At 45.2% G+C, this 115,343-nt stretch carries 101 protein-coding genes and 8 tRNA genes (2 of these 109 running past the window's edge); 26 read left to right on the top strand and 83 right to left on the bottom strand.

All coding sequences use genetic code 11. The features are described from left to right. Both glyA and lpxD read right to left on the bottom strand, forming a co-directional pair. Positions 1-706, bottom strand: the 5' portion of a protein-coding gene (gene glyA / locus AC0J2X_RS02700) for a serine hydroxymethyltransferase (protein ID WP_014950092.1). 551 nt of this gene lie to the left of the window's left edge; the window shows 706 of its 1,257 coding nt (coding positions 1-706); it begins with the start codon at positions 704-706; its stop codon lies off the left edge, out of view. 154 nt (positions 707-860) lie between these two features. After that, a complete protein-coding gene (gene lpxD, locus AC0J2X_RS02695; protein ID WP_014976986.1) occupies positions 861-1,889 on the bottom strand; it encodes a UDP-3-O-(3-hydroxymyristoyl)glucosamine N-acyltransferase in 1,029 nt (342 codons plus the stop codon). A gap of 292 nt (positions 1,890-2,181) precedes the next feature. On the opposite strand from lpxD, the gene ettA reads away from it, so the two are divergent. Then, on the top strand, positions 2,182-3,849 hold the full coding sequence (gene ettA / locus AC0J2X_RS02690; RefSeq protein ID WP_014950094.1) for an energy-dependent translational throttle protein EttA: 1,668 nt from the start codon (positions 2,182-2,184) through the stop codon (positions 3,847-3,849). Between the two features lie 150 nt (positions 3,850-3,999). Further along, entirely contained in the window at positions 4,000-4,407 is a 408-nt protein-coding gene (locus AC0J2X_RS02685) for a PilZ domain-containing protein (RefSeq protein ID WP_187446178.1), read from the top strand. A 108-nt stretch (positions 4,408-4,515) separates the two neighbouring features. Here the strand turns inward: AC0J2X_RS02685 and radA are convergent, their stop codons facing one another. Beyond that, a complete protein-coding gene (radA, locus tag AC0J2X_RS02680; protein ID WP_014950096.1) occupies positions 4,516-5,883 on the bottom strand; it encodes a DNA repair protein RadA in 1,368 nt (455 codons plus the stop codon). A gap of 190 nt (positions 5,884-6,073) precedes the next feature. Between radA and AC0J2X_RS02675 the strand changes: the two genes are divergently transcribed. Beyond that, positions 6,074-8,599 carry a PilZ domain-containing protein gene (locus AC0J2X_RS02675; RefSeq protein ID WP_014950097.1) on the top strand — a complete coding sequence of 842 codons (2,526 nt, stop codon included), beginning with the start codon at positions 6,074-6,076 and terminating at the stop codon, positions 8,597-8,599. A 171-nt stretch (positions 8,600-8,770) separates the two neighbouring features. Here the strand turns inward: AC0J2X_RS02675 and serB are convergent, their stop codons facing one another. Then, positions 8,771-9,754: a phosphoserine phosphatase SerB gene (serB, locus tag AC0J2X_RS02670; protein ID WP_039231744.1), complete on the bottom strand. Its 984-nt coding sequence runs from the start codon at positions 9,752-9,754 to the stop codon at positions 8,771-8,773. A 118-nt stretch (positions 9,755-9,872) separates the two neighbouring features. Between serB and AC0J2X_RS02665 the strand changes: the two genes are divergently transcribed. Continuing rightward, positions 9,873-10,589, top strand: a complete 717-nt coding sequence (locus tag AC0J2X_RS02665) for a hypothetical protein (protein WP_014950099.1) — start codon at positions 9,873-9,875, stop codon at positions 10,587-10,589. A gap of 17 nt (positions 10,590-10,606) precedes the next feature. On the opposite strand, the gene AC0J2X_RS02660 is transcribed toward AC0J2X_RS02665, so the two are convergent. The 10 genes from AC0J2X_RS02660 to rpoE all read right to left on the bottom strand — a co-directional run bounded on the left by AC0J2X_RS02660 (position 10,607) and on the right by rpoE (position 20,082). Next, entirely contained in the window at positions 10,607-11,428 is an 822-nt protein-coding gene (locus AC0J2X_RS02660) for a TatD family hydrolase (RefSeq protein ID WP_156078588.1), read from the bottom strand. A 115-nt stretch (positions 11,429-11,543) separates the two neighbouring features. Beyond that, positions 11,544-12,182 (bottom strand): pyridoxamine 5'-phosphate oxidase, encoded by a 639-nt coding sequence (gene pdxH / locus AC0J2X_RS02655; protein ID WP_014979782.1) that lies wholly within the window; start codon positions 12,180-12,182, stop codon positions 11,544-11,546. A gap of 213 nt (positions 12,183-12,395) precedes the next feature. Then, positions 12,396-13,307 carry a GTPase Era gene (gene era / locus AC0J2X_RS02650; RefSeq protein ID WP_014950102.1) on the bottom strand — a complete coding sequence of 304 codons (912 nt, stop codon included), beginning with the start codon at positions 13,305-13,307 and terminating at the stop codon, positions 12,396-12,398. A 19-nt stretch (positions 13,308-13,326) separates the two neighbouring features. After that, complete coding sequence (rnc, locus tag AC0J2X_RS02645) at positions 13,327-14,013, bottom strand: ribonuclease III (protein ID WP_014950103.1); 687 nt, start codon at positions 14,011-14,013, stop codon at positions 13,327-13,329. Further along, on the bottom strand, positions 14,013-14,915 hold the full coding sequence (gene lepB / locus AC0J2X_RS02640; RefSeq protein ID WP_252118765.1) for a signal peptidase I: 903 nt from the start codon (positions 14,913-14,915) through the stop codon (positions 14,013-14,015). Before lepB ends, rnc begins: the two co-directional genes overlap by 1 nt. Then, positions 14,915-16,711, bottom strand: a complete 1,797-nt coding sequence (gene lepA / locus AC0J2X_RS02635; protein WP_014950105.1) for a translation elongation factor 4 — start codon at positions 16,709-16,711, stop codon at positions 14,915-14,917. The genes lepB and lepA overlap by 1 nt, the downstream gene beginning before the upstream one ends. Positions 16,712-17,033: 322 nt before the next feature. Then, entirely contained in the window at positions 17,034-17,495 is a 462-nt protein-coding gene (locus AC0J2X_RS02630) for a SoxR reducing system RseC family protein (RefSeq protein WP_131137719.1), read from the bottom strand. A gap of 18 nt (positions 17,496-17,513) precedes the next feature. Then, positions 17,514-18,698 (bottom strand): MucB/RseB C-terminal domain-containing protein, encoded by a 1,185-nt coding sequence (locus AC0J2X_RS02625; protein WP_472995728.1) that lies wholly within the window; start codon positions 18,696-18,698, stop codon positions 17,514-17,516. A 124-nt stretch (positions 18,699-18,822) separates the two neighbouring features. Continuing rightward, the gene (locus AC0J2X_RS02620) at positions 18,823-19,404 is read right to left on the bottom strand and encodes a sigma-E factor negative regulatory protein (protein ID WP_014950108.1); all 582 of its coding nucleotides are present in this window, start codon (positions 19,402-19,404) and stop codon (positions 18,823-18,825) included. A gap of 99 nt (positions 19,405-19,503) precedes the next feature. Then, positions 19,504-20,082, bottom strand: a complete 579-nt coding sequence (gene rpoE / locus AC0J2X_RS02615) for an RNA polymerase sigma factor RpoE (RefSeq protein WP_012518957.1) — start codon at positions 20,080-20,082, stop codon at positions 19,504-19,506. 197 nt (positions 20,083-20,279) lie between these two features. Between rpoE and nadB the strand changes: the two genes are divergently transcribed. Continuing rightward, positions 20,280-21,965, top strand: coding sequence for an L-aspartate oxidase (gene nadB, locus AC0J2X_RS02610; RefSeq protein ID WP_061486150.1), 1,686 nt, complete (start codon positions 20,280-20,282; stop codon positions 21,963-21,965). Positions 21,966-22,278: 313 nt separating this feature from the next. Here nadB and AC0J2X_RS02605 read toward each other — a convergent pair whose 3' ends face one another. The 3 genes from AC0J2X_RS02605 to AC0J2X_RS02595 all read right to left on the bottom strand — a co-directional run bounded on the left by AC0J2X_RS02605 (position 22,279) and on the right by AC0J2X_RS02595 (position 23,933). Next, positions 22,279-23,151 carry a MaoC family dehydratase gene (locus tag AC0J2X_RS02605; RefSeq protein WP_039228294.1) on the bottom strand — a complete coding sequence of 291 codons (873 nt, stop codon included), beginning with the start codon at positions 23,149-23,151 and terminating at the stop codon, positions 22,279-22,281. Between the two features lie 13 nt (positions 23,152-23,164). Then, on the bottom strand, positions 23,165-23,560 hold the full coding sequence (locus tag AC0J2X_RS02600) for a hypothetical protein (RefSeq protein WP_014950111.1): 396 nt from the start codon (positions 23,558-23,560) through the stop codon (positions 23,165-23,167). Between the two features lie 121 nt (positions 23,561-23,681). Next, positions 23,682-23,933 (bottom strand): FAD assembly factor SdhE, encoded by a 252-nt coding sequence (locus AC0J2X_RS02595; RefSeq protein WP_014950112.1) that lies wholly within the window; start codon positions 23,931-23,933, stop codon positions 23,682-23,684. A 187-nt stretch (positions 23,934-24,120) separates the two neighbouring features. Here AC0J2X_RS02595 and ygfZ point away from each other — a divergent pair, with 187 nt between their 5' ends. After that, a complete protein-coding gene (gene ygfZ, locus AC0J2X_RS02590; protein WP_014950113.1) occupies positions 24,121-25,167 on the top strand; it encodes a CAF17-like 4Fe-4S cluster assembly/insertion protein YgfZ in 1,047 nt (348 codons plus the stop codon). Positions 25,168-25,226: 59 nt separating this feature from the next. Continuing rightward, a complete protein-coding gene (locus AC0J2X_RS02585; RefSeq protein WP_014950114.1) occupies positions 25,227-25,712 on the top strand; it encodes an FKBP-type peptidyl-prolyl cis-trans isomerase in 486 nt (161 codons plus the stop codon). 84 nt (positions 25,713-25,796) lie between these two features. On the opposite strand, the gene AC0J2X_RS02580 is transcribed toward AC0J2X_RS02585, so the two are convergent. Both AC0J2X_RS02580 and nadE read right to left on the bottom strand, forming a co-directional pair. Beyond that, positions 25,797-26,135, bottom strand: a complete 339-nt coding sequence (locus AC0J2X_RS02580) for a P-II family nitrogen regulator (protein WP_014950115.1) — start codon at positions 26,133-26,135, stop codon at positions 25,797-25,799. A gap of 2 nt (positions 26,136-26,137) precedes the next feature. Beyond that, positions 26,138-26,974 carry an ammonia-dependent NAD(+) synthetase gene (gene nadE / locus AC0J2X_RS02575; RefSeq protein WP_061486990.1) on the bottom strand — a complete coding sequence of 279 codons (837 nt, stop codon included), beginning with the start codon at positions 26,972-26,974 and terminating at the stop codon, positions 26,138-26,140. A 413-nt stretch (positions 26,975-27,387) separates the two neighbouring features. On the opposite strand from nadE, the gene AC0J2X_RS02570 reads away from it, so the two are divergent. Continuing rightward, positions 27,388-27,933, top strand: a complete 546-nt coding sequence (locus AC0J2X_RS02570) for a GspH/FimT family pseudopilin (RefSeq protein ID WP_069944613.1) — start codon at positions 27,388-27,390, stop codon at positions 27,931-27,933. 38 nt (positions 27,934-27,971) lie between these two features. Here the strand turns inward: AC0J2X_RS02570 and AC0J2X_RS02565 are convergent, their stop codons facing one another. Beyond that, the gene (locus AC0J2X_RS02565) at positions 27,972-28,364 is read right to left on the bottom strand and encodes a type IV pilin protein (RefSeq protein ID WP_061486152.1); all 393 of its coding nucleotides are present in this window, start codon (positions 28,362-28,364) and stop codon (positions 27,972-27,974) included. Positions 28,365-28,442: 78 nt separating this feature from the next. Here AC0J2X_RS02565 and AC0J2X_RS02560 point away from each other — a divergent pair, with 78 nt between their 5' ends. The 4 genes from AC0J2X_RS02560 to AC0J2X_RS02545 are packed head-to-tail and all read left to right on the top strand — an operon-like array spanning position 28,443 to position 30,895. Then, entirely contained in the window at positions 28,443-28,997 is a 555-nt protein-coding gene (locus tag AC0J2X_RS02560) for a prepilin-type N-terminal cleavage/methylation domain-containing protein (RefSeq protein WP_061486153.1), read from the top strand. After that, the gene (locus AC0J2X_RS02555; RefSeq protein ID WP_061486154.1) at positions 28,991-29,626 is read left to right on the top strand and encodes a hypothetical protein; all 636 of its coding nucleotides are present in this window, start codon (positions 28,991-28,993) and stop codon (positions 29,624-29,626) included. Before AC0J2X_RS02560 ends, AC0J2X_RS02555 begins: the two co-directional genes overlap by 7 nt. Then, positions 29,616-30,587, top strand: coding sequence for a hypothetical protein (locus AC0J2X_RS02550; protein ID WP_069944614.1), 972 nt, complete (start codon positions 29,616-29,618; stop codon positions 30,585-30,587). Before AC0J2X_RS02555 ends, AC0J2X_RS02550 begins: the two co-directional genes overlap by 11 nt. 47 nt (positions 30,588-30,634) lie before the next feature. Beyond that, on the top strand, positions 30,635-30,895 hold the full coding sequence (locus AC0J2X_RS02545) for a hypothetical protein (protein WP_061486156.1): 261 nt from the start codon (positions 30,635-30,637) through the stop codon (positions 30,893-30,895). Between the two features lie 81 nt (positions 30,896-30,976). On the opposite strand, the gene AC0J2X_RS02540 is transcribed toward AC0J2X_RS02545, so the two are convergent. The 11 genes from AC0J2X_RS02540 to murJ all read right to left on the bottom strand — a co-directional run bounded on the left by AC0J2X_RS02540 (position 30,977) and on the right by murJ (position 45,640). After that, positions 30,977-31,441, bottom strand: a complete 465-nt coding sequence (locus tag AC0J2X_RS02540) for a type IV pilin protein (RefSeq protein WP_014950123.1) — start codon at positions 31,439-31,441, stop codon at positions 30,977-30,979. A gap of 2 nt (positions 31,442-31,443) precedes the next feature. Beyond that, positions 31,444-35,514, bottom strand: a complete 4,071-nt coding sequence (locus tag AC0J2X_RS02535) for a PilC/PilY family type IV pilus protein (RefSeq protein WP_069944615.1) — start codon at positions 35,512-35,514, stop codon at positions 31,444-31,446. 8 nt (positions 35,515-35,522) lie between these two features. Then, positions 35,523-36,086 (bottom strand): PilX N-terminal domain-containing pilus assembly protein, encoded by a 564-nt coding sequence (locus tag AC0J2X_RS02530; protein WP_014950125.1) that lies wholly within the window; start codon positions 36,084-36,086, stop codon positions 35,523-35,525. Continuing rightward, positions 36,083-36,940, bottom strand: coding sequence for a PilW family protein (locus AC0J2X_RS02525; protein ID WP_014950126.1), 858 nt, complete (start codon positions 36,938-36,940; stop codon positions 36,083-36,085). The genes AC0J2X_RS02530 and AC0J2X_RS02525 overlap by 4 nt, the downstream gene beginning before the upstream one ends. Next, positions 36,937-37,587, bottom strand: a complete 651-nt coding sequence (locus AC0J2X_RS02520; RefSeq protein WP_080589202.1) for a PilV family protein — start codon at positions 37,585-37,587, stop codon at positions 36,937-36,939. The genes AC0J2X_RS02525 and AC0J2X_RS02520 overlap by 4 nt, the downstream gene beginning before the upstream one ends. A gap of 393 nt (positions 37,588-37,980) precedes the next feature. Then, complete coding sequence (ispH, locus tag AC0J2X_RS02515; protein ID WP_014977011.1) at positions 37,981-38,925, bottom strand: 4-hydroxy-3-methylbut-2-enyl diphosphate reductase; 945 nt, start codon at positions 38,923-38,925, stop codon at positions 37,981-37,983. 2 nt (positions 38,926-38,927) lie between these two features. Further along, complete coding sequence (gene fkpB / locus AC0J2X_RS02510; RefSeq protein WP_014950129.1) at positions 38,928-39,395, bottom strand: FKBP-type peptidyl-prolyl cis-trans isomerase; 468 nt, start codon at positions 39,393-39,395, stop codon at positions 38,928-38,930. A 14-nt stretch (positions 39,396-39,409) separates the two neighbouring features. Continuing rightward, entirely contained in the window at positions 39,410-39,958 is a 549-nt protein-coding gene (gene lspA / locus AC0J2X_RS02505; protein WP_069944616.1) for a signal peptidase II, read from the bottom strand. Further along, positions 39,951-42,770, bottom strand: a complete 2,820-nt coding sequence (gene ileS, locus AC0J2X_RS02500) for an isoleucine--tRNA ligase (RefSeq protein WP_069944617.1) — start codon at positions 42,768-42,770, stop codon at positions 39,951-39,953. Before ileS ends, lspA begins: the two co-directional genes overlap by 8 nt. 269 nt (positions 42,771-43,039) lie before the next feature. Continuing rightward, entirely contained in the window at positions 43,040-43,960 is a 921-nt protein-coding gene (gene ribF / locus AC0J2X_RS02495; RefSeq protein WP_014950132.1) for a bifunctional riboflavin kinase/FAD synthetase, read from the bottom strand. Positions 43,961-44,080: 120 nt separating this feature from the next. Next, positions 44,081-45,640, bottom strand: a complete 1,560-nt coding sequence (gene murJ, locus AC0J2X_RS02490; protein ID WP_061486160.1) for a murein biosynthesis integral membrane protein MurJ — start codon at positions 45,638-45,640, stop codon at positions 44,081-44,083. 450 nt (positions 45,641-46,090) lie between these two features. Between murJ and rpsT the strand changes: the two genes are divergently transcribed. Further along, a complete protein-coding gene (rpsT, locus tag AC0J2X_RS02485) occupies positions 46,091-46,354 on the top strand; it encodes a 30S ribosomal protein S20 (RefSeq protein WP_014950134.1) in 264 nt (87 codons plus the stop codon). A 173-nt stretch (positions 46,355-46,527) separates the two neighbouring features. Here the strand turns inward: rpsT and AC0J2X_RS02480 are convergent, their stop codons facing one another. From AC0J2X_RS02480 to AC0J2X_RS02465, 4 genes are all read right to left on the bottom strand, one after another. Beyond that, entirely contained in the window at positions 46,528-47,280 is a 753-nt protein-coding gene (locus tag AC0J2X_RS02480; RefSeq protein WP_061486161.1) for an SDR family oxidoreductase, read from the bottom strand. Beyond that, positions 47,280-48,410 carry a phosphotransferase family protein gene (locus AC0J2X_RS02475; RefSeq protein ID WP_061486162.1) on the bottom strand — a complete coding sequence of 377 codons (1,131 nt, stop codon included), beginning with the start codon at positions 48,408-48,410 and terminating at the stop codon, positions 47,280-47,282. The genes AC0J2X_RS02480 and AC0J2X_RS02475 overlap by 1 nt, the downstream gene beginning before the upstream one ends. A gap of 183 nt (positions 48,411-48,593) precedes the next feature. Beyond that, complete coding sequence (locus AC0J2X_RS02470) at positions 48,594-49,424, bottom strand: SDR family oxidoreductase (RefSeq protein WP_061486163.1); 831 nt, start codon at positions 49,422-49,424, stop codon at positions 48,594-48,596. 127 nt (positions 49,425-49,551) lie between these two features. Further along, on the bottom strand, positions 49,552-50,451 hold the full coding sequence (locus tag AC0J2X_RS02465; protein ID WP_061486164.1) for a bile acid:sodium symporter family protein: 900 nt from the start codon (positions 50,449-50,451) through the stop codon (positions 49,552-49,554). 119 nt (positions 50,452-50,570) lie between these two features. On the opposite strand from AC0J2X_RS02465, the gene AC0J2X_RS02460 reads away from it, so the two are divergent. The 3 genes from AC0J2X_RS02460 to olsF all read left to right on the top strand — a co-directional run bounded on the left by AC0J2X_RS02460 (position 50,571) and on the right by olsF (position 54,331). Continuing rightward, entirely contained in the window at positions 50,571-51,476 is a 906-nt protein-coding gene (locus AC0J2X_RS02460; protein ID WP_061486165.1) for a LysR family transcriptional regulator, read from the top strand. A 103-nt stretch (positions 51,477-51,579) separates the two neighbouring features. Next, the gene (locus tag AC0J2X_RS02455) at positions 51,580-52,377 is read left to right on the top strand and encodes a UDP-2,3-diacylglucosamine diphosphatase (RefSeq protein ID WP_061486166.1); all 798 of its coding nucleotides are present in this window, start codon (positions 51,580-51,582) and stop codon (positions 52,375-52,377) included. Between the two features lie 235 nt (positions 52,378-52,612). Then, on the top strand, positions 52,613-54,331 hold the full coding sequence (olsF, locus tag AC0J2X_RS02450) for a bifunctional ornithine lipid synthase OlsF (RefSeq protein ID WP_044583878.1): 1,719 nt from the start codon (positions 52,613-52,615) through the stop codon (positions 54,329-54,331). Positions 54,332-54,407: 76 nt separating this feature from the next. Here olsF and dapE read toward each other — a convergent pair whose 3' ends face one another. The 15 genes from dapE to AC0J2X_RS02375 form a co-directional block, all read right to left on the bottom strand. Then, the gene (gene dapE, locus AC0J2X_RS02445) at positions 54,408-55,583 is read right to left on the bottom strand and encodes a succinyl-diaminopimelate desuccinylase (protein WP_061486167.1); all 1,176 of its coding nucleotides are present in this window, start codon (positions 55,581-55,583) and stop codon (positions 54,408-54,410) included. 534 nt (positions 55,584-56,117) lie between these two features. Then, positions 56,118-58,010, bottom strand: a complete 1,893-nt coding sequence (locus AC0J2X_RS02440; protein ID WP_049586561.1) for a SurA N-terminal domain-containing protein — start codon at positions 58,008-58,010, stop codon at positions 56,118-56,120. A 313-nt stretch (positions 58,011-58,323) separates the two neighbouring features. Further along, on the bottom strand, positions 58,324-58,596 hold the full coding sequence (gene hupB, locus AC0J2X_RS02435; RefSeq protein WP_012518978.1) for a nucleoid-associated protein HU-beta: 273 nt from the start codon (positions 58,594-58,596) through the stop codon (positions 58,324-58,326). Positions 58,597-58,918: 322 nt separating this feature from the next. Beyond that, positions 58,919-61,270, bottom strand: a complete 2,352-nt coding sequence (gene lon / locus AC0J2X_RS02430) for an endopeptidase La (RefSeq protein ID WP_014950145.1) — start codon at positions 61,268-61,270, stop codon at positions 58,919-58,921. A 341-nt stretch (positions 61,271-61,611) separates the two neighbouring features. Beyond that, positions 61,612-62,886, bottom strand: a complete 1,275-nt coding sequence (gene clpX / locus AC0J2X_RS02425) for an ATP-dependent protease ATP-binding subunit ClpX (protein ID WP_014950146.1) — start codon at positions 62,884-62,886, stop codon at positions 61,612-61,614. 74 nt (positions 62,887-62,960) lie between these two features. Next, positions 62,961-63,590 carry an ATP-dependent Clp endopeptidase proteolytic subunit ClpP gene (clpP, locus tag AC0J2X_RS02420; protein ID WP_014950147.1) on the bottom strand — a complete coding sequence of 210 codons (630 nt, stop codon included), beginning with the start codon at positions 63,588-63,590 and terminating at the stop codon, positions 62,961-62,963. A gap of 98 nt (positions 63,591-63,688) precedes the next feature. Further along, a complete protein-coding gene (gene tig, locus AC0J2X_RS02415) occupies positions 63,689-64,993 on the bottom strand; it encodes a trigger factor (protein WP_014950148.1) in 1,305 nt (434 codons plus the stop codon). 346 nt (positions 64,994-65,339) lie between these two features. Continuing rightward, a tRNA-Pro gene (locus AC0J2X_RS02410) sits at positions 65,340-65,416 on the bottom strand. A 42-nt stretch (positions 65,417-65,458) separates the two neighbouring features. Beyond that, positions 65,459-65,543, bottom strand: a tRNA-Leu gene (locus tag AC0J2X_RS02405). Between the two features lie 7 nt (positions 65,544-65,550). Continuing rightward, positions 65,551-65,626: transfer RNA gene (locus tag AC0J2X_RS02400), tRNA-His, on the bottom strand. A gap of 169 nt (positions 65,627-65,795) precedes the next feature. Beyond that, positions 65,796-65,872 (bottom strand) — tRNA-Pro (locus tag AC0J2X_RS02395). Between the two features lie 42 nt (positions 65,873-65,914). Further along, a tRNA-Leu gene (locus tag AC0J2X_RS02390) sits at positions 65,915-65,999 on the bottom strand. 7 nt (positions 66,000-66,006) lie between these two features. Next, positions 66,007-66,082, bottom strand: a tRNA-His gene (locus tag AC0J2X_RS02385). Between the two features lie 88 nt (positions 66,083-66,170). Continuing rightward, positions 66,171-66,247: transfer RNA gene (locus tag AC0J2X_RS02380), tRNA-Arg, on the bottom strand. A gap of 24 nt (positions 66,248-66,271) precedes the next feature. Further along, positions 66,272-66,348 (bottom strand) — tRNA-Pro (locus AC0J2X_RS02375). 345 nt (positions 66,349-66,693) lie between these two features. Between AC0J2X_RS02375 and folD the strand changes: the two genes are divergently transcribed. The 6 genes from folD to AC0J2X_RS02345 all read left to right on the top strand — a co-directional run bounded on the left by folD (position 66,694) and on the right by AC0J2X_RS02345 (position 73,022). Next, the gene (gene folD / locus AC0J2X_RS02370; RefSeq protein WP_061486168.1) at positions 66,694-67,548 is read left to right on the top strand and encodes a bifunctional methylenetetrahydrofolate dehydrogenase/methenyltetrahydrofolate cyclohydrolase FolD; all 855 of its coding nucleotides are present in this window, start codon (positions 66,694-66,696) and stop codon (positions 67,546-67,548) included. 105 nt (positions 67,549-67,653) lie between these two features. Beyond that, entirely contained in the window at positions 67,654-68,232 is a 579-nt protein-coding gene (locus AC0J2X_RS02365) for a DUF1415 domain-containing protein (RefSeq protein WP_061486169.1), read from the top strand. A gap of 237 nt (positions 68,233-68,469) precedes the next feature. Further along, entirely contained in the window at positions 68,470-69,189 is a 720-nt protein-coding gene (gene tsaA / locus AC0J2X_RS02360) for a tRNA (N6-threonylcarbamoyladenosine(37)-N6)-methyltransferase TrmO (protein WP_014950151.1), read from the top strand. Positions 69,190-69,371: 182 nt separating this feature from the next. Further along, the gene (locus AC0J2X_RS02355) at positions 69,372-71,090 is read left to right on the top strand and encodes a proline--tRNA ligase (protein ID WP_061486170.1); all 1,719 of its coding nucleotides are present in this window, start codon (positions 69,372-69,374) and stop codon (positions 71,088-71,090) included. 37 nt (positions 71,091-71,127) lie between these two features. Continuing rightward, positions 71,128-71,970, top strand: coding sequence for an MBL fold metallo-hydrolase (locus AC0J2X_RS02350; protein WP_061486172.1), 843 nt, complete (start codon positions 71,128-71,130; stop codon positions 71,968-71,970). A gap of 35 nt (positions 71,971-72,005) precedes the next feature. Beyond that, entirely contained in the window at positions 72,006-73,022 is a 1,017-nt protein-coding gene (locus tag AC0J2X_RS02345; protein ID WP_039231566.1) for a phospholipase A, read from the top strand. An 81-nt stretch (positions 73,023-73,103) separates the two neighbouring features. Here AC0J2X_RS02345 and AC0J2X_RS02340 read toward each other — a convergent pair whose 3' ends face one another. The 4 genes from AC0J2X_RS02340 to guaB all read right to left on the bottom strand — a co-directional run bounded on the left by AC0J2X_RS02340 (position 73,104) and on the right by guaB (position 79,067). Continuing rightward, positions 73,104-74,006, bottom strand: a complete 903-nt coding sequence (locus AC0J2X_RS02340) for a histone deacetylase family protein (RefSeq protein WP_061486174.1) — start codon at positions 74,004-74,006, stop codon at positions 73,104-73,106. A gap of 109 nt (positions 74,007-74,115) precedes the next feature. Continuing rightward, positions 74,116-75,738, bottom strand: coding sequence for a methyl-accepting chemotaxis protein (locus AC0J2X_RS02335; RefSeq protein WP_039228352.1), 1,623 nt, complete (start codon positions 75,736-75,738; stop codon positions 74,116-74,118). A 211-nt stretch (positions 75,739-75,949) separates the two neighbouring features. Beyond that, entirely contained in the window at positions 75,950-77,527 is a 1,578-nt protein-coding gene (gene guaA / locus AC0J2X_RS02330) for a glutamine-hydrolyzing GMP synthase (RefSeq protein ID WP_014950157.1), read from the bottom strand. Between the two features lie 70 nt (positions 77,528-77,597). After that, complete coding sequence (gene guaB / locus AC0J2X_RS02325) at positions 77,598-79,067, bottom strand: IMP dehydrogenase (protein WP_014950158.1); 1,470 nt, start codon at positions 79,065-79,067, stop codon at positions 77,598-77,600. A 100-nt stretch (positions 79,068-79,167) separates the two neighbouring features. Here guaB and xseA point away from each other — a divergent pair, with 100 nt between their 5' ends. Beyond that, the gene (xseA, locus tag AC0J2X_RS02320) at positions 79,168-80,520 is read left to right on the top strand and encodes an exodeoxyribonuclease VII large subunit (protein ID WP_039228354.1); all 1,353 of its coding nucleotides are present in this window, start codon (positions 79,168-79,170) and stop codon (positions 80,518-80,520) included. 15 nt (positions 80,521-80,535) lie between these two features. Next, on the top strand, positions 80,536-81,693 hold the full coding sequence (locus AC0J2X_RS02315; protein WP_061486176.1) for a hypothetical protein: 1,158 nt from the start codon (positions 80,536-80,538) through the stop codon (positions 81,691-81,693). A gap of 299 nt (positions 81,694-81,992) precedes the next feature. Here the strand turns inward: AC0J2X_RS02315 and AC0J2X_RS02310 are convergent, their stop codons facing one another. The 23 genes from AC0J2X_RS02310 to trmJ all read right to left on the bottom strand — a co-directional run bounded on the left by AC0J2X_RS02310 (position 81,993) and on the right by trmJ (position 106,378). Further along, a complete protein-coding gene (locus AC0J2X_RS02310; protein WP_472995727.1) occupies positions 81,993-82,718 on the bottom strand; it encodes a choice-of-anchor E domain-containing protein in 726 nt (241 codons plus the stop codon). A gap of 419 nt (positions 82,719-83,137) precedes the next feature. Then, complete coding sequence (gene der / locus AC0J2X_RS02305; RefSeq protein ID WP_014950163.1) at positions 83,138-84,583, bottom strand: ribosome biogenesis GTPase Der; 1,446 nt, start codon at positions 84,581-84,583, stop codon at positions 83,138-83,140. A 290-nt stretch (positions 84,584-84,873) separates the two neighbouring features. Then, positions 84,874-86,133 (bottom strand): outer membrane protein assembly factor BamB, encoded by a 1,260-nt coding sequence (gene bamB, locus AC0J2X_RS02300; protein WP_014950164.1) that lies wholly within the window; start codon positions 86,131-86,133, stop codon positions 84,874-84,876. A gap of 44 nt (positions 86,134-86,177) precedes the next feature. After that, positions 86,178-86,798 carry a YfgM family protein gene (locus AC0J2X_RS02295; RefSeq protein WP_014950165.1) on the bottom strand — a complete coding sequence of 207 codons (621 nt, stop codon included), beginning with the start codon at positions 86,796-86,798 and terminating at the stop codon, positions 86,178-86,180. Between the two features lie 12 nt (positions 86,799-86,810). Continuing rightward, positions 86,811-88,094, bottom strand: coding sequence for a histidine--tRNA ligase (gene hisS / locus AC0J2X_RS02290; RefSeq protein ID WP_075177060.1), 1,284 nt, complete (start codon positions 88,092-88,094; stop codon positions 86,811-86,813). An 82-nt stretch (positions 88,095-88,176) separates the two neighbouring features. Further along, on the bottom strand, positions 88,177-89,295 hold the full coding sequence (gene ispG / locus AC0J2X_RS02285; protein WP_014950167.1) for a flavodoxin-dependent (E)-4-hydroxy-3-methylbut-2-enyl-diphosphate synthase: 1,119 nt from the start codon (positions 89,293-89,295) through the stop codon (positions 88,177-88,179). An 8-nt stretch (positions 89,296-89,303) separates the two neighbouring features. Next, positions 89,304-90,341 carry a RodZ domain-containing protein gene (locus AC0J2X_RS02280; protein WP_061486177.1) on the bottom strand — a complete coding sequence of 346 codons (1,038 nt, stop codon included), beginning with the start codon at positions 90,339-90,341 and terminating at the stop codon, positions 89,304-89,306. 6 nt (positions 90,342-90,347) lie between these two features. Next, a complete protein-coding gene (gene pilW, locus AC0J2X_RS02275; protein ID WP_061486179.1) occupies positions 90,348-91,538 on the bottom strand; it encodes a type IV pilus biogenesis/stability protein PilW in 1,191 nt (396 codons plus the stop codon). Positions 91,539-91,562: 24 nt separating this feature from the next. Further along, positions 91,563-92,681: a dual-specificity RNA methyltransferase RlmN gene (gene rlmN, locus AC0J2X_RS02270; RefSeq protein WP_014977032.1), complete on the bottom strand. Its 1,119-nt coding sequence runs from the start codon at positions 92,679-92,681 to the stop codon at positions 91,563-91,565. Between the two features lie 413 nt (positions 92,682-93,094). Continuing rightward, positions 93,095-93,526: a nucleoside-diphosphate kinase gene (gene ndk, locus AC0J2X_RS02265; protein ID WP_012519000.1), complete on the bottom strand. Its 432-nt coding sequence runs from the start codon at positions 93,524-93,526 to the stop codon at positions 93,095-93,097. A gap of 271 nt (positions 93,527-93,797) precedes the next feature. Beyond that, positions 93,798-94,208: a SufE family protein gene (locus AC0J2X_RS02260; RefSeq protein WP_014950170.1), complete on the bottom strand. Its 411-nt coding sequence runs from the start codon at positions 94,206-94,208 to the stop codon at positions 93,798-93,800. Between the two features lie 59 nt (positions 94,209-94,267). After that, positions 94,268-94,801: a putative Fe-S cluster assembly protein SufT gene (gene sufT / locus AC0J2X_RS02255; RefSeq protein ID WP_014977033.1), complete on the bottom strand. Its 534-nt coding sequence runs from the start codon at positions 94,799-94,801 to the stop codon at positions 94,268-94,270. Between the two features lie 50 nt (positions 94,802-94,851). Continuing rightward, positions 94,852-95,208, bottom strand: coding sequence for a HesB/IscA family protein (locus AC0J2X_RS02250; RefSeq protein ID WP_014950172.1), 357 nt, complete (start codon positions 95,206-95,208; stop codon positions 94,852-94,854). A gap of 9 nt (positions 95,209-95,217) precedes the next feature. After that, on the bottom strand, positions 95,218-96,435 hold the full coding sequence (locus AC0J2X_RS02245; protein ID WP_039231541.1) for an aminotransferase class V-fold PLP-dependent enzyme: 1,218 nt from the start codon (positions 96,433-96,435) through the stop codon (positions 95,218-95,220). Then, a complete protein-coding gene (gene sufD / locus AC0J2X_RS02240) occupies positions 96,432-97,688 on the bottom strand; it encodes a Fe-S cluster assembly protein SufD (RefSeq protein WP_039228366.1) in 1,257 nt (418 codons plus the stop codon). The genes AC0J2X_RS02245 and sufD overlap by 4 nt, the downstream gene beginning before the upstream one ends. Continuing rightward, positions 97,685-98,446: a Fe-S cluster assembly ATPase SufC gene (gene sufC, locus AC0J2X_RS02235; protein ID WP_014979831.1), complete on the bottom strand. Its 762-nt coding sequence runs from the start codon at positions 98,444-98,446 to the stop codon at positions 97,685-97,687. The genes sufD and sufC overlap by 4 nt, the downstream gene beginning before the upstream one ends. Positions 98,447-98,449: 3 nt before the next feature. Next, positions 98,450-99,886: a Fe-S cluster assembly protein SufB gene (gene sufB, locus AC0J2X_RS02230; protein WP_014950176.1), complete on the bottom strand. Its 1,437-nt coding sequence runs from the start codon at positions 99,884-99,886 to the stop codon at positions 98,450-98,452. Positions 99,887-100,280: 394 nt separating this feature from the next. Continuing rightward, entirely contained in the window at positions 100,281-101,447 is a 1,167-nt protein-coding gene (locus AC0J2X_RS02225; RefSeq protein WP_069944618.1) for an IscS subfamily cysteine desulfurase, read from the bottom strand. Between the two features lie 18 nt (positions 101,448-101,465). Further along, a complete protein-coding gene (gene iscR / locus AC0J2X_RS02220) occupies positions 101,466-101,951 on the bottom strand; it encodes a Fe-S cluster assembly transcriptional regulator IscR (RefSeq protein WP_014950178.1) in 486 nt (161 codons plus the stop codon). Between the two features lie 248 nt (positions 101,952-102,199). Then, the gene (locus tag AC0J2X_RS02215; protein ID WP_069944619.1) at positions 102,200-103,111 is read right to left on the bottom strand and encodes an alpha/beta fold hydrolase; all 912 of its coding nucleotides are present in this window, start codon (positions 103,109-103,111) and stop codon (positions 102,200-102,202) included. A gap of 49 nt (positions 103,112-103,160) precedes the next feature. Next, positions 103,161-104,615, bottom strand: coding sequence for a flavin-containing monooxygenase (locus AC0J2X_RS02210; RefSeq protein WP_069944620.1), 1,455 nt, complete (start codon positions 104,613-104,615; stop codon positions 103,161-103,163). A gap of 168 nt (positions 104,616-104,783) precedes the next feature. Continuing rightward, on the bottom strand, positions 104,784-105,608 hold the full coding sequence (cysE, locus tag AC0J2X_RS02205) for a serine O-acetyltransferase (protein ID WP_014950181.1): 825 nt from the start codon (positions 105,606-105,608) through the stop codon (positions 104,784-104,786). A 5-nt stretch (positions 105,609-105,613) separates the two neighbouring features. Further along, positions 105,614-106,378: a tRNA (cytosine(32)/uridine(32)-2'-O)-methyltransferase TrmJ gene (trmJ, locus tag AC0J2X_RS02200; RefSeq protein ID WP_014950182.1), complete on the bottom strand. Its 765-nt coding sequence runs from the start codon at positions 106,376-106,378 to the stop codon at positions 105,614-105,616. A 255-nt stretch (positions 106,379-106,633) separates the two neighbouring features. Between trmJ and suhB the strand changes: the two genes are divergently transcribed. Then, positions 106,634-107,410 carry an inositol-1-monophosphatase gene (gene suhB / locus AC0J2X_RS02195; RefSeq protein WP_014950183.1) on the top strand — a complete coding sequence of 259 codons (777 nt, stop codon included), beginning with the start codon at positions 106,634-106,636 and terminating at the stop codon, positions 107,408-107,410. Between the two features lie 194 nt (positions 107,411-107,604). On the opposite strand, the gene AC0J2X_RS02190 is transcribed toward suhB, so the two are convergent. Next, the gene (locus tag AC0J2X_RS02190) at positions 107,605-108,897 is read right to left on the bottom strand and encodes an acyltransferase family protein (RefSeq protein WP_069944621.1); all 1,293 of its coding nucleotides are present in this window, start codon (positions 108,895-108,897) and stop codon (positions 107,605-107,607) included. A 109-nt stretch (positions 108,898-109,006) separates the two neighbouring features. On the opposite strand from AC0J2X_RS02190, the gene AC0J2X_RS02185 reads away from it, so the two are divergent. Beyond that, positions 109,007-109,903: a LytR/AlgR family response regulator transcription factor gene (locus AC0J2X_RS02185; RefSeq protein WP_069944622.1), complete on the top strand. Its 897-nt coding sequence runs from the start codon at positions 109,007-109,009 to the stop codon at positions 109,901-109,903. 74 nt (positions 109,904-109,977) lie between these two features. Here the strand turns inward: AC0J2X_RS02185 and secF are convergent, their stop codons facing one another. The 5 genes from secF to queA form a co-directional block, all read right to left on the bottom strand. Next, complete coding sequence (gene secF / locus AC0J2X_RS02180) at positions 109,978-110,919, bottom strand: protein translocase subunit SecF (RefSeq protein ID WP_472995726.1); 942 nt, start codon at positions 110,917-110,919, stop codon at positions 109,978-109,980. A gap of 9 nt (positions 110,920-110,928) precedes the next feature. Further along, positions 110,929-112,773, bottom strand: coding sequence for a protein translocase subunit SecD (gene secD / locus AC0J2X_RS02175; RefSeq protein WP_014950187.1), 1,845 nt, complete (start codon positions 112,771-112,773; stop codon positions 110,929-110,931). Positions 112,774-112,828: 55 nt separating this feature from the next. Then, positions 112,829-113,164, bottom strand: coding sequence for a preprotein translocase subunit YajC (gene yajC / locus AC0J2X_RS02170; RefSeq protein WP_014999069.1), 336 nt, complete (start codon positions 113,162-113,164; stop codon positions 112,829-112,831). Between the two features lie 24 nt (positions 113,165-113,188). Then, positions 113,189-114,301 carry a tRNA guanosine(34) transglycosylase Tgt gene (gene tgt / locus AC0J2X_RS02165; protein ID WP_014950189.1) on the bottom strand — a complete coding sequence of 371 codons (1,113 nt, stop codon included), beginning with the start codon at positions 114,299-114,301 and terminating at the stop codon, positions 113,189-113,191. A 173-nt stretch (positions 114,302-114,474) separates the two neighbouring features. Beyond that, on the bottom strand, positions 114,475-115,343 hold the 3' portion of the coding sequence (queA, locus tag AC0J2X_RS02160) for a tRNA preQ1(34) S-adenosylmethionine ribosyltransferase-isomerase QueA (protein ID WP_472995725.1). It continues 178 nt past the right edge of the window; 869 of the gene's 1,047 nt are visible here — the last part of the coding sequence; its start codon lies off the right edge, out of view — the gene reads right to left on this strand; the stop codon is at positions 114,475-114,477.

The raw sequence follows: 115,343 nt of genomic DNA, 5'->3' as shown, positions 1-115,343 counted from the left end.
GTGGACCCGCTAGCGTTTTATGAGTAGTCGTTGTTACCACGTGAGCGTGAGGAAGCGGGTTTGGATAAACGCCCGCTGCTACAAGACCTGCTACGTGCGCCATATCTACGAGCAAGTAAGCGCCAACGCTATCAGCGATTTCACGGAATTTTGCCCAATCAACAATGCCAGAATACGCAGAGAAACCACCGATAATCATTTTCGGCTTGTGCTCTTTAGCAAGTGCCTCAACCTGAGCGTAATCGATTTCACCGGTTTCTTTGTTCAGACCATACTGAACAGCATTGTAGGTTTTACCAGAGAAGTTTACGTGTGAACCGTGAGTAAGGTGACCACCTTCAGAAAGGCTCATTCCCAATACCGTATCGCCTGCGTCAAGTAGTGCCATGAATACGGCAGAGTTAGCTTGTGAACCAGCGTGCGGTTGAACGTTCGCGTAGTCTGCACCGAATAGTGCTTTTGCACGATCGATAGCAAGTTGTTCAACAACGTCTACGTGCTCACAACCACCGTAGTAACGCTTGCCTGGGTAGCCTTCCGCGTACTTGTTAGTAAGCTGCGAACCCTGTGCTTCCATTACACGTGGGCTACAGTAGTTCTCAGAGGCAATTAGCTCTATGTGATGTTCTTGACGCTCAACCTCTTTAGACATTGCATCGGCTAATTCAGGATCGAAGTCGGCTATATTCATTTCGCGAGAAAACATGGGGGCTCCTTAACTGCGGTTTTTATATGGCGTTACGCACTGATTGCTCAAATTCGAGCCATATTCTAGTCATTTTCGGGGGCTTGTATACCGCTTTGTGACCAAATTAATATAAATGGCGCAGGTTTAACGAAATACCTGCGCCAGCGCGAGATCAGACCTGTTTTTCCAGGGCTTTAACACGGTCAAATAAACTACCAATTTTGGCAAGGCGAACCGTATTTTTGCGCCAGTCACGGTTGGTTTGTGCTGGCTGGCCAGAAGAATAAACACCCGGTTCAGTGATATCTTGTACAATCATGGTATAGCCAGTCACCTGAACATTATCGCAAATGCTAATGTGACCATTAATGCCCACTCCACCACCGATAATAACGTGCTTGCCGATATGACAGCTACCAGCAATTCCTGTAGCGCCGCAAATACAAGAGTGATCACCAATAATACAGTTGTGGCCAATTTGTACTTGGTTATCGATAATAACGTTAGTGCCTAAAATCGTATCTTCCATGGCGCCGCGGTCAATGCTGCTGCTTGCGCCAATCTGACTGTCGTCACCAATGCGAACCGACCCTATTTGTGGAATAGGGATCCAAACGCCTTTATCGTTTGCGTAACCAAAGCCTGCCGCGCCAATCACCGTTTGGCTATGAATCGTCACGCGCTTACCAATTACTACGTCATGATAGATAGTCACGTTCGGGTGAATGGTACAGCCTTCACCAATATGAGTACCTCTGCGAATAACGGTATTTGCGCCAACCGTAACTCTATCGCCTAAAACCACGTTCTCTTCAATGATTACATTGTGGCCTAGCGACACATCACTGCCGATGCGGGCAGATGGCGCAATTACCGCTGACTCAGCAATACCTGTCGCTACCGCTGGGGTAGTATCAAACAACTGAGCGATTAGGGCGAACGCTGCATGAGGGTTTGCCACCACCAACGCTGGAACTGGGCTATCATCTTTCAAGTTTTTGTGCAGAATTACCGCACCAGCCTGAGTATCTTTTAACTGCGGCTTGTATTTAGGATTTGTTAGAAACGAAATTTGGTGCGATGCTGCACCGGATAACGTACCTACTGCAGAGATAGTAATGTTTCCATCGCCCTGCACTTCCCCACTTACATGTTTGGCAAGCTCTTCCAGACTGTATGTGCGTTTACTCATAGCGGTCATCATAATTACCTGTTCAGAGATATGAATAGTGTTGAGTCTATCGCTTTGGGTTCTTTATTGCTGTTTGCTAGCTCACCCTAAAGCCCATGTTTACTCATGCTTATAAAAACAAGTTTACCTTAAATCAACTCGCCAACCGATGCATAAATCGATCTTTTTGGCATGAGTGATTAAAATATCGCCAAGCACAAATACACTAAGCGTAAGTAACTGGCACAAACTACCCTGTTACGAGTAGAATAGACCACAATCACTTTTTTATTTTTCACCGCTTATTCAGCGAGGATAGAGCATGGCGCAATACGTTTACAGTATGCATCGCGTGGGCAAAATCGTCCCACCTAATAGACACATTCTAAAAAATATCTCACTTAGCTTTTTCCCAGGCGCCAAAATTGGTGTGCTAGGTCTAAACGGTGCAGGTAAATCTACCTTACTTCGCATTATGGCCGGCGTAGATACCGACATCGAAGGTGAAGCGCGTCCTCAACCGGGCTTAAAAGTGGGCTACCTTCCACAAGAGCCTCAGCTTGATGAAACAAAAGATGTTCGCGGCAACATAGAAGAAGCCGTCGCCGACGTTAAACACGCATTAACTCGCCTTGATGAAGTGTATGCAGCGTATGCAGAAGCAGACGCTGATTTTGACGCCCTTGCTAAAGAGCAGGGCGAGTTAGAAGCTATTATTCAAGCCAAAGATGGCCACAACTTAGAAAATGCATTAGAGCGTGCTGCTGATGCCCTTCGCCTTCCAGCGTGGGATGCGGACGTTAGCAAACTATCTGGTGGTGAACGCCGCCGTGTAGCGCTGTGCCGCCTACTTCTAGAAAAGCCTGAAATGTTGCTTCTAGACGAACCCACTAACCACTTAGACGCAGAATCAGTCGCATGGCTAGAGCGCTTCCTTCACGATTATGAAGGTACGGTAGTCGCTATTACCCACGATAGATACTTTCTTGATAACGTTGCAGGTTGGATTTTAGAACTTGACCGTGGTGAAGGTATTCCGTGGGAAGGTAACTACTCTTCTTGGTTGGAGCAAAAAGAAAACCGACTTGAGCAAGAAGAGCGTACCGAAACGGCGCGTATGAAGAGCATGAAACAGGAACTTGAGTGGGTACGCTCAAACCCGAAAGGTCGTCATGCTAAAAGTAAAGCTCGTATGGCCCGCTTTGAAGAACTATCTACCAGCGATTACCAAAAGCGTAATGAAACCAATGAGCTTTTCATTCCACCAGGTGAACGCTTAGGTGACAAGGTTATTGAAGTAAGCAACCTTAAAAAGTCGTATGGCGATCGCGTACTTATCGACGACTTAACGTTTAAAGTACCAAAGGGTGCCATTGTAGGTATCGTTGGCCCTAACGGCGCGGGTAAATCAACCTTGTTCAGAATGCTTACTGGTGCTGAGCAACCTGATTCAGGGACCATCGATTTAGGTGAAACCGTTCAAATTGCTGCGGTAGAACAGTTCCGCGACCACATGAACGAAAACAACACCGTGTGGAAAGAAATTTCTGACGAACAAGACATTATTCGCATTGGTAACTTTGAAATTAACAGCCGCGCCTACTGCAGCCGTTTTAACTTTAAAGGCACCGACCAGCAGAAGTTCATCAAAGACTTGTCAGGTGGTGAGCGTAACCGTGTTCACCTTGCGAAACTGCTTAAAGCAGGCGGTAACGTATTGCTACTGGATGAGCCAACCAACGACCTAGACGTAGAAACACTTCGCGCCTTGGAAAACGCGTTGTTGGAGTTCCCAGGCTGTGCCATGGTTATCTCGCACGACCGTTGGTTCCTAGACCGTGTAGCAACACACATTATGGATTACCGCGATGAAGGTAACATCAACTTCTTCGAAGGTAACTACTCAGACTACGAAAGCTGGTTGAAGCAAGAATTTGGACAAGATGTGGTTGAACCGCACCGCCTTAAATATAAGCGTATGTCTAAATAACACAAATTCAGAGATGTAAGATCTGTATCTCTGCTTTACGCCTAAAGCCGCTATCGCTGATAGCGGCTTTTTTATTTGTTCGCTTTTCATTGCGAACCCACGCAAATTGGCCAATACTGAGGTCGTAGACAAACATTAGGTATTTGAGTAATGACAGATAAGCGCCAATTCCAACGGGTATCTCTGAATGTAAATGGCACACTGGCACACAATGACGTTAGTATTGATGTGGTAGTCAGCGACGTATCGCTTCAAGGCATTAAACTTCAAGCTACCGAAACGGCGTTGTCACAATTACCCTTCGACAGTCACGACCCTTATACTGCTACCTTCCAAGCAAATGAAGACAGTCCTGTAATAACCCTCTCTATTTCGCAGTTGTATCGTCATGCCGACAGTAGAAAAGAACGGGTTTCATTAGGCTGTAAAGTTGAACGAATGGATGTAGACAGCATTAGCGCTCTTCGCCGTTTAATTACCTTAAACAGCGACGACGCCAGTATTGAAGAGAAAGACCTGAATGCATTAGTTAATGCGGTTTATCAGGCGCCACATTAACCTCTAAAAAACGCATTTCACTCGTTTAATGCAGGAAAGGCCCATTCAATAGGCCTTTCAATTTAACAGGCACCGTCAACACTTTACTTAAATGTTGAGCCTTTCGCATTACTCAAGCGCGTCTAACGCCTCAGATAAGCGCGCTACCGGCACCACTTTCATACCATTAATGGCTTGTTTAGGCGCATTGGCTTTTGGCACGATCGCCCGCTTAAAACCATGTTTCGCTGCTTCGATAATGCGTTCCGTTCCGTTAGGAACCGGGCGAATCTCGCCGGCTAGCCCGACTTCGCCGAATACAATTAAATCTCTGGGCAGCGAGCGATTTCTAAAGCTTGAAATCATGGCCAATAATAAGGCTAAGTCTGCACTGGTCTCTGATACTCTTACACCACCTACCACGTTGACAAAAACGTCTTGATCGTTCATTTGCACATTGCCATGGCGATGCAAAACCGCGAGCAGCATAGACAAACGGTTCTGGTCCAACCCTACAGCGATTCGCCTTGGGTTCGACATCTGCGAATAGTCTACCAACGCCTGTATTTCTACAAGTAACGGGCGGGTGCCCTCCCAGATAACCATAACGCTAGACCCTGGCGTTTCATTGTCACCTCGACTTAAGAATATGGCCGATGGGTTGCTTACCTCTTTAAGGCCTTTTTCTGTCATGGCAAACACGCCGAGCTCATTTACCGCACCAAAGCGGTTTTTATGACTTCGAAGCGTACGGTAGCGACCATCACTTTCTCCTTCCAGCATCATAGAGCTGTCGATACAGTGCTCAAGAACTTTTGGACCCGCCAAGTTACCGTCTTTTGTTACATGGCCAACAATGAACATAGCAATATGATTTTGCTTGGCAAAGCGCGTTAAATACGCCGCGCTTTCTCGTACTTGCGACACACTGCCTGGCGCAGACTGCACGTCTGACACATGCATCACCTGAATAGAGTCGATAACCATAATTTTAGGCTTTTTCGTAAGGGCTAAATCGCAGATGGTTTCCACGTTTGTTTCGGCTAACATCATCAGCTTGTCGTCAGGTAGATTTAAGCGCTTTGCTCGCATGGCGACTTGCTGAAGCGACTCTTCCCCTGTGACATAAAGCGCGGTTTCACTTTTTGCCATCTGACACATTACTTGAAGCAGAAGCGTACTCTTTCCCGCTCCTGGCGAGCCACCAATTAACATAGCTGCCCCAGGGACTATTCCGCCCCCTAACACTCTATCTAGCTCTTTAAATGTTGACGAGAATCGCGGTAGTGATTCGAGATCTATTGCATTTAATGTCTCAATTTTGGCAGCGGTTTGCCCTGCATAGCCTGACGTGGTTTGGCGTGCGACACTTTTGGCACTTGCAACCACAAACTCACTTATCGTATTCCACGCTTTACACTCCGAACATTGACCTTGCCAGCGAGGGAACTCTGCACCGCAGTCAGAACACACATAAGCAGTTTTACGTTTTGCCATATTCCAGTTTTATCCATTGCTTAAAAAGAGTATTCTAACACTTAACAACGGTGAAATAAGCACAAACCTAAGGTCAGTTCTCCTCCAGTAAAACTGGTACAAAAGTATAACGACTTTACGGGTTAATGAGTTTTGCTGATTTGCCGATAACAACTAAAATAATGATACTAAACAACAAAGTTGCGCATTCATGAGTCAAGATTTAAAGCAATATGCTGATATTATTGAACAGCTAAAGCCCATGGTTAATGAGCCTGAGTTTAACCAGGTATTGCTTCAAACTGCATCTGATGTGCCGAAAGAAAAGCGCTTCCTCATCAAAATGGAAGTGAAACGCCTAGCCAAACCCTGTATGCGCACCATAGACTTGCGTGGTCATGTTGACGGAAAGTGCAATAAATATGTACACGAAGGACGTAGCCATTACATGGATGACGTCGCTGTTGACAAGTTTGAAGAGCAGTTGAGGGTATTTGGCCGATATACTTACGGTGTTTACGAAGCGGTACAAAACACCGAAAACAACTTTCGCTTAATGCGCGAAAAAGAACTCGCACAAGAACGCGCTGATAAAGAAAATCCTGAACTCAAAAAGCGCTCAGCAGTATTGGAGCAGTTTAAAGTTCCTACCGTAAACCTGCTTGATTACAGACAGCGCAACACTGAACGCATGAACTTCGCTGTGGCGGTAGAGTTATTTAATAGCGCCAATCAATCAATGCGCGGTTTGAGTGTTGATATATCTCTTGAAGGCTTGCAGGTAAAACTCTCTAAAGACGCGTTTTTCAAAAAAGGAGAAACGCTGTTTATATTCTTTAGGGGCTTAGAGAATGAATTTGCCATGGACAAAAAGAATGGCATTGCATATAAGCTCGTAAAGATAATAACTAAAAACGATGTTAACTATCTTGCCTTGCAACGAGATAAAGAAAAGCCAAGCCCCGCATTCGACAAATTCTTAGAAAGCTTTATACACGGCAATAAACGCCGATATAAAGTTAATATGAGCAATACGATTGAGGCGATTACCAGTAAGATTTGTGAGCAGTACTTTTCGCCGCGTAGCCCCACGCTGCCGGTGTATATAGACGTCATTAATAAAACGCTGGTTCCCCGGTTTGCTATGGTTAACGAAGTGAACCGCGAAACCGTGCAGTATTGGCAAGACGAAGACGATAACTGTCGATTGAACTTCTTACTCACCCAGGAAAGGCTTATGCGCTTGTTGCAGAAGTCAGAAGAAGTAAGAGAGATTTTCGTATTTAGTTTTACTCATTTGCAGAACGACAAGGTCTACTTTTACTCAGCGTCTTACGAGGAACTCTTGCAAAAAGACGTACTAACCCGAGTATTTTTAGGGTTTGGCTCTAAAAAAGCGAGTTGGCGTGTATTTAAAATAACCTTAACAGAGGTTGACCCTGAGCAGGCCCATATTCCGCTTTCCATTCCGGATTCTGTAGGTAATAAAGTTAAAAAACTGAACACTCCGCCATCGGCTCGACTAATGTCAAAGCTGAAAAACCTGCGATTCTTGGCACACGTAACCGATGTAACCTCAGTAACAGGGCAAGAGACCTACAACGAGTTTAAGTTTAATCGAGAAAACCTCTCTCATCTGCGAAATTTTGGGCATCCGCGCAATCGCGCTCCTTCGAATGTTCAGGTTGTCAGGTTTAAATATGAAGAGCAACGCATTGAAAGTCGCTATCAGCTGAGAACCCAAATTGAAGCTCGCTTCAATAATGAAGAACTGGTGCACAAAGGGATCAGCGAAGATATTTCGGTGCATGGACTTGGACTTCGTATAGAGTTGAGCAAAGAATATAAAGGTAATTTAGAGGGCAAAGTAGAAGTCGCCTTCCCTCGTCTGCAAGAAATTGCCAGTTCCTTTGATGTCATGCATTTGCAATACGAAATCATTTATCACAACGTCGACAAGAACATTCTTCATTTAAAAACTATGCCGGGCGACGAAGGCAAAAGTGCTAGAAACTTCTTTGAAGAACTGATTAAAAAGAACAAAGGCAGCCTTAAAGTAGAGAACGACGAAGAAGAAGTACCAGGCATGGGACAGGCGCTTCGTTGTATTAATGCGCGAAACGCTACTTCCCTATCCTTCTTAATGAGTAAGGAAGGTGTTCGCTACACTCCACAGGCTTGTATTGTCGGAAAGCAGGACGAACGCATAACCACCCTAACCACGCAATACGCCGAACGTGGGCAAGTGAATTTAGAGTTTCTCTTTAGAGACAGAAAACAAGATATACCTTTTGTACAAAGTGGCATTAAGGCCGTTAAGCTTGAAAATATGCCGTTGCGACAGGAATTATTTATCTCATTCGATGCATCACAAAAAGAGCCGCGAATGGCGATCATTCCTCGCTATTCCGATAAATTCGAAAATAACGAGCAGCGCCGAGCGTTTATTAGAGAAGCTATGGTTCGCGGCCAGTTCGTAGCTATTCATGTCATGCTAACCACAACTGGCAAGCCAGACATGACCATGCTGCAAACGGAAATCAATTACGTCACCATGTACGCCATGCACCGGGCCCGTGAGCTAGAGAAAAAAATGTGGAGTATTGCAGCGTGCTCTCACCTAGTCGATGTCACAGATGAAGTACTTATAAGATACGGCTTTACAGTGGAAGACATCACGGCAAATAAAACGTTAAAAAGTGCGGTTCAACCTAAAGCTATTGCGCGCAACGCGTAGTGAAATAGCAAAGCCTATCAATTTAAATGAGCCCGTAGGTTAAGACCCATCACGGGAGGATTTTAATCACAAGATTTTGGAAACTTGTGGCTGGTGAAAGGTAACCGATAAAGTGTGAAGCGCTAGTTTTATTGCCCCAAAACTAACGCTTGTATTACAGACTCTCGCTAACTACTTGTCTAGAAAATACAGAAGGCTATGTAAACTGCCAATGCGGATTGCCACATCCGCCTTTTCATTAACCAGTGGCTTACCGTGACACGCCACGCCTAGCGCTGATTCAGCCATCATGACCAAATCGTTAGCTCCATCACCCATAGCAACGGTTTGTTTGGCTGAAATTTGCCACTTCTCGGCAAGGGCGTTTACGGTTCGCGCCTTAACGTCTGCATTGACAATTTCACCCTCTACTTTTCCAGTCAGCTGCTCGTTTTTCACCGCAAGCGTGTTAGAAATGGCAAAATCGAGTCCAAGCCTTGCTTTTAGGTGGTCAGCGAAAAAGGTGAATCCACCTGAGGCGATCGCTAATTTCCAATTATGCTGTTTCAAGTGAGTAAGCAAGGCTTGAATGCCGGGCATGATAGGTATGCTGTCACGAATTTGATTAAGGTGACTAACTGGCACGCCTTCCAAGCAGGCCACTCTATGCGTTAAGCTATCATTAAACGCAATTTCTCCACGCATTGCCTTAGCGGTAACTTCTGCCACCTGCTCGCCAACACCCGCCAATTTAGCTATTTCATCGATACATTCAATCGCGATGACAGTGCTATCCATGTCCATGACCAGTAGTCCTGGCTCAGACAATGAGGGGCGAGAGCCCTGCAAACCAACATCAACATTATATGCCTTGGATACGTCGCCCAGCAGTGGCTTAATCTGCTCAAGTTCAGTGTTTTGCAAAGCACCTCTAATTTCTATTACATCATCCCCCATTTGCTTGTGTAAATGATGGAAAGCAGCGCTAGAAGGAGTAAACACATCGTTGAGTTTAATTAAAACGCTGTGCAGTAGATAAGGTGTTACAGCTTGACCAATAACGGTTAACGTATGTGAATACGCACTGTCGTTGTGACTATTGCTAACTACATGAGACAAAAAAGAAGCTAAATGGATATCGTCATTATCGATATTATTAAGAAGAGTGTCTTTCATAACGCACACAGAAACTGCGGTGATTGGCAAATGGTGCTCTAATGCTAACCAATTAGGCTAACTAATAAAATATCTCCTTTTAAATTATTTCGAATTATCCTACTGTTAGGCAACCCTCGTGACTTTATGGAAAAGCGAATTGGTAGACGGGCTAAGCAAAGCAGCTTCACAAACAAAGAATGACTCGCATTCGTTGTACACAGTTCTAAAGCGATTGTTCCACACAATAGTAGTGAGTGCGGTGTTTGCTTTGATAGTGGTATTGCTTCTGTTATTCCAACAATACCAAAACGACTGGCTTACCGTGCAAACTCGCTTCTCTGGTGAGAGCATAGCAAGGCAGTATGCAAAACTGCTACAACCTGCCTTTATCGCTGACGCACTTTCGAATCAGGAAACTGAGAACAATGTAGATTCCGCGCTATCTGATACTCTCACTCAACGGGAGTATATTGAAAGTGTCGCCTCTATTTTGGTCGACGAGCCACACATTCTTGCCTTGTCTGTGTTTGATAAGGACGGGAGGTATATTGCTCCTTTGCCTCAAATTGCCAGTGTGGTGTCGATGAGTCAGTCGCAAAGTGTAACGCCGCTAACCTATGTTGGCGTTATCACTGACGATAATGAAAATTTACTAGGTTATGTGAATATTCACATGAACACGCAGGCTGTCCTCGAGAGTCCACTGACATTGCGTTACCAGCTTGCTCTTATTGCGTGTATTCTCGTCTTTTTAGCGCTCATGCTAGGTATTTACCTAACCCGGGCCTTTTATAAATCTCGCCCATGGTTTATTCAGGTAATCGAATCAAAAAGAAATAAAGAGAAGCGCTAGATAGCTAATTTGGAAGTCTATGCTTCACTTCCAGCATCAATATCAAATAGTCGAGTGTAGTTCGCTGTGGTGGTGGACACTATTTCTTTATGTGACATGCCATAGCGGTCGCTTATAACATCAACGACATCTGATAAATAACGAGGTTCGTTTGCTTCTCCTTGTCTACCGCACATGGGCATATCAGGGGCATCCGTTTCTAAAAGCAATTTATCAAAATGGTGTTCTAACAAAAAACCAAGGGTGTTTCGTGTTTTTTGAGCACGCTCATAGGTAATCGTACCGCCTATACCTAGGTAAAACCCTCTTTCAATATACCCTTTGGCCGCTTCAATACTTCCTGAAAAAGCATGTACAACGCCTATACCTTGGTATTTGGTTTGCTTCAATGCTTCAACTAGCAGATGATGACTTTTTCTGTGATGTAAAATTACGGGTAACGATACTTTATCGGCAAGTTTCAAGTGGTTATGTAGCGCTTCCTTTTGAAGCGCTAATGGCACGCTTATATGCCCATCGATACCTGTTTCCCCCACGGCTTTTACCGAAGGGTGCAAGTTAGCCGTAGCGTCCTCAAGTTGACGAAGACTCTTCTTGAGTGTTTGCTCTGGCTTTTCAAGCTCACTGCCAGTTAAAAAATAAGGATGGAGTCCAAGCGCAGTATCAATAGATAAAAGGCTTTCATAGCGTTCATTGAGCGCTTGTAACGCCTGCCAAGATTCGGGGGTAATGCTAGGCGCCATGATGCGGGTAAGCCCTGCGGCTTTGGCGCTTTCTAATGCAACTCTAAGATCTTTCTTTTGTGCAAGTAAGTCGAGATGGCAATGACTATCAATCACGGTTTAGATGCCTCCTTGTTACTTATCTCGCCGCACGCTATCTACAAGCTCAATAGTTAAACGGGCTCACATTCTAGTGAAGTACTTTAGCGGGAACGAAAGGTGAACGTATTCCCTACGGCATAAGGCGCTGTGTTACCCACGCGCCATCTTCAGTTTTGTTGTATTCAAAGCGGTCATGTAGCCTATCTTCTCCACCTTGCCAAAACTCAATTTGATGAGGCACGATCCTGAAACCGCCCCAAAAGTCCGGCACGGGAAGCTCTTTGTTAGCAAACTTATCTTTTAACTGCTTAAACTGGGTCAGTAGAAGCTCCCTGCTGCCAATAGGTTTGCTTTGTTTTGACGCGTACGCTGCTAGCTGACTGTCTTTCGGTCGCGAAAAGAAATAAGCAGCATTCTCAGAAACAGAAAGCTTTTCAACGCTGCCACATACGCGAACCTGACGCTCCATAAAAAACCAGGGAAAGTGGCACGACACTTTAGGGTTTACCGCTAACTCTTGTGCCTTACGGCTGCCTAAGTTAGTGAAAAACACAAAGCCCTTTTCACTGACATCTTTTAACAAAACGATACGCTGAGAGGGTTGGCCGCTGGCATCGACGGTGGCAACCGTCATTGCAGTAGGATCAGGAATTCCGGCGTCTATGGCGTCTTTTAACCATTTATCGAACATGATAAATGGACTTGAAGTAATATCTGACTCACTCAAACTGCCCTTTGAGTACTGCCTGCGCATATCTGAAATTGCCATATACCGCTCCTAAAAAGAAGTTGTTGTGCCTGCTAGAGATGTTGAAACCGAGTAAATAAACCACCGTGTAAATGCTCACATAAGCGCATCTAACTGAGGTAGTTGTCCACAAGCCATCAGCTACACCACTTGGCGAAAATGCTGACTCACTCTATTTGCTAATATAACGCCAGTTACAGCTAACTAGCGTTATAAAGATAATATTAGCGTGAACTAGAAGTTACTGTCGTCACCGTAACCTAGAGAGCGTAGAGCACGTTCATCATCAGCCCAGCCTTGTTTCACTTTCACCCAAAGTTCTAGAAATACTTTGTTGTCGAACAAGTTTTCCATATCTTTACGCGCTTGCTCACCAATGGTTTTCAAATGCTTTCCGCCTTTGCCGATGATCATGCGTTTTTGGGTTTCACGCTCTACCAAAATCAGACCGCTGATACGATAAACACCATTGTCTGCCATTTTGAATTGCTCAATTTCCACAGTAGTAGAGTAAGGCAATTCATCGCCAGTAAAGCGCATAAGCTTTTCGCGAATGATTTCAGCAGCCATAAAGCGGCTTGAGCGGTCAGTAATGTAATCTTCTGGGAAGAAAAACTCACTTTTAGGTAGCGACTTGGCCACTAACTCTCTAATTTCGTCAACCATTCGGCCCTGTTTAGCACTGATAGGGATCATGTGCTCAAACGGGTGCTTTTCGCCAAGCTTTTTAAGGTGAACCATAAAGTTTTCTTTATCTTCAACCTTATCCATCTTGTTTACGATGAGATAGCAAGGAAGGTTTGCTTGTTTAACCTTACTTAATACCATTTCATCTTCGGCGTTGAATCGATCGCCTTCAACAACGAAAAGCACAAGGCCAACTTCAGCCAAAGAGCTTGATGCCGCGCGGTTCATGTAGCGATTGATCGCGCGCTTTTCGTCTTGGTGAAGCCCTGGGGTATCAACGTAAATCGCTTGATAATCACCGTCGGTATCTATACCAAGAATGCGGTGGCGCGTGGTTTGCGGCTTACGCGACGTAATGCTTACTTTTTGACCTAGCAAGCGATTGAGCAAGGTCGATTTACCTACATTAGGGCGACCTACTATGGCAACTAGGCCACAGCGAGTTTGAATATCAGGCATTTCTGGCAAATTCGATTCATCATGCGTTGTCATCAAGCTTCTCCAATGTTAAACGAGCAGCTTCTTGTTCTGCTTTTCGGCGGCTATTGCCAGACGCCACTACCGCTTCTGGTAGACTTTCTACCTGACAGCTAACTTCAAAAGTCTGAGCATGATCTTTCCCTGAAATAGACAGCACTTCATAGGTTGGTAGCGCTTGTTTACGACCTTGTAAAAACTCCTGAAGACGAGTTTTGCTGTCTTTAGGGTGGGCATTAGGGTCTAGTTTGTTAATGCGGGTTTCCCATAAACGGTCTATAACGCCTCGTACCTCGTCCATACCGGAATCGAGGTAAATAGCCCCTAAAATAGCTTCAACTGCATCGGCTAAAATCGAACTTCTGCGATGACCACCGCTTTTGAGCTCTCCTGGCCCTAAGTTAAGTAGTTCACCCACACTGGCTTCCTTTGCAAGTTCTGCCAGTGTGTCTCCTTTAACCAAAGTAGAGCGCATTCGTGTGAGTTTGCCTTCTGGCACAGTTGGGAATCGCTTAAACAGCGTTTCCCCAACAATCATGCCTAAAATAGCGTCACCCAGAAATTCTAGTCGCTCATTGTGCTGTTTAGCCGCACTGCGATGAGTAAGTGCTTGTTCCAATAGAGCTTCATTGGTAAATGTGTAGCCTATCGCCTTGTACAGACGACGATATTTATCAATTCCCTGCATTAATGAATGCCACCTGCTCGCTCAAATCGAACACCTGTTGGTACCCAAGTTGGAAGGAAGTCTGACGGACTGCGCTCAAATTCAAATGAAATCCAAATCGCCACCGCTTTTCCAACCAAGTTTGCATCTGGCACAAAACCCCAAAAACGGCTGTCGCGGCTGTTGTCACGGTTATCGCCTAGCACGAAATACTGACCTTCTGGCACAATCCACTCATTGCTGCGCGTTCCAGGCTGGGTATAAAAATTAACCGGCGAAATCTCGCGTACTGGGTGGCGCAAAATGTCATGCTTTACTGTGCCTAAATCTTCGGTGTAACGCATAAGCTGGGCCATGTCCTGTACGAACTCACCACGCTCTTGGAACGTCAGCGGTACGGCTTTCAATTTAGGACAGTTGTTGCCAGTCTCACACTTCGGTTTGATATAAACCTGTTTATTTTGATAAACCACAGTATCGCCCGGTAAACCGATCACGCGCTTAATGTAGTCTATTGAAGGCTCTTCAGGGTACTTGAAAACCACCACATCACCACGCTCTGGAACGCCAGTTTCAATAAGCTTACTTCTGAAAACCGGGTCTTTCACGCCATAGGCAAACTTTTCAACCAAAATGAAGTCACCCACTAACAGAGTGGGCATCATTGAGCCTGAAGGAATTTGAAATGGTTCATATAAAAACGAACGCAATACCAACACGAAAGCAATAACAGGAAAAATCTGTTGCGAAGTATCAACAAGGTACGGCAGTTGAGGATCTTCTCCATAGCCCGCTCCTTCTGCGGTTGCCGCAGCCTGTAAGCGTGCTTTTCGTTTTGGTGCAAACACTAGGCTATCCACTAGCCAGATTAATCCTGTTATTAAGGTGAGTGCCACCAAAATCAAGGAGAAGTAATTCGCCATTATTTGCCCACCTTCAATACTGCAAGGAACGCATCTTGTGGCAATTCAACATTACCCACTTGCTTCATTCGCTTTTTACCTTCTTTCTGCTTTTGAAGTAGTTTCTTCTTACGGCTTACGTCACCGCCGTAACACTTCGCGATTACGTTTTTACGTAGCTGTTTAACTGTACTTCTTGCAACAATATGGTTACCGATAGCCGCCTGAATAGCGATATCGAACATTTGTCGTGGAATAAGCTCGCGAAGCTTTTCGACCAGCTCACGACCACGGCCTTGAGAGTTTTCTCTATGTGTAATTACTGCTAACGCGTCTACACGTTCACCGTTAATAAGAATATCAACACGCACCATGTCTGATGTCTGGAAACGCTTAAAGTTGTAATCAAGCGATGCAAAACCACGGCTCGTAGATTTCAAACGGTCGAAGAAATCGAGCACCACTTCTGCCATTGGCAACTCATAAGTTACCGCCACTTGCTTACCGTGGTATGTCATGTTGGTTTGCATACCGCGCTTTTCAACACAAAGTGTAATTACGTTACCCAAGTATTCTTGTGGTACAAGAATGTTGGCTTCAACCATAGGCTCACGAATTTCAGCGATATCATTTACCGGAGGTAATTTAGCTGGGCTATCTACGGTAAGAGTTTCGCCCTTGGTCGTTTCTACTTCGTAAATTACCGTTGGCGCAGTAGTGATAAGCCCCAAGTCATATTCACGCTCTAAACGCTCTTGAATGATTTCCATGTGTAGCATGCCAAGGAAACCAATACGGAATCCAAAACCTAGCGCTGCAGAGCTTTCCGGCTCATAGAACAGTGAAGCGTCGTTCAGACTTAGTTTCGCAAGGGCGTCGCGGAAGTCTTCATAGTCATCAGAGCTTATTGGGAAAATACCGGCATAAACCTGAGGTTTAACCTTTTTAAAGCCAGGAAGCATTGCGTCAGCTGGCTCGCGAGCCAAGGTAATGGTGTCGCCCACAGGCGCGCCTTGGATATCTTTAATTCCTGCGATGATAAAGCCTACTTCGCCGGCTCTTAATGTGCCCGTATCGAGTGGCTTAGGCGTAAATACACCAATTTTGTCAACCTGATGCGTTTGACCATTTGACATAATTTGAATTTTGTCTTTCTTAGTCAACTGGCCTTCGACAATACGTACCAGTGAAACAACGCCTTGATAGTTGTCAAACCAAGAATCGATAATCAACGCCTTAAGTGGCGCTTCGCGGTCACCTTCTGGCGGCGGGATTTTATTTACAATAACTTCAAGTACATCTTCAATACCGATACCGGTTTTTGCTGAGCAGCGCACAGCGTCCAGCGCATCGATACCAACAATATCTTCAATTTCTTCTGCAACGCGGTCTGGTTCAGCCTGAGGCAGGTCGATTTTATTTAGTACAGGCACCACTTCCATATCCATCTCGATGGCGGTATAGCAGTTTGCCAATGTCTGTGCTTCTACGCCCTGACCTGCATCAACAACCAAAAGCGCACCTTCACAGGCAGCAAGAGAACGAGATACTTCATAGGTAAAGTCAACGTGTCCAGGAGTGTCGATGAAGTTAAGCTGATAAGTTTCACCGTCGCGCGCTTCGTAGTTCAGCGTTACGCTTTGCGCTTTGATAGTAATACCGCGCTCTTTTTCCAGGTCCATTGAGTCGAGAACCTGTTCAGCCATTTCACGGTCTGTTAGCCCTCCACAATGCTGGATTAGACGGTCTGACAGCGTAGACTTACCGTGGTCGATGTGGGCGATAATACTGAAGTTACGAATGTGCGATTGTTGCATAATGCTGGAAATTACCTGCAGAAAAATTCATTAAACAAAAAATGCTGCTTGCCTTGCTTAAAGGGTTATACGCAGCGCGTGCGGATTTTACCCATTTCTTGCGCGAAAAGCGAATTGGCGTGGTGGAAAATTTATTACTTTCAAGAAACATAACGAATGGAAGTGGCAACCTGACGTGACTTCCTCGGCCTATCTCAAAACTTGGCTACATTGATGAGCGTGAGTTAACACTATAATCTCGTATAAATTGGCCTCGTATAAAACGGCATGTATGGAGCAGTCCCGTATTAAACCATTGAGCAGCGTAAAGCCCTTCAAAAAATCAATGTTCTACTGCACTGTGATCTTGTTGACCCAATAGGACAGGTTGATATTTCGTACGTTCTACACGACGCAACTTGTAAGCAATTAGCTTATAGGTAAAGAAGGTTACTAACCCACTTGGCAGCATGGCCCATAACTCGTGAGTAAATCCGTTACTACTAAGTAATGATATAGACACCGAATATGCCCCGATAAACGCTATGAGCGGTAGTAAATACAACCAAGCCGATGCACTTAAAATACCTGCTTCCGGTATGCCTACAGTCACTTCTTGGCCAACCCGCACAGGCATGGGAGTGCGCAGCGTCAACTGCTGCGTTTTCGGTGCAAGCGCACGAGAAATAACGCCGGTACCACAATCACTTTGTGCTTGGCATGCGTTACAGGTCGATTTAATCGCTGCTTCTACGGTGACCGTATCGCCATTAACGGCAACTACGGTGGCGGTTTCTCTTATCATTGTTACTCAATTGCGCGGTTATTCACTTACACTGCTGACGGGGCGTAAAGACGTAGCAATAGCGTTAGCGGTTTGCAAAGGTATTTCTCCCACCACTGTCACCTGGGCTTTGCCGTCTGTTAACGTTAAGAACGTACTCACTTCATTGCGCAGCGCCAGCGTTTCACCTAACGCATCTTCCGCAGGCTGAACATACACAGATACGTCAACCAATCCATCTGAAAAGAGTTTATATTCTACAATCTGTCCTGTTAAGGCCAATCGTCTTGTATCTTGCTTTATTTCTCGCATGCCAGCCGGCAAATAGGTGACATCCCATTTGTGTGCACGATTTGGCGTATTGCTCAGCGCCATGGGCGCGGGTAACGACGCAGAATTAATTCGTGAGAAATAATCAGCAGGCTCTGGCGATATCGCAAATGCCGTGACCTGAATCTGCTCTAATAGCGCCCCTTGCAAATCAAGCATATTCAGTTTGAGCAACATACCAGACGACTCATCCAGCCACAGTTGATAACCAAATCGCGTGTTATCTCGGCTGACTATTCGAATTTGTTGCGCTGAACGTCCTGCCACCCGCGCTCTTCCCACAGCGACGAACTCATAGGCTTCGGCAAGCTGTTCAGGATGATACAATAATACGCTTGGTATTGGGCCGTTGATATGCTTTGAACGCAAGCTATAGGGTTGTACATCTGGCTCAAATACACTCACCACATCGTTCACACGAATAAGCTCGCGGCCTGGTCCATTTTGAAGATTTAACTGCTCTAATTCAGAGCCATCTTCCATAATCCCGTGGCGCCATAAATATGGAACGGTTTCCTTTCCTGCAATAGTTTGCACAAAAGACACTTGGAAATTGGCATTGGTTATAATGTTTTGAAGTTCAGCTAGCCACTGATTGGCCGATTGAAGCTCTCGTGTGCGAGAAGCAGATGCATTTTGCTCGCTTCGACTTTGTTCAAGTTGCTCTTGAATCACGTCTTCTCGCACTGCTTCTTCTTGATCAGCTTCATCTAGTCGGCCAGCTTTCGTGTTTGATTCTGAGTTAGCGTCTAATTCAACGTCGCCATCATTCACGTTTTGGACTGGGGCAATAGGAGCTTTCGTTTCTTCGCTCAGCGAAGTAGTTTGGGCAATAGTGGGCTGAATAGCCGCGCCCGAAATGAAAAAAAGTGCAAGGATAGAACTACAGCGCATTTTTTCCTGCCTTAAAACAAACATACCAGCAGTATATGCTGGTATGATTAAAATATGAAATGTATGTCAGTCGCAATTTACTTGCGAAAGCACATTCCAACTAATGTTGACTGGCTGCGATAACTTATGGGCGCTCTGGTCCACTTGTTTCGCTTTCACCTTCGTCCTCTTGCGCTTGCTTAAGCTTTATTTGCTGCTCATGATCAGCAATCAATGCATTAATTTTGCGCTTCTTCTCAAGCATTTCATTCATGTCGTTACGTGGTAACGTTCTGGTTTGTTCCAAACTCACTGGAGACAATCCACCTTGAGGAGCAATCGTTGGCGCTGTCATAAATGGCTCGGTAGGCGCTTCTTGATTAGTGTATTGAACACCAAAGATAACTGCCACTGCCACCGACGCAGCTACTGCAAACTGGCCTGACTGCTTCGCAAAAGGAACAACATTGCCAATCAATGGTACCGACTGCCAGCGCGAGCGTTTAGGTGCGACTATAGCTGGCTCGTTTTCAAGCGCAGCTGCTACGCTTGCGGTGATGTCCAACTGTGGAGCAACACTTGCTTCTTTTCGCATTGCACCGCGATACACATGGTAACGTTGCCATTTGGCCTGAAGCGCTTCATCTTGCTTAATCGCATCGATGATGTCATTGCCTTCTATCTCACCATCCATGAATGCGGACAATTTTTCTTGCTGTTGCGTCATATATTCATTTCCAGATCAAAGTGATCGTTAACTACCCTAACACAGCTGTTAGTCATCGTGGAAAAAAGAAAGTTCATCTTTTTTTGATTTTATTTCTTTTTAATTTTCTAACAACGGTTGAATAACTTTATCAATCGCCTCGCGAGCCCTAAAAATACGGGATCTCACCGTACCCACAGGACACGACATTACGTTCGCGATTTCTTCATAGCTCAACCCTTCAATTTCACGCAGCGTTATCGCCATACGTAAATCGTCCGGCAGCTTCTCAACTACCTTAAACAGGGTTTCTTCAATTTCCTCAGATAACAGGCTTCGCTCGGGTGTAGATTGCTCTTTTAATGCATCACTACCCTCATAGAAATCTGCTTCGTCAGCATCGACATCGCTTGCAGGCGGCTTGCGACCTTGAGATACAAGATAGTTCTTGGCACTGTTTACCGCAATCCGATAAAGCCAAGTATAAAATGCACTGTCGCCACGAAAATTAGGTAAGGCACGGTATGCTTTGATAAACGCTTCTTGCGTTACATCAGCAACGTCACCGGTATTTTTCACATAGCGAGAAACGAGATGCATCACTTTATGTTGGTAACGAGTTACCAACAAGTTGAACGCATTTTTATCGCCACGCTGTACTTTTTCGACCAGTTGTTGGTCGGTTATCTGCTCGCTCATTCGAGCCATTACTCCCTACTTCAACTACACAATAGCTCTAACAAGCATGTGTATAGACGCGTTCTTTTTACAAAAGTTCTGTAAAAGCATTAAATATTTTAAAAAATGCTTAGGCCAGGGGGCAAGAATGATTGTGTTTTGCTACTCATCCTTTAGACTTGCCGAACCTTTGCTCGTTTGAATTGATATAAAAATACATGAAATCTGTATCGTCTTCACTAACTTCCACATCAAATGCAATAGAACACCGTTGTGACGTATTGATTATTGGGAGTGGCGCGGCAGGATTGAGCTTAGCGCTTAAGCTTGCCGACCATTGTCAGGTTATTGTACTTAGTAAAAGTGACCGCAATGAAGGCTCTACCCGCTATGCACAAGGTGGTATTGCCGCAGTATTCGATGAACAAGACTCCATAGACGCACACGTAAAAGACACGCTTGCTGCAGGTGCTGGGCTTTGCGAAGAGCCAGCCGTAAGATTTACTGCAGAACGAGCAAAGGCGTCACTTGAGTGGCTTATCAGCTACGGTGTACCGTTTGATACAGAGAAAAGTGAATCTGGTGAGGAGCGCTTTCACCTTACCCGCGAGGGTGGACACAGCCACCGGCGAATTCTTCACGCTGCAGATGCCACTGGCGAAGCGCTTCAAATTACATTAAACGACGCGGTATCGACCCATCCAAACATCCACATATTTGAGCGCTATAACGCCATTGATCTCATTCCTTCAAAGGAAGAAAAGAACAGCGTGGTGGGTGCTTATGTTTGGAATAGACAACAAGAGCACGTTGAAGTAATTCGCGCCCCTTTCGTTGCGCTAGCGACTGGCGGTGGTAGTAAGGTGTACCAGTATACATCGAACCCCGATGTGTCGAGCGGTGACGGCATTGCCATGGCATGGCGAGCGGGTTGTCGAGTGGCCAATATGGAATTCAATCAATTTCATCCGACTTGCTTATTCCACCCGCAGGCACGTAACTTTTTGATTACAGAAGCGCTGCGCGGCGAAGGCGCAAATCTTTGCCACGCCGACGGCACCCGCTTTATGCACAAATTTGATGAGCGTGGCGATCTTGCGCCGCGCGACGTAGTCGCTCGCGCAATCGACTATGAAATGAAGCGATTGGGCGCTGACTGCATGTACTTGGATATCAGTCATAAGCCTGCTGACTTTATCGTTAAGCACTTCCCTAATATTTATCGAAAGTGCCGCTCGCTTGGTATCGATATAACCCGTGAACCTATCCCAGTCGTGCCTGCTGCGCACTACAGCTGCGGCGGAGTGATGACCGACTTTAATGCCAAAACCGACTTGAATAATGTATACGCAATCGGTGAAGTGGCCTACACAGGTCTGCATGGCGCCAACCGCATGGCATCTAACTCTTTACTTGAGTGTGTGGTTTTTGCCAGCGCTGCAGCGGAAGATATTATTAAAAATCTTTCCAGTGCAGACTGTGAAGAGTCTATTGCGCCTTGGGATGAGAGCCAAGTGTCTAACTCTGACGAAGAAGTCATCATTCAACATAACTGGCACGAACTTAGGCTGTTTATGTGGGATTACGTAGGTATTGTACGCACTGATAAGCGCCTTGAACGGGCCATGCGCCGCATTAAGCTATTAGAGCAAGAGATTACTGAGTATTACTCACACTTCAGGGTAAGTAATAACCTGCTAGAGCTTCGAAACCTTGTTACGGTTGCAGAACTCATTGTGCGATGTGCGATGGAGCGAAAGGAAAGCAGAGGGTTACACTTTAATTTGGACTACCCTGAACAGTTAGACAACCCCGTTCCTACAATACTTATTCCCAGAAAACAGCTGTCAGGCGCTGACGTTGGCTCGCTAATTACTCAAGACAGCTTCGCCGATGCCGACTAGTGCATAAAGTAAGATCTGTATCAGTCTAAAGAAGGCGCTAATATTAATGCGCCTTTTTTTAATAACTGGACAATACATTCACACAGCATCATTTAGCGCTCAACAAAACACGTCAAACAAAAAGAGAGCATCACAGCACGCTCTCTTTTCACCGTCCACAGTATTATACCAGTCTGTTCCCTTTCAGATTCCCACGCTTTGCTAGGAAACTTGCCAGCGCCTTCTGAGTGAGCAATGATCTATGCAGATTGGTATAAACCTTAGGTTATCTCCCGCTTATCTTTTGCAGATCTACACCTGATTAAACGTTAATTCAGGCCTGGTTAAACACTAGACTAGCAGATAAGTGCACAAGGCTGTCATTACTATCGGTAACGTCTATTAGCACACTATTATCTGTTTTACAGTGTTGTTGAATATGAATGTCACAGGGCAAAAACACGGGTTTTCTAAAGCGGCAATTTACTTCTTTTACGCTCATAGATTGTCTGAAGTCTTGATGACTTACAAACGCCGACACAGCGCGTGACAATGTCCACATGCCGTGTGCTATAGGCTGTTTAAACCCAAATGCTTTGGCAGATATTGCAGACAAGTGAATAGGATTATAGTCGCCAGAAAGCTTTGCATAGCGGCGACCTGTATTAGCCGAAGCACTAATTTCGCCGATGAGCGCCCTATTCTCTAATTCACAATCGTCATGTAAGTCATTTTTTGCACCAAGTGGAGCTACATGAACGGCTTTCACCTTCACTAAGTAACTACTTATCGCCCTGTAAACCAGGTTCCCTGCCTGCAGCGCCTCTAACATTACATCTACTTCCCAACCTCGGTTATGCGGTCTCACATCGTGAAAGCGCACGCGACATTCAAAGGGTTCGCTTAAATCGCAATGGTCTATTACCGATACTTTGTTAGCGGCGTGGATAAGGCCAAGCAATGGAAATGGGCTTTGTTTGTCCAGCAAACACTGCATTTGCAATGGTAAGGAAAGCATCTGCAAATAAAGTGGATGGACATGCTCATTTGCCGGCCAGTCAACTTCCTGACAAAAAGAAGCGTAGTGCACATTGTCGACATTGAGCGTTTTGGTATAGATGCGCTGAGGCAACGTAGGCGGTTTAAACTGCATAAGCTGCCTGGCGTCAACGCGTTTAAATAACGCTTTGGTATACTCACGAAACATCTTTTTAATTCCTTTAAGGCGTTGCTTTTCGGGCCAAGATAATGGCTCTAGCCAACCGGCGATAGTCTGCTTCGCAGCACTCACCTTTTAAGATCCAAGCGAGATGGCTATGATCTTTTTCAAACCATCTGCGTTTTTGGCGCAGCACATTGATACACAGCCCCCAAGTAAAGAGCTGGGAAGAATGATGAATGTTCATTGATGTGCCGTCGACCTGAGCATCAACTAACAAGCTACCTTTTGGCATGCTTTGCAAATCCAGTGGGAGCGTGCTGTCGTCAACAACCCGGATAATACCATCGCTGGTCAAAGAGAGAGCGTATTGAGTAGCAGAAATTTTGTTACTAAACGCGTCATAAAGACGCCAGAAAATAACTAACGTGGTTGCAACAGCAACAAGCGCTATCAATTTTGAGAAGCTCAGCCAAGACCACAAGTATTGAGGAAGGCTGCACAATGCTGCGAAAAGACAAACAGCAACGCATACTTCCCCAAATAACCTTCTAAACCTATTGTGCGTAATGCAAATTCTATACTTTGACACGGTTGACGATAGTCGCCACCATGGCGGCTAGTTCAGGGTCTTCGCACTTTTGGTGCCCCATGATCCATGCAAACAAATCAGGGTCATCACTGGTAAGTAAACGTTCAAATGTTTCTTGATCTTCATAACTTAAAGAATCGAAGGCTTCTTCCACAAAAGGAAGTAAAAGTACGTCTAATTCTAGCATGCCTCTGCGACACGCCCACTTTAATCGCGCTAATCTTTTTGGTTCAAACATATGTCTTTCATACCGTTTTTTATTCGCTAACAATAATACCATGCCCTATGCGTGGGGATCACTGCTCTTTTGGTCAGATAGGCAAACTAAATAGAACTTAATCTGCGCACATTCCCATGTATTGCCCTTGAATATTGGTGGTTTTACCATACCTTGAGTACATACAGCGAATTTTACAGTGGTGAATATGACATCTATCGCATCATTACAAAGTCTTCCAAGTGAATTTGTGGTCAAGCTTTCAAATGCCATGATAATTTCTTTGGAAGGAGAACAGGCCGACAGTTACCTGCAAGGGCAAATTACGGTCAACATTAATAAGCTAACCGAGAATACTGCCAGGCATTTCGCCCATTGTGATAATAAAGGCAAAACGTGGTCTACCGGGTACGTAACTCGCCACCAAAACAAATTATTGTTGGTTACCAATGAAGATGCGGGTAGTCATTCATTAGCACAGCTTAATAAGTATGGTGTGTTCTCTAAGGTTGATATTCTCGACGACACACGAACATACAGCGCTTATTTTATTTCGCTTGATGCAGTGAAAACTAACGAAGTAAAGGCAGCGTTAAGCCAGCTTTTCTCCGAAAACGAAGTGGAACGCCTTCTTGAGAGCGATACTCCTGACAATGGTTCTCTTGAAAAGGTCGAGAGCGAACACGGCGTCGCCTATTTTGCCAATACTAGCTGCAAAGGAATTATTGTTCTTTTAGATGATAATGGCGCAAAGCAAATAAATTCGTTAATAGAGGCGCAAACCCTTTCTTGCTATCCCCAAACCGTGTTTGACGCTATACAAATTCAAAGCGTACACGCTTTAGTGCAAGGCGACGCAGTGGCGGAATACGTGCCCCAGATGATTAATGTGCAGGCGCTCAACGGTATCGACTTTGATAAAGGCTGCTATATGGGGCAAGAGGTGGTTGCGCGAACCCGCTTTCTGGGTAAAAACAAACGCGCCGCCTACAGCTTTAAGCTTGAAGGTAACGTAAATATTAAACCTGGCGATGCATTAGAAAAGCAGTTGGGCGAAAATTGGCGTATAGCGGGCAAAATACTCAATGTTGCATCGCTTGATAATGAAACCTGGTTTATTGCAGTGCTCAACAACGATACCACCAGCGAAGATTTACACAGATTGGCTGATAATAACGCCATTACCTGTTACCCTAATACTTTGCCGTACAGTATTGAGCAGAAAGCTAGCAATATTGTGAAAAAACGTCGATAAGCAGTTTTTACTGCATTACATTTATTGCCCTTTATTAAAGGGCCAAGATAGGATTTGTTATGACAATTACTTCTGACAGCGTTGTAACGCTACACTACACCGTATCTACCGAAGACGGCACAACGCTAGACTCTTCAGAAGGGAAATCGCCACTAGTAGTACTACTAGGCCGTCGCTTCTTAATTGAAGGACTAGAAGATGCACTTATTGGTAAATCGAAGGAAGATAGCTTCAACGTTTCAGTAAACCCTGAAAAAGCTTACGGTGAACGTGCTGACGAACTTGTACAAACTGTACCACGCTCAATGTTTGACGGTATGGATGTTGAAGTGGGTATGTCTTTCCGCGCAACTACGCCACAAGGTGAGCAATCGGTCATTATCATTGAAACAACTGACGAAGAGGTTGTTGTTGACGGTAACCACCCTCTTGCCGGTATTCCGCTAACTTTTGACGTAACTGTTGTTGACGTACGAGAAGCAACGAAAGAAGAGCTTGAGCACGGTCATGTACACAGTGAAGGCGGTTGTGGTCACGACCACTAAGTCACGTTGCTATTAAGCTTTAATAAATACTTAATATATTAAAAAAGGAGCCATTGGCTCCTTTTTTTAATAAACACCATTTAATTAAATCGCGTCTTCGTTTTGTTCACCGGTACGAATTCGTACGGCGGTCTCAACGTTGTAAACGAAGATTTTCCCGTCGCCAATTTTGCCTGTCTTAGCTGACGTTTGAATAGCTTCAACCGCTTGCTCAACGCGGTCATCGTCCAATACAAGCTCAATTTTGATCTTGGGTAGGAAGTCAACTTGGTACTCAGCACCGCGATAAAGTTCAGTATGGCCTTTTTGACGACCAAACCCTTTCACTTCTGACACTGTCATCCCTGCGATACCGACTTCAGCTAGCGCTTCCCTAACATCGTCCATTTTGAACGGTTTAATGATAGCTTCAATTTTTTTCATGACTACAACTCATCGTAAATTGTTGGAATTGGCACACGTTTATGCTGTGTACGCTCATAAATATAGAGCAATTTCTCTTCCACTTCCGCAGAAACTGGCTTTCCTTCCAAAAAGTCATCAATTTGGTCGTAAGACATGCCCAATGCTTGCTCATCGGCTTTTTGCGGAGACAGGCTTTCCAAGTCAGCAGTTGGCGCTTTAGTGATGACGTTATGTGGTGCACCCAAATGGGCTGCCACTGCACGTACTTGGCGCTTACTGAGACCAAACAACGGCGCAAGGTCACATGCACCATCACCATACTTGGTATAAAACCCTGTAATATTTTCAGCCGAATGATCGGTACCTAGAACGAGGCCATCAACCATCCCAGCAATTTCATACTGGATAACCATACGAGTACGTGCTTTAACATTTCCTTTCACAAAGTCTTGTTTCGCTTCATTGACGGGAAGAAGGTTAGCACTGGCAAGCGCTTGTGAAGTAGACGTATGAATAGCATCTGCGCCAGGTTTTACATTCACTGCAAGAGAATGAGAGGGCTGGATAAAGTCGATAGATTTCTGTGCATCGTCTTCATCGGCTTGGGTATCATAAGGTAAACGAACCGCGATAAATTGGTATTTTTCGTGGTGCTCATCGTTTAATTCATTTACTGCTAATTGAGCTAACCGACCCAATGTGCATGAATCAATGCCGCCACTAATACCCAGTACCAGCGAATTTAAACCAGAAGTAAGTAACTGCTTTTTTATAAACGAGACTCGACGTGCGACTTCGTACTCTACGTCAATTTCAGGCAGCACTTTCATTTCATCAATAACTGCTTGTTTTTGCATCATTATATCCACGTATTTTTGGGGCGTCCTGGAACTTGATTCTACGACAATCTGACCGCAGATGTTAGTGGTATCCGCGCATCTATTTGGATTTACTCTTCTGGTATTGCAGTTGTGCAGCACTTAAGGTCAGCAATTTATTTATTATTAAGTTGAGATTTAAGCACAGCAGAACGACAAGCCATTAAACGTAAGGCGTATGGCCAAATATGCGGTTGCGCGGTAAAACATACCTTTGCCAACTCAAATTAGTTTACCCTAAAATATGAGTAAGTAGCGTAAAATTATGGCGCTACAACATTACATTGGAGAAAGGCGGCGCAAAAGCAAACCCGCCTGTTTCTCTTTATAGCAACGCGTGGAATCGAATACCGTTTATGACAAACACTAGGCTTACAGCACGACTATCCATAATGTCGAGACAGCAAGGATTAACCCTTCTAGAAATGCTTGTTGCCGTCGCTATTCTTGCCATTATTCTCACCACAGTTGCGCCTGGCATTCAAAATATCGTAATCAAGAATAGAATTACCTCTGACTTAAACAATTTAAGTGCAGTGGTTCAACGCGCTCGCTTTTCTGCGGTAGACGAACAAACCAACGTAGTGCTGTGCCCTACGCAAAACTATACAGCCTGCACGTCGAGTTGGCGCAATGCAAAAATGGTGTTTATAGATGCAAATGGAAACGGCAGCCGGGATAACAGTGAGGTCTTAATTGTAGCAAGCGATCCACTAAGTAATGCCAATACCATCTCCGGTATAACCGGCAGCCTTGTCTTCGACGAGCAAGGCGGAATAGACCGCGCCGCAACCATCACTTTATGTCCCAATAACAACGATGCAAACTATGCGTCAGCACTTTTATTATCGCTTTACGGAAGAATATCTGTTGCCGTAGACAGTGATGACAACGGCAAAAAAGAAGACCTAGAAGGTAATGAGTTAAGCTGTAGCTAACCGTTCACTTTTCGTATCGTTAAGTTTCGAGCATTTTCTTACCAACATTCTGTGGGCGTCAGTGCGTCTTCACGTATTTTTATTACTCTACAGCTGTCCGTAGATGGTCTAGATGTCAGTGTAGCACTAATTTCATACATTCCCGTGTCGCTGATGGTTTGTGAGATGCGTACGCTGGCTATTCCAGAGGGTGGCAACGCATCGTGCGTTACGTACTCGCCTGTAAGTAACCAACTTCGCGACTGAATTGCTTGGGCAGACAGAAGGTACGCTTTGACCTTGTTGAGCTGACTTAGTTGTTTGCTAGCGGTAATTGCCGACGTAGTCGCAACGCACAATATGCCTGCTATAGCCGTTGCAACCAGTATTTCTACAAGCGAAAACCCTTCAGTCAGATGATGTTGTATGTACGCTTTATAATTCCCTTCCATGGTACAGCTATCTCTCTAATTGAATTTCAGTACATTGAGATTACCAATATGAATTAAGCAGGGTAACTGGACTTACGCATGGCTTTTCACGCTTACACATCCAACAACAAGCTAAGCATTCCACAACGGAGATTGAATGGGTTTACGCTTTTAGAAATGCTAGTTGTACTGGCAGTAATCAGTCTCCTATCGCTAATTGCTATTCCTTCATTTGATGCATGGAATGAGCGAAATGCCTTTAAACATGCTGCCACCGGAATAGCCTCACTCGCAAAACAGGCGAGAATGAAAGCACTAATAAACAAAAAGAACATGTTCCTGATTGCGCAAATTGAACACAATAGCTGTGTACTCGTGAGCGAAGAAGACTCGTGCTCTTGCGCCACCCGCCAAAGCTGTGCCTTGACTGAGTCGAGTTTCTTGTCACTGCCTTCGCGGTGGAATACAGAATTGAGCACAACCAATAATGAGGACAAGATTGTCGCGTTCAATAAAAACGGTACCCTCAATTTTGCCAGTAATACGACGCTAACGCTTTCAAGCCAGCGCTTCAGGGCAAAGTTAGTTATTAATACATTGGGGCGAATAAAGCTATGTAGCGTTCAGTCTATTTCTGGAATAGCGCCATGCTAAAACATGTAATGCGTCGTGGCGCAATCAAGCCGTATTGTGGATATAGTCTCACCGAACTGCTGGTGGCCTGTGGCTTGGCAAGTATAGTGATTTCAGCCGTTGCAACTCAAGCGGCGCGGTCGCACATTGCACACTCATCAATTCAACACGCTACCAGCGTAGAAGACGACATACGTGCGCTACAAAGTACAATTACACAACACCTAAGCAAAGCGGGTTTTGTTTACTCCCCTAACACCCTATCACCTTTCGGTGCGACCACAATCGAAAATACGGTATTCGAAATAACCACTGGCCACCGCGCAAATGAACCTGAAAATAGCTGTGTTACCTTTTCTTATGATAAGAACAAGGACGGCGTGGTATCGCAGGCTCAGGGGGAGTTTTTTGGATACCGATTGCACGACAATGCCATCGAGTACCGAGTAGCAGGACATTCCTGTATACAAAGCGGTTGGTACGACTTAACCGATACGCAAACTACCGTTGCCACCAAATTCACGGTTAACCGAAGGAACAGCAGTAGCTGGGGAAGTGCCTATGAAATTGAAATAGAGTTGCACAGTAAAGTTGATCCTACCGTCAAAAGCGCCAGAACGTTCATAGTTGAGGCTGTCAATGCCTACTAATAATACCGAAATGCAGTGGCCTCAAAGAGGCAACAGAAAAACTGAGTTTAGAACAAGCCATGGAGGGGTTGTACCTACACGCCCTACTGCACCGCTTCGTTTTCAGCAAGGCATCGCCGTGTTGGGAATTGTGGCCATAATATTAAGCGCTATTACCTTCTCAGCTATAAGTACATCACAGCAGGTTCAACAATTTTATACGATTGAAAAGACAAAGCGGGATACCGAGAAGGCGCATGTTACACACATGCAGCAAGTCAAAGAAATCGCCAAGTTGTTACGAAGTCATTCGGCCTCGCAAACGTTGAATAGGATAGACACATCCAATGCAACGACACTTATTGAGCAGACCGATTTAGTTGGTGAAGAACAGCAGTCTTTGCAACACTTTGAAGTGCGGGTTTCCCAAGACGAAAGTAATACGATTTACACAGCTAAATTTCTGCGCTATCCGTCACTGTTAAGGCTACCTACTTCAACTCAACAATTATCATGGGACAATCATCTTACCGAATGGCTTTTTAATCGAAGCATAGAGCACCTGAGTGCGACGTATTTTCCTCAAAGCGTTGCCAAACAGGATTGTGTGAACCTTCCGCCTGCCAGTATTTTCTGGATAGAGGGAGATTGCCAATTGGATAACGAAGATATTGCACACTCAGACGAAAACCAGCCTTTATTGCTACTTATAGTGGATGGCGACCTTTCACTTCACGCCGATACGCAATTCCATGGTTTGATAGTTATGCTTTCCACCACGCCATATACGCACACTCTGCATGTTTCGCCTGAGGCATCTATAAAAGGCGCCTACGTTTCCAACCACCCCTTGAACACGAGTCTTGATGGGTCATTAACACCGTCCACCACGGTGCTAAAAAACCTTCAATCGCACACTGCACTCGCTAAAATTATCCCTATCCCGGGTTCATGGTATAGGAATAACTCAACAAACGATTGAGCTGAATATTAGGTAAACGAAAAACCAGAAATAAAGGATCCTCAAAGATGCCTAAATTGAAAAATACAGGAAGTATTTTAATTGAAGTGTTGCTGGCACTGCTTATTTTAACAAGCACTACCACCTATCTACTTGCCACTCGCATTGACTCTAGGCTTCTCTTTCAAGTGACTTTGGATGAAAACGCTGAGCACAATGGCTCATTGAATTCGGTTCGACTCGCCCTGGTTAACGACCCGGTTGACCAACGTTGGGATGACATCGCAATATTTGGTGAACCGTCATTACTGGTAATTTCCGCCCAATAGCACATCAACGCTACGTTTTTTTAAGGCGTCAAAACGACCTGTGGCATTAATCGGTTTACGAATATCTACCAGTCTTAATAATTAACATGACCAGCAATATTCATCGGACTCAAGGGATCCATTGTTATTTTTATCCCAACCCTTTCTCCCATCACTGAAGTAAAACAACGTGCCATCTGATGCTTGACCTGTACCGCTGACTGGCGTTGCCCTCAACTCATAAGCTGTTGCGCTGGCCGCTTGTATAGTTAAATTATAACGGCGATTTGCTTGGGGCTCAGAAGACGGAGAATAAGTAGAAAAAACGGCTGGCGCGCCGGTGTTTGCGCCACCACTTGCCGCACCTTCATAACTGAAAGAACCACTGTGATGACGTTCCATTGCAGATGCGAACCCCAACAAGTCAGCCTGCCCTGTGCCGCGGTATCCATCGGCAATAACACCTTGGTAAGAAGGGTATGCAATGGCGGCAATAATGCCCACTATCGCCACAACTATCATAAGCTCAATTAATGAAAATCCGCTCTCTGTTTTTTTATGCTTCACAATTATTCCCTCTCTGTTTCTGAGTGCCAACTACCACGCTGAATTCGCTCGAATCTTCCGTAAATATTTTCAGCTAAACACTCAAATGCGTTAGTACATGCCTCGTCGTTGCCATCTTCATCAACGTCAATCACTGCTGAGACACATTCAGTACCCAAGCAAACCACTGGGCTCACAATATCTTCTATAAGAATTTTGGTCTCTGGTGCGATGCCAGTTTGTTTTAATTCTGCTGAGCGGTCTGCGTCGTTAACTTCTCCGTCATTATTTACATCTGTGACGGCGTTGCCATTAAACATACTGACTAAATAAGCGCGACTATTACCCGTGGGCGGAGCACATGCACTGGTACTACTCACCGCCGGAACATAGGTCGTAAAGAACACCTTGTAATCGATAATTAGCGGAGAAGACAGTACCTTTTCACCGTTAGTGGTTAAATTCAAATACCACCCAGCCTTGTTAGCAAAGTCCTGTGAAGCCAACTCGCGCTCCCCCTCGTCACTACTATTTAAGGCATGACTCGTGGCGTTGTACATTCCACTCTCATAAACCGTTTGCATAAATGTGTAATTCCCATTTACATCACGATTAAATACGCCGCTGTCTTTAAGCATATAAAAGTTGTCTTCAACTACGGTATCTAGCGGAGATGCACGCCATCCACTGCCAAGGGCTATGCCATAATACAACTCATCGCCTAGCGCTATCTCTGTTACGTCTGGCCCATAGTAGAAATGTCGGTTGGTTTCTGCTGTGTCGCCACCGAAGTCGGCAATGCGCGCGCCTTTTATAAAATTCGTACCTGAATTTCCATTATAGATGTCTAACCTGAATAACTGGCCGCCCATATCGGCCACATACATATGGTCCGCAAACCCATCGTTATCCCTATCAATAACTGAAATTCGCCCTGGAACGCTGTATGTCATATTCGTTAAGTTTAAATCCGCATCTTCATTACTTGCATGCCACAAGAGGCTGCCAGTATCAGCGTCGAACATAAACACAGCATTGCCAACGACATCATTTGCTCGAATAGCACGATCATCTTGTGCGTCATCGTAGCCACCGCCAACAATCATGACATTTTTAACTTGTCCGCCCATGTTCACTTTAGTAATTGTTGGTCTCGACCACGTCTGGCCCAACTTTGTCAGCGTCCCCGCCCCGCCTTCAATTTTGAATTTCAGCGTGGGTGAGGTCTTTTGCGTCACATCAAAGACATAATAATTACGTCCCCCCCTGCGCATACCAACATAAAGGTACTTGTTGTCTCCAACTGTTCTTAGAATCATGTCACCATCTAAGCCATATTTGTGCTCTAGCGATGATGTGTCTTTATAAAAATGATGTAGATTCTGCAGCAATGTTTTAGGCATGATGGCAAAGTTCTCTTCGCCTGTTGAAGTGTCGAATGAATGCAACATTCCTTGGTTGGTGGCGACAAAAATGGCCGAGTCGTCAGTACCGTAGTTAACAATTATAGGCTGAGAGTGAATGGGATCGCCCATTTGAGAGCGATAGTCAGTTGTACTTCCATCGCCGTTACTGTCTTTTACGTCCACGCCTCGAGTCCACTTTAAGATGGCATCTCTTAGTGCATTCGCATCAGTTTCATCCTGAATGGCAAGATCAGCATTCGTTATATTCGTATTGTTTTCGTGTAATTCATTGGCACTTCTTACAATGCTGCCCGTATCATTGAACACGTATATATTTCGGTTCCCGCCCAAGCGACTGGCTGCTCCACCTTCACTCACCTCGCTGCCGTCAGCAAGGGTTGACCAATAGCTGTGTGCATTTTCAGCGAAGAATCCCGTAACGCTATCCACCGCATTTAGGCTGTTTTTATCGAGAATTTCATCACCACTTAAGCGATAACGTTTAAGGTTCCCAGGCCAAATCGCCCCCTCGCTCGGCTTAAACAATGCGAAGTATAATTCATCTCTATGGGTTAGACGGTTTAGCTGGTTAACCGCCACACCAGGCGACACAAAGGTTGCATTAATATCTTTTACAGAACGCAAAATAGTATTAAACGCCTCGAGCAAATCCGTACTGTTATCAGCCTGATAGAAACCACCACCACTTTGCAAAGCAAGCTGATTAAGGAAGTTGTTGGCGTTATTGTTCGCCGCAAACCCGATGGTGTGTGTAATAACCCTTGGGCCTATTACTGACGTTGACGCTTCACTGATATTTCTCACTAAATCTAGGCCGCACTTCTCACCGCTACTTCCGGTACAGCTTTTACCAAGTAACGTCTGAATTTTCGAAACACTGTGGTTGTTGTTCGCTTCACCGTCGGACAATAAAACAATGTGGTTGTTCGTTTGGCACTGTAGGTCAGACACTGGCGAAATGTAACTTGCCGGCGTTGGGATCTGCTCAGTGATACAGTCGCTGTCTGACAAGTTGTCTTCCGAGCAGCCCGAAGGCAAAATTGAATCTGCACCTATGTAAGAGCTTCTGTGGCTCACACGAGTACTTCTTCGCACAGAGCTGCTAACGTCACTTTCCCCACGTTTTCGCCCATAATCTACGTCTCTACCGCCATAATAGTTAGCCGCTTCCAACAATGTGTCTACTATAGGGGTTAGACCGTTGGCGCTAAGCTCATCTATTTTACTGATTAAATGTTCACGGACCGTTGCTGAAGCGCCAGGTGTCGCCGAGCCGTTAAACTTCACAATAAGCTTCGGTGCTTTAGATGGCGAGTTGTTATACGTATGCGCACCGCGGTACGACACAAAATCATCAAGAACAAATGCCATATCGTTACCTGACTGCCACCCTGAACGATCAACAATTTGCTTAACAATGTTGCTCACGTCAGGCGTACGGTAGGTATAATTGTTGTAAAAATCAGGCATGGACCAAGTAATACCCGATGTTTTAGGCAAATTTCGTAAGCGGTTACGACGGTCTGGATGAAAATCAGACGCATCATCATCAGCTACGCCCCTAATGCGCATGCTCGGGTTACCATAGGTCACCGTACTGTAAGCAGTAAACTCAAGATACGCTTCTGTTACTACCGCCCCTTGAGGAATGTTCACATTGCGAAATCGAACGCCTATGTAATCATTGTAAGATGGGTGGAAGGTCAGTTCACTGCCGGTATTCGGGTAGCCGTTTACGTTCTCTTCCAAGTTATCTCGTGAACTGGCTACTTGATAAATTGCTTCGCCTTGAACACAGCCCGTAGCGGTAGAGTCATCATAAGTTACCACCAACTGTGGCGCACCACTTTGGCCTACGTCACTGGCTCTTACCTCACGAGAGCTTGCTGAATCGGTGCTAGAGCCTTCTATTAAAATATTAAGGTTCTTGCCGCCACACCATGCCGATAAATCGACGACTTCTTGAATGACTGCACTTATATCAGGTGTAGTTATCACCTCGCCTGAGGCGGGAAAGCTATTATCGGTGGCCCACTCAACGTTAGCCGCGGTCTTCGTTCGCGCACTCAAATTGTTCGAAGACGAAGCAAAGGCTGTACTTGATGCCGATGCTTCAGCTGATATGACAAGGGATGTACCCGCCACATTGAATTTTTCTGAAGTAAACCTAATGCTGGCATTAACGATTGTCGCGCCTTGAGGTATGTTTAACTCGGTAAAACGCAGACCAGAGGTTACGGTTTGGGTACCGCTGCTTAATACAAGGTCATTGCTGTCAGTGGTAACGCTACCGTCTATTTCATGTGCGTCGTGATCGTCTTCGTTGGTTGAAATGATAATTTCAGGTCTTACCGCTTCATCTATATTGCGAACCGGATAGAGGATTGGGCCACCGTAACCCGAAAAACGCATCAAACCTGCGTTAATATTGGTCGCCGAACCGAGCGCTTCTTTTAGTGCATTCTGTACGCGCAACATTCGAGTTTGGCTGGTGTTATCGTAAGATCCCATACTTCCCGATGAGTCCATGATAAACAGCACATTCGGGTTATAGGTTACGGCGTTATTTGCGTTGCCTAGGTAAATATCAAGGTCGTCACCAAACGCAGAGAAACCGATACAGCTAAATAATGTAATAGAGGCAAGGTAAGTCGAGAGTTTCTTCATATTAATACCTATTGAGACGCAGGGCCAAATACAGAGGCAGCCAAGCTGTTCGCCACAACAGAAGATTTACCCGCCACTTTCCCACATCCTCTGATAATGAATACATGGCAATTGACGTTACTTCCACCAATCACGTTACTCGAGCCTCGACAAGCCTGCTCTCTGATAAACGCAGTGCGCGACCAACTCTTTGACGAGGCCTCACTTTGATACGTGCCATCCACCACATGTCTGTCACCAACAGCAAGGCCGCCTTCAGTCATATATCTGTCAGTCCACTCCCCGTCATCGAAACAGCTCATTGAATCTGCTTCAGGGTCAAACACGTTACCCTGCCGAGCTTCCGAGAGCGGGTCTGTCTTATTCGGGTCGGTAAGTAGGGTTTCATCTTCAGATTCAAAGAAAACGCCCGCGATCGCTGCTTCAGCAGCATCAAAAGCCAAACCACTTTGCTGCATAGACACTGCCATTTTAGACTGAGACAAGCTACTGGTTACCGCGCTTACCCCTAAAACAGTGATTGAAAGCAACACAAGAAGTGCGAATACCATCACTAAGCCTTGTTGTTTCATCGCGAACTCCTGACAAAATTTTTCATATTTCGAAGTGCCAACGTTTTTGAGAACACTTGATAATAATGGGCCGTGTCCATCGTTTTAGATGCTTCGTTTAACAGCGCATATTTCTGAGACTGTGTTTGTCTCACTTCATTTTGATAGCTTTTAAGCATTAGCGCCCAGCGCAGTGACACAACTTGTTGATTAAGCGCCCTTAAATCTTCAATTTCATCTGCGGTTACATACGAAACAGCTTGCCCTTGAGAATTGGTAATGCTGCTTGAAACGCCGAACTGCACTTGGAAACTTTCGACGTTATCGAGCAATGTTACGGTAAGGGGCGACACTGTCTGCACCTTTAGGCCACGAAGTACCCGACCATCATATCCTGTGCACTTAAGTGTACTGCCGCTTACAAAGTAGTGATTAACAACGTGAAACTCGAGACCGCCATAGCCGTGCTGGTTTCCAGTACAATCTTCGTCACTTAGTAGGCTCACAACCAGCTTATCACTGCCGCCACTAGAGGTTTGTATGCTGCCTAGTGTAGCGTTGGTAGCGAAATCCCCTGCTACAGCGATGGGGTGATTTTCCACATAGGCCGCTTCGGCAACGATATCAACGGATGTATCCACATCCGCGACTATCTGATCATAACGGCCGACTTCATAGAATTCTGCTGAGAGGCGAGCCATGATAAAGCGGCCTGACTCTTGTACTTGAGCCACGGCTTGATTGAGCTTATTCGTCACGCTACTACTGACGAGCACTTGAATAATCGCGCCTGATATCACTAACCCCAGCGTTAACGTAATCATTAACTCGACAAGGGAGAAACCCTGCTGTGGGCGGTGGCGACGTGCATTCATAATGTAATGTCCTTAAACACACATGCGTTACTGTCACCTTCAGATTCGTTACATCGCGCATTAAGGGTATAGGTCTGATTTCCCGAAGAAGCGACAGGCCACGTCAACAACACTTCTACACGAGAACCTGCACTACAGCTGTAAATATCTGCCGTATTGTTGTCGTCACACGATACCGACACTTTAGTTTGAGGATTGGTTTGTACTGCTGAGCACGATAGCGCCCAACCATCGTACTCAGCCATCTGTGCTTCAGTACAGGCCTGGCCTTCGCAATTTGGGATCCCTGCCGGCCTTGCCAGACAGTAGCAGTGATAAGGGTGAGACGAGCCAGAACAACTTAACGTGGCAAAATTATAGGTATCGCTAGAGAAGTACGCATTGTTGACTACCATGCCGTCTCCCACTGTTGCTGGGCGAGCGGCGGCTCTCAATCGTTCTGCAACTTGTGCTGCCACCATCTCGGCCTGAGTTCGGCTTATTGCGTCTTTATTGGCAAAAGAGCCCGTAAACTGGAGCGCAGCAACACCCAGTAAGCCCACAGCTAATATAAATAAGGTGATTAAGATCTCTATAAGACCTGCACCGTGTTGTGCGCGAATATGACTTCCCTTCACTCGCTTCATTATCACCTTTTCAGCAATCATCTTTTTTGCCATATACCTAACATTCAAATTGGTGTTATCACCAATGTAGTATAGTAAGACAAAAGCGTATAACACTGGGTATCAATGGTTATTAAAACGTATAATTTTCTGTGACCTGTACTAGCAAGCAAGTACAGGGCAGACTGTTCAACCATTTTATCTTTAAAGTAACCGGCTCTAAAAGGTAAGCGAGCTATAACACCGCTTTACGATGTACGTTTACGGTATAAAAGGCGCTACCTCAAAGCCGAACCGTGTAGCCTGTTCATGTTAAAATACCCTGTTCTAAAGGTATTATTATCCATTCGCAACTTGTTGAATTTCCAGTAGACAAAAGCATAAAAAAACACCGCAACTAAGTGCGGTGTTTTTTATTTTGATAGTGAGGATAAATTAAACGACCTGCTTAACACGCAGCTCTTTAGGTACAGCAAATTCCACATTCTCTTCGCGTCCAGCACGCTCAGAAGCTGAAACAGCACCCCACGCTTTGAGCTTGTTTACCACACCTTGCACTAACACTTCCGGTGCAGACGCGCCTGCAGTAACGCCAATATGCTCTACACCTTCTAGCCATTCCTCTTGAATGCAATTAGCGTCAGCAATCAAATACGCTTTTGCGCCAATTTTTTCAGCCAACTCGCGAAGACGGTTCGAGTTTGAGCTATTCTGTGCCCCAACAACCAGTAAAACCTGACAATCTTGGGCTAGGTCACGCACCGCGTCTTGGCGATTCTGCGTGGCATAGCAAATGTCGTCTTTTCTCGGACCATTGATTTTGGGGAACTTAGCGCGAAGTGCGTCAATAACATCGGCGGTATCATCAACAGACAGCGTAGTTTGGCTACAATAATAAAGATTGGTCGGATCTTTAACTTCAAGCGTTGCCACATCAGCTTCAGATTCAACTAAATAAATACCGCCATCTTCGTTGCTGTACTGACCCATGGTGCCCTCTACTTCAGGGTGACCAGCATGACCAATCAAGATACATTCAGTGCCCGTTTTGCTAGCGCGGGTAACTTCCATATGTACTTTCGTCACTAAGGGGCACGTGGCATCAAAGACCTTTAAACCGCGATTTTCCGCTTCTTTTCTTACCGCTTGTGATACGCCATGGGCAGAAAATATTACTATGCTGTCGTCTGGTACTTCGTGAAGCTCATCAACAAATAGCGCACCACGCTCACGTAGCCCATCTACCACAAATTTATTGTGTACCACTTCGTGGCGTACATAAATGGGCGGCTCGAACATTTCAAGCGCGCGTTCAACGATGGTGATAGCTCTATCAACGCCCGCGCAGAAGCCACGAGGGTTAGCTAAATGAATTTGCATAACTAGTTTCCACCTTGTGCTGACACGCCAGGTTTAACATCAATAATTTCAACGTCAAAGATAACCGTTTGCCCTGCTAGCGGATGATTGAAATCTACCGTAACAGAGTCTCCAGCAGCACTTCGAATAATACCCGGAATCTCTGAACCATCAGGCTGAGCAAAGGCTAAAATCATGCCTTCCTCAACTTGCAAGTCTGCACCAAAGCGGCTTCTATCCATATAGTGAATATTATTCGGATCAGACTGGCCGAATGCATCTTCAGGGCCTAATTTAAATGACTTTTTGTCACCTTTCTTAAGCCCAAGTAAACACGCTTCAAAATTCGGCGTAAGGCTACCGTCACCCATCACCATTTTGGCAGGTTTGTTGTTTACACGAGTACTGTCAGCGGCAGAGCCATCTTCTAGCTTTAAATCAAAGTGAAGAATAACTTCGTTGTCAGCACCAATTATCAATGAGTCTGTCATAACCTTTCCGAATACTACTTAATGGTTTCGCTATTGTCAGCGGCACTGGCTCGCGCGTCTGCACCATTTCCTTCACTTTTTTTGTCGCCATTTTTAAACATGTCGATAATAAGTAAAGCTGCGCCTATAAATATTGCGCTGTCAGCAATGTTAAACGCTGGCCAGTGGTAATTGTTTACGTAAAAATCTAAAAAGTCGATGACATAACCATGGACTAAACGGTCGTAAACGTTACCTAGTGCACCACCTAGAATAAAGGCAAACGCAACGGGCAGCATTTTTTGCGAACGGGGTGACTGCTTCAGCCACCACAAAATCACTACACTTACCACGACAGCAATGGCAGTGAAGAACCAGCGCTGCCAACCACCTGCATTTTCTAAAAAACTAAATGCGGCGCCGTAATTATGTACGTAAGTAAAGTTAAAAAACGGCAATACCTGTATCGACTGATACAAAGACATATTGTCGATAACCGTGTACTTACTCCATTGGTCGAGGATAAACGCAATTGCGCTTATCCACAAAAAACGCAAGCCTGTTTCGCGAAAAAGCTTAAGCATAGTGGCGTTCTTCTCCATCACCGTCAATGTTTGTCACACAGCGACCACAAAGCTCTTCGTGACCTTCATGTGAGCCTACATCTTCACGGTGATGCCAGCAGCGAACACACTTTTCACCGCTTGCTTTATCAACGCTCAACCATAAACCTTCAACGTCTGTGGCTTTCGCATCAGACGGTGCACTGTCAACTTTCGTTAGCGTAACGCCTGATGTAATAAGTACGAAGCGTAGCTCGTCTTCAAGCTTTGCCAGTACGTTGTACAACGACTCGGTAGCATAAAGCGAAATGCTTGCTTCTAGTGAGCCACCTAGCTTGCCATCTTTACGCGCCTGCTCCATTGCTTGGTTGGCCGCGTCTTTAACGCTTAACACTTGATGCCAAAGGGCATCGTTAAACGTATCGCTTTGCGTGAAGTTATTAAACCCTTCGTACCAGGTTTCAGTGAATACAAACTCGCTGCGCTCACCTGGTAACGTTTCCCAGATTTCTTGAGCAGTAAAGCTGGTAATCGGCGCCATCCAGCGAACCAATGCTTCAATGATATGATACATGGCCGTTTGGCATGAACGACGGGCTAGCCCATCTGCTTTAGCTGTGTACTGGCGGTCTTTAATCACGTCTAAATAGAATGAGCCCAGCTCAATTGAGCAGAAGTGCGTAAGCTTCTGTGACACTACCAGCAAGTCGTAGTTGTCATACGCTTCGATAAGCTCTTCTTGAAGAGCCTTAGCACGAGCAACAATCCAGCGGTCAAGCGCGACCATATCTTCTTCTGCAACCGCATCTTCAACCGAGAAACCGTTCAGGTTCGCTAGCAAGAAGCGTGCAGTGTTACGTACGCGGCGGTAGCCATCTGCAGCACGCTTTAAGATTTCATCCGATACCGCAATCTCGCCGCGATAGTCAGTAGATGCTACCCATAGACGAAGGATGTCTGCGCCTAATTTGTTAGTGACTTCCTGAGGCGCCACAACGTTACCTACCGACTTCGACATTTTTCTGCCGTGGGCATCTACCGTAAAGCCGTGTGTTAGCACTTCTTTATAAGGCGCGTGACCGTGCATGGCAGTTGATGACATAAGCGAAGACATAAACCAACCACGATGCTGGTCAGAACCTTCAAGATATAAATCGGCAGAGGCCGGAATGTCATCGCGACGATCGACAACGAAGTAATGCGTTACACCCGAGTCGAACCAAACGTCTAGGGTATCGGTCACTTTTTCATAGTTGTCTAATTCGCTACCAAGCAGGGCTGCATCGTCGAGATCCCACCACGCTTGAATGCCTTTAGCTTCAACTTCTTGTGCCACCTTTTCCATTAACGCCGCAGACTCTGGGTGGATTTCACCGGTAAGTTTGTGCACATACAAAGGAATAGGCACGCCCCACGTACGTTGACGAGAGATACACCAATCTGGACGGCCTTCAACCATTTTCTCAATGCGGTTTTGGCCCCAGTCCGGGATCCATTTGGTTTGCTTAATTTGTTCAAGTGATTCAGCGCGAAGGCCTTTTTTATCCATGCTTACAAACCACTGAGGCGTAGCGCGGAAGATGATTGGCGTTTTGTGGCGCCAGCAATGCGGGTAGCTGTGCTCGTATTTTACGTTTAGGACAAGGTTACCCTTCTCTTTTACCGTTTCGATAATTTCATCGTTGGCTTTAAATACAAACTGACCTGCAAACAGCGGTGTGTTTTCAAGGTACACGCCATTGTTGCCTACCGGATTGTACACTTCGATATCGTATTGCTTGCCCACGTTAAAGTCGTCAACACCATGAGCTGGCGCTGTGTGTACACAACCTGTACCAGATTCAGTCGTAACGTGGTCGCCTAGAATTAACGGAACTTCAAGGTCTAAGAATGGGTGATTAACTTTAAGCTTATCAAGCGCAGCACCAGTACAGGTTGCCACTTCACGGAAATCTTCAACGCCGTAACGGTTCATGCAGCTTTCAAGCAGGTCCTGCGCTACCACTAGCCATTCATTTGAAGGCTGAACTTCAACAATCGCATAGGTAAGCTCTGGGTGTAAGCTGATTGCACGGTTGGCTGGCAGTGTCCACGGTGTGGTAGTCCAAATAACTACACCTGCTTTGTGTGTGGTTAAATCATCTTCAGACACACCAAACGCTTCTGCAATAGCAGCCACATCAGCTACTGGGAACTTAACGTCAATTGCCGGTGATACTTTGTCTTTGTATTCCACTTCTGCTTCAGCAAGTGCCGAACCACAATCTGTACACCAGTGAACAGGTTTGAAGCCCTTTTCTAAGTGACCAGAGTCTACAATTTTACTTAATGCACGAATGATGTCGGCTTCAGATTTGAAGTCCATCGTTTTGTATGGGTTATCCCATTCACCAAACACACCTAAGCGTTTAAAATCAGCCATTTGGCCGTCAATTTGCTTTTGTGCGTATTCGCGACACTTCTGGCGAAATTCAGCCGCAGTAACTTTCTTACCTGGCTTACCAACTTTCTTTTCTACCATCAATTCAATCGGCAAACCGTGACAGTCCCATCCAGGAACGTACGGAGAATCGAAGTCAGAAAGGTTTTTCGACTTTACAATAATGTCTTTGAGAATTTTGTTAACCGCGTGACCAATGTGAATATCGCCATTTGCATAAGGAGGGCCATCGTGAAGAATAAATGGCTTTTTGCCTTTTTTCGCTTCACGAATTTTGCTGTATACCCCTTTTTCCTGCCAGTCTTTAAGCATTTTCGGCTCGCGCTGAGCAAGGTTACCGCGCATAGGAAACGCAGTTTCTGGAAGGTTCAGTGTGGCTTTGTAATCACTCATAAAATTGTATTATCCGGTTACCTTAATTTTCACCCAATGCACTAACACATTGTGAAGGCGATATTCATTTTGCGATGTTCAAATTAAAACGCTGAATGTAAAAGGTTCAACGTAAAACTGTGTGTCGTTCTTACTAGCGCAAGGCTGACATTATATGTTCTAGCACAGCGACTTACTTACGCGTTTCGCGAACAAGGATCCACGTTTAAAAAATCAAGCTCAATAAAATTAATATGCGCAGAAACTTTTCGTGACTTTATCACGTTTAACTATGCTAATAACAGACGCGCTTGTGCTGCATCTGCTTGAATTTGATCTTTCAACGCTTCAAAAGAATCAAATTTAATTTCATCTCTTATTTTTGCCATCGGAAACACCGTAATGGGCTTGCCGTAAAGGTCAGATGACAAATCAAAAATATGGACTTCTAACTGATTTCTTACCCCGTTAACAGTAGGACGGGTACCAATGTTCGCAACGCCGTTATAGTGTTTTCCATCTACGTCGACACGAACTGCGAACACGCCGTGAATTGGCGTTTTTTGACGTTTTAGCATGACATTCGCGGTGGGAAAACCAATGGTGCGACCTTTTTTCTCGCCGTGAACCACCCTACCGTGAATAGCAAACGGGCGCCCTAGCATTTCGGTAGACAGACCAAAGTCGCTGTCAGCCAACGCTTCTCGCACCGCGGTAGAGCTTATTCGATGGGCATGCATGGTAAAGCTGTGGGTGCTTACTACTTCGAAACCGTATTGGCGACCTGCCGCCTCAAGCATTTCGAAATCCCCTTTGCGGCCATTGCCAAAACGGAAATCGTCACCAACAACAAGAAATTTAACACCCAGTTTATCCACCAGTAAATCGTGGACGAAGGTATCGGCACTTTGCTTAGCAAACTCCGCGTTAAATCGCACAGCAAGCAGCCTGTCGACACCTTGTTGGCGCAGCAACTCGTACTTTTCGCGAAGAGGGCTTATACGCGCTGGTGCTTTATCAGGCATAAAGACTTCTTCAGGCTGAGGTTCGAACACCATTACGGTGGCAGGAAGTGATAGCGATTTCGCTTTTTCAAGCACGTTAGCCAACACAGCTTGATGACCACGGTGTACGCCGTCGAACTTGCCAATAGTGAGCACACACCCTTTATGGTGCGGTTTTACATTATTTAGCCCGCGGATAAATTCCACTGTTAGCCACTACCTTTTAACTGCTAGAAAATCAAAGCTCGCGATTATAGCCGACCGCGAGCACAATACCAAGCACACGGGCCATTCTGACTCCATGCGCTATTTCGCATCTATTGAATACTAATCGCCGCCGCTTCTGAAATGTCTGGGTCGCATGCCCAGCACCACCATGGTGGTCACAAACAATATAACCGACAGCGAAATGGTTATTCCTACCTCTACCATTTGGACGGGAAGAGACAATTCAAAGAAAGCTAATCCTTGATCGCGATAATAAATAAGCCCGCCCATGGCAGCACTTGCAATAACCACACGGGCAATAAACAAAACCGATGTGCGGCTTAACGCAAATACACCTTGTCTATGCAGTGTTATATAAAGCAAAGCGGCGTTAAGCGTAGCTGACATACTGGTAGCGACAGCAAGCCCTACATAACCAAACGGAATCGCTAAAATAAGGTTAAACACCATGTTTGCGACCATGCACCAAATACCAAACTTCACGGGCGTCTTAGTATCTTGACGGGAATAGAACCCTGGCGCGAGAATTTTTACCAGCATAAAGCTGAGCAAGCCAAACGAATACGCAGTAAGCGAGTAAGACGCCATAATGGCGGTTTCGGCGGTAAACGCACCGCGCTGAAAAATAACGGTTAGAATAGGCCTTGCCATCACGCCAAGCCCTACTGCCGCGGGTATGCCCAACAAACACACCATGCGAAACGCCCAATCTATATTCGCAGCAAACGCTTTGGGATTGTTACTCACGTGATTTCGGGAAAGCGTAGGTAAAATGACCGTTGCGATGGCAATACCAAACAACCCTAGGGGAAATTCAAGCAGCCTGTCAGAATAGTACAACCAGCTTATTGAACCGGTAACTAAAAAGCTGGCGATGAAGGTATCAAACAACAAGTTGATTTGCCCTACTGACACACCGAACAAGGCAGGGATCATCAGGGTGCGTACTTTTACCACGTTTTCGTCATGCCAGCCCCACTTTGGCTTTACCAAAAGCCCCGCCCTGAACAAAAACGGTAGTTGAAACAAGAACTGTACAATACCGCCGATAAACACCCCCCACGCTAGCGCGTATGCGGGTTGCTCCAGCGTAGGTGCTAAGTATATTGCGCATGCAATTATACATACATTAAGTAAAACCGGAGTGAAAGCGGCAACCGCAAATTTATTGAGCGTATTGAGTATTGCCCCAGCCAACCCAGTCAGAGAGATAAACGCCAAGTAAGGAAAGGTAATTTTTAACATGGTCGACGCGAGCACAAACTTATCTCCGGCCTCGTCCCCTTCAAGCCACGCCACAAACCACCCTGTTCCGAATAAAGCCGCCAAAACAGGAGATGCAATAACCCCTATAATAGATACCACAAAAACAATAGCGCCTAATGTACCACTGACTTTTGCAACGAACTCTCTAAGCTGCTTTTTATCGTCGTTCTCATGCACTTCAGTTAGTACCGGAATAAACGCTTGCGCAAATGCGCCTTCAGCGAATAGACGACGAAGAAAATTAGGAATTTTGTTAGCAAAGAAAAATACGTCAGCGGCTGCCCCATCGCCCATAAGCTTGGCAACAACAACATCACGTACCAGTCCTAATACTCGTGAGACCAAGGTCATAACACTGACGATAAGACCAGATTTTATTAACTTCCGTGACACGTCACACTTCCAATAAGAGATAAAGAATAGGCTGAATAGCAGAAGCCATTTGAAGGATAATCGAAGGCATTTGCTAAGCGTAAAGCGGCAACGCTAAGTTGCAGGCGAGTCATAATAGCGAAAGGCTATGATAGGTGAAACGATTTATTCAAAATAGTTGTGCATCTTTAACAACTTTCTTGTTATAATCCGCGCCCGATATGGGGTGCTAGCGTTTATGCATGTCTATCGCTTAAATGTCTTGAAAGAATATCGCTACGAATCTCTTTCAAAAAATGTCGCAGAGAAATGTCGCAAAGAATGTGCAACGTGTTGAGCATACTTTGTGTTCAATAGCTTGCGCGTTTTAACGCGGAACGATTTAAGTTTTAAATCGTTTGACATTTGGGCGTTTGATAGGCACAATCCGCACCCTCGTTTTTGACATGAATTTATTTTGGGAGTTACACCTTGGCTAACATTAAGTCTGCTAAGAAGCGTGCAATCCAAGCCGAAAAGCGTCGTCAGCACAACGCTAGCCGTCGTTCAATGACTCGTACAAGCATCAAGAAAGTTATCGCTGCAATTGCAAGCGGTGACAAAGAAGCGGCACAAGCTGCACTTACTGCTGCTACTCCAGTACTTGACAGAATGGCTACTAAAGGCTTGATTCACAAGAACAAAGCTGCTCGTCATAAGAGCCGTCTAGCTGCACAAATCAAAGCACTAGGTTAATCTTTACGATTAGTAGTTAAAAAAGCGCCCTTCGGCGCTTTTTTTGTATCTGTAATCGACGCTAATTAGCATGGGTTACTGATTTCAAATTTAGACTTAAAGGCATAAAGCCCACCACTAGGCGAGCTCTGTTACAGTCTTTGCGGTGTGTTCACATCCCAGCTATCCGCTTATCAGCTCATTTTTCTTATTGAGCTTGCCGGTGCAATACGCATGATCCAGTGAAGGATGGCCCAAGGCCAGCTTGGCACAAACGCATTCGCTTTTTCTTTATTGATTGCATTGACCATCGCGCGACAGCCCACATCGGTATCAACAATAAACGGTACTTTCTCTACTTTTTCGTTTATTTCGCTGCGAATAAAACCGGGGTGAATACAGGTGACGTTAATCGGCGTATTCATTACATCCATTCGAATACCTTCTGTCATAGACGTAAGCCCTGCTTTTGTAGCTGCATAAACTGTCATAGCACGCCTAAACCCGCGCACCGCGCTTATAGATGAAATCGTCACAAGATGACCACTATTTTGTGCCCTAAAGATAGCCATTGCCGCTTCACATTGTGCTAGCGCCGACACAAAGTTAGTCACCGCCGTTTGCTTGTTAGCGTGGAAATACCCAGTACCAATCGACGCGCCCTTGCCCATTCCTGCGTTCACAATGACTCTATCAAGGGTTCCCATGTCGGCTTTGAATGCGTCGAACACTTCAAACACCGCATCGTGATCATTGACATCCAGCGAGCGAATATACACATCAATGTTTGGGTTAATTGAATGCAATTCTTCTTTCAATTTTTCTAAATTCTCAAAGCGTCTTGCGCATAGGGCTAGGTTACAACCCTGTTTGGCAAACTCAATCGCCATTCCCTTGCCTAGGCCTGAACTCGCGCCTGTGATCAGAATATTGCGTCTTGTTGTCATTATCGTTTTCCTGATGCTTTTATGGCCTTATTACAACGCCACATTAAGTAATGAATGAAGATCCAAAAGTTCTTAAACGCTGGATTATTGGTTTGCTTGTGGTGGTATCGATAGTAGATTTGCTGGGCAATACCGGCTAAACGGAAAAGCCCGTATACCTCGTAAAAGGTAAAATCATCTACATCTATTTCCATCTCTTTGCAGTAGTATGCAACCACCTGCTTTCGAGTTAGCATACCGGGTAAGTGAGTAGGCTGGCGGCGCGTTGATTGGGCCAAAAAGTCATCATCCGGTTGTACCCAATACGCCAAGGTATTACCCAAGTCCATAAGCGGGTCGCCCAAGGTCGCCAGTTCCCAGTCCAATACACCGATAATTTGCGTATAGTTATCTGGCTTTAACACCACGTTGTCGAATCGGAAGTCATTGTGGGTAATACATATGCGTTCATTAGCAGGCATGTTATTTTCTAGCCAGCGCATTATTTTTTTACCCGAGGGGACGTTCCAGGTTTTTGCTTTACTATAGCGTTCGCTCCACCCGCTTATTTGGCGTTCTATGTAGCCAGCACCTTTACCTAAGTGCTCAAGCCCCGCTTTCTTATAATCCACTTTATGAAGCTCGATTAAGCTATCAAGTACATTAGTGCAGAGCTGTTTGGTTTGCTGCTCAGACGTGTTTAAGCCTTTGGGTAAGTTCTTACGTGGTATCACGCCGGTAAACTTCTCCATTACGTAAAACTCTGTGCCTATAACGCTCTTGTCTTCACAAAGTCCAAGCATTTCTGGCACATAGCGGTAAACAGGCTTTAACGCATGCTGTAATCGAAACTCCCGCCCCATATCGTGAGCCCCTTTGGCTTTAGTACCTGCCGGTGCCCGACGCAAAATTAACGACGTTTGTTCGCTCTGGTTTTGTTTACTGCCTTGATAGTCCAAGCAGTACGTCCAATTAGACGCGCCCCCAGAATACTGGGTGACTTGAGGCAAGCTATCGCTACTTTGTATCATGGCCTTCAATGATGGATTCGAGGCACTAATATTTTCCTTAAGCCAATTGTGTACAGCGCTCACGTCTAGCTCTTCGCCTGCACGTACGCTGTCAGCTTTATCTACGACCTGTTGTTGCATATCTCAATCTTCTTGTAATTCTGTTTCAAAGGGCCTATTCAAAGTGCTAACTCACAATCTTTGGCTAGAAGATACTTCTGTTTGTGCCTGTACAAGAGCAGCTCGACAATTATCTTCAGATAGCTTGGCGACAAACACAGGTGAGCGCGTTTCCGTTTTACCTAATTTTGCTTTAAATTTGCTTTAAATTTGCTTTTCCATTGCACGCTTCATCATCTTCGTTTGATTGAGCATATTTTTGATATAACGCTGGGTTGGCAGCAGCTTCTTTAACAGGAAAGCGCGTTTACCCAGTTTATGGGTAAGAATAAGAAACTGCTTTTTACCGACTTGCTGAAATATGGACTCAGCCACGTCTTCTTTCGTCATGTCTGCTTTGGCAAAGAACTTATTGAGCATTTTGTGCGACGCTGGGTTGCTGCTTCGCATCGACTCATCTAAATTCGTTTTGAAGAAGCTTGGACAAACTACACTAACGTCAATATTGTCAGGTGCTAATTCCAACTTCATGGTTTCAGAAAACGACACGACTGCAGCTTTAACCGCGTTATAACTTCCCATATAAGGAATAGGCGTTAGCCCCGCTTGCGATGCAATATTAATGAAATAGCCACCGCCTTGCTCTCGCATTAACGGTAAGAGTGCACGACTGACTCTCACCATGCCTAACACATTAATATCAAACACCCACTGCCATTGCTCAATGCTCTCATCTAAAAGGCTGCCACCAGAAGCAACACCCGCATTGTTAAACACAGTGTCAACACCGCCCCAGCGAGTTTCCAAGGTGTTCGCTAACGTTTGAACATCATTTTCAGAGGTTATATCGCAATGGATGTAAAACGCATTGGCACCTTGGGCGGATAGCGTATTTACTGTTTCATCGCCTCTTTCTTGGTTAATATCGGCAATGCAAATATCTAACCCCTCGTCTTTGCCTGCCCACTTTTCCGCCCACTTAAGGGCAATGGCCTGACCTAAGCCGGTAGCGCCACCGGTAATCAATACGCGCATGATGTGTTTCCTAACTGTTCTTGTTTCATTATTCTTGTATCGGCGTTTATGTTTAGTTGCGCTTTATTGTGTTAAGCGCTAATCAGTACTTCACTATTCTCTCGAATTGACCGCCTTATCAATCCAATCAAACTGATTCCGTCTTTTGCAGTGATACTGATGGCTGTTCGTTACGCATTTTACGTTTTGCCCACAGGGCCAATAGTGCGGGCCCAATGTACATTGCAACGCCATATACACCAGGTGCAATCGCGTAATCAGGCGCACCTAAAAAGGTAATACATATCAGCATTGCAAGCGCCGCGTTTTGCACGCCTATTTCAATGGCCAGCGTGAGCGAGTCTTTAAATGCTAGGTTTGAAAGCTTAGCAAGCCCGAGCCCTAGCAATACCGATGATAAATTTAACGTTAAGCAAACCAAAAATGCGCTTTCAAAGGACGCGGCTAAATTGTTTCTTTCTGAAACCAGCACGCCCACAATCATGAGCAACATGAAGTACATAGAAAACTTCCGAAAGAAGTTTTCAGTTTTAGTGGCAAACCTGCTGTTAAAGCGACGAATGGTCATGCCTAACGTGACCGGTACAATTGATATACCAACCAGCCCGATCACTGTTTGAATAATAGAAAAGTCTGGCGCGTTTTCTTTTACAAAGTAATCAAGAGCAAATTGAATGATAAAGGGCGTTGAGAAAACGCAAGCGATGGTAGAAATAGCAGTTAAGCTTACTGAAAGGGCCAGATTTGCTTTTGCGATGTGGCTGATTAAATTACTGGTCGTGCCGCCTGGGCATGCCGCTAAAACCATGACACCAACCGCAATATAATCGGGTAGACCAAAAACAAAGCACAGCCCTAGCGCCAACATAGGCAGCAATATAATTTGCCCTATAAAACCCGTTATAACTGCTTTAGGTGCTTTAAGTAGTCGGGCAAAATCAGCAAGGGTTAGCGTTAGCCCCATACCAAACATAACAAATGCCAACGCTAGAGGTAACAACACCTCGGTAAGTACAGATGCCTGCATGCACACGCCCCTTACAAAAGAAGCCTCTATAAAAGAAACCTTTTATTAACATTTAAGCCAGTGTACCCTGTTTAATAATAAATAAAAATGATGCCTTATTATGGAAACCCATAAATAGTATGCATGGAAAACTAGACCTAAATTTGTTTGTTGTGCTGCGCGCGGTCTACGATCACAGCAGCATTACGAAAGCCGCCAACGCACTACATATTACTCAGCCTGCGGTGAGTCACGCCTTAGGTCGTCTGCGAGAGAAGTTTGATGACCCGCTGTTTATTCGTCATGGACGACAAGTCGTGCCTACCCCATTTTGCCAAGGCATTATTGCATCGGTTGTGAAATCAATCGAAACCCTTGAAAGTACGTTAAAAGGTAAAGTGGGCTTTGATATAAGTGATAAACCCCGTCAGGTGAACCTTGGCTTAAGAGATGTTTTAGAATCTATATTTTTTCCCGTGCTTATTCCTGAGCTTGTTATACATACTCCCAATATCACGGTGAATAGCAGACAGGTTACCTGGCCCGAGCTAGCTCCCGCGTTAGCCGCTAAAGAGCTTGATATCGTAATTGACGCATTAGTTCCCACCAGCCGTGACATTCGTTCACAGTTTATCTGCGAAGAAACGTTTGTCGTGGTATGCGCGCCTTGCAATAGCTACGTAGACAACCCGAGTATCAAGAGCTACTCAGTTGCACAGCATGCACTTGTATCTTTAAAAGACTCTAAATTAGATACGGTAGATCTAGCCCTTGCTCAGCACAATTTACATCGCAACATCGCATTGCAGTGCGAACACTACTTTGCCGCCGTTAATGTAGTTAGCCAATGCGATCTTTTGCTGACCATGCCAACGCGATTCGCGCAACAATTCAGTAATAAATTCGATATCGAAATTCTGCCCCTACCATTTGACGTCCCCCCACTCCCCGTACACATGTACTGGCATAAACACGCCGATGAAGACTTAGTGAATGTATGGATGCGAGATAGGCTTTTAGACGTGTCGAATAAGTTGGGATTGTAGCGCGTATTTGTGTTGCTGTAACACAATGGTCAAGCAAGCGTCACGGTAGTGTCAATTTGCAAATCTATAGTGACGGTTCAAGGCATCGCTTTGGGAAACCGCTATGAAAAAGACACACTATCGAACACTTTGGCTTTCAGATATCCATTTAGGAAATCGCGACTGCAAAGCTGAATACTTACTATCCTTTCTTGATAGCATCACTGTAGACACCCTCTATTTGGTGGGTGATATTGTTGATATGTGGCAAATGACCAAGCAATTTCGCTGGCCACAGGCGCATAATCAAGTCATGCACAAATTCATGCAAATGAGTCAAGACGGGACGCGAGTGGTGTACTTACCCGGCAACCACGATGAACCAATTCAGTCATATTCTGGTATGGCATTCGGTGATATAGAAATAGAACGAGAGTTGGTTCACACCACGGTACAAGGGAAGCGTTATTTAGTCTTACATGGCGATCAGTTCGATGGCGATGTAACCATGGGCAAATTCCATGCGTGGATTGGCGATAAAGGTTACGACCTTTTGCTTTTTCTAAATAGAGAGTTTAATCGCCTACGCGCGTGGCGCAAGCGAGAATACTGGTCACTTGCGGGCTATATTAAAAAACACATTAAAGGAGCGAATGAAGCCATCGCCCGTTATCGAGAAGCATGCTGCAGGCGCGCCGATGAAATGGGGCTCGACGGTGTAGTGTGTGGCCATATTCATCACCCTGAAAGCAGCTTTGAAAACGGCATTCACTACATTAATGATGGGGACTGGATAGAAAACTGCAGTGCACTGTCAGAAGACGTGAACGGTAACTTATCTCTTATTCATTACCTTGATTCATTAGAGTCAGCCACCGTAACACCAATTACAACCAAAACCTCTCGCTCAGAAGCAGCATAGCTGGCATTACACAAATGGGGCTGTAACGGCCCCTGACTATTGCTATTCACCAAGCAACAGGTTAATTCCAACCCCATCCATCAAGGTTAGAGCCTGCTGACCTGTGCCTCATATCATAGATTAACAGGTCATAGTTACAACTTTTTAACACTGTCAAATAACTGCCATGAAACTGTGTGAAAAGCGTCACATTGCCCTGCTATTGTTCGCCAAAACCGGAAGAGAAACAGGTTCTATGTTTACTGTAAATGACGTACTGAACAAGCATTACCCTCAAGTAGCAAATAACCCCATTCTATTTAAGTCGCTGTCTTTCGTATTAAGGCACCTTCTTCACGAACGTGAAATTACCGAATTTGGTGAAACCTATCCGCATTACGAAGATATCGATTTCGTAGAGCAAGTGCTTGAATATTTTAATATCAGCTACTCCACCCGCGATGTAGAAAAAGAACGCATTCCAAGTGAAGGTAGAGTGGTGATTATTGCTAACCATCCGATTGGCTCACTCGACGCACTTGCGCTTATAAAGCTGGTTAGTGAAGTACGTCACGACTTGAAAGTGGTCGCCAATGAAATGCTTATGGCCATTGAACCGCTTCACGATATGCTGTTACCCGTAAACAATATGCAGGGAGGCACACCAAAACAGCATTTATCGGCAATTCAAAAACACCTTAACAGCGACGGCGCCATATTGATTTTTCCTGCAGGTGAAGTGTCTCGATTACGCCCGCAAGGTGTTCGCGACACCAGATGGCACACAGGTTTTTTACGCATTGCAAAGCAAGCAAAAGCACCGATATTGCCGGTTTATATAGACGCGAAAAATAGCCCGCTTTTTTACGGCGTTTCCATGGTATACAAGCCATTAGCCACCGCGCTGCTCGTTAAAGAGATGTTCAAACAGCGTAAGAAGCATTTACCTATGCGCATTGGCGAACTTATTCCATTTGAAGCGTACCAACAAACCAATATACCGCTAAAAGAACAGGTAAAACTGTTTAAACGCCATCTATATCGCATTGGCAGCAACAAGAAAGGCGTATTTGAAACACAAGCTTCCATTGCCATGCCAGAAGACAGAAAAGAACTGGCCCGTGCGATGCGAGACTGTGAACATTTAGGTGAAACTGGCGACGGAAAATCTATTTACCTATACCAACACAAAAGCTGCTCACCGATTATGCGAGAGATTGGCCGCCTGCGCGAAGTGGCGTTTCGAGCCGTGGGCGAAGGTACCAACAAGCGTAGAGACATCGATCAGTACGACTCCCACTATTATCACCTTGTACTTTGGGATGACAACGATTTAGAAATTGTGGGTGCCTACCGCTTTGGCGATGCTGAGCTTTTGACAGCGCCAGACCACCCTACCGGGCTATACTCTGCGACCTTATTTAATTACGGTAAGGACAACGATAAACTCTTCAAAGAAGGCTTAGAGTTAGGACGAAGTTTTGTGCAGCCTCGCTACTGGGGAAAACGCAGCTTAGATTATTTGTGGTTTGGTATTGGGGCATTTTTGAGCCGCTACCCAAAGTATCGCTATCTGTTTGGTGCGGTGTCACTCAGTAATGCCTACCCTGAACCCGCTAAAGATTTATTGGTACAATTCTATTCCACGTACTTCCCTGCCAAGTTTGGCGAAGCGACCTGCAAGCGACCTTATCAAATGGCGAACGACGCGTTACATCAATTTACAGGTAACGATTACAAGGCAGAATTTACGCAGCTAAAGCATTTACTGGCTAACATGGGCGTAAACGTACCAACGCTGTATAAACAGTATTCTGAAGTGGCTAAAGACGGCGGGGTGGCATTTTTAGGCTTTAATGTCGACCCAGATTTTAACGACTGTATCGACGGACTGGTGGTGGTTGACATGCAAACACTTACTGAGAAAAAGCGCAAACGCTATCTAACCGATATTCAGCTTAAAGCCACAGCCTAAGCGAAGAGGGAGCTTCTGACAAACGCTCCCTTTCTCATTCTACAGCCTTCCGCTTTACTGAAAATTTCAGAAGTCGTTATCGCTCGCCAACATACTTAAGAATGTCAGTATAAATATCTTCAAGAGTGAGCAAATCAGACACATGAATGTGTTCGTTTATTTGATGAATGGTGGTGTTTGGCACACCCACTTCAACCACTTGTGTGTGCTCACTAGCAAAGAAACGCCCGTCAGAGGTACCACCAGATGTACTGATAATAGGATAGCGCCCTGTAGCGCTCTTTATCGCTTTTTCTACGCAGGCAATTAAGCAGTGCTCCGCATTACTCTTGGGCTTGCTCAAGTAAGCTTCACAGGGTCTTGAAAAGCTAACTTCGGCTTCCGTATCAATGTTATTGATAATACTGCGCAGCAATACCGATAAACTGTTTTGATTAAACTGCCACGAATATCTGACATTAAACTCTATACGAACTGCACCAGGCACTATGTTATCAGTGAAGCTTCCCGTATCCATATGTGTTATTTGAAGCGAAGTACCAGGAAAATCATCACTCCCCTCGTCAAATGGGTGCTGTGTTAGCGCATTAATCACGTTACTCGCTTTGTGGATAGCATTTACCGCAGTCTTTGGATAAGCCACGTGACCTTGCTTTCCTGCAATATGGATAGTGCCGGAAAGTGAGCCTCTGCGTCCAATCTTAATCGTATCGCCGGTTGATGCAGATGCAGAAGGTTCACCGACTAGGCACATATCAAGCTGGACATTTTTAGATGCCAAATACTCAGCTATCCATTTAGAGCCCCACTCCGCCTCCCCTTCTTCATCACTGGTGATTAGCCACCAGAAAGAGACCTTTTCCTTATCTAACGAGGTAATGGTTCGCTCTGTGGCCGCTAGCATGGCTGCGATGCCTGTTTTCATATCGGCAGCACCACGTCCATATAATTTATTTTTGCTAATTACGGGACTAAAAGGCGGTGACTTCCACTTATCAAGAGGACCTGGGGGCACTACATCAGTATGGCCGCTAAATGCAAAGTGATTCGGGCCCTGCCCCCACCTGGCGATGAGGTTGCTCACACCATTAATTGTGTATTTTTCACAAAAGAAACCGAGCTTTTCGAGCTTGTATATCAGGTAACTTTGGCAACCAGCGTCCTGTGGGGTAATCGACGCTCTTGCCATAAGCACTTCGGCAAAATAAATACTGCGAGCTGGCGCTATGGAAGGTAAAGGCTGAATTGACATGCATAAGAAACCTTTATGAAACGTGAGTCTATTACACAAATGTAAAGTGACACGGCAATAACAGATTTACGACAATGCCATGACAGCGGACAAAGTAACCTGAAGCTAAAAATAATAAAGGGTGATAACAAGGAAGGCGACAATGGGTGAGTTGGCGACTAGGACTGGCTCGTTAAGATTTGTCTAAATCAACGCGCGTTGTTATAACTAGAACATAACTTAAAGAAAGGCATTACTGTGTTAAAAATCATTGTTTTAATACCCCTTATTTTGTCACTACTCTGGTTTGGCTATTTACAAGCCAACAAATACACTCTGGAGCAAGGCAAGCAAGGGTTTCTGTACATATTCGTGTTATCTGGTGTTATTGCGGCATTTTATACACTGATGCTGTTCTTAACGAACTAACGCACTTCAAACAAACACCCAATCACTGTGTTGTATAAAAAAAGCCAGCATCTATGAAAGAGGCTGGCTTTTTAGTAATTACCGGTGTCACTGCTAGTCGCAGCGACAGCTTTTACGCAGCAGTGCTTATAGCGTCTGTGAGATAGTCACTTCTGCATTTGCGCGAAGCGCATCAATATATTGTTGATAAACGCGCTGGCCTTGTACCTGAGCAAGGCGCTGCTTCAGGCTTTCACCCAACTCATTCTCAAGCTCTGGTGCTGCGTTAACGTTTTCAAGCATAACAACAGCAACGTCACCGTTTACCGTTGTTGCAACATCAACTTTATCTTCGCCTTCAAGGGCAAGAGAGAAAAGCGTGTCAACGAGTGCACGTGCAAGTGTACCGCCCGCTCTCGGAACAGCAGCTGCTGTCTCCCAAGACACAGACTTTTCAGCTAGCTCGCTTTCAACGCTTTCTCCAGCACGCACTTTTTGTGCGATATCAAACGCCCAAGCTTCTGCAGCTTCTTTTGACTTTTCAGCCTTAACAGAGGCTTCGATGCCTTCGCGTACTTCTTCAAGAGATTGAGTACGCTGAGGCTGATGCTCAATAACACGCGCAACAACAACGGTTTCGTCGTCTAGTTCTATAATATCGCTATTAAGCCCTTCATCAATAAGTTCAGAAGAGAAAGCAACGTCTAGTAAACCAGGGAAGCTTAGATCAGCAGGTGCGGTGTTGCGACTAAATACCACTGACTCTTGCACAGGCAAATCAACCGCGTTCGCTGCATCTTCTAGCGTATCAGGTACTTCAAACGCAATTTCAGCTAACGTATTTTGAAGCTCAAAGTACTTTTCCATAGCCGCGTCATAAAGAAGCGTATCGCGAATCTCACCCGCTACTTCATCGAAAGATTTAACTTGTGCTTCTTTTAAGTCTGTTAACTTGATGATGTGAAAACCAAACTCGGTTTCAACTACGTCGGATACATCGCCAACATTTTGTAAAGCAAAAGCTGCTTCATCAAACGCTGGGTCCATCATTTCTGGTGTAATGAAGTCTAAGTCACCACCGTTTTCGGCAGAGAATGTGTCATCAGAGTTTGCTTCTGCAAGAGCCGCAAAGTCTGCACCGTTGTCGAGTTCTGCTTTTAATGATTCTGCTTTTGCTTTCGCTGCATCGGCATCATCGCCCGCTTCGATAAGAATATGAGAAACACGGCGCTCTTCTTCTTTGCCGTAGCTTCCCAGGTTATTTTCGTAGTACGTGCGAACCGCTTCTTCATCAACCGAAACGCGATCTTTCAAGTCATCGACACTTAACTTAACGTAAGCAAGTTTAACCTGCTCGTCAGTATCGAAAGAGGCGATGTTGTTATTATAAAAAGCTTCAACATCCGCATCTGTCACTTCGATTGAGCCGGCGAACTCATCAGAGCTCACTAGCACGTATTTCGCATCACGAGTTTGGCGCTGTAGCGCATTCGCTTGCTGTACTTCACCGTCCAACGCAAATGAAGAATTCGTTAGCGCTGCAGCCAACTGGTTTTGTGTCATTTGAACGCGCAGATAATCACGGAAATCGGCTACTTGAAAACCGTTTTGACGAAGAATGGCTTGGAAACGTTCGTTATCGAACTGACCACCAAACTGGAATTCAGGCATTTGTGTTATGGTTTCGCGAATTTGTTTATCACTTACGCGCAATCCCATGTCCGTCGCTTGTTGCTGAATTAATTTTTCAGCAATAAGTCTGTCCAGTACATTTCTTCTGAAATCTGCGAGGTATTGCTCACTAGAGAAAAGCTGTGCGATGCTTTCGCCGTATTGTGACTCCATTTGTGCACGCTGATTCTGATATGCACGCTCTAGTTCTTGTGCCGAAATTTCTTCGCCATTAACAGTAGCTACTGCAGTAGTACCTGATGATGTTAGGTAGCTACCTACACCTGCGAATACGAAACTTAAAACGATAAGCGCGATAATCGCCATCGCCCATGGGCCTTGAGAACCTTCTCTGATTCTTTCTAGCATGATTGTTCTTCAACTCCGTTGCTTACTACAGTTACCTCAATCCATCACAAATCCGTGAGTGCGAGATAAAATAAGCGCTGATTATAACCCAATGCTGCCGAATATAAACGACCAAAACACACTATTTGTACTGTCTTTCGTTAAGTTCGAACGTTGCGAGGACATGTATAAAACTCATCAAGCCTCGTAGGGTTATTTCTACTCTTAAAATATTGGGGTCAGAGTCATTACTTTGACCCCAATATTGAATTCTTTGTTTTAGAAATAAAAAAGGCGATGGACTAGCCATCGCCTTTTTCTATAATTTTTGTGCTTAGTTACAAGCGTCTTTCAGTGCTTTACCAGCTTTGAAAGATGGAACTTTCGCTGCTGAAATCTGAATAGTCTCACCAGTTTGTGGGTTGCGGCCACTGCGAGCTGAACGTTCGCGAACTGAGAAAGTACCAAAGCCTACTAGTGCAACTTGGTCGCCGTCTTTAAGCGCCGCAGTTACTGAGTCAGTGAATGCGTCAAGAGCGCGGCCAGCAGCTGCTTTAGAAATGTCTGCACCAGCAGCGATTTGGTCGATAAGTTGAGACTTGTTCACAATTATGATCCCCTTCGATTGTTATTATACTGTTTGTCCAAAACGATTTTGCTTGAACGTTATAGCAAGCTTGATTGTTAACATCAAGCTTCAGTCACAAATAATTAACTTTATTAATGAATCGCTGCAATCCCTTTTGTGGCAAGGCTTCAAGCGAATACCACTTAAAGGTAACACAACTTTTGCGACTTGAAAGCCCTAATTTTAAAAAAATCAGGTTTTCTTTCGCCCAATGCACATTTTTTGTTCAATTATTGCAATTTTATAGCAAAAAAACGGCTACACGCCTTTAAAAACAAAGGATTGTAGCCCGTCGATTAAGTTATTTTTTAACCACCTTGACGCTTTCTACAGGTTCCTGCAGTGCAATATCAAGAACTTCATCAATCCACTTAACCGGATGGATTGATAAATCTTTCTTCACGTTGTCTGGAATTTCTTCCAAATCACGCTCGTTATCTTTTGGAATAACGACAGTTTTAATGCCGCCTCGATGCGCAGCTAATAGTTTTTCTTTAAGTCCACCAATAGCAAGCACCTCACCACGTAGGGTGATTTCACCGGTCATAGCTACATCGCACTTCACAGGGTTACCCGTAAGTGACGAGACAAGTGCAGTGCACATAGCAATACCTGCGCTAGGGCCATCTTTCGGCGTAGCACCTTCAGGTACGTGCACGTGAATATCACGTTTCTCGTAGAAGTCATCGTTTATGCGAAGCTTTTCTGCACGACTTCTTACCACCGTCATAGCAGCCTTAATAGACTCTTGCATCACATCACCTAACGAACCCGTTGATGTCATTTTGCCTTTGCCCGGAACCGACGTTGTTTCAATGGTCAGTAAGTCACCACCTACCTGCGTCCAAGCAAGTCCTGTAACTTGGCCAATTTGATTGTCTTTGTCCGCTTTACCGTAGTCAAAGCGTTGAACGCCAAGATAGTCCTTAAGGTTATCCTGAGTTACTACTACTTTGTCTTTGCTCTTCTTAAGCAAAATATCTTTCACGGCTTTACGGCATACCTTCGATACTTCGCGCTCTAAGCTACGAACCCCGGCTTCACGGGTATAGTATCGAATCATACCGATAACGGCAGAATCGGTAATTTCCAACTCCTTCGCTTTAAGCCCATTGCGTTCCATTTGCTTACCAATTAAATGGTTCTTTGCAATGTTGAGTTTTTCATCTTCTGTGTAGCCAGATAGACGAATCACTTCCATACGGTCAAGTAATGGGCCTGGAATATTCATGCTATTAGAGGTGGCTACGAACATAACGTCTGACAGGTCGTAGTCGACTTCCAGATAATGATCACTAAAGCTATTGTTTTGCTCTGGATCTAGTACTTCAAGCAGCGCTGACGCAGGGTCGCCTCGCATATCTGATGACATCTTATCGATTTCATCAAGTAAGAAGAGCGGGTTTTTAACCCCTACTTTCGCCATTTTTTGAACTAGCTTACCTGGCAATGAACCAATGTAGGTACGACGGTGACCACGGATTTCAGCTTCGTCACGTACGCCACCTAGTGCCATACGCACATATTTGCGACCTGTCGCTTTAGCTATCGACTGGCCTAATGAAGTTTTACCTACACCTGGAGGACCAACAAGACACAGAATTGGGCCTTTTAGCTTCTTAACACGCTGCTGAACGGCTAAATACTCAAGAATGCGCTCTTTCACTTTCTCAAGGCCGTAGTGGTCTTCGTTAAGCACACCTTCTGCGCGGGAAAGATCTTTCTTAACCGGCGAGCGCTTGTTCCACGGCACGTTAGTCAACCATTCAATGTAGCTTCGAAGCACGGTAGCTTCTGCAGACATTGGTGACATCATCTTAAGCTTTTGAAGTTCAGCTTTCGCTTTATCTTCCGCTTCTTTAGGCATTTTAGCGTCGGCTATCTTTTTAGATAACGCTTCAAATTCGTCAGGTGCGTCATCCAGTTCACCCAACTCTTTCTGAATGGCCTTCATCTGCTCGTTCAAATAGTACTCGCGCTGGCTCTTTTCCATTTGCTTTTTAACGCGGGTACGAATTTTCTTTTCGACCTGCAGCAAATCAATTTCGCCTTCCATCAGCGCCATCAGATATTCAAGACGCTCATTGACGCCCTGCATCTCTAACACTTTTTGCTTTTCAGTAAGCTTAAGAGGCATATGTGCAGCCATGGTGTCGGCTAAACGAGGCGCATCTTCAATGCCATTTAGTGATGTCAGTACTTCTGGTGGAATTTTTTTGTTTAGCTTTACGTAGCCTTCAAACTGAGAAACCGCAGAGCGAATAAGCACTTCTTGTTCACTCTCATCAATCTCTTCATCAGTTTGTTTGTCTACATTAGCAACAAAGAACGGCTCTGATTGCTTATAGCTTTCAATTTCACCGCGTACACTACCTTCTACCAGCACTTTAACCGTACCGTCGGGTAGCTTTAGAAGTTGTAGGATAGTAGCAATAGTACCGACGGTATAGATGTCGTCCGCTTCAGGCTCATCTACGCCAGCGTCTTTTTGTGCTACTAGAAAAATTTGTTTGTCATTATCCATTGCCGCTTCTAGACAACGAATTGATTTCTCACGCCCAACAAATAGGGGTATGACCATATGCGGGTAAACAACCACGTCCCGCAAGGCAAGCACAGGAATTTCAATGCGATTTTCACGCTCAACTGTCATACTTGTTCTCAATTAGTTTGAAATGTCATTTTTATATGGGGATGCAAGAGCAAAGTTCAATCGAAACTTATTAAAGTGCGTTAATTCCTTAACCTTACCTTCCCTGCTCTAGGGCCTGTTGACCTTAGTATAACCATTATCGATTTTGCCTCGAATGGCAATACTAAACGCAAAAATCTAGTAGAAAGGATAGCGAGATTTGTTTTAACCGCTCAAAAATCACCCACTTTCAAGGTATACCCTTTGGTTAAACGTAGATCAGATTAGACAGCGAAGTCTGAAACTTTGGCTGTTAAAAACAAAAAAAGGCCCTAAAGGGCCTTTTTTCACAAAACCAGCATCTATTCAGAGGCGGCTTTCTTTTCGTTGCTGTCGTAAATCAAGATAGGTTTTGATTCACCGCGAATAACGGTTTCATCAATAACAACTTTGCTCACGTCTTCCATTGAAGGAAGGTCATACATAGTATCAAGCAAAACCGCTTCAACGATTGAGCGAAGACCACGTGCGCCTGTTTTGCGATCCATTGCCTTTTTAGCAATAGCATTAAGTGCATCGTCACGGAACTCTAGCTCTACATCTTCCATCGAGAACAATGCACCATATTGCTTGGTGATTGCATTCTTAGGCTCGCGTAGAATTTGAATTAGTGCTTCTTCATTCAACTCTTCAAGGCTTGTTACTACCGGTAGACGTCCAATGAACTCTGGAATCAACCCATATTTCACTAAGTCTTCAGGCTCAACTTGCTTAAACAGTTCACTGATTTGTTTGCTGTTGTCTTTCGACTTAACCGTAGCACCAAATCCAATACCCGTGTCTTTTTGTGCGCGTTGCTCAATAACTTTATCAAGACCAGCAAACGCACCACCACAGATGAACAATATCTTAGAGGTATCAACCTGCAGGAATTCCTGCTGTGGGTGCTTACGTCCACCTTGCGGAGGAACAGACGCAACCGTACCCTCAATCAACTTTAGAAGCGCCTGCTGTACACCTTCACCCGAAACGTCACGAGTGATAGATGGGTTGTCTGACTTACGAGAAATCTTATCAATTTCATCGATGTAAACAATTCCGCGCTGCGCTTTCTCTACGTCGTAGTCGCACTTCTGCAGTAACTTCTGGATGATGTTCTCAACGTCTTCGCCCACGTAGCCAGCTTCAGTTAGCGTGGTTGCGTCAGCCATGGTGAACGGAACATCAAGCAGGCGCGCTAGGGTTTCCGCTAGCAGCGTTTTACCACTACCGGTAGGTCCTATTAGCAAAATATTACTTTTGCCAAGTTCTACGCCTTCGTGAACGTCGCCATTGCGCAAGCGCTTGTAGTGGTTATATACCGCTACTGATAATACCTTCTTTGCATGTTCTTGCCCGATAACGTAATCGTCTAAGTGAGCATGAATTTCACTTGGTTTAGGTAAAGCGTCCTGCTTTTGCTTAGGCGCGATTTCCTTAATTTCTTCGCGAATGATATCGTTACATAACTCAACACACTCGTCGCAAATGAATACCGACGGGCCTGCTATTAACTTTCTTACTTCGTGTTGGCTTTTGCCACAAAACGAACAGTACAGTAGCTTATTATCACCGTCACCGCTTTGCTTATCACTCATTACTTTTGCCTCTGCCTTGCCTGAGCCGAAAACCAAAACGTGCTATGCACTGGCTCAGGTCTACTATAACTATACTACTTAGTTGCGGCTACGTCAGATCGATTTGCTAAAACTTGGTCAACAAGGCCATATTCTTTTGCCTCAGTTGCACTCAAGAAGTTATCACGGTCTGTGTCACGCGCGACTTTTTCATAGTCTTGACCAGTATGGTCCGCCATAAGGCGATTCAATTTCTCTTTAATAGACAGAATTTCTTTCGCGTGTATTTCAAAATCAGATGCCTGACCTTGGAAGCCACCAAGCGGTTGGTGAATCATTACGCGCGAGTTAGGTAGACAGTAGCGCTTACCTTTTGCTCCTGCAGATAGTAGAAATGCGCCCATGCTTGCAGCTTGGCCCATACATACTGTACTCACGTCTGGCTTGATAAACTTCATCGTATCGTAAATTGCCATGCCAGCAGTTACCGAACCGCCTGGTGAGTTAATGTATAAGAAAATATCTTTCTCTGGGTTTTCAGCTTCTAAGAACAACATTTGAGCAACGATGAGGTTGGCCATGTGATCTTCAACTTGTCCTACCAAGAAAATTACGTTTTCTTTCAATAGGCGAGAATAAATGTCGTATGAGCGCTCACCTTTAGAGGTTTGCTCAACAACCATAGGAACAAGTGCATTCATTGGGTCAAACGGGGTATTAGTCATAGCTACCTTGATTATCTAGCGTTAAAAACAAAAATGCTCGGAAGGCTCCGAGCATTTAAGCAGTTGCTGACAAGTAATGTCAATCAGACAGTAAAAAATTACGCCTGTTTGTTCATAACCTCGTCAAAAGCTTTAGTTACTTCGGTAACTTTTGCTTGCTCAAGAACCCACTCAATAGCTTGTTCTTCTAGTGCAACGTTCTGCATTTGTTGCATAAGCTCTTGGTTGTTGTTGTAGTAATCAACAACTTCTTGCGGATCTTCATACGCTGAAGCAGCAGTTTCGATCATCTCGTTAACTTTAGCTTCGTCTGCTTTAAGTTCGTTCTGCTTGATCACTTCACCTAGAAGAAGACCAATAGATACGCGACGTTTAGCGTTGTCAGTAAACAATTCAGCAGGTAGGTCTGGAAGGTTCTGACCACCGCCTTGCTGGCTGAAACGTTGTTTAGCTTGCTCGCGAAGTGCGTTCACTTCTTGATCGATAAGCGCTTGAGGAATATCAATCTCGTTAGCTTCAACTAGCTTAGCAATAACGTCTTCTTTAACTTGCGCTTTTAGCGTTTGATTTAGTTCACGCTGCATGTTCTTACGAACTTCTGCTTTAAGCGCGTCAACTCCGCCTTCTTCAACACCGAATAGTTTAGCAAACTCTTCGTCAACTTTTGGAAGGTTTAGGCCTTCTACTTTCTTAACGGTAGTTTGGAAAACTGCATCTTTACCTTTTAGGTTTTCTGCGTGGTAGTCTTCAGGGAAAGTTACTTCGATAGTCACTTCTTCACCCGCTTTCGCGCCAACAAGTGGCTTTTCGAAACCAGGGATCATGCGATCTTTACCTAGCTCAAGAGCGAAGTCTTCTGCTTTACCACCTTCAAACTCTTCACCGTCGATAGAACCAACGAAGTCGATGATAACTTTGTCGTCTTTCTTCGCTTTACGCTTAACTTCTTTCCAAGTTGCGTGCTGCTTCTGAAGTGTTTCCATCATGTTATCTAGATCTTCGTCAGTAATTTCTACTACTGGCTTTTCGATTTCGATATCGCTAACACCTTTCACTTCTACTTCTGGGTAAACTTCGAAAGATGCTGTGAATTCTAGGTCCTGACCGTCTTCGTCTTTAGTCAGTTCAAACTTCGGCATACCAGCAGGCTGAATTTTTTCTTGAATCACTGCTTGGTAGAAGTTTTGCTGCATAACATCGCCAGCAACTTCTTGGCGAACAGCTTGGCCGAAACGCTTTTTGATTACGTTTACAGGAACTTTACCTGGACGGAAGCCGTTGATGCGTTGTGTTTTCGCCAATTGCTGTAGACGTGACTTAACTGCTGAATCAACCGTGTCAGCTGGAACGGTGATAGTAAGACGGCGTTCTAAACCCTGGGTCGTCTCGACTGAAACTTGCATTATGTTACCTCAACTATACGCCTTTACAGGCGTTTTGTTCTCAATCCCCTCTCCCGTCATGCAAGAGTTGCATATCACTCCGGGGTAGAGGTCGTTATTCGACGTTTATAAAATCAAAGTTAGGACACGAAATTGTGTCAAAAAGCCAACCTGAAACAAACGTACTGGTTAAAAAAAGACGCGGTAGTATACAGCCGCATACCACAAGAGTCGAGAGGCAAACACAAGTTTGTAACAACCATTTGAACGCATTTTGACCAAATAGCGAAACTAATAGCCTAAATAGCGAAAAAGACGGAATTTATGCGAATTTATTGAGCAATGAATAAAGAGGAGAGAAAGATAATGGTCGGTGAGACAGGATTTGAACCTGCGACCCCTTGTACCCAAAACAAGTGCGCTACCAAGCTGCGCCACTCACCGACAGATATATCTTTTTGAAAAGCCCTGCGAGAGCTTTAAATATGGTGCGGAAGGAGAGACTTGAACTCTCACGCCGTGAAGCACTGGAACCTAAATCCAGCGTGTCTACCAATTCCACCACTTCCGCGAAAAAGTGGGGTGGACGATGGGACTTGAACCCACGACAACCGGAATCACAATCCGGGGCTCTACCAACTGAGCTACGCCCACCACAGTAATCCTGTTCAGTCTTATGTGTGAATTGATAAACACATAAGCGCCTACCGAGCTGTCAGGATCTTACATAGCTACTCGGTAGTTAAAGTCGACTCATACCCTAGCCCACAGATGATTTATCACTCTTGGCTAGAAGTATTTACTGAATCGAAGAAAGCATAAATGGTCGGTGAGACAGGATTTGAACCTGCGACCCCTTGTACCCAAAACAAGTGCGCTACCAAGCTGCGCCACTCACCGACTGGAATGCTTACATTAAGCTTTTGATAAAGCTTGAAAATATGGTGCGGAAGGAGAGACTTGAACTCTCACGCCGTGAAGCACTGGAACCTAAATCCAGCGTGTCTACCAATTCCACCACTTCCGCAAAAAAGTGGGGTGGACGATGGGACTTGAACCCACGACAACCGGAATCACAATCCGGGGCTCTACCAACTGAGCTACGCCCACCATAGGGTGTGTTTGCAATTTACACGCTTTATTTTAGCAGTGTAAATACGAAAATTCAGCCTTGCTATCAGGACCTACCTGACTCGCATGGCGCGCCCGGCAGGATTCGAACCTGCGACCCACGGCTTAGAAGGCCGTTGCTCTATCCAGCTGAGCTACGGGCGCTTGGCGAATCTTCGCTGCAAAAAGTGGTCGGTGAGACAGGATTTGAACCTGCGACCCCTTGTACCCAAAACAAGTGCGCTACCAAGCTGCGCCACTCACCGACTATCGTACCGACCTTAAAGCGTTAGCCTCTGTGCCGTTACGGGGTGCGAATATTACTGACATCCCCCCACCTCGTCAAACACTTTTTTAAATAAAATCATCAACCGCTCACAAAGCATCCATTCTCACGTTTTTTTGAACAATTACCCTTGTATTTACCTATTTTTAGCCTAGGTTTGCGCTTCTTTTAAGGGTAAGCATCAGGCTTTCCATTAACGGTTGTTTACGTTGAACATTTGTGGCGAATAATTGCAGAGCAATAACTACTAGAGTATTAGTCCTATTTTATGAAACAATATAGGGCACTTGTTGACCACCCAACCATATAAGAATCGTACAAGACTATGACCGCCCATCTTATTGACGGCAAACTAATTGCCAAACAAGTTCGCCAACACGTAACCTCCTATGTTGAATCGCTTACGCAAGCAGGTAAAAGACAACCAGGCCTAGCCGTTGTCCTTGTTGGCAGTGATGCAGCTTCTCAAGTTTATGTTTCCAATAAACGTAAAGCGTGCGAAGAAGTGGGGTTCGTTTCTCGCTCTTTCGACCTTCCTTCTGATACCACAGAAGAGACCTTGCTAAATTTAGTGGACGAGCTAAACGAAGATAAAGAGATAGACGGAATTCTGGTACAGCTTCCTTTACCTGCAGGGTTAAATGCAGAAAAGGTACTTGAACGTATTCACCCTCATAAAGATGTCGACGGATTTCATCCATACAATATTGGCCGCCTTGCACAGCGTATTCCTGCACTACGTCCCTGCACGCCAAAAGGCATCATGACCATGATAGAGTCAACCAAGCGCCCTGTAAAAGGTTTAGACGCGGTCATTGTAGGTGCGTCGAACATTGTGGGGCGCCCTATGAGCCTGGAACTGCTTCTAGCTGGCTGCACCGTTACTACCTGTCACAAGTTTACTCAAGACCTTAAAAGTCACGTTCAACGTGCAGACCTTCTGGTGGTCGCAGTAGGTAAACCGAACTTTATTCCTGGTGACTGGGTAAAACAGGGCGCGATTGTCATTGATGTAGGTATTAATCGCATTAATGATGGTTCACTTGTTGGCGATGTTGATTTCGAAAAAGCGAAAGAGCGCGCGGGCTGGATAACCCCCGTTCCAGGCGGAGTTGGGCCGATGACAGTAGCCAGTTTGATTGAGAATACGCTGGAAGCTTACGTAAAATATCATTCTTAAAGCACAAATAGTTCAACCAAAATGTTAGGCAGAAATCAAATTTCTGCCTTTTGGTTTTATACTCCCCTCACGTTGAACACAGACTCAAACTGACCTACACCTTTTATGGCAGAACCAACATCTCCTTTATGGGAACAGCACGTAATTGATGCAACGCTTAAATGGGTTGACGACATTGTGATAAAACACAACTTTTGTCCCTTTGCGCGCTATGTAAGAACACCTCATCAAATTCGGTGTGTGGTAATTGAGGGCGATGCGGGAAATGTCGTTCAATCGCTATACGATGAGTTGCGGCATTTAGAAGATAACGACACCACCGCTACAACACTAATTGCACTCACGCATTCAACCCTTGATGATTTCAACGAATATCTCGATGTATTGGCTATTAGCGATAATATGCTGCACGACTGGGGATACAGCGGCACTTACCAACTTGCCAGCTTCCACCCCAATTATGTATTCGACGGTAGCGACGTAGACGATGCTGAAAACTATACCAATCGTTCACCCTACCCGCTTTTGCATTTAATTCGTGAAGCTGATATCACACGCTACATGAAGAAAGAAGAAGATGCCGAAAAGATATTCAGCCATAACATTGCAAAAGCACGGACGCTTGGGTGCCCTTATTTTGAGGGTGTGTTAGACACGCTTAAAAAAGATAAGCCCGCTCGATAAAACACGGGAAGCTTACCTTTTTGTGCAATGTAAAAAACACGCACTAAAAAGAGAATAAGCTCGTGATGCGAGCAGGCCCAAAGTATTGGATTACTCCAGGGAACCCAAATAAGCAGCTCCTTATAACAAGCAGGATGTTTATTTGGCTCAAGCTTTCACTTGAAACGTCACTTTACCTGCAAATTATGTGAGTAATATGACAACGTTACACATTTTTGACTTCGTTAAGGCTAAAACGTGAATACCCACAATTCATTTTCTCTCGAGGCGATAGCGACCGTCGCTACGCCTTTCAAGCAAAAGTTTGCTATTCCAAGACAGCCCAACTTGGCTAACGCCGAAGGTGTTATTACCTTCGAAGAAGGCTTTAACGATATCAATTTGCTTAAAGGGATAGAGAATTACAGTCACCTGTGGCTGCTTTTTATCTTTCACCAGAACATTGAACGCGGTTGGAAAAATACGGTAAAAGCCCCTCGTCTAGGTGGTAATGCAACTATGGGCGTATTGGCAAGTCGCAGTACCCACCGACCTAATGGGATTGGCATGTCTGTGGTGAAAAACAAAGGTGTGGTTAGCAGTAATGGACAGACACAGTTAGTGGTTGAAGGGGTAGATTTAGTCGACGGCACACCACTTGTCGATATCAAGCCCTATATCGCGTACGCTGATAGTGTTCCTAGCGCCAGCGATAATCTTGATGACATTAACCCCATACCCAATCGCGACGTATCATTCGCCGATACAATCCAGCCCACGCTTGCTGAAATAGAGAAAAAGCACCGTGGTTTTTCTGCCTTGGTGACTGCGGTACTGTCCCAAGACCCTCGCCCAGCCTATAAACAGCATATTGAAAATGATGAGAAAACCTACCGCGTGACGCTATACGATATTGATGTAGGGTTTGAAATAAGAGATGCCGCCGTTAAGGTGACCGAACTGGTTCATTTAGGATAATTACACTATTAGTGTTAACAGTCTGTGGCGAAATAGCTCACAGTTAATTAGAATACGCCCAAACGTGTGACACCTTATCTCGGTTCAAGCATTTCGCAATGTTTTGTTTTGCGAATTGCCGTTTGCGAAAGAGCATCACACTAACCGTCATAAATACATTTATAACAGGATACCTGCTTTACATGCGCACTAGTCAATATTTGCTTGCCACGCAGAAAGAAACACCTGCAGATGCAGAGGTTATCAGCCACCAGCTTATGCTAAGAGCTGGTATGATCAGAAAGCTTGCCTCGGGTCTATACACATGGTTGCCATCTGGTCTTCGTGTACTTAATAAAGTAGCCAATATTGTTCGTGAAGAAATGAACAAAGCAGGCGCGATTGAAGTGCTAATGCCCGTTGTTCAGCCCGCAGATTTGTGGGAAGAATCTGGACGATGGGAAGAGTACGGTCCAGAGTTACTTCGTATTAAAGACCGCCACCAGCGTGATTTCGTATTAGGTCCAACGCACGAAGAAGTTATTACCGCGCTTGTGCGCAATGAAATTAGCAGCTATAAGCAGCTTCCGCTCAATCTATACCAGATTCAGACTAAATTCCGCGACGAAGTGCGCCCCCGTTTCGGCATTATGCGTGGTCGTGAATTTACCATGAAAGATGCGTACAGCTTCCACTTAGAAGACAGCTGTTTAGAAGAAACGTATCAAAAAATGTACGACGCTTACTGCAATATATTCTCGCGTATGGGCTTAGACTTCAGAGCAGTCATTGCCGACTCTGGCTCTATTGGTGGTAATCACTCTCACGAATTCCACGTACTTGCCGCATCAGGTGAAGACGATATCGCTTTCTCAAGCGACAGTGATTACGCAGCCAATGTTGAAATGGCTGAAGCTGTTGCGCCTGAAAAAGCTGTCGCATCGGGCGCTGCAGTTGAGACTAAAGATGCCAAAGGCAAAGATTTCAATGCCATCTTAAAAAGCGTAGAAGCCGAAGTGACAAACGCGGTCAAAGTCGTAGTAGTGAAAGCCGCTAATGAAGCAGACAGTAAAGGCGAAGAAGTAGTTTCTGACAAATGGGTAGCCCTTGTACTTCGTGCTGATCATGAGCTTAATGATGTAAAAGCAGAGAAGTTAGACGGCGTTGCAAGCCCGCTTGTTGAAGCATCATTTGAACAAGCAAAAGATATTCTTGGCGTGTCACCATTGTTTGCTGATGCAACCAACCTGCCCGTACCCGCTTTTATTGACGCCAGTGCAGCTGCCCTTGCTGACTTCACTACGGGCGCAGGCGCAGGCGGTAAGGTAAATATTAACGTAAACTGGTCTGAAGATATTACTGGCGTTGATATTCGCAACGTTGTAGCAGGCGATGCATCTCCTGACGGGAAAGGCACGCTAGATATTAAACGCGGCATCGAAGTGGGTCATATCTTCCAGCTTGGCAGCAAGTATTCAGAGGCCATGAACTGCGGCGTACTAAGCGAATCAGGTAAGCACCAAACCTTAACTATGGGTTGTTACGGTATAGGCGTATCTCGAATTGTTGCGGCAGCTATCGAGCAAAACCACGATAAATTTGGCATAAAGTGGCCAGATCCTATTGCACCGTTTAAAATTGCATTAATACCAATGAATATGCACAAGTCTCATCGTATTAAAGAAGCTGCGGAAGCGCTTTATGAAGAGCTTGTTGCCCTTGGCGTAGAAGTGTTGTTTGACGACAGAAAAGAGCGTCCGGGTGTCATGTTCAATGATATGGAATTAATTGGCATACCTCACAGCATTGTTATTGGTGAAAGAAACCTAGATAATCAACATGTTGAGTATAAGAATAGACGTACTGGTGAAAAACAGTTGTTAGATATTAGCGCAGCAAAGGACTTTGTAGCCGCACTCTAGCGCCTGATCTCGCCGATTAGATTAGAAAAGAGGGCGTATGCGGTTAACATTTTATGGCGTAAGAGGGTCAATCCCTACCCCGGGAGCAGCTTACGTCCGCTATGGTGGTAATACTGCATGCGTTCACATTGAGCTTGAGGATGGTACCGATATCATCCTCGACTCTGGCACAGGGATTCGCGTGCTTGGCGAGCGCCTTATTCAAAAAGATACACCCATTAATCTGCTGTTGAGCCACAACCATTGGGATCATATTCAAGGCTTCCCTTTTTTTGCGCCTATCTATCAGGCTTCACGCGAAATCAACATATACCCGGGTCAAACCCTCCTTGATGAACCTGATCAAATTTTAAAGCAAATGGAAGGGTCGTTATTTCCAGTCCCCCGAAGTGCGCTGAAAGCTAACATTTCTATTGTCGATATTCCCAAGTCTACAAGCCGATTTTCAGTAGGAAGCGCAACCATAACTCGCTTAGCCATGAACCACCCCGGTCGTGGCAGTGCTTATTGTATTGAAGCCGATGGCGCAAAGGTGGCTTACATAACAGATAATGAGCTTTACCCCCCCTACAAAAAAGAAACAGACTTTATCGATTTCGCAAAATTTGCACAAAATGCCGATCTGCTAATACACGATGCACAGTATATGTTGTCTGACATGCCAGCGAAGAACGGATGGGGTCATTCGGTCGCGGAAGAAGCGGTGAAACTAGCAATGGCATGTAACACAAAAAAATTAGCTTTATATAGTCATGATCCAGAACGGACTGATGACGATATAGATGATGTTGTAAACCATTGTAATGTATACGTCACAGTGGCAGAGTCTAATCTACAAGTATTTGCATCTTCAGAAGGCCAAGCACTGGACTTCAGTTAAGCATAACAACAACCCCACGTTACGGAGAATTAAAGGTGTCTGTGTTAAAGCCTTTTGTATTTTTGGCAGCATTTGCTGCTTGCACGCCTGTTTGCGCTCAACAATCACAAGAAGTGGTAAGCGAACAAGCGTCATCTTCAGAAAATAGTGAACAAGAGCGCACTGTTGAAAATGAAGAAAATCAATCGTCTCAGGAAGAAAGCGGTATTGAAGTTATCGATATCATCAAACGTGACACCATCACGGAAAGTGCACTGGATAACCGATTAGAAGGCGATAAAGAAGCACTGGATAATGTGTTTGCTATCACTCAGCATAGACAAAACTATCTACTTCCAATTACTTACGTTTCCAACCCAAGCTCTGTGGCAAGTGAAGAACTCACAAACGAGAACATAGACAATAAAGAAGCAAAATTTCAGGTAAGCGCAAAGCTGCCGCTTTATTTGGAAGATACAGGGTTCGACGGTGTTTACTTTGGCTTTACGCTAACCTCTTTCTGGCAGCTTTATAACAGCGAAGCGTCGAAGCCGTTTCGCGAGACCAATTACGAACCAGAAGTCTTTTGGCAAGAAACAGCCGATTATTCCGTGCTTGGCTACAAATTTAATACTTTTCAAGTTGGTTTCAATCATATGTCTAACGGTCAAAGCGGGCTGCGCTCTCGAAGCTGGAACCGTATATTTGCCTCTATTGTCTTTAGCGACGATGACGATATCTACTACCTAAAGACGTGGTACCGTATTCCTGAAGACGAGAAAACAGACCCGCTTGATCCTACCGGCGACGATAACCCTGATATACAAGACTATTACGGTAGAATGGAACTTGGTTATGGAAGGAAAATTGGCGCGTTTAAAGTACTGGCGCTTTTACGAAATAACCTCGACGTAGATGAGAACCGAGGCAGCATCCAGCTAGACTTCACCTACCCTATCTCTGACCGCTATGAAGTCTTGCTTCAATACTTCAATGGCTATGGCGATTCGCTTATCGACTATAACCGCTCACAAGAACGTATTGGTATCGGTTTTCAGCTGCACTTTTTGTAATAAATAACCACGTAGACACAGGATGGGCACGCCAAACCGCTTTTGCATGGCGTGCTCTTCTCATTTCGACATCACTGTTTGCTAATCAATCACGCCTGCCGCGCGATAAAGCTGAATATGCACCTCTACCAGCGCTGCAATATCTCTTTGGTAGCCTCCACCAATTACCGCAGCAATCGGAACGCCTAAACGCTCGGCTAACGCAAAGACTTGCGTATCTCTCTCGTACACGCCTTGCGTAGAAATATGTAAATGACCAAGGTCGTCGTTTACATGCACATCAACGCCTGCGTCATAGAAGATGGCATCGGGCTGAAATTGCCTCATTACCATCGTTAGCGCTTGTTCTAGCGTAGTTAGATACTCATCGTCTTCGGTGCCCTTATCGAGTCCTATATCAATATCGGAACGCTGCTTTCTGTGAGGGAAGTTCTTTTCACCATGAATAGATAAGGTAAAAATATCACGGTCGTTTTCGGCAAGTTTTGCTGTGCCATCGCCTTGATGCACATCTAAATCGACAATAAGCACATTTTCAACGGACGGGGTTTGCTGCATAGTTTTCGCTGCCAAATATAAATCGTTGAACAAGCAAAAACCTGAACCAAAATCAGCAAACGCGTGATGATACCCGCCTGTTAAATTCAATGCTTTTCCATGCTCTAGAGCTAGCTTGGCTGTTAAACAAGTTCCAGCAACGGCAGTACGGGTACGCTCAATCAGCTGCTGCGACCAGGGAAAGCCTATGCGGCGCATGGCTTTCTTATCTAATGCGCCAGTACTTAATGCATCAACATAGTCCGGATCGTAATAGGCAGTGAGAAAAGAAAGATCAACCGGTGATGGAGTAACAAAACGCGATGCTTCCACACCACGATTTAACAATTCATCGCGAATACCTACGTACTTCTCGATGGGAAATCGGTGTCGCTCAGGAAGATCTAACTGGCTATAAATAGGATGAAATACGAGTGGTGTTGTCATTATTATCAATACTAGTTTAGGACGCACGCATCTATAACAGATAAAAGAAAAGGAGCGTGAACATTGTTCAAACACTCCCTTTTAACGTGTTTATACTGACAAAGCACAGTTAGCGGGTCAAACTGTTCACCACCTTTTCAACGTTTTCTGACATACTTTTCATTGAGCGTGACATGTCATCACGCTGAGCAAGTTGATGATATTTTTCAGATGATGTGACCACATTACTGATAATTGTTTCCACCTGCTGAAGTACAGCCTCTTGCTCATCTGCGGCTTCGTTAAGCGCCACAACTACGCTCGCCGTTTCTTGAATATCCCTCACCACGTTATTGAGTGTTTCAAGCGCTGTCGCTGCTTCTGCTGCGTTTGTGTCTGACAGCTGCTTGCCTGACGACATCGCCGCAACAGCCCCTTTTGCTTCAGCTTCAAAACTACTTAAAATGTCGTTAATTTCCTTGGTCGACTGCTGTGTTTTAGCTGCAAGTGCTCGAACCTCGTCGGCTACCACAGCAAAACCACGGCCATGCTCACCTGCCCTAGCAGCTTCAATTGCTGCGTTTAGAGCCAGCAGGTTAGTCTGATCGGCAATTTCATTAATAACATTTACCACTTTTAGAATATTGGTACTGCGGCTTTGCAGTTCTGACACGATATTACTTGATTCGGTTACCGTTTTTGCTAGTTGCTTAAAGCCTGCATTGGCGCTTTCAAACGTGGCATAACAACTTGCCACGTTCTTTTCTGAGTTATTTGTCGCCACAGCAACTTGGTCGGTGATTGCCACTAAATTTTGCACAATCTCTTTAAGTTTATCCGTACTGCTATCAAGCGAGCGCGACGCATCCCGTTGTCCATTGGCGCCTTCCATAATGGATTGGCTGACGTTACCGAGGGTGCCAAACGCCTTTTCCATTTCGGTCTCCGCTTGTTGAAGCTGCGCAACCGAATCTTTTAATTTGTTTTGTAATGCCCTGGCTGATTCTGCCAGCATGCCCAATTCATGGTCGCTGGAATACGTTAACGCGTAGTCGTAACGGCTATGAGCCAAGTTGGATATACACGCCGCAACCTGCTTCGTTGGTTTAATAACCTGAGAGCGTAAACGAGCAATCACATAAGCAACAGAAAGCACAGAGAGCGCAATAGCCGCCAGTAGAATTATCCAGAGCATAGTGCGCGTATTGGCTTTAAGCTCAGCAATCGCGTTCGCTGAATCGGCTGCAATTTCCGCCGCGATACCTGAGAGGAGCTTAGCAGGCTCTCTATCAATACCTCGAACAAAGCTATCTCCAACCTTTGGATCAAACCCTGAGTTAATAAATGCGTCGTATCCTTCACGGTATTTCTCGGCCATGACTGCATGGGCTTTTTGAAATTGCCTGATATCTGACTTCACGTTTTCACTTATCACACTACTTGATAGCATCAGGTCAAACTGGCGAGTGATATCGGCCTCTCTCTGCTTGAATCGCTCCCAGTATTTTTCTCGGTCGTCTTTTTTGTGGCCACGCAACAATACGTTCTTCCACTCTTGCACTTGAGTTTTGAAAGTACTTAGCGTGGTATTGACGTCTCGTTCTGACTGAACAAGGGTGTTTTCTAACTCATCGAATGAATTAAGTAACGAGAAAGACTTTAGAATTGAGGCACCGTTTAATAGTACAAGAATTAAAAAGCTGGCGAGAACAGGCGTCATCACCAAACGGCTGATGCTTGTGTAATTGAACACGGCTTAACCTTTAGTATAAATTTAAAGAAGGACGTCGCCATTAAATGATATTTTTATGACGGTATGGTTACAAATTTGGTATGAATCAACATACCAATATATGCGAAAATATACACCCTTATAGTAACAGGCTTATTAACTTGTTCTTTTTTAAGTAGATAAAAAAAAGAGCCCGAAGGCTCTCTTTTCATTTCGGTAAATTTACACCCGTTTATTCCCACTCAATTGTAGCAGGTGGCTTACCAGAAATGTCGTATACTACGCGGCTAATGCCGTCAATTTCATTGATAATACGATTCGACACTTTACCTAGGAAGTCGTAGGGTAAATGTGCCCAGTGAGCTGTCATGAAATCGATGGTTTCTACTGCACGAAGGCTTACTACCCAGTCGTATTTACGCGCATCACCCATTACGCCAACTGAGCGCACTGGAAGGAATACGGTAAACGCTTGGCTTACTTTTTGGTATAGGTCAGCTGCATATAGCTCTTCAATGAAGATAGCGTCAGCACGACGTAGTAAGTCGCAATATTCTTTCTTAATTTCACCAAGTACACGAACACCTAGACCCGGACCAGGGAACGGGTGACGGTAAAGCATGTCGTACGGTAAACCTAGCTCTAGGCCGATTTTGCGTACTTCGTCTTTAAAGAGTTCACGCAGTGGCTCAACAAGACCCAGCTCCATATCTTCAGGAAGGCCGCCCACATTGTGGTGCGACTTAATTACGTGCGCTTTACCCGTTGCAGAACCCGCTGATTCAATAACGTCAGGGTAAATAGTACCTTGCGCTAACCACTTCGCGTTTTCACGCTTACCCGCTTCTTCGTCAAATACACGAACAAACTCATTACCGATAGCTTTACGTTTAAGCTCAGGATCTTCAATGCCTTTTAGGCGATCAAGGAAACGCTCTTCAGCGTCTACACGGATAATGTTAAGGCCGAAATGGTCACCAAACATTTCCATTACCTGATCAGCTTCATTTAAGCGAAGCAGGCCATTGTCTACAAACACACAAGTAAGTTTGTCACCTATCGCGCGGTGAAGCAGCATAGCTGTTACTGAAGAATCTACACCGCCTGAAAGGCCAAGAATAACTTCTTCATCGCCCACCTTCTCTTTTATGCGCTCAATGGCATCGTCAATAATAGCGCCAGCTGTCCAGAGTTTTTCACACTTACAGATGTCCATCACAAAGTGAGTTAATAGACGCATGCCTTGGCGAGTGTGAGTCACTTCAGGGTGGAACTGCACGCCATAGAATTGCTTCTCTGCGTTATACATTGCAGCATGTGGGCATGAAGCGGTTTGCGCGATGGTTTCAAAACCTTCGGGAATAGCTGCCACTTTATCGCCGTGGCTCATCCATACATCAAGCAGCGCCGCGCCGTTATCGCCTATCGCATCTTCAATTTTATCCAGCAGCGGGCTTGGCTTAATCACTTCTACTTGCGCATAACCAAATTCACGCTTGTCTGAACCCAGTACGCCACCACCTAGCTGTTGTGCCATGGTTTGCATGCCATAGCACACGCCTAGCACTGGCACGCCGGCTTCAAATACGTACTCGGGCGCGCGTGGTGAGCCTTCTTCGGTTACTGACTCTGGGCCACCTGACAGAATAATCCCTTGAGGATTAAATTCGCGGATTTGCTCTTCGGTCACATCCCAAGCCCAAAGCTCACAGTAAACGCCTATTTCGCGAACACGACGTGCTATCAACTGCGTGTATTGCGAGCCAAAATCCAAAATAAGTATGCGTTGGTCGTGGATATTTGTGGTCATGTTTTATTTTTACCCGTTAAATAAAAGAACAAAGGCTGGTGTAGTACCAGCCTCGCAGTCGTCGGTCGCCTTAACCTAAACGGTAGTTTGGCGCTTCTTTGGTAATGCTTACATCGTGAACGTGGCTCTCGCCCATTCCGGCTGAAGTTACGCGCACAAATTGTGCCTTGGTATTGAGCTCTTCAATCGTTGCGCAGCCCGTTAAGCCCATGGCTGAGCGCAAGCCGCCCATTTGCTGATGGATAATATTAGCAATTGGACCTTTGTACGCTACGCGGCCTTCAATACCTTCTGGTACTAATTTCTCAGCGTTATCAGAATCTTGGAAGTAACGGTCTGACGAACCGTGGCTTTGATCCATAGCGCCTAGTGAACCCATACCGCGATATGACTTGTAATAACGGCCTTGGAAAAGTTCTACTTCGCCTGGCGCTTCTTCAGTACCTGCTAGCATGCTGCCAACCATTACGCAGCTTGCGCCAGCAGCCAACGCCTTAGCAATGTCACCCGAAAAACGAATACCGCCGTCAGCGATTACTGGAATGTCAGTATCTTTAAGCGCTTCTACTGCATCTGATACCGCAGTAATTTGAGGCACACCGCAACCGGTTACGATACGGGTAGTACAAATTGAACCAGGGCCAATTCCCACTTTAACAGCATCTACGCCGGCATCGGCAAGTGCTTTCGCGCCATCGCCCGTCGCAACGTTACCCGCAATAATTTGTACATCTGGATAGTCTGCACGTACCTTTTTCACGCGGTCAATAACACCTTGCGAGTGACCGTGAGAGGTATCGATAAGTAGAACGTCAACGCCTGCATCTACAAGTAGTGCAATACGTTCGTCAGTACCTGGTCCAACGCTTACCGCAGCACCTACACGTAGGCGACCAAGCGAGTCTTTACATGCGTTAGGCTTGTTTTCTGCTTTCTGGAAGTCTTTAACAGTGATCAGGCCTGTAAGCTTAAACGCGTCGTCGACGACAAGAATTTTCTCAATGCGGTGTTCGTGCATTAGGTCTAACACCACATCAGAGCTTGCACCTTCTTTAACGGTAACCAGATCATCCTTACCGGTCATTACGTTTCTAATAGGCAAATTCAAACGCTTTTCAAAGCGAAGATCGCGGCCTGTCACAATACCAATTAGGTTATTATCTTTGTCAGTCACCGGGAAGCCAGAGTAACCAAGACGCTTAGAAAGCGCGATAACTTCACCGATGGTCGCATTCTCTTCAACCGTTACCGGATCAGATACCACACCACTTTCGTATTTCTTAACTTCACGTACGTGTTTGGCTTGCTCTTCGGGCTTCATGTTTTTATGAATGAAACCAATACCACCCTCTTGGGCTAGCGCAATAGCTAGACGGGCTTCAGAAACCGTGTCCATGGCAGCAGACACCATTGGAATATTTAACGTTACGCCACGCGTAAGGCGTGTTTGTAAGTTGGCTGTGTGAGGGAGGACGGTCGAGTGGCCGGGAACCAGCAACACATCGTCGAACGTCAGGGCTTCTTGGATGATACGTAGCATGCAACAACACCTATTCAGTTGAGGGTTAATTGCGGCGCAATTGTAGTGTTTTTTAGTTTTCAGGTAAACTCTAAATGTATTAAACCCAGTGATTTTTTTTATGTTTACAAATTCGCCATCTACGTCTCGACAAATTTTAACAGTTACCAAGCTAAATCGCTTAGCCAGAACCGTACTGGAAGGCGAAATTGGCCTTATTTGGCTATCTGCCGAAATATCCAACTTTGTGGCAGCCGCATCAGGGCATTGGTATTTCACGCTCAAAGACAACAAAGCCCAAGTTCGCGCGGCCATGTTTAAGGGATCAAACCGCAATGTTCGTATTCGCCCTAAAGAAGGCGACAAAATTTTAGTGCGAGCGTCGGTTGGCCTTTACGAAGCACGCGGCGACTATCAACTGGTTGTCGAACACATGGAAAGCGATGGCGAAGGTGCGCTTAAGCAAGCGTTCGAAGCCTTAAAGTTCAAACTCAACAATGAAGGCTTGTTCGATACTGCTAACAAGCGTGCGCTACCTGAACGTATCAATCGCATCGGCGTAATAACTTCATCAAGCGGTGCAGCGCTTCACGATGTATTAAGTGTATTAAAACGACGCAGCCCACAAACCGAAATCATTGTTTATCCGTCGATGGTTCAGGGTGAAACTGCACCTTTACAGTTAATTAATGCGTTGAGAACGGCTAACCACCGCGCAGAAGTGGATGTGCTGTTACTTACGCGAGGCGGCGGTTCATTAGAAGACTTGTGGTGTTTTAATGATGAAAGCTTAGCAAGAGAAGTCGCTGCAAGTGCCCTTCCAATAGTTAGCGCCGTAGGCCATGAGGTAGACTTCACCATTAGTGACTTCGTCGCCGATGTTCGCGCCCCTACCCCATCTGCTGCTGCCGAAATCTTAAGTCAGGATTCTGCCGCTCTTTACCAAACGCTAAGTCAGCAAAAACAACGCTTAGCAAGGGCAATACATCAGTACCTTCAAACGAGTAAACAACAGCTTGTTTTAAAGAAACAACGGCTAAATGCGTTGCATCCACAAAGCCGCATCCAATCGCAGTGGCAAACGTTAGACAGACTACAACTTCGTTTAGCGCATAAGATGCAAAACGACTTGGCAAAAGCAGAGAAGCGATTACAAGGTCTTGATTACAGGCTAAACAAACAATCGCCATCAGCAAACGTGGCGCGTGCAAAAGACAAATTAAACTATGCTAGCACCAAGCTCTTATCAAGCATGAACACACTTATTAGAAGCAAAAAAAATGAACTTGGTGGTAAAGTTAGCCTCTTACAATCCGTAAGTCCTCTTTCAACGCTCGCCCGTGGTTACAGCATTACTTTGTCCGACAAAGCAGCCATTAATAGCGTGAATAAAGTAAATGTAGGTGATGAGATAAAATCTCGGGTGACTGACGGAGAAATAACCAGTACAGTGACACACATTCAACGGCAATAGGTAGCCTTAAGTATTATGCCCGTTCATGTAAACGCGTTTTCCTTTTCCAGTATTTACCAGCGGGCCTGTGCATTTTGGAGCCTAAAGTCACAGCGGTTCGCTGTACCAAAAATTTTGACACCTTTGTGCGTTTTTGTTCTGTTACTAGTGCCTGACTTCACCTTTGCTTCTATGGTCAATCAACCTGTCTCTGTTTTTTCTACCTACCCGAGCGAGACGTTACTCAGGGCTTGTGGAGCCCAGCGAGCATTAAGCGAAGCTAATGCTTCTCAATCCACTAATTTGTGTTTTGAAGATGCTATTTCGCCCGACAGCTTTATTAAACTCCTAAGCGAATCAGGAGAGTTCAGTCATTTGTTCCCTTATGGCGAAGGAAACGACTACGAACTATTGATTGCTAATGTTGGCGCAGCGCCTGGCATGCATCGACAGCACGCAAAACAATTTGCAGAATTCACTTTACAATGGCGAGGGATAGAAATTGACTCATCTTCATTTGATGCGAGTGCTCTAGAAAACACAGATGTGAAAACGGAAACCGCTTTAGCCGAAGAAGAAGCTCAATCGTTGATTACCCGCTGGATTCAACATGCCAAACATTCTGGATTATTTACCAGCCAGTTTTTGTTCGATGCGCTAGAAGCTAGCGACTATAAGGGTGGATTACAGGTACCAAACGCCATTGGCGACTTCACTAAATTAGATACTCAGTTATATCCAGACCCGTTTAACGGTGCAATTACTCGCTATATACACCCTGAGTTTGAAGATGCGCTCGTTGACGTCACCGTATATCCCTTTTTAGATCAGCTTTCTTCAGATGAAAACGAGCTACTTCCTGAGCAACTAGAAAGTGATCTGCAAAGAGCTAGTGCTACAGCCGATTTACAGCAGTTAACTTTGTCTCAAATCAGTCCAGCCTCACGCTACGAGGTTAACAGCGCATTAAGAGGATGGAGGTTGGGGCTAAGCGCGACATCTGAAACATCACCAACAATTTACGCGACAACCTATGTCTTTAAGCTACAAGATAAAATCGTAAAAGTGTCTACGACTTTTCCTCCTGACTTTTCAGACAATATTGTCAATCAATTGATTGTTAACGTAGAAGTTCCGCAAGAGTCTGAAATGATGAAAAAGGTTCGCTCTCTGCTTTTAGAAAGCGCCAATTGATACCATAGAAAAGATTAGTTGTATCACTAGTTGCTAAACTTTGGCCAATGGGTAAGAGCGAACCGTTGCTGTTTTTATTTTTCAATAAATCGCATTACAGGATTAATTGACTTACGTTTCACGTCACTGCTTAAAATGTGAACTTTCGCCTGTTCTCTCGGTTTATACCTATCAAACCAATTGTAAACCTGGTCTTTTTGAAGCGGCTGCTTCGCTGAGTGTAATTTTTCCACTGACATCATTCTTCCTTTGTCTGGATTATAAACGGTCGAAATTGTAATAATCGATAGACGTTACACTCATTTTTTGATTACTTTTCTTCTGTTTGATAATAAGAACAAAAGCCCTGCGCCAAATAAGCTAAATGCCGCTGGCTCAGAAACACTAGTGGCTGTCGGGGCGTAATCGAACTCTACGAATACTTTACCCCAAGAACCCGTTGAGAATTCATTTGTAAAGCTACCCGTTCCCCCGTCTACTTGATTAAATACGTTCGTTCTCGCATCCGTTGAAAACAAAAATTCGATTGGAGTTCCGGCTAGAAAGGCCGACAAGTCTACGTTTGCTAGCATCCCCGACCGTTCGCCTGTTGTCACATCAAACTCAAATTCGGCAGAATCTTCACCTGGAATCATTGTGAATGTCCCCTCTGGTGAGCTTTGTGCAGAGACAAGCGGATTAACGAAATTTGCTTGTTCAAATACAAATGTTTCAGCTACGCTACTGGATACTTGCCAGTTCGACGCTAGAAAGATATCTACGTCAGTGCGACCTGCTTCAGAGCTTCCATTAACGGATCTTCCTTCGCTGTCTATCTGTCCATAGACCGTTATATTTACAGCGTTCAGTGTACCCAGTGTTTGATCAAATGCGTCAATAAACACACTTTCCGATAGCGGCGATACTTCTGCCACGTCGAAAGGACTTCCTTGTTCACCAAAGGATACTTCTTGCGTAATAATTGCTGCTTTTATTGGCATTGTAGTCGCTGCGATGATGGCAGCGGCAATAATTCGCTTATTCATAAATTCATCCTGCTCATATAGTTAGAATTACCCCGACGGTCGAAGGGGCTCCCTGTGACTGCAAGAAAGAAACCATAGATTAATTTATGTGCAATACCGCATGTAGCATGGGTTAACAAAATTTAAGGTTATATAATGAAAGCTAAAAATTATTCACTGATAGAAAATATTACACTTTAGTTGTAATTATGACCGACAGAATATAGTTTGGCACGGCTGATGCTTTAGTAAAATCAGCAAAGGAGGGTTGAAACTTAGGTAGGCTGATGCAATGCATGCAGTACACTGATAACGCTATAGATACTTGGGTCTGTTAACGCGGCAAAAACTAGCGTGGTAAGAAAGAGACATTAATACTTTTTATAATAGCGGACTTGTACATCACTACGCTAATAAGCGCAGCGATGTACTTAACAAGGCTACTTTTTATCTTTGTAATAAGACATCATACGACGGCGCTTGCGCTGCTGCGCCAAGGTCAAATTAGCCTTCTTACCTTCAAACGGGTTGTTGCCTTCTCTGAACTCTATCTTGATAGGCGTGCCCATAATTTCTAGCGCTTTTCTAAAGTAATTCATCAAGAAACGCTTATAAGAGCTTGGTAAGTCATCCACTTGATTACCGTGAATAACAATAACCGGTGGGTTGTAACCACCTGCGTGAGCATACTTCATTTTAACTCGGCGCCCACGCACCAGCGGAGGTTGATGGTCATCCTGAGCCATTTCCATAATTTGTGTAAGCAGCGCGGTATTAATACGCTTGGTCGCGCTCATATACGCTTCTTGTACAGACTCAAATAAATTACCAACACCCGAACCATGAAGCGCAGAAATAAAATGAATTCGAGCAAAGTCGATAAAGCCTAAACGACGGTCCATCTCGCGCTTTATGTCGTCTTTCACGTCAGTACTTAATCCGTCCCACTTGTTCACGGCAACTACTAATGAACGACCTGAATTAAGCACAAAGCCTAATAAGCTAAGATCTTGGTCGGTAATACCTTCTCTGGCATCAATAACCAATAGCACTACGTTAGCTTCTTCAATTGCCTGAAGAGTTTTAACAATAGAGAACTTCTCTACGGCTTCACTAATTTTCTTGCGCTTTCTCACGCCCGCGGTATCGATTAGGATATATTCACGCTCATCCCTTTCCATTGGAATGTACACGCTGTCACGGGTGGTGCCTGGCATGTCGAACACCACCACGCGCTCTTCACCTAAAATGCGGTTTGTCAGTGTCGACTTACCCACGTTGGGCTTACCTACGATAGCAAGTTTGATAGGTAACTCTTGCAGGCGTTGACGCTGCGTTTCAGCATCCTCTTCTTCTTCAGGCTCCTCATCGATAATTTCCATGTCCGGGAAATCAGATTCAAGTGGCTTTAAGGCGTCCTGCAGCAATTGGCTAACACCGCGACCGTGCGCCGCAGCTATTTGCTTAATATCACCTAAGCCTAAGGAATAAAATTCCGCACTTTCGCTATCGCCGTCAATTCCATCAACCTTGTTCGCCACAACAAACACTTTTTTGTTTATGCGTCGAAGATGATCAGCAATACCTTGGTCGGCTGGCAGCATACCTGCTCTGGCGTCAACCAAAAACAATACGACATCAGCCTCTTCTATAGCTAACAAAGACTGTTGTGCCATTTCAGCATCAATGCCCTCTTCATCGCCCGTAATACCGCCGGTATCCACTACTATGAACTGGCGCTTTTCAAATTTCGCTTGGCCGTATTTACGGTCGCGAGTTAGCCCCGGGTAGTCAGCAACTAGTGCATCACGGGTATTTGTAAGGCGATTAAACAAGGTTGACTTACCAACATTAGGGCGGCCAACCAAAGCAACAACGGGTAACATTTATCAGATCCTAGGGGTCATGAAAGCTAAAAAAGCACAAGCCGCATACACCATCTATTACAACTAACGTTCGGGAGCTGTATTCTCTAACGAGAGGTGAATTACTATGAGGCTTTTGAGAATGGGCGCATTATACCTTGTTCACTACCTAATACCAATGGCGTTCAATAACACGAAGAGAAACCGTCTACCCATTGGTAATTCCCAAGTTTAGGCCCGAAAAAACCGCGGGGTATAAAAAAAGGCGCTTTAAGCACCTTTTCTGTTTAAATATTAGCGAAACGTTCCTGTTACTTTGGAACTTGCACCGACGCTATTACGCCATTACGTGTTACCGCTATAATCTTATCATCAACCTTCAACGGCGCAGCATAGATTGAATCATCTTCGTCATCGCCGCCAACATCTAGGCGTGCAACAACTTCACCTGTTTCTTGTTCAATCCAGTGTAGAAAGCCCCAGTTATCACCAACAACCACATGGTCGCCTACTGGAGTAGCAGCCGTTAATGAGCGATGCTTAAGTGAACCTTGAGACCAAAGCTCTACGCCGTTTCGTCTATCAAGGGCATAAACGTTAGAGTTGTTGTCTACAACAAAAATTTTATTGCCGTCGATATTCAAATTGCGAAACGATGCATATTCACGTTTCCAAATTACACGACCTGAACGTAACTCTACAGCAGCTAATGTTCCGTTGTAAGAAACCGTATAAACCGTGCCGCCAAATAAAACAGGCGTTGTGTCGATATCAACAATACGCTCTAACTCTGTTGCACCAGAAGGCGTTGCAATTACCGTTTCCCAAGCAAGTACACCTGTTTCGATAAGATTAACCTGAATTTTACCTGTAGGTGTGCCGATGATAGCACCACCGTTAGATGCTATTGGGCCAGAAATACCACGTAATGTTAGCGGAGGAGTATCACCTTCGTGTCTCCACAACTGTTCACCAGTGCGGGTATTAAAACCAAATAAGCTACCAGCACCCGTGTTAACCACTAAGATACCTTCATCAGCTGCCGGAGCCGCTAAAATCTCACCGGGAACAGACGCATCCCAAACTAACTCTCCGGTTTCTGCATCCATTGCAGCTACATAGCCGTTTTCTGTACCAATGAATACGTGTCTGTCTGCTACGGCGATACCACCAATACGTGCAGTCTCACCGCTACGCCACAAATTAGTGACTGAGCTTAGCATGCCCTCAGAGCGAAACTGTGCGAAATCTTTCTCCCACAACACTTTACCCGACTCAGGGTCCATCGCGACAACGGCGCCATGGCGATCGGCAGCATAAAGCTTGTCATAGGCATAAACAGGGCGAAGACGAGAGAAGTAATGATTAACGCCATCACCAATATCGCGATCCCACACTAATTTAGGTGTGAATTTAGCCTCAATAGGCTTTAAACGACGAATCTCTAATTCTTCATCATCTGCAAACCAGTCTGAAATAGTTGAGCAGCCAGACATTGTGATAGACACCGCGAGTGCCATACCTATCGTGCGAGCAAATCGACCTTTACGGCCACACGTGTTGTGAAACAAATTGCGTACCTCTTTATTATTTATACCAGCCCTAAGGCTTTCGCTTATTGCGCAGCAGATACCGATAGGTTATCTAACTTCATTTGTAAAAGCGGATTGTTGGCATTTTTTTCTAACGCATTTGAATAAGCTAAGCGAGCATCATCAAACTTGCCTTGTTTTTGATACACATCGCCTTTTAATTCAGAAACTTCTGCTGCAAATGCGTCGTTTGTTACATTGCTAAGCGTAGACAACGCCGCGTCCAGCTGGTTCATTTCAATTTGCACACGCGACAAACGAAGTGAGGCAAGTACTTTCAATTCGTCATTTTCGGCAAAGGTTACTACGCTATTTAGGTGAGAAGCTGCAGCGTCTAAATCACCGGCATCTACCGCTTGCTTAGCAGCAAGAAGACTAGCGATGCTTGCATAACCACTGTCTTTGTTCTCTTCGATAAAAGCTTTAACTTTTGCGTCACTGCCTTCGGTACCAAAAGTCTCTACGGCATTTTGATAGGCAACCGATGCCGCTTCTTTAGTTTCAATTTGCGCTTCTGAATACGCTCTCCAGCCCCAAAGGCCACCTAGACCAAGCGCTGCACCGACAATAATTGCAGTACCGTGCTCTTTCCAAAAACGTTTAATCGCTTCTACTTGTTGTTCTTCTGTTGCGAACTGTTCCATGATGTCCTCTTTTTATTTTGCGCTCAGCATCTCTGCAACCTTATCAGATAAGGTATCGAAGCTGACTGTAACTTGTTCTTGACCATCGCGCAGTGGTTTAACACCTACTTCGCGAGACTGCATTTCGTCATTGCCTAAAAGCAGCGCTAAACGTGCACCTGTTTTATCTGCACGCTTTAATTGTTTTTTAAAGTTGCCGCCGCCACAGTGCATCATTATGCGTGTATTAGGAAGCGTATTTCGAAGATGTTCTGCTACCTCAATAGCGTATGACTGTGCCTCTTCGCCCATCGCCGTTACGTAAACATCCGCGAAACTTGAGTCCTGACCTTCTTCGGTTAACGTGGTTAGCAACAGTACCAAACGTTCAATACCCATAGCAAAACCAACCGCAGGCGTTGCTTTGCCCCCGAGTTGCTCTACCAAGCCATCGTAACGGCCTCCAGCGCACACTGTACCTTGGGCTCCCAAGCTATCTGTCACCCATTCAAACACAGTACGGTTGTAGTAATCTAATCCGCGCACTAGTCGAGGATTTATTTCAAACTCAATGCCTGCTTGCGTTAAGCGCGAACACAAGGTTTCAAAATGTACTTTAGATTCTTCATCAAGATGATCGATTAGCGCTGGCGCATCGGCAATAGCAGCTTGAACATCAGGGTTCTTTGAATCGAGTACGCGAAGTGGATTCGTTTCAAGTCGACGCAGTGAATCTTCGTCGAGCTGGTCTGCACGCTGTTTTAAGAATTCAACCAGCGTATCGCGATATGCAGCGCGAGCTTCGTTTGAACCTAAGGTATTGATTTGAAGTTTTACGTGCTGCTCAATACCAAAAGCTTTCCAAAAGCGTGCACTAAGAAGAATCACTTCTAAGTCGATGTCAGGGCCGTCCATACCGTAGGTCTCTACACCGAACTGATGGAACTGGCGATAACGCCCTTTTTGTGGACGTTCATGACGGAACATTGGCCCCATGTACCACAGGCGTTGCTGCTGGTTGTACAATAAGCCGTGCTCGTTTCCTGCGCGCACGCAACTTGCCGTACCTTCTGGACGTAGCGTTAAGCTGTCGCCATTTCTATCTTCGAAGGTATACATTTCTTTTTCAACGATATCGGTAACCTCACCGATAGAGCGCTTGAACAAGTCGGTGCTTTCAACGATGGGAGTACGTATTTCTTGGTAACCATAACTCGCCACAACCTGACGAAGTACAGATTCTACCTTCTGCCATGTACCGGAAATCTCCGGTAGGCAGTCATTCATGCCTCGAATTGCCTGAATAGTCTTAGCCACGTGAAATTCTCATACTGCTAAATAGTGAAAAGCCCCGCATTATAGGGGCTTTGGGAATAAACAACAATGAACAAAAAATGTCTCAGTCTTTAACCGAGACCTGAATTTTATTTTGTTCACTCATACGCGATGCTTTGGCGCGAATCTTAGCTTCAAGCTTATCCACTAGATCGTCGTTAGGAAGACGTTCTTTAACGCGCTTACCGTCTTCATATAGGCCGCTCATGTTACGTGCGCCAGTGAGGCCCAAATCAGACACTTCTGCTTCGCCTGGGCCGTTAACCACGCAACCGATGATAGAGACATCCATTGGCGTAAGAATATCTTCCAATCGCTGCTCAAGAGCATTCACTGTGCCGATTACATCGAATTCTTGTCGTGAACAACTCGGGCAAGCAATAAAGTTTATACCGCGCGAGCGAATACGCAGTGACTTCAGAATATCAAAGCCTACCTTGATTTCTTCCACCGGATCAGCGGCTAACGATACGCGCAACGTATCACCAATACCTTCAGCCAATAGCATACCTAAGCCAACGGCACTCTTCACGGCGCCGGCGCGCTGACCACCGGCTTCGGTAATACCTAAGTGAAGCGGCTGGTCTATTTTTTGTGCCAATAAACGATAGGCGCCAACAGCTAAGAAAACATCTGACGCTTTAACGCTGACTTTGAATTGATCAAAGTTAAGTTTATCGAGAATATCCACATGACGCATTGCGGATTCAACCAGCGCTTCTGGCGTTGGCTCACCGTACTTCTCTTGTAAGTCTTTTTCTAACGAGCCACCGTTCACACCAATGCGAATAGGAATGTTCTTGTCTTTTGCACAATCGACCACAGAGCGCACACGCTCCATATTACCTATGTTACCTGGGTTAATACGCAGACAATCTACGCCGTATTCAGCAACCTTAAGTGCGATACGGTAGTCGAAATGAATGTCTGCAACGAGTGGCACACTCACCTGCTTTTTAATTTCTTTAAATGCTTCAGCCGCTTCCATCGTGGGCACAGATACTCGAACGATCTCCCCACCCACTGCAACAATACGGTTTATTTGATCGACGGTCGCTGCCACATCAGTGGTCCGCGTATTCGTCATAGATTGAACAGCAATGGGAGCGCCATCACCAATGGGGACGTTACCTACATTAATACGCGTAGACTTTCTGCGCTTAATAGGGCTTTCTGCAAACATCTAATTACCTATAAAGGAAGTGCGAAGCGAGCTGTTTTACCGTTTTGGTATGAAGAAATATCAACAGACTCGCCGTTAACTGATATGCGCACATTATCCGGTGCACCGAGCGTAACTTCAACAGGAGGAACGCCTTGAATTTCCATAACTCGTCCTTTTAGCTTTACCCCATAGGCAATAGCTTCTCCAGACGCGTCTTTTATATTAACCCAACAGTCATCGTCGAAAGTGAAAACCATAGCAATTGGCGCTGCATCAGACTGACTATTCACATTAAGGTTGGGTTGGGGTTCGTTACTATTCGCAGAATCAACCAGAGCGGTTAGGTTATTGCTATCATTCACCTCTGTATCGGGTGCTGAGATTGCACCATCATTCAAGCTACCGTCTTGGTTAAAACCGCTATCTTGGTCGCTGAACGCACCGCTGGTTTCTGAGTTTGAACTATTGCTCACGCCCGTGTCTAGCTGATTGTTTCCAGCCGTATCACCCTGCGACGACGAGGCGTCAGTAGTTACATTGTCGGTATCTGTGCCCGCCGATGGGACAGGCGTATTAGCGGCTTCTCGCTTAACAGCCTCACTAAGTGGCAGTTCAGCTACCGTGTCGTCACTAGGCTGTTGATACCACCACACGACAACGGCGGCAATGATAAGAAGTAAAATAACATAAGTTACCATCATCCACCTGTCATCGTGTGTCTGTTTTGCGACACGCTTTGAAAAGCTCTGTAATTTCTCGGAAGACGGTACAGATGTTTGATTGTGGAAGCGTTCGAATGCCTCTATAACTTCTTGAGAATTCATGCCTAATTGCTTGGCATAATTTCTCACGTATCCTTTTGTAAAAGTCACCGAAGACTTTTCATCAATGACATCATTTTCTAAATCATTGATTTGTTTAGCTTTCAAAAATAATTTATCAGCAATATCTTGTTGAGACAAACCTAGCGTTTCACGGCGCGCTTTTAGCATTGCCCCTGGACTTGGCGTGTTTTCTTGTTGTTGCGAAGTAACTTCTTGATTCGCTTTTTCTTCCGACACCATTAAACCTTATTCCTCCTGCATACTCGGTGGTACTAACCAAAGCGTCTGACCAGCAATAATAGCGCCAGTATTTTCAAGGTTATTCCACTCTTGCAGTGTTGCCATTTTGATATTGTGCAATAAAGAAATACGATATAAGTTTTCACCTTCTTTTACTACATGGAATTTATCACTTTGCACAGATAATTCAGTATTTTGTGCTTTTTCTGGTGTGTTAGCTGTGGCTGTAGGAGCGTTGTCGGTGTTATTGCTCTGAGATTGACGCTGAGCGTCGTTGTCTTGGGCGACGCTCTTTTCATTTTCTTTATCATTTGATGATGTTTGTGCAAGCCCATCGGTATTTGCTTGGTTTTCGCTTATTTGTGTTTCAGAATCGTTTGGCTGTGTAGATTTAACGGTTTTAACCACTTTGTTTTGCATACTTTCACGTTGCACTAAGTAACGTTTAGTAAGCTCACTTTCAGGGAACAATGACATCATCATTTCGCCATAACCCTTTGCAGTCTCTAGATCCCCTTTCCCTTTGGCTATTTCATAAGCTAACCACAATGAATCTGGCGTAACTTTGGCAACACGTTCGTATTTTCGTAACGTAGATTCAGCAAGTTCCCACTGTTCTGAAACCGTGTAAAGTTCACTGAGTAAGAACAGACTTTTGCCCCGGGCAGGCTGATGTTTTAATGCGTCTTGAAAATAGCCGATCGCTTCATCTAGCTTACCTTGACTTTGCGCGCACAATGCCAAGTTCTCGTAGGTTTGCGCTGCGTTAGCGTAAAGCCTGTTATTTATAGCATCAAAGAAATACGCTTTGGCTTTTTCGTATTCGCCGTTTTGGCACTTAAACGCGCCATAACTGTTGGCAATATCACCATTGTTAGGCGCAAGGTCGATAGCAGTTTCATAGTACTCTTCCGCTCGAAGGTTATCCCCCACCAGCTGATAGTAATATGCCATCGCAAACTGAACCTCTGCAGAGCGTGGATTAAACTCAAGCGCTTTGTCGAGGTTCTTTTTTGCCTGCGTGTAGTTGTTATTTTGAAGGTAGGTAAGACCAAGGGACATGCGTGTTTTGGCGGCTTCTTCGTGATCGAAGTTACCGCCATACAACCCTGACTGGCTATTACTGACACAGCCAGAAGTGAAAATAATCGCGCTTAAAAAGCCAATTTTAAGTGACGTTCGCAATCCCGCAACCATAGTCTTACCCTAATATCTTAATGATTATTGGGCCATTTTTACTGAAATTGCTTCGCCCTTCACCTGTTTTTTTAACATTCTTTTCGTTCTGTCTACCACATCACCCACTAATTGACCGCATGCTGCGTCTATATCATCACCTCGCGTTTTACGCACAACGGTTGTAAACCCATATTCCATAAGCACTTTTGCGAATCTATCAATACGCGAATTGCTTGAACATGTATAAGGCGAACCTGGGTAAGGGTTAAATGGTATTAAGTTTATTTTACTAGGTGTGTCTTTCAATACCTTTGCCAACTGGTGCGCTTGTTCAGTGCTGTCATTGATGTTTGAAAGCATAACGTATTCTACCGTTACACGGCCTTGGTTCGCTTTAGATTTGGCCAGATAACGACGTACGCCCGCTAAGAAGGCTTCGATATTGTACTTCTTATTGATAGGCACGATTTCGTTGCGCAACTCATCGGTGGGTGCGTGTAATGAAATAGCTAAAGCTACGTCTATTTGGTCACCCAACATATCTAGCGCTGGAACCACGCCCGATGTACTTAGCGTAACGCGGCGTTTAGACAGGCCGAAACCGAAATCGTCCAGCATAATATCCATTGCTGGTACAACGTTTTTAAGGTTAAGCAGTGGCTCACCCATACCCATCATTACTACGTTAGTGATAGGGCGTTTGCTTGAGTCTTTTGAAAGACCAAGGAAAGTAGCTACACGCCATACCTGACCAATAATTTCACTTACACTTAGGTTACGGTTAAACCCCTGCTGCGCGGTTGAACAGAAAGTACACTCTAGCGCGCAACCTACCTGTGATGACACGCAAAGCGTTGCACGGTCAGTTTCTGGGATCCAAACAGATTCAACTTCCTGACCACCTTCAAGGGTAAGTGCAAACTTAATAGTTCCGTCGCTCGCTTCTTGAAAGTATGCAATTTCAGGCGCTTTAATTTCGCAATTTTCAATGAGCATCGCGCGAAGGTTTTTATTGAGGTTACTCATTTCCTCGAAATCGCTGATACCGTGCTGGTAAATCCATTTCATTACCTGATCGGCACGAAACGGTTTCTCGCCCATTTCTTTGAAGAAATTGCGCAAGCCTTCGCGATTTAAGTTTAATAAGTTAGTTTTTGCCATGAATAAGATGACCCTTTTACCTTCGAGGGATGCCCCTCTTACTACTGAATACGGTGTAAAAACCAGCGATTCGACTATGTCTTGAACGACATTTAAGAAAAAGAAAAGCGCTGATTAAAATTTGCGCGGATTTTACCACAGATGAGATTTGAGAAAAAGCCGATTTAACGCAGAGAAACGTTAAGTTTGGCGATGCGCGAGAAGCGTGGTTTAGCTTGCCTTAATGAGCGCCGAGCAAAGCGGCATAAAGCGTGAATCTTTCTTCTGAGTGACTGAGCGCGCTTTAGGCAATGCGCGAGAAGCGTGGTTTAGCTTGCCTAAATGAGCGCCGAGCAAAGCAGCATAAAGCGTGTTCAGGCGCTCAGAAACAAAAAACGGGGCCTTAGGGCCCCGTTCTTTCTACCTACGTAATCTTAGCGAGTACGTGGGCAGATTTCTTCTTCAGAGAAGAAGTAAGCAATTTCACGTGCTGCTGACTCAGGTGCGTCAGAACCGTGAACTGCGTTTTCGTCGATTGACGCAGCGTAGTCTGAACGTAGTGTACCTGCAGCTGCATCAGCTGGGTTAGTTGCGCCCATGATTTCACGGTTAGCTAGAACTGCGTTTTCGCCTTCTAGTACTTGAACCATAACAGGACCAGACGTCATGAAGTCTACAAGTGCGCCGAAGAAAGGACGCTCTTTGTGTTCTGCATAGAAGCCTTCTGCTTGCTCTTTGCTCATGTGGATCATCTTAGATGCCACGATGCGAAGACCTGCAGATTCGAAACGGTTGTAAATTGCACCGATTACGTTTTTAGCTACCGCATCAGGCTTGATAATCGAAAAAGTACGCTCAAGAGCCATGTTCTCTCTCCAAACAAATAGTGTGTGTATCTTTAAAATTTTGGCCGCGAATTATAGGCAATAAATAGCAGCTTGACCAGAGCCTTTATCAAATCAGATATAAAGTACTGTTTTTATGCGCAAATGTAGAGAAAGGTTAGCCTGTTGGCGATGACAATATGATGACAGCGTACAGATTATTTTGCACAGAACTAATTATCGAGGACTCACCTGCCCCACTGCCTTTACTATGGAACCCTAAAACGGCTTAAAGAAACCAACGCTTAAAAAATTAAGCGTTGGCTTTTGCTAATTCTTGGATTTTACCCACAATGGCGCGTAAGCCATTACCGCGAGTTGGCGTGATATGACGCTCTAGGTCTAGTGCTTCAAAATAGCCGTCGATATCAAACGCTAAAATATCTGTTGGCGTTTTGTCATTATAAGCGGCAAGTACTAACGCAAGCAGTCCTTGAACGATAACTGCATCGCTGTCTACGTCAAAGTTGATTTTATTGCCGTCGTAAGACTCCACCAGCCAAACGCTGCTCTGACATCCTTTGACCAAACGCTCAGGTGTTTTGGCATCTTCAGGCAAGCCCGGAATAGATTTCCCTAAATCAATGATGTACTGATAACGCTGTTCCCAATCGTCGAAGAACGCTAAATCATCAATAATTTCGTCACTGCTAGGTAGTTGCATTGCTATTTCCGCTTAATTTGTTTGAAAAATTGTGTGATTAAATTTCACTGCGTGAATGACTAGAAGAACAGACCCGCTTCAAGCTGTGCTTCTTCACTCATCATATCACGGGACCATGCAGGGTCGAATACAAGCTCTACGTTGACGTTTTTAACATGGGGAACCATGGCAACGCGGTATTCAACGTCGCCAACCAATACTGGGCCCATGCCACAGCCTGGTGCGGTCAGGGTCATATCAATATTGACGCTGCTAGTATCTTGATCAATTTCCACTTTGTAGATAAGACCAAGGGATACGAGATTGATAGGGATCTCAGGGTCAAAGATAGTTTCTAACGCGTCCCACACTTGCTGTTCGCTTATGTTTCCGTCTTCTGGCGCGTCAAAGCTCAGAGTCATCGCTTTTCGGCCAATAGCACCTGCATCAGTACCATCGATGCGGTACATGTTGCCACGCCACGTTACCGTATAGTTACCACCGAGCTCTTGGGTGATATTCACAAACTCGCCTTCAGGGATCACGGTAGGATTGCCCGCTGGAACTAAGCGCGCTTTACAGTCGCGCTCGGTGGTCACCATTTTTTGCTTCATAAACTACTTAGTACTCTTTGTTCTACCACTGTTGGCCTTTGACGTGGCGCTTAGCCTACGTTAAAGCTTTCACCGCATCCGCACTCATCAACCACGTTCGGGTTGTTGTATTTAATGACGCCGTTCACACCTTCTGTAACGTAATCAATTTCAGTATTACGCAGTAGGTCGGTGGCATCTGCAGCAACGGCTACGTTAAGTAGTGGCGAAATTTCAACAATTTCGTCATCGGCTTGCGCACTATCTGCGAAATCAAGCACGTAGGCGTAACCTGTACAGCCGCTTACTTTTGTCGATAAACGAATTAACTGACCAGGCTTGTCTTTAAGCTTACTTTCGAAATGCTTAACGGCACTGTCAGTTAGCGAAATGAGCTTTGTACTAGGTACGAAAGTTTCAACACTCATAATGCCTCCTTAGGCCAACATCATTTTTGCTTTTTTAAGCGCAGCAAATAGGCTGTCTACTTCTTCAAGCGTATTGTAAATTGAGAACGACGCACGGGCAGTACCCGGTATACCGAAGCGCTTCATTAGCGGCTGTGCACAGTTGTCACCGGTGCGGATCGCAACGCCTTGTCTATCGAGAATGAAGCCCACGTCCGCCGGGTGCGCACCTTCAAGTAGAAAGCTCAGCACGCCTACCTTATTAGGTGCCGTACCGATTATCCGCATACCGTCAAACGCTTCGGCCTGCTCTGTAGCATAGGCAAGCAGCTTTTGTTCATGTTCATGCAAAGCATTGACATCAAGAGCACTAAACCAATCTACTGCAGCGCCCATACCAATGGCACCTGCGATGTTTGGCGTACCGGCTTCTAATCGATTTGGCAATGCTCCCCATGTGGCTTCATGGTAGGTCACATCTTTGATCATCTCGCCGCCTACCTGCCAAACAGGCCAGGTTTCTAGCACCTCTTTTTTGCCCCACAGACAGCCAATGCCTGTTGGACCGAATAGCTTGTGGCCTGAAAACGCGTAAAAATCACAGCCAATGTCTTGTACGTCAACACCGCCATGAGCAATACCCTGTGCGCCATCAACCAGCACCCATGCGCCTACCGCTTTCGCTTTTTCAGTAAGCAGTTTAATTGGGTTCACCGTACCTAGTGCATTCGATACGTGAGGAAACGCCACTAGCTTTGTGTTTTCAGACAGCAGTCTATCGAAAGCGTCTACGTCTAACTCTCCGCTGTCGAAAATAGGTACAACATTTAGCGTTGCACCAGAACGGCGACACGCTTGTTGCCAAGTAACCAAGTTTGCGTGGTGCTCAAGCTCAGTCACCATCACTTCGTCACCTTCGCTTAGTAGCTGTCCAAGACCATTGGCGACTATATTGATGGCTTCTGTGGTGCCCGACGTCCAAATAACTTCTTCACGCGCTTTCGCGTTAATGAACTTTGCAACGCTGGTACGTGCATTCTCGTAACGGCGCGTGGCTTCATCCGATAAATGGTGCGCACCGCGGTGCACGTTTGCATTCGTCCCCGTGTAAAAATCTACTAAGGCGTCGATAACGGCCTGAGGTTTTTGTGTTGTTGCCGCGTTATCTAGGTAGACCAGCGGCTTGCCGTCTACCGTTTTAGATAAAATAGGAAACTGGGCACGAAGTGCTGCAACGTCTAAGCTCATTTCACCTCCATTTGGGCGAAGCGCTCACTTAAAATTGGTGCTAGCCATTCACGGACTGCCGCATTAGGCACGTCATTTATAAGCTCTTGAATGAAGCCAAAGTTGAGCATTACAAGTGCCTTACTGCGAGAAACGCCGCGGGTAAGCATGTAATACAAGGCTTCTTCTTCAATTTCAGCAACCGTTGCACCGTGAGCACATTTTACGTCATCAGCATAAATTTCAAGCTCAGGCTTGGTGTTGATAACGCCACGGCGAGATAGCAACAAGTTGCGGTTATTAAGTTCAGCCAATGTCTTTTGCGCATCACGATGAATATGAATGCGACCATTGAACACGGCACGTGCTTTATCGCCTACAATCCCACGCGCGTTTTCTTCTGTCGTACCATTAGGCATGGCGTGCTCAATGGTAGAGTGAAGGTCAAATAACTCGCCTTCCGCGAGAAGATAAATGGCGTTCATTTTCGCATCGGCAAATTCGCCGGCGTGATGAATATCTACATCTAAACGGGAAAGCTCACTTCCATAGCCCACCATGGTGCTGTTAAGCGTAGTGCGGTTATGTAGCTTAAAGTGGCTACCACCTAATTGCTTAGCTTTGCCGGTAAACATAGCAAAACGATAGTGCTCTAGGTGTGCATCATCAGCCAAGTCATATTCAGCAAACGCTGTGGTTAAACTTTCAGTATCGCCAAAACCTTGCTCGATAACAGTAGCACTTGCGCCTTCAGCGACCTTCACCACCACACGCGTATGAGCATCAACATTTTGCGACGCCATGTTCACAATGCGCACTGGCGTGTCGATTTTCGCGCCTGCTTCAACATTAATAAATATACCGTGTTGGCACAGCGCATCGTTAACTAGGCCAAACATATGACGGGTAGGTTTAACCTGACCGTATACACTGCTGATCGCTTGCTGCGTGGCAGTATCATCATTATTAAGTGACGTGATGCTCATGCCAGCTGGCACATTTAGCGTGTTAACCTGCGTGACCAAGACACCGTCTACAAATACTAGGTCGATAGCATTTAGGTTATCGATAGCGGGTACCGGTAAACTGTCTGCCTGAACCGCTTGCTTAGCTTCACGCTTTTCAACGGGTGTTAGCGGCGTAAAACGCCAGCTTTCGTTTCTACGGGCTGGCCAACCATCAGCTTTTAACTTTTCTAAGGCCTGCTGACGCACGGGCGCTAAGTAATCGGAGATTTGCGCCGCATCAATGACCTGTTCTAGCCATTGACTCATGCTTCAGCCTCCTCGTACGCTTTACCTAGGAATGCGTATCCGCTCTTCTCAACTTCTAGCGCTAGTGACGCGTCACCGCTTTTCACAATTTTGCCGTCGGCAAGAATGTGAACAAAGTCAGGCTTGATGTAGTCTAGAAGACGCTGGTAGTGGGTAACAACGATGAAGCTACGCTCACCGTCGCGCTGGCTATTAACACCATCGGCAACAACCTGAAGTGCATCAACGTCAAGGCCTGAGTCTGATTCATCTAGAATACAAAGCTTTGGCTCTAGCAAAATCATTTGCATGATTTCGTTACGCTTCTTCTCACCACCAGAGAAACCTTCGTTTACACCGCGCTTCAAGAAATCCAATGGAAGCTGTACCTGCTTGCACGCTTCTTTTGCTTTCTTTAAAAACTCAGCAGCTGTTAATGGCGCTTCGCCGCGCTGTTCGCGCATAGCGTTAACTGACTCTTTCATGAATTCCATATTGCTTACGCCAGGAATTTCAACTGGGTATTGGAACGCAAGGAAAAGGCCTTCACGGGCACGCTCTTCTACTTCAAGCTCTAATAGGTCTTTACCGTTAAGCGTGGCTTCGCCTTCGCTTACTTCGTAGCCGTCACGACCAGATAGGACGTAGCCTAGTGTACTTTTACCGGCTCCGTTGGGGCCCATGATAGCGTGTACTTCACCAGGTTTAACTTCAAGGTTAAGACCTTTTATGATGTTTTTCTCTTCCACGCTGGCATGTAAATTCTTGATACTAAGCATTGATTACCCCACTGAACCTTCAAGACTAATTTCGAGCAGCTTGCCGGCTTCTACGGCAAATTCCATTGGCAGCTCTTTGAATACTTCTTTACAGAAACCGTTAACAATCATAGAAACGGCCTTTTCTGTGTCTAAGCCACGTTGCTGACACAGGAATAATTGTTCGTCGCTCACCTTCGATGTTGTTGCTTCGTGCTCAACAATGGCTGAAGGGTTACGGCTTTCGATATACGGGAATGTGTGCGCGCCACATTTGTCACCGATAAGTAGCGAGTCACACTCGGTGAAGTTACGTGCTCCGTCGGCGCGAGGGCCCATTTGAACCAGCCCGCGATAGGCATTGTTACTGTTACCCGCTGAAATACCTTTAGAGATGATGGTCGACTTGGTGTTTTTACCAACGTGGATCATCTTAGTACCGGTATCAGCCTGCTGGCGACCGCGCGTTAGCGCTACTGAATAGAATTCACCTACACTGTTGTCGCCTTTAAGTACACAGCTTGGGTACTTCCACGTAACCGCAGAGCCGGTTTCAACCTGCGTCCACGAGATTTTCGCATTGGTATGCGCTACACCACGTTTTGTCACGAAGTTGTAGATACCGCCTTTACCGTTCTCGTCACCTGGGTACCAGTTCTGTACCGTTGAGTATTTAATCTGCGCATCATCCATTGCCACTAGTTCAACCACTGCCGCATGCAGCTGGTTTTCATCTCGCTGTGGTGCAGTACAACCTTCAAGGTAGCTTACGTAGCTGCCTTCATCAGCAACAATCAAGGTACGCTCGAACTGACCGGTGTTCATTTCGTTAATACGAAAATAAGTAGAAAGCTCCATTGGGCAACGTGTGCCTTTTGGAATATAGACAAATGAACCGTCAGTAAATACAGCGCTGTTAAGCGCAGCAAAATAGTTATCTGTGCGCGGCACTACCGAACCAATGTATTTCTTTACAAGGTCTGGGTACTTCTGTACTGCCTCAGAAATTGGGCAAAAGATCACTCCCGCTTCTTCAAGCTTATCGCGGAACGTAGTTACAACCGATACCGAGTCGAATACCGCATCTACCGCGACGCCTGCCAGCATTTCCTGCTCGTGTAGAGGAATGCCCAGCTTTTCATAGGTGCGAAGTAGCTCAGGGTCAACTTCATCTAGCGACTTAGGTTTATCTTTCATACTCTTTGGTGCCGAGTAATAAGAAATGGCCTGATAATCGATTTTCGGATAGTCGACATGCGCCCAATCAGGCTCTTCCATTTCTAGCCATGCATGATAAGACTTCAAACGCCATTCAAGCATCCATTCAGGCTCGTTTTTCATTGCTGATATGCGGCGGATAACCGACTCGTCCAGGCCGCTTTCAAACGTTTCCGATTCGATTTCTGAATAGAAACCCGCATCGTACTTTCTTTCTAACGCCTGTTCGATCTGTTCACTCATGTTGGGATCTCACTTGTTTGCCTGCATTTGCTGCCACTAACCTTTCTATTTAACTGGCAAATAAATCACCCCACGGTCTTGGTAATTTATATCGACTTTCAACTTCAACAACGTCATTTATTTGGGTTTACGCCCAAAAGAGTTGCCAAAACTGCCAGTTACATTGCGGACAGCCTAAAATTTTGGTGCCGTAGTATATAATACCCGACTATTTCACTCAAATATTCAGCCATTAATTTATGGCCACTTACGCGTTTTAAACGCTGCTTAAAGGTCAATTTCCTTCAAACGCGCATTAATTTTCTTCCACATTCACTGAAATAAAAAAGAATGCGCTAACACTAACTACGCTTTGTCTACTACAAAAACCCGCGCTCAACGACGGTATAGGCGTTTATGCTGAAACCGCTTGGCGTAGTCTTGTGGTTACATCCACTACTTTTTGTATTACGTAATCGATGTCTTCTTGGGTCGTAAAACGCCCCACGCTGAATCTAATTCCTGCATGCGCCAATTCGTTGCTGCGGCCAATCGCTTTCAGCACATACGAGGGCTCTAGACTCGCTGATGTACATGCCGACCCTGAAGATACAGCAATATCATTTAAGCCCATCATCAAGCTTTCACCGTCTACACCCGCAAAGCTCACATTTAAAATACCCGGGATACGCTGTGTTGCGTGCCCATTTAAATAGATATCGTCGAGCTGTTGAAGGCCTTGCCACAGCGATTCACGCAGCGCTAATATGCGCGCACTGTCCTCTTCCATTTTTGAAGAAGCTAGCGCGATGGCTTCACCCATTCCAACAATTTGGTGGGTGGCTAATGTACCCGACCGCATGCCGCGCTCGTGGCCCCCGCCATGAATTTGTGCAACCAGATTGATTTTAGGACGGCGACGCACATATAGTGCCCCCATACCTTTCGGGCCGTATATCTTGTGCGCCGATATAGACAGCAAATCTATAGGAAGCTCAGCTAAATCAATGGCAATTTTGCCCACACTTTGCGCACCATCCACATGAAAAAGAATGCCTTTGTCACGACAAAGCTGGCCAATAGCTTGAATGTCTTGGATAACGCCAAGTTCATTGTTCACATGCATCACCGACACCAGAATAGTGTCGTCGCGCAACGCGTTTTCGAGATCATTTAAATCAATTAAACCGTTTGGCAATACTTCAAGATAGGTAACCTCAAAGCCTTGGCTTTGTAAGAACTCACAGGTATCCAACACCGCTTTATGTTCGGTGTTAACGGTAATGATATGTTTGCCTTTATTGGCATAACCTTCGGCGACGCCTTTTATAGCAAGATTGTTCGATTCAGTGGCCCCCGAAGTAAAAACAATTTCTCTAGGGTCGCAATTAATCGCGTCGCTGATTTGATTTCTAGCAACATCAACCGCTTCTTCTGCCATCCAGCCGAAGCGATAACTACGAGAAGCTGGGTTACCAAAGTTGCCATCCAGCGTTAGGCATTTTGCCATTGCCTCGGCCACACTTGGGTCTACCGGTGTTGTTGCTGCGTAATCTAAATAAATGGGTGTTGATAAAGCCATGCGTTACTCAATACCAATTTAAAGTTGAATACTAACTTCGATATCTTTGGTGATATGACGAAGTGATGCATTACCGTCTTGGCGGTCGGCTACTTCTTGCACATCACGCTTTGCCATTAACTCGCCCAACGTAATTGAATTCAAAAACGCCGCAATGCGATCACTTAGGTCTTGCCACAAGCTGTGCGTTAGGCAGCGATCGCCGCCTTGACAGTCTGCTTGTCCTTGGCAACGTGTCGCATCAATGGACTCGTCGACGGCGCGAATGACTTCGCCTATCGCAATTTTGCTTGCTTCACGGCCTAACAAATAGCCGCCGCCAGGCCCACGAACACTGTCTACTAATTGCTCTTTACGCAATCGAGAAAAAAGCTGTTCAAGGTAAGATAAAGAAATTTCTTGTCGTTCTGAAATGTCGGCAAGAGGCACTGGACCACGCTTTGAATGCAAAGCGACATCAAGCATTGCGGTAACCGCATAGCGCCCTTTCGAAGTGAGTTTCATTGGATTCTCCCGCCGTTTTATAGTGCGGGAATTTTCACATACCCGACTAAAATGGTCAAGTATAAGACCCAGTAAATTAGTCAGGTATTATTGATTCGATTCATCGCTTTTTTGTATCAGGACTTTCGTTTCGTTTAAGCACCATCCTATTAAGCACTATTAGGCGCAAAATTTGCGCGGAAAGGTCTGCTAATAAAAGGCGATGAATGGCTTATTTGAAGGGTAAATAATATTGGCGACCATAAGCGCTATTTGTTTGCATTTAAGTGAATATGAGCAAGAATACTGTCTGCTATCCGATGTGATTGAACGGTATCTATTTGATGGCGCAACCCGCGCAATATTTGATGTTTAGCACCTGATATAGCCCTGGCTGTCGCAACACCGCCACTGGGATGCACCATGTGATCAACATCTCCGTGTATCACTAATGTTGGGGCTTTGACATTTTGAAGCATTGGCGTTCGGTCCCCAGATTTCATAATAGCACCGATTTGCCGGAACATCGCTTTTGCATCACTTTTGCCACCATTTCGCTGCCATGCCAAACGCGCGTACTGATGCCATTGATTTACGGCTCCGTTTGCAGCTACATCGCCAATATGCGTCATCATTGCCTGATAGTTTTTTACTGCGTCTTTTTCGTTCATTGGCGCTTTAGCTCTTGCCATTCGCCATAGCGTTGAATAAGAGGGTTGCCCTACGCGGCGATTCCCTGTCGTCGAGAAAATAGACGTCATAGATATCACTTTTTCAGGATGCAGACTTGCAAGAGTCTGTGCAATCATCCCTCCCATAGACATTCCTGCGATATGTGCGCTTGATATATTTAGCGCCTCTAACAACTGTGCAGTATCTTCAGCCATCCGTTCAAGTCCATATGCACCTTTCGGCGACCTTCCTCTTAACTGCTGTAATAGGCTGGGATGCGGTGTGTCGCTGCGTACTGACCTTCCTGCATCACGATTGTCAAAGCAAATAACGCGAAATCCACTAGAAACTAAACGCTCAATAAGCGCGTTTGGCCAATAAACTAACTGAAGACCTAAACCCACAATGAGTACAATGGTGTCGGTATTTCCGACACCATGTTCGGCATAGCAAAACCTATCACCGCTTTTAAGCGTTACGTATTGCTCATGATGCTGGGCTAAACTCATTTAAAGCTCTCGTGATTTAATAAAAGTAAGTGTGCGTCTATTAAAATTTCTATTCAAACTTAAGCGCTGGATCGTCTACACGACCTTTCCGAAAAATCTTCACGTCTTGTGCATAATTGAACGACATAGACCAAGGAAACTGCATGCCTTGACGTGGCAATTGTTCTAAAGAGCGTTGGATGTAGCCAGCGCCAAAGTTTAGCAACGGTTGTGTTTCCATATTTGGGTCTGCTATAGGTGTACACTGTGTAAAGCCGTGCTCTTCCATATGATTGAGCAATCGCGTGAAATGTTCACATAGAAGGCCAATTTTTAGTGTCCACGATGAAGCTGTATAACCCACCGCGATAGCAAAATTAGGCACGCCACTGAGTAACATACCTTTATACGTAACACATTCTGGAAGCGAAACAGCTTCACCATCAATTTTTGGCACTATCCCTCCTAGAGGCAGAAGGTTTAATCCAGTGGCTGTTACTATAATATCTGCTTCAATATGCTGGCCCGAATCAAGTTTAATGCCCGTTTCAGTAAACGTTTCTATAGTATCTGTTGCAACCGACGCCTTACCTTTCGAAATTGACTCGAATAAATCTCCACCCGGAACTGCACACAGTCGCTGCTCCCAAGGATTGTAAGGAGGGTTAAAGTGTATATCTACTGGATACCCTTCGGGTAACATTTTTGCATTAAGACTGCGTATTATTTTGCGCGCACGATGTGGAAAGCGCTGACAAAACGCGTACACCCAACGCTGTTTCGCTATGTTAAACCAACGCGCAGCTTTAAACGCTGTATCCTCGCTAAACCACGCGCGTAAATGTTTTGCGATTGGGTCATCTACGGGAACAGGCAATACGTAGGATGGCGTTCTTTGCAGCATAGTCACGTGCGATGCGCTTTTCGCTAGTGCGGGAACCAGCGTTACCGCCGTTGCACCGCTTCCGATTACCACGACGCGTTTGTTTTCGTATTCCAGATCTTCGGGCCAATGCTGTGGATGTACAACCTGGCCGTTAAATTGTGATTGCCCTTTGAAATGTGGTGCATAACCTTTATCGTATCGATAATAACCCGAAGCGTTAAATATCCATCTGGCGGCAATGTGCTCATGCTGCCCACTCTCTTCTGACTTTAACGTAACCAGCCAATAGTGTTTATCGCTTTGCCAATTTATATCTACCACACGAGTTAAAAAACGTATGCGCTCTTTAATACCGTTTTCAGCCGCGGTTTCTTCGACGTAAGCCTTTATTGAACGACCATCAGCAATGGCCTTTTTCTCTTTCCAAGGTTTGAATTCGTAGCCAAAGGTGAATAAATCAGAATCTGAGCGTATTCCCGGGTATTTGAATAAATCCCATGTGCCGCCCAAATCACTGCGGGCTTCTATAATAGAATATGAAAGGTCAGGACATTTTTTTTGAATATGGTAGGCGCAGCCGATACCCGAAATTCCGGCTCCAACAATTAGTACGTCGAGTAATGGCGCTGTTTCTTGCATAACGTCCCTGAAAAGTGATGATCAACCTTTCATCTCAATGTATGTTGGAGTTATGCATGAGTCAATGTGCTTGTTAATGTTTTGTAAAAACAAGCTTTTGTGAATTTTTACTATATAAGGGTGAAGGTTCTCCGCCTTAGCACCCGAAAATAGTATGCGGAATTAGAGTTAAATAGCGGGGTCGAAAGAAGAATGAGCCTTCTCTCGCTCTTGGGTTTCCGTTAGGTCGAAACCCGTTTCTGCGAAATCTTCAGCGCTAATATTGTGTAAATTATCGGTACACACATCGCCACCTAGTGACTGAATGACCTTGCACATCTCTTCCACTTTGGTGTCCATTTGGTGCATGTGCTCTAGCATTATGCCCATCGCATTGGCCACAGGATCAGGGTTATCTGGCGCGACAGCATAGGCATCAAAACCATATTTCTGGGCAATTTTATCTCGCTCGGGGTTTACCGACGCATTCATCTCTTTTTGCTTCGAGATAATGATACGCCCGGGGATCCCCACTGCCGTAGCGCCATCAGGAATATCTTTTACGACCACAGAGTTAGACCCTACTTTAGCGTTTTCACCTATAATAATAGGCCCCAACACTTTGGCACCAGCCCCAACTACAGCGCCTTTTTTAAGGGTTGGGTGGCGCTTACCTGCTCTCCAGCTAGTGCCTCCAAGAGTAACGCCGTGGTAAAGGGTAACATCATCGCCAATTTCTGCTGTTTCACCAATGACCACACCCATACCGTGGTCGATAAATACCCGTCGTCCTAACGTGGCACCAGGATGAATTTCAATCCCCGTAAGCCAGCGGCTAAAGGTTGATAAACTGCGTGCCAACCATTTCCATTCAGCCTTCCATAGTTTGTGACTAATGCGATGCAGCCACACCGCATGAAGGCCAGGATAGTTGGTGAGCACTTCAAAGGTGTTTCTGGCCGCTGGGTCGCGATGAAATACACCTTGAATATCATCTTTTATACGGGCGAACATAGTGTTTACTCTTTTTCTTCTATCGCTGGTGCAGGGTCTGCATCGCCAGAGTTAGCATTCTTCACCGATTTATCGATAGACGCCAATATACCGCGCAATATATTAAGCTCTTGAGACTCAGGGCGTGCTCGGTTAAACAAGCGGCGCAGCTTAGTCATAACCACACCCGGGTGACTTTTGCGAATGAATGACGTGCCTTCTAGCGTGGTTTCCAAATGCGTATAAAAACGCTCTAAATCGTCATTCAGTGGATATTCTTCCTCAACACTTGGATAGGTTTCGCGATTTAGATAGGCCATGCGAATCTCATAACAAAGGGTTTGCACTGCTGCAGCTAAATTAAGTGAGCTATATTCAGGGTTGGCTGGAATACACATATGGAAGTGACACTGCTGCAGCTCTTCATTAGTTAAACCACTGTTCTCACGCCCAAACACCAAGGCTACCGGGTACTTTTCTACTTCTTGGACCAGCTTCTCTCCACAGTCGCGCGGGCCTAACATAGGCCATGAATGAGTGCGAGAGCGTGCTGACGTCCCTACTACCAAGCCACAGTCTTTAACTGCCTCTTCCAGCGTGCTTACAATTTTCGCGTTAGCAAGCACATCACCAGCCCCTGCCGCCAATGCACTGGCTTGGCCGTCTGGCTCATTTACTGGGTCGACAAGATATAAGCTGCTCAGCCCCATGGTTTTCATAGCTCTTGCTGTCGAGCCGATGTTTCCCGTGTGAGACGTGTTAACTAAAATAATGCGAATATTCTCGAGCATGCGTGTAATACCTACGTACTTATTTGGATAGCGTCTTTAATTCGATAATACGCGCTTTTGGCGTGCTATCTTACAGACCTTAATAGCGTGAAGTTTAACACAGCGGCAGTATAGATGGCTATTCACGCTATTGTGCTGGGATTTCATTTGCATCGCGCATAGATTCTGGTAGACTCCGCCCGTTTTCGAAAACAACTAGCTATTTTTTGTACAGTTAGTTTGTTTCATTGGTCTTTTACAATTGGTGGTTTATCTATGCATCCTATGCTGAATATTGCGGTGCGCGCTGCGCGTGCGGCTGGAACAGTTATTGTTCGTGGTTTTGAAAAACATAATGAAGTAGCAACAGAGTCAAAAGGCTTAAACGACTTCGTTACTCAAGTTGATAAAGAAGCAGAACAAGCAATTATTGCCAAAATTCAGCAGTCTTACCCGAACCATTGCTTCCTAGGTGAAGAATCGGGTGAAGTTTTGGGCACAGAAACTGATTATCAGTGGATCATCGATCCACTAGATGGCACCACTAACTTTGTAAAAGGCATTCCTCACTTTGCCGTTTCAATTGCACTTCTTCACAAAGGTCGCTTAGATCAAGCGGTTGTTTTCGACCCAATTCGCAGCGAACTATTCACCGCGAGCCGTGGTCAAGGCGCGCAGCTTAACGGTTATCGTATTCGTGCTTCTAAGCCTCGTGACCTTTCTGAAACCATTATTGCTACTGGCTTACCGTTTAAGAACAAATCTCAGTTTGGCGAGTATGCACTAAGCTTAAACAAGATTTTCCACGAAGTGGGTGACATTCGCCGCGCAGGTAGTGCTGCGCTAGACCTTGCTTACGTTGCAGCCGGCCGCCACGACGGTTACTGGGAGCGCGGCATTAAATCTTGGGATATCGCAGCAGGTGAGCTTATTGTTCGTGAAGCTGGCGGCTTGGTAACTGACTTTAAAGGCGGAAACGACCCGCTTCACAAAGGCGAAATTGTTGCTGGTAGCGTGAAGGTTGTTCAAGGCTTAGTGAAGCATCTTAAGTAAGAAGCATCTTAAATAAGAAGCATCTTAAATAAATCGCTCGTAAGCACATAAACTGAGCCGATAAACCAAGCACAGTTAAACAGTAAAGGCGCTATGACACGAATGACGTGACATAGCGCCTTTTTCTTTTTCTCACTTATTGGTTTCGTTATACCTGCGGTAACACACCGCGATTACGAACACTTTACCTCTCGCTAAGTGGCTAATGAGCTATGCGGACTGGTGTTTAACTTTAGGCCAAATAAAAATCTAAGTATTAAAAAGCGCTTGGCGACTTCGTATGTCAGTGCGCACCCCACAACGGTTATTAGCGTTATTAAAATAAATTCTCCGAGTGTCGACGATACACGGGAGCTCAAAAAGAACGCCGCCACCACAATTATCGTTTGATGCACCATATAGTATGGCAACACGCCTTTGTTCAAATAGCTCACCACCTTACTCGGGTTAGACAAATATTTTCGACCGAACCCCAATATTGCTGCCAACCATGCCCAGTGATTAAGTACAACGATTACACCAACCAAAACACGAAACCCAGGCGACGACTCCATTAACTGCCCTGTAGGGCCTAGCAAGTCGTGACGGTCTAAAATTATGACGCTGTAAAGTACTATCGCAATGGTTAAGCTTACGTAACGGGACCTCATAATTGCAGCATACAATGCGGGTCTAAGCGCGACCACAATACCTACCAGCATCACAAAAAAGTACTTTGCATGACTATACCAATCATTAAGCAAGTCGTGCGACGTGGGATATGCTACTCGTAGTTCCAGCCATATGGCAGTCATGATCGTAACCACTAACACGCTAAACAGCGCCAAACTATCGAGTACTCTCAACGCCCTTACTTCCACAAATCTGATAAGCGGGAAAAACAGCAATATGAAAGCGCTATACACAAAAAGGTAAGGTAAAAACCAAAGGTGATTCCATGTCAGTAAGCCAATTACCGATTGTTTGTCGATAAACAAGTCAGTATTTGGATTAATGTAAGCAACGTAGAACTCGCTAAACGGCATGGCTAGTGCTCCGCTGACTGGCCACTCTACATAAACTTGTGGCGCGACGATAACAAACATACCGAATACAAGAGGAATTAATATCCGCAACGCCCTCTTCCCCAGTAGTGAAAGAGATACACGCCAGCGAGAGGTCGTTTGGCCATAAGCGCGGCGCAGCACGACGGTAAATACCATGGCAGAGATCAAAAATAATAAAGACATACGCCATTGGTTGGTCAATATCATCACGTCTTGTAGTAGTGGAAATTGCACGTCGCTTTTTATATGCCAGCCCCACTCTAAAACGTAATACATTCCGATGTGATAAAAAATGAGTACACCAAACGCGATGACACGCAGTGCATCCAACTCGAAATAACGCTGAGTGACAGGACTCTCGACAACGGCCTTCTCTCTCGCCTCCCCCTTTGAAGTTCTATTAACAAACGTTGCTTCCTGATCAACATATGCTTGCGTCAATGTCCTCACTCCTATTCAATAGTGCTTAACTAACGTGTTGCATCTAATGTGATAGACGTCCGACAGCAAACGCCTAAGTGACGAGAATTAAGGGAAAAAGGGTTAAGCGGTGAATAACTGGGATGAAAAATGGAGTCAGTTTCTTAGGGATTCTGAATCAAAACATAAGTACGCTGCATTCGTTTTGCTTGCAGCCTATTTGTTTATAAACAATTCGATCAATGCTGCGTCTAGTTGGACTGAATTTTCTCGAAGCGACAATAACAGCGTAGCACTTTGGGAGCCTTACGTTTGGGAATACTCGAGTGCTTTGAGCACCGCTTTGCTCGTCATCCCATTAATTATCGCTATACGTACACTCGATCAGAAAGTAAAAGTGGGAGCGACATGGCTTGGGTGGCATTTTGCCTTCGCCAGTTTATTTTCGGTAGCCCATGTATCATTAATGGTAGCATTTCGGAAGCTCGTCTATTTATTCTCTGAACGCAATTATGACTTTGGGATATGGCTCAATGAGTTCATCTACGAATATCGAAAGGATGTATGGGGCTATATTACTCTGATTACTTTTTACTATATTGCACGGTTTGGCTATCAACGCTTAATTGGTGAAGCATCACCTATTACACGCGACACATCACAGGTAACGAATGACAACGTGGCCAGCACCTTACCTGACTATTTATTGGTGAAAAAGCTCAATAAGGAGTTTTTGGTTCAAGTCACCGACATACAGCGAGTAGAAGCCTCAGGAAACTACATTAACCTTCATACTCACGTGGGCGTTTACCCCTTGCGTTATACCCTTGGCCGGTTTTGTGAAGAAGGAGCGCATCAAGGCTTTATGCGAGTGCACCGATCGCACGCAGTGCGAATACCTGCCATTGTGTCTATAAGTTATGAAGAAACGGGGGATGGAACAATAATGCTCAATAACGGTCAATCAGTAGCGCTTTCCAGGCGATATAAAGATGATCTGAAACAAGCATTAGCCCCCAATCAATAGTAAATTCCACTTTTGATAAAGCATAAAAAAACCGCATCGTAGATGCGGTTTTTGTACGTTTCAAGCGTGTAAAACTAAGGCATAGGATCTAAATCTGCGCCTTCCTTTTCCACTTGTGGTGGCATTAGGTCTTCTTTACTAATACCCAATGCAAGTGCCACTGAACTTGCGATATACACCGATGAGTAAGTACCAACCACTACACCGAACAACAAGGCGGTTGCAAATCCGTGAATAAGCGCCCCACCCTTGTAGAATAGTGCAACCAATACCAACACCGTGGTTAATGATGTGATGATAGTACGGTTTAGGGTTTGCGTTAGCGAGATGTTGATAATCTCAACAGGCTCACCTTTACGAATTTTGCGGAAGTTCTCACGAATACGGTCACACACAACGATGGTATCGTTAAGTGAATAACCAATTACCGCTAGTACTGCTGCAAGTACCGTAAGGTCAAACTCGATTTGAAGTACTGAAAACAAACCCAGCGTAAGTATAACGTCGTGAGCTAGTGCCGACACTGACCCTAGAGCGAATCGCCATTCAAATCGCATCGCGATATAAACTAGAATACACAAGAGTGCGACTAGCATCGCAAGGCCGCCCTGTTCGGTAAGCTCTTCACCTACGTTAGGACCTACGAACTCGATACGACGCATATCAACCTCAGTACCGTCAGCGCGCAAGGCAGCTAGTACCTGTTCACCAATAGTCACGGCTTTAACGCCATCACGAGGAGCAATGCGGATAAGTACATCTTGGCTGCTGCCAAAGTTTTGCACTATAGCATCTTCAAAGTTCGCTTCGTTTAGCTGGGCGCGAATGCCTTCTAAGTTAGCAGCGTCCTCATAGCCAACTTCAATTAGCGTACCGCCAGTGAAGTCTAGCCCCCAGTTAAGGCTATTAACGCCTAGCGACACGAACGAACCTAAAATGAGTACCGTTGATAACACCATCGCAGGAATGCGAAGGCGCATAAAATTGACGGTATCGGATAGTTTTAATAATTGCATGTTACTTCCTTAAATCGCCAATTTCTCTACGCGTCGACCGCCCCATACTGCGTTAACAATAACGCGCGTAACAAGGATTGCGGTAAACATCGAGGTTGCTATACCAATCATCAGTGTAATCGAGAAGCCTTTAATTGGGCCTGTGCCCACGGCAAACAGGATTAAGCCTGCAATGAAGGTGGTAATGTTAGCATCTAGAATGGTAGAAAAAGCACTGTCGTAACCTTGATGAATGGCATGCTGTGGGCTGCGGCCATCACGTATCTCTTCTCGTATACGCTCAAAGATAAGCACGTTTGCATCTACCGCCATACCAACGGTCAGTACAATACCTGCCATACCCGGTAGCGTAAGCGTTGCACCAGGGATCATCGACATAATGCCCACAATCATAACTAGGTTTGTAATCAGAGCGATGTTCGCTACCACACCAAAGGCTTTGTAGTAAATCAACATGAAAACAAGTACCGCTGCCAGACCATACATAATAGCCTGCATGCCCAGCTCAATGTTTTCTTTACCCAAGCTTGGTCCAACCGTACGCTCTTCAACAATTTGAATTGGCGCAATCAGTGCACCTGCGCGAAGTAGCAACGCTAAGTCACGGGCTTCTTTCGGTGAATCAAGACCTGTGATTTGGAACTTGCTACCCAGCTGCGCACGAATAGTCGCAACCGAGATAACTTGCTCGTGTTTTTCAAACACTAGCTTGCCGTCTTTGTTACGTTCGCCAGTCGACTTGTATTCGATAAACACCGTAGCCATTGGTTTACCAATGTTCCCACGAGTTGAGCGAGACATCTTATTACCGCCTTCAGAATCAAGCGAGATGTTTACGTTCGGAAGTCCGTACTCATCAACACCGCTATTCGCATCAATAATATGGCTACCGGTAAGCATAATACGCTTTTCAAGTAGCTGAGGAATGCCTTGCTGATCTTCAATCACTTGAGAGCCAGGAGGAACGCGGCCGTTCAATGCATCACGGATATCGTTCTTCTGATCTACCATGCGAAATTCTAGTGTTGCTGTGGCATTAAGAATTTCTTTCGCACGAGCAGTGTCTTGAATACCTGGAAGCTGTACGACTATGCGATCAGCACCTTGCTTTTGTACAAGCGGCTCAGCCACACCAAGTTGGTTTACACGATTACGAATAATGGTAATGTTTTGCTTAACCGCGTTGTCGCGAATTTCCTGAAGCTTGCTTTCAGCAAAAATAGCGCGAAGTGTTAAGTCGTCCACCTGGTTAAAGGTTAGGTCGCGACTTTGGTTGCGCAAAAAGAACTCTGCCTTGTCTAGCGCATCTTCATCACGGAACGTAATGTCGATATGATCGTCAACCTGTTTTACACCGCGATAACGAATGCCCTCTTCACGCAGAGAAGTACGGAAACCACCCTCTGCGTCTTCTAGCGACTTAGCAATCACTTCGGTCATATCCACTTCCATCAAGAAGTGAACACCACCGCGAAGGTCAAGACCTAGCTTCATTGGCGCGCCACCTAGGCCTTCAAGCCATTCTGGCGTGTCAGGGGCAAGGTTCATAGCCACGTAGTAGTCATCACCAAGCGCCTTTTCAAGCGTTTCGCGCGTTACAAGCTGGGTGTCAGAATCCGAAACGCGAACTAATATTTGTTCGTTCTCAAATTCAACACGTTTTGGAGAGATATTCTTTTCACTTAGCGCGGCTTTTACTTGTTCCACAGTGGCGTCAGTTACCACAGCGTCACGGCCTGCTGAGATTTGTACGGCGTGATCTTCACCGTAAATGTTAGGAAGCGCATAAAGTGCACACATTGCAACCACAATGAGTGCACTCAGTACTTTCCAAATAGAGTTTTTGTTTAGCACTGGATAATCCTTTCGTGCCAGTACCGGGAAGCGTCCCGGCCCCGGCTTTTGTTACTTACAGTGACTTCATCGTGCCTTTAGGCAGCACAGCAGTTACTGAAGACTTCTGAACAACGATGTTGTTTGAATCGTTAAGTGCAACTTCAATGAAGTCTTTTTCTTCTGACACTTTAGTGATTTTTCCTACCAAACCACCTTGTGTTAACACTTCATCGCCTTTGCTAAGTGACGATACTAGGTTTTTATGCTCTTTTACACGCTTAGCCTGTGGACGGTAAAGCAAGAAGTAAAAGATTAAACCAAATACAGCTAGCATGATGATCATTTCCATGCCGCCACCTTGCGGCGCACCAGCAGACTGTGCGTAAGCGTTAGAGATAAATAGGCTCATAAAATTCCCCAAATATTATCGTTGTTATAGTGCCGGAACCGGCAACCCTTTTTGTTCATAGAATTCTTGTACAAACTCATCAAGCGTACCTGCGTCAATCGCATCGCGAAGACCCTGCATCACACGCTGATAGTAGCGTAGGTTATGGATGGTGTTTAAGCGCGCACCCAAGATTTCGTTACACTTGTCCAAATGATGTAAATAAGAGCGAGAATAGTTTTTACAAGTGTAGCAATCACAATTCTCATCTAATGGCGAGGTGTCGTTTCTGTGTTTCGCATTGCGAATCTTCACTACGCCTTCAGTCACAAACAGGTGACCGTTTCGCGCGTTACGCGTGGGCATTACACAGTCAAACATATCGATGCCGCGACGCACAGACTCTACCAAATCTTCAGGTTTACCCACGCCCATTAAATAGCGAGGTTTATCTTCCGGAATTTTAGGCGCGGTATGATCGATAATGCGGATCATATCTTCTTTCGGCTCACCTACTGAAAGACCACCAATGGCGTAACCGTCGAAGCCAATAGCTTCAAGGCCAGCAAGTGAAACGTCGCGCAGACCTTCGTACATACCGCCTTGAATGATACCAAACAGTGCTGCTGGGTTATCGCCATGGGCTTCTTTACTACGTTTGGCCCAACGTAGCGACATTTCCATTGAAACGCGCGCTTCTTGTTCAGTAGCGGGGTACGGCGTGCACTCATCAAAAATCATCACGATGTCAGAGCCCAAATCGCGCTGAACTTCCATCGATTTTTCAGGCGTAAGTAAGATCTTTTCGCCGTTTATCGGAGAGCGGAATGTTACACCTTCTTCGGTAATTTTACGCAAATCACCCAAGCTAAACACTTGGAAGCCACCCGAATCCGTAAGGATTGGCTTGTCCCAATTCATGAAGTCGTGCAGGTCGCCATGCTGGCGAATAATGCCTGTACCAGGACGAAGCATCAGGTGAAACGTGTTTCCAAGACAGATGTGTGCACCGCTGTCTTTTAATTCTTCAGGGGTCATTCCCTTAACAGTACCGTATGTACCTACGGGCATGAACGCTGGGGTTTCAACAACACCGCGTTCAAACACCAAACGACCGCGTCGTGCTCGGCCTTCGGTTTTTAACAACTCAAATTGCATGTGAAAGCATTCCCACTTTGTTGCGCTTTTGCGCTGGGTATAAAAATAAATTGGCGGCGATTATACCAGTAATTCGGCTGAGATCATGCCCCGTATCTATGTTTATCTGTAACTAAGCTAGAAAGGCCCGCAAAACACCGGTTTAAACGCCTAATGTCCTCGGGCGAATGTGCTTAGGCGCGTTCAATAAACATAGAATCACCGTAGCTAAAGAATCGATATTCTTTCTCTATCGCTTCTTGATACGCCTTCATGACATTCTCTTTGCCAGCAAATGCGCTAATTAACATCATTAGCGTGGACTCTGGAAGGTGAAAATTGGTGAACATTGCGTCTACCACTTTAAACTCAAAACCAGGGTAGATAAAAATCTCAGTATCTTCGTTAAATGGCGCAATAACTTCCTCATCACAGCGCTCTGCACTTGCCTTTGCCGCTGACTCCAAAGAGCGTACAGAGGTTGTACCCACTGCAATAACGCGTTTACCGTTGGCCTTTGTGGTTAGAACAGCGTCAACAACGTCTTGTGGTACTTCGGCGAACTCTGCGTGCATTTTGTGCTCTTGAATATTATCAACGCGCACAGGCTGGAATGTACCCGCGCCAACGTGCAAAGTTACAAAGGCCAAATTAACGCCTTTTTCTTTTAACGCAGCCAGTATTGCATCGTCAAAGTGTAGCCCTGCAGTAGGCGCCGCAACCGCGCCCGGCTTTTGATTGTAAACGGTTTGATAGCGCTCTTTGTCTGAACTTTCATCGGGACGGTCGATGTAAGGAGGTAGCGGCATGTGGCCATGGGCTTCTAGCAGCGTTAATACGGTCTCATCGTGGTCAAACTGTAAAATAAATAGCGCATCGTCTCGCCCTGTCACCGTAACATTCACTTTTTCTTCAAGAATCAGCTTAGATCCAGGCTTAGGCGCCTTGCTCGCGCGAACATGCGCTAACGCTGTATTGTCTGATGTGATGCGCTCGATCAGCACCTCAACCTGACCACCCGTTTCCTTTTTGCCCAGTAAACGTGCAGGAATAACCCGCGTAT

This window comes from Alteromonas sp. R7 (genome assembly GCF_055755235.1).
This window is presented reverse-complemented; position numbering and strand designations above follow the sequence as displayed.

Excerpts from the sequence above, each read along its gene's own strand:
- lpxD (WP_014976986.1), bottom strand. The coding sequence starts at position 1,889 with ATGACCGCTATGAGTAAACGCACATACAGTCTGGAAGAGCTTGCCAAA.
- ettA (WP_014950094.1), top strand. The coding sequence starts at position 2,182 with ATGGCGCAATACGTTTACAGTATGCATCGCGTGGGCAAAATCGTCCCA.
- AC0J2X_RS02685 (WP_187446178.1), top strand. The coding sequence starts at position 4,000 with ATGACAGATAAGCGCCAATTCCAACGGGTATCTCTGAATGTAAATGGC.
- radA (WP_014950096.1), bottom strand. The coding sequence starts at position 5,883 with ATGGCAAAACGTAAAACTGCTTATGTGTGTTCTGACTGCGGTGCAGAG.
- AC0J2X_RS02675 (WP_014950097.1), top strand. The coding sequence starts at position 6,074 with ATGAGTCAAGATTTAAAGCAATATGCTGATATTATTGAACAGCTAAAG.
- serB (WP_039231744.1), bottom strand. The coding sequence starts at position 9,754 with ATGAAAGACACTCTTCTTAATAATATCGATAATGACGATATCCATTTA.
- pdxH (WP_014979782.1), bottom strand. The coding sequence starts at position 12,182 with ATGGCAATTTCAGATATGCGCAGGCAGTACTCAAAGGGCAGTTTGAGT.
- era (WP_014950102.1), bottom strand. The coding sequence starts at position 13,307 with ATGCCTGATATTCAAACTCGCTGTGGCCTAGTTGCCATAGTAGGTCGC.
- rnc (WP_014950103.1), bottom strand. The coding sequence starts at position 14,013 with ATGCAGGGAATTGATAAATATCGTCGTCTGTACAAGGCGATAGGCTAC.
- lepB (WP_252118765.1), bottom strand. The coding sequence starts at position 14,915 with ATGGCGAATTACTTCTCCTTGATTTTGGTGGCACTCACCTTAATAACA.
- lepA (WP_014950105.1), bottom strand. The coding sequence starts at position 16,711 with ATGCAACAATCGCACATTCGTAACTTCAGTATTATCGCCCACATCGAC.
- AC0J2X_RS02630 (WP_131137719.1), bottom strand. The coding sequence starts at position 17,495 with ATGATAAGAGAAACCGCCACCGTAGTTGCCGTTAATGGCGATACGGTC.
- AC0J2X_RS02625 (WP_472995728.1), bottom strand. The coding sequence starts at position 18,698 with ATGCGCTGTAGTTCTATCCTTGCACTTTTTTTCATTTCGGGCGCGGCT.
- AC0J2X_RS02620 (WP_014950108.1), bottom strand. The coding sequence starts at position 19,404 with ATGACGCAACAGCAAGAAAAATTGTCCGCATTCATGGATGGTGAGATA.
- rpoE (WP_012518957.1), bottom strand. The coding sequence starts at position 20,082 with ATGAGCGAGCAGATAACCGACCAACAACTGGTCGAAAAAGTACAGCGT.
- nadB (WP_061486150.1), top strand. The coding sequence starts at position 20,280 with ATGAAATCTGTATCGTCTTCACTAACTTCCACATCAAATGCAATAGAA.
- AC0J2X_RS02605 (WP_039228294.1), bottom strand. The coding sequence starts at position 23,151 with ATGTTTCGTGAGTATACCAAAGCGTTATTTAAACGCGTTGACGCCAGG.
- AC0J2X_RS02595 (WP_014950112.1), bottom strand. The coding sequence starts at position 23,933 with ATGTTTGAACCAAAAAGATTAGCGCGATTAAAGTGGGCGTGTCGCAGA.
- ygfZ (WP_014950113.1), top strand. The coding sequence starts at position 24,121 with ATGACATCTATCGCATCATTACAAAGTCTTCCAAGTGAATTTGTGGTC.
- AC0J2X_RS02585 (WP_014950114.1), top strand. The coding sequence starts at position 25,227 with ATGACAATTACTTCTGACAGCGTTGTAACGCTACACTACACCGTATCT.
- AC0J2X_RS02580 (WP_014950115.1), bottom strand. The coding sequence starts at position 26,135 with ATGAAAAAAATTGAAGCTATCATTAAACCGTTCAAAATGGACGATGTT.
- nadE (WP_061486990.1), bottom strand. The coding sequence starts at position 26,974 with ATGCAAAAACAAGCAGTTATTGATGAAATGAAAGTGCTGCCTGAAATT.
- AC0J2X_RS02570 (WP_069944613.1), top strand. The coding sequence starts at position 27,388 with ATGTCGAGACAGCAAGGATTAACCCTTCTAGAAATGCTTGTTGCCGTC.
- AC0J2X_RS02565 (WP_061486152.1), bottom strand. The coding sequence starts at position 28,364 with ATGGAAGGGAATTATAAAGCGTACATACAACATCATCTGACTGAAGGG.
- AC0J2X_RS02560 (WP_061486153.1), top strand. The coding sequence starts at position 28,443 with ATGGCTTTTCACGCTTACACATCCAACAACAAGCTAAGCATTCCACAA.
- AC0J2X_RS02555 (WP_061486154.1), top strand. The coding sequence starts at position 28,991 with ATGCTAAAACATGTAATGCGTCGTGGCGCAATCAAGCCGTATTGTGGA.
- AC0J2X_RS02550 (WP_069944614.1), top strand. The coding sequence starts at position 29,616 with ATGCCTACTAATAATACCGAAATGCAGTGGCCTCAAAGAGGCAACAGA.
- AC0J2X_RS02545 (WP_061486156.1), top strand. The coding sequence starts at position 30,635 with ATGCCTAAATTGAAAAATACAGGAAGTATTTTAATTGAAGTGTTGCTG.
- AC0J2X_RS02535 (WP_069944615.1), bottom strand. The coding sequence starts at position 35,514 with ATGAAGAAACTCTCGACTTACCTTGCCTCTATTACATTATTTAGCTGT.
- AC0J2X_RS02530 (WP_014950125.1), bottom strand. The coding sequence starts at position 36,086 with ATGAAACAACAAGGCTTAGTGATGGTATTCGCACTTCTTGTGTTGCTT.
- AC0J2X_RS02525 (WP_014950126.1), bottom strand. The coding sequence starts at position 36,940 with ATGAATGCACGTCGCCACCGCCCACAGCAGGGTTTCTCCCTTGTCGAG.
- AC0J2X_RS02520 (WP_080589202.1), bottom strand. The coding sequence starts at position 37,587 with ATGATTGCTGAAAAGGTGATAATGAAGCGAGTGAAGGGAAGTCATATT.
- ispH (WP_014977011.1), bottom strand. The coding sequence starts at position 38,925 with ATGCAAATTCATTTAGCTAACCCTCGTGGCTTCTGCGCGGGCGTTGAT.
- fkpB (WP_014950129.1), bottom strand. The coding sequence starts at position 39,395 with ATGACAGACTCATTGATAATTGGTGCTGACAACGAAGTTATTCTTCAC.
- lspA (WP_069944616.1), bottom strand. The coding sequence starts at position 39,958 with ATGCTTAAGCTTTTTCGCGAAACAGGCTTGCGTTTTTTGTGGATAAGC.
- ileS (WP_069944617.1), bottom strand. The coding sequence starts at position 42,770 with ATGAGTGATTACAAAGCCACACTGAACCTTCCAGAAACTGCGTTTCCT.
- AC0J2X_RS02480 (WP_061486161.1), bottom strand. The coding sequence starts at position 47,280 with ATGACAACAAGACGCAATATTCTGATCACAGGCGCGAGTTCAGGCCTA.
- AC0J2X_RS02475 (WP_061486162.1), bottom strand. The coding sequence starts at position 48,410 with ATGCAACAACAGGTCGTAGATAAAGCTGACAGCGTACGTGCAGGCGAA.
- AC0J2X_RS02470 (WP_061486163.1), bottom strand. The coding sequence starts at position 49,424 with ATGCGCGTATTGATTACCGGTGGCGCTACCGGCTTAGGTCAGGCCATT.
- AC0J2X_RS02465 (WP_061486164.1), bottom strand. The coding sequence starts at position 50,451 with ATGCAGGCATCTGTACTTACCGAGGTGTTGTTACCTCTAGCGTTGGCA.
- AC0J2X_RS02460 (WP_061486165.1), top strand. The coding sequence starts at position 50,571 with ATGCATGGAAAACTAGACCTAAATTTGTTTGTTGTGCTGCGCGCGGTC.
- AC0J2X_RS02455 (WP_061486166.1), top strand. The coding sequence starts at position 51,580 with ATGAAAAAGACACACTATCGAACACTTTGGCTTTCAGATATCCATTTA.
- olsF (WP_044583878.1), top strand. The coding sequence starts at position 52,613 with ATGTTTACTGTAAATGACGTACTGAACAAGCATTACCCTCAAGTAGCA.
- dapE (WP_061486167.1), bottom strand. The coding sequence starts at position 55,583 with ATGTCAATTCAGCCTTTACCTTCCATAGCGCCAGCTCGCAGTATTTAT.
- AC0J2X_RS02440 (WP_049586561.1), bottom strand. The coding sequence starts at position 58,010 with ATGCTAGAAAGAATCAGAGAAGGTTCTCAAGGCCCATGGGCGATGGCG.
- lon (WP_014950145.1), bottom strand. The coding sequence starts at position 61,270 with ATGACAGTTGAGCGTGAAAATCGCATTGAAATTCCTGTGCTTGCCTTG.
- clpX (WP_014950146.1), bottom strand. The coding sequence starts at position 62,886 with ATGAGTGATAAGCAAAGCGGTGACGGTGATAATAAGCTACTGTACTGT.
- clpP (WP_014950147.1), bottom strand. The coding sequence starts at position 63,590 with ATGACTAATACCCCGTTTGACCCAATGAATGCACTTGTTCCTATGGTT.
- tig (WP_014950148.1), bottom strand. The coding sequence starts at position 64,993 with ATGCAAGTTTCAGTCGAGACGACCCAGGGTTTAGAACGCCGTCTTACT.
- folD (WP_061486168.1), top strand. The coding sequence starts at position 66,694 with ATGACCGCCCATCTTATTGACGGCAAACTAATTGCCAAACAAGTTCGC.
- AC0J2X_RS02365 (WP_061486169.1), top strand. The coding sequence starts at position 67,654 with ATGGCAGAACCAACATCTCCTTTATGGGAACAGCACGTAATTGATGCA.
- AC0J2X_RS02355 (WP_061486170.1), top strand. The coding sequence starts at position 69,372 with ATGCGCACTAGTCAATATTTGCTTGCCACGCAGAAAGAAACACCTGCA.
- AC0J2X_RS02350 (WP_061486172.1), top strand. The coding sequence starts at position 71,128 with ATGCGGTTAACATTTTATGGCGTAAGAGGGTCAATCCCTACCCCGGGA.
- AC0J2X_RS02340 (WP_061486174.1), bottom strand. The coding sequence starts at position 74,006 with ATGACAACACCACTCGTATTTCATCCTATTTATAGCCAGTTAGATCTT.
- guaA (WP_014950157.1), bottom strand. The coding sequence starts at position 77,527 with ATGACCACAAATATCCACGACCAACGCATACTTATTTTGGATTTTGGC.
- guaB (WP_014950158.1), bottom strand. The coding sequence starts at position 79,067 with ATGCTACGTATCATCCAAGAAGCCCTGACGTTCGACGATGTGTTGCTG.
- xseA (WP_039228354.1), top strand. The coding sequence starts at position 79,168 with ATGTTTACAAATTCGCCATCTACGTCTCGACAAATTTTAACAGTTACC.
- AC0J2X_RS02315 (WP_061486176.1), top strand. The coding sequence starts at position 80,536 with ATGCCCGTTCATGTAAACGCGTTTTCCTTTTCCAGTATTTACCAGCGG.
- AC0J2X_RS02310 (WP_472995727.1), bottom strand. The coding sequence starts at position 82,718 with ATGAATAAGCGAATTATTGCCGCTGCCATCATCGCAGCGACTACAATG.
- der (WP_014950163.1), bottom strand. The coding sequence starts at position 84,583 with ATGTTACCCGTTGTTGCTTTGGTTGGCCGCCCTAATGTTGGTAAGTCA.
- AC0J2X_RS02295 (WP_014950165.1), bottom strand. The coding sequence starts at position 86,798 with ATGGAACAGTTCGCAACAGAAGAACAACAAGTAGAAGCGATTAAACGT.
- ispG (WP_014950167.1), bottom strand. The coding sequence starts at position 89,295 with ATGTTTGCAGAAAGCCCTATTAAGCGCAGAAAGTCTACGCGTATTAAT.
- AC0J2X_RS02280 (WP_061486177.1), bottom strand. The coding sequence starts at position 90,341 with ATGGTGTCGGAAGAAAAAGCGAATCAAGAAGTTACTTCGCAACAACAA.
- pilW (WP_061486179.1), bottom strand. The coding sequence starts at position 91,538 with ATGGTTGCGGGATTGCGAACGTCACTTAAAATTGGCTTTTTAAGCGCG.
- rlmN (WP_014977032.1), bottom strand. The coding sequence starts at position 92,681 with ATGGCAAAAACTAACTTATTAAACTTAAATCGCGAAGGCTTGCGCAAT.
- ndk (WP_012519000.1), bottom strand. The coding sequence starts at position 93,526 with ATGGCTCTTGAGCGTACTTTTTCGATTATCAAGCCTGATGCGGTAGCT.
- AC0J2X_RS02260 (WP_014950170.1), bottom strand. The coding sequence starts at position 94,208 with ATGCAACTACCTAGCAGTGACGAAATTATTGATGATTTAGCGTTCTTC.
- sufT (WP_014977033.1), bottom strand. The coding sequence starts at position 94,801 with ATGAAGCAAAAAATGGTGACCACCGAGCGCGACTGTAAAGCGCGCTTA.
- AC0J2X_RS02250 (WP_014950172.1), bottom strand. The coding sequence starts at position 95,208 with ATGAGTGTTGAAACTTTCGTACCTAGTACAAAGCTCATTTCGCTAACT.
- AC0J2X_RS02245 (WP_039231541.1), bottom strand. The coding sequence starts at position 96,435 with ATGAGCTTAGACGTTGCAGCACTTCGTGCCCAGTTTCCTATTTTATCT.
- sufD (WP_039228366.1), bottom strand. The coding sequence starts at position 97,688 with ATGAGTCAATGGCTAGAACAGGTCATTGATGCGGCGCAAATCTCCGAT.
- sufC (WP_014979831.1), bottom strand. The coding sequence starts at position 98,446 with ATGCTTAGTATCAAGAATTTACATGCCAGCGTGGAAGAGAAAAACATC.
- sufB (WP_014950176.1), bottom strand. The coding sequence starts at position 99,886 with ATGAGTGAACAGATCGAACAGGCGTTAGAAAGAAAGTACGATGCGGGT.
- AC0J2X_RS02225 (WP_069944618.1), bottom strand. The coding sequence starts at position 101,447 with ATGGCTTTATCAACACCCATTTATTTAGATTACGCAGCAACAACACCG.
- iscR (WP_014950178.1), bottom strand. The coding sequence starts at position 101,951 with ATGAAACTCACTTCGAAAGGGCGCTATGCGGTTACCGCAATGCTTGAT.
- AC0J2X_RS02215 (WP_069944619.1), bottom strand. The coding sequence starts at position 103,111 with ATGAGTTTAGCCCAGCATCATGAGCAATACGTAACGCTTAAAAGCGGT.
- AC0J2X_RS02210 (WP_069944620.1), bottom strand. The coding sequence starts at position 104,615 with ATGCAAGAAACAGCGCCATTACTCGACGTACTAATTGTTGGAGCCGGA.
- cysE (WP_014950181.1), bottom strand. The coding sequence starts at position 105,608 with ATGTTCGCCCGTATAAAAGATGATATTCAAGGTGTATTTCATCGCGAC.
- trmJ (WP_014950182.1), bottom strand. The coding sequence starts at position 106,378 with ATGCTCGAGAATATTCGCATTATTTTAGTTAACACGTCTCACACGGGA.
- suhB (WP_014950183.1), top strand. The coding sequence starts at position 106,634 with ATGCATCCTATGCTGAATATTGCGGTGCGCGCTGCGCGTGCGGCTGGA.
- secF (WP_472995726.1), bottom strand. The coding sequence starts at position 110,919 with ATGCAATTATTAAAACTATCCGATACCGTCAATTTTATGCGCCTTCGC.
- yajC (WP_014999069.1), bottom strand. The coding sequence starts at position 113,164 with ATGAGCCTATTTATCTCTAACGCTTACGCACAGTCTGCTGGTGCGCCG.
- tgt (WP_014950189.1), bottom strand. The coding sequence starts at position 114,301 with ATGCAATTTGAGTTGTTAAAAACCGAAGGCCGAGCACGACGCGGTCGT.